We start from the raw sequence: 115,343 nt of genomic DNA, 5'->3' as shown, positions 1-115,343 counted from the left end.
AAGCTACATTCCAACTTTGATGATGATCGTTATGTGCAAGTCAAACTCACACGGTTTGGTGGTGAAAGCCGCTTACTTGTCGCTTATGACGTGACTCGTATGCATAACCTTGAGCAAATGCGTAAAGACTTCGTCGACAATATTTCGCATGAACTACGTACTCCATTAACTGTACTGAGCGGCTATATCGAAACATTTACCGACCAAGAAGATATTAGCCCACGCTGGAAACGTGCATTTGATCAAATGCAATCACAAACCAAACGTATGAATGCGTTAGTGAATGATTTATTGCTGTTATCGAATTTAGAAAACAACAAAAAAATTGCAAAAAATCAGATTATTGAAATGCCGAGTTTAATGAATCAACTCTTTGATGATGCTCAGGCTTACAATGCCGATTATGGACACACGCTCAATTTACATATTGATAGTCACTGTGACCTCATTGGTTCCGACATGGAAATTGCCAGTGCGTTTAGTAACTTAATTACCAATGCCATTAAGTACACACCAAAAGGTGGAACGATTACCATTGGTTGGCACGACGATGGTGAACATGCTTACTTTAGCGTACAAGACACGGGCATCGGAATTAACCCAAAACATTTGCCGCGGCTGACTGAGCGCTTTTACCGTGTAGACAGCGACCGTAGTCGTCAAACAGGTGGAACGGGTTTAGGTTTGGCGATTGTAAAACACGTGCTGATGCAACACGGCGCTTATTTAGACGTGCAATCTAAAGAAAATGAAGGGTCAACATTTACCGCAGTTTTTCCAAAAGAAAGACTATATAACATGACCTAAAATTACCCCTCACATATAAAAAGCCGACTCATGAAAGTCGGCTTTTTTGTGAAAATCACACTCTGTCTATTTAGAAGTCGAGCAATACGACTTGATCTGATTTTTCTCTATAACGTTTAAGAAGTTGGTAGCGAAAGTATTACTTTGACGCAGTGCATCTCGATGATCTCCACCATCAATCGTTTGATAAATCGTTGGTTTTTTTAATTTACATAACTGTTGGTAATAAGCATATGTTCCTCTCGGGTCAACTAAATGGTCTTTAGAACCCTGCACGATCATTAACGGTACAGTCGGCACCATATTTTCAATGGACTGCTGTTTTAGATAAGCCAAAAGAGGTTTTAAGTCTGCATCAGCTTTAAATATGCTCGAAGGAGATTTCTTCAAATCAGATTGAAGTTCAGATAAACAGCGGCTACGTCCTTGAGTCAGCACAGCGTTCATTTCAGGACTGACTAAGTTTTCAGGAACAATGCTTGGTTCAGCTGCTTGTGCGCCTAATAATACAATCGGGAAAAAAGCAGCCACACTAGGTTCTGGGTTCGGATTAGTTTTCACATATTCTGCAATACCTTCATATTGATAACCGCCTGGCGCAAGCGCAAGCGCTCCTTTTAAATCCAGTTCAGGCGCATCTTTTTGGCCATAAGCAGATACTGCAATTGCCGCAGCCCCACCTTGGCTATGTCCCATGACTAACCACTGTTTATTGAAATCTTTTGGCTTCAGCACATGTAATGCTCGTACGGCATCGACCACCGTATGCAGTTGGCTTTTTGCATTCATATAAGGATGTCCACCCGGTGTACCTAAACCCTGATAATCAGGTGCAACAACTGCGTAGCCTCGTGCAAGCCAACTATCTAAAGCTTTAGAAGCAACTTCTTGATATGAATGAACTGGGCCACCTACATAGTCACCCGAAGGTGCGCAGGTGTCAGCAACTCCTGTCGTACCATGTGCCCAAGCAAGTATAGGCCAGCCATTTTTAGGTGGTGTTCCTTTCGGTAGTAAAATAAATGCTGAGGTAACGATAGGTTCACCGTTCACACCTCGACTACGATAATTTATTAACAAACGCTGATCGGCGTGAGGAAATAAATTCGTTACATCTTGCTGTGCTATAGACAGTATTGAACCTGGTTTATCGTTCACAATTTGCTTGTTCAAATCTGTAATTGACGCAGCCATAGCAGAGCCAGACACTAAACAAGCACTACTAAATAAAATTTTAAAAAACGAATTACTTTTTTTAATCAAGGGATTACTCCTCTACTTTCTAATCAATTCAAGTTGAACTTATAAAAAATATGCCCCTATTGCATATAACGAACCCAACAAGAGGCAAATGAAAGAACTTATATACCAAAATAGATCACTATTCCCACTAAATCTAGCCTTTAACCACGGAAATGCCAAACCACGCAAAATAAATATAATCGCAACGAGAGAAATAATAATTTTTTCAAACGGCAAACTGATAAAGCCACTTGCTGCACAAAAAGCATAAAAAGAAAAAATACAAAGAATAAAACCAACCGAAATTGCCATAAAATTCGGATACCAATCACCTCTTTCAACCATCTGGACAATACTTTTTCCAGCCCCTAAAAACCGAAAACCATTTGCTCCCCAGAACACACAAATAAAATGAAGTAATGCAGCACAGAATGTTAATATCGCAGCAAGATATAGTGAGACGTTCGGAAGTAAGTTCATTAGATTTTATAGTAATAAATATATGTGAGACTTATTATACTCAACTATAAAATATATAAAACTTATTAAAAGTTAAAATGAGATTTAGCTTGATATTTAAAATATTAAATACCAAGCACAGATCATATAATTATTTGCTCTCAAACTCTTTAAAATCAGCTTTTCTGATTTTTGCGTGAATACCTTTAGTTTTATCTACAACTTGTGAAACTTCAAAATCTGTTGCAGCACTTAAATACGCATATGCCGTCGCTTCATCAATACCATATTCTTGGTTTAAGAAACGGATGGCTTCACGTGTAGATTTCCTCATCGCCTCATCTAGATCTTCGTCAAGTCCCGGCGTAATCCAAAACTCAGCATTTTCAGCTAAAGGTTGTTTTAGCTCTTTGCCCGGTATTTTGTCTTTACCAGCTTTAAGCAAGGTAAATTTTAGTGTTGCACGTGCTGAAGCTTCGAGTGCAGTTAATGCGACTTCACCATCCCCTTGTGCGAAATGGCTATCACCCGTATAGAATAATGCGCCTTTGACTTGAACAGGATAATAGGCTGTTGAACCTGCACCTAGTTCATTAATATCAATATTTCCGCCATACATTGCAGGTGGTACAGAGTGAACAGGTTCAGACGTATTGGCTGCTACCCCCATAATTCCCATAAAAGGATACAGCGGGAAACGTATTGATTTACCCGATTCTGTTTTTAATACACCTTCGTACTCACCTTTAGCATTTTTTTCAATTGGAGTGAAAATCGATACATTTCCATAACGTTCAGGATGTTCAGCCGATGCATTTTCTTGCTTTGCTTTCTTAGGAAACTCACCCACTAAAGCACCTTTACCATGTCTATTTGAAATAACACCGTAAGGTACACGCGGCTCAACTTTAAGTACTTCAACTTTTAAAATATCGCCGGGGTGTGCGCCTTCAATTGCAACAGGACCTGTCACAATATGTGGCCCATCTTTATGAAAATCATGCTTTAAATTTGACTGCGTAATTGTTTTTGCTTCTTCCAATATTTCATTAGATTTTACACCTTTCGATTTAAAGAACTTTTCAGCATTACGCCCTTGGTCTTCAAGCAAACCTTCATGAGAAACCGTATCAAACGTCACAACACTACCCGACGGAACAGTAAGCACAGGTTTAGCATCTCGATTTGGTAAATATCCCCATGTAATCGTATTTAAAGTAGAAGGAACATAATAATTACCTTTATATTCTCCAGTTTGAATTTGAGTAGGCTGTTTTGAAATTTGATTTAAAACTTTAAAATCATCTGCATGAGTGAGTGAAATGCAAAGTACAGATAAAACCGAAGCTGTCAGCTGTTTAACATTTAACATGATTTCAGAACCTAAATATATGAAAGTTAGAGTAAAGTCCTGAATAGTTAGCAAACATTATGCCAAAGCTAATTTTTTATAATATGTAAAAGGAATTTAATGTTTATAAAAAAATAAATAATTTTTTAGATTTAAACACTTATCTTCAAATAAAATTAAAAGTACGACTTAAGTCTAAATCAAATATCTATTTTCACTTCTATTTACTAACGTTAAATATTATTGATCATTTCAATCATATATAAATATGTCTAGTGCATATAATGTCCTAATTTAGACCACTTAATAATATTATTTTAAAATAATATAAACAAGAACATAATAATATATTATATTTTTACATCACTTAAATTTAAAAACCCTGAATAACTTTATTCAGGGTTCATATTTTATATAAGTTATATAGCTTATTAAACTGTATGACCCATGCGTTCGCCCATCACAACAACAGACTCAGCTTTAAAACGCTTTTCCCACTCGACCTTATCTTTTTCAAGTAAGATAACCGCAGTAGAACCTAAATAAAAACGGCCAAGCTCAGCACCTTTTTCTAGCTTTAACTGATGATGTTGTAATTCGATACGACCTGAAGGCTTTACCTTGCCTGTTGCTACAGTTTCAATACCAGCAACAATCATAGCGCCGACTAAAACAACAGCCATACGTCCAAGTTCAGTATCAAACAAACACACCATGCGTTCATTACGGGCAAATAATCCCGGTACATTTTCAGCGGTCACCTGATTTACTGAAAATAGCTCACCCGGTACATACAACGTTTCAGTTAATGTACCTGCAAATGGCATATGAACACGGTGATAGTCGCGTGGCGAGAGGTAAACTGTTGCAAACTCACCTTCTTGGAAAGGTTGAGCAAGTTGTGGGTCGCCAATGAGTTTCTCTACAGAGAAGCTTTGGCCTTTTGCCTGAAAAACTTCGCCAGCAGTAATTTTACCAATTTGTGAAATAGCGCCATCTGCTGGTGAAACAATGCTATCTGCATTTTCGTCGATCAAACGTACGCCATCTTTTAAAGCGCGGGTAAAAAAGTCATTAAAAGATTTATATTTCAGTGCATTGCCTTGTTCAGCAATCGATAAATCAATCCCATACTTAGTTTTAAATGCTTGAATAACAGCAGTTTTTATAACTGGATTTTCACTCGCAGCAACTTTACCCACTACACGGCTCAATTGATGTTGAGGAACAAGATTTTGTGCCTTAATAAATAATTCTTTTTTTAATCGAGATGTGAAACTCACGACGGTGATTCTCCAGTAATAATAGGACTATCGAGGCGATTGCCCCATTCACTCCACGCACCATCATAGGCTTTTGCTTCCCAACCCAAAAGTCTAGCCAAAATGTAGGCCAGACCGGAACGGTGATGTGACTGGCAGTACACGACTACAGGTTGCTGTAAATCGAACCCAAGTTGTTCAAGGCGCTGCCGCGTGCGTTCAAGCGGATGCAATTTTAGATGATTTTGACGATTAAGTGCAGTACTCCACTCAAAATGAAGGGCATTTGGAATGTGACCACCGCGTCGCGCTGCTAAGCGGATACCACTATATTCATCAATTGTTCTACAGTCCCATAACTGAATACTTTCTTGCTCGACTTGCTTTCTTAGTTCCTCATAGTTCACTCGGTACTGAGCAGCATGCGATAAATCAATTTGAATTAAATCGGCAACAGGAGAAACTTTTTCGACTTCTGCCGTTGTGGGTAAGCCTGCTCCTAACCATGCATGAATACCACCATTAATTAAACTGGTACGCGTAAATCCTAAGCAATGTAAATTCCAGATTAAACGCCCAGCCCATGCCCCGCCTTCATCGTCATAGACCACAACGTGATGATTTGGTGAAATATTCAATTTTTCAATCAACGCTTGTAAGCCAGATTCATCAGGCAAGATGCCAGTGGCTTCTTCATGTTGAGCCACCAACCATTTAGGCTGTAAATGAATTGCATGTGGAATATGAAGTTGCTCATAAACAGATGCACGGCTCAAATCCACGATACGGATATATTCATTGCCTAAATAAGGCACTAGCTCTTCGGCTTCTATGAGTAAATCAAGTTTAAAATCAGGAGGGGTCATCGTCATGGTTACTTTTTATACCAGCTTAATTTCATCTTAGCATAAGCTTATATCTATCAAACTCTGATTTTCTGCTACCGTTTAGCAAAAAATCAGATATAAACATTCTTAAGCAACGAGTCTTTGCCAAGTCGTCAAACGACATTGTCATTAAACAGCTTCATCAAGCTCTTCAATTTGGAAAACCTGACGCAAATAGGCCAAGAACGTATCGTTGTCGGTCATGGTCTTTCCTGGGCTATCCGAAATTTTGGCAACCGACTGACCATTACACTCAACCAGTTTCAACACAATATTGAGCGCTGTTTGCCCCATATCGTTGGTCAAATTGGTTCCAATACCGAAACTTACCTGAAAACGATCTTTAAAGTATTGGTGAAGCTCCCATGCCTTTGGCAAATTGAGTCCATCACTAAAGGTGAGCATTTTGGTTTTAGTATCAATTTTTAACTTACGATAATGCGCGTAGGCTTTATCGCCCCACTCATATGGGTCACCACTGTCATGACGTAAGCCATCAAACAGTTTAGCAAAATACAAGTCAAAATCTCTTAGGAAAGCATCCATTCCAACAACATCAGTCAAAGCAATTCCTAAGTCTCCACGGTACTCTTGTACCCATGTTTCTAAAGCAGCTTTTTGAAAGTCACGTAAGCGCACATCAAGGGCCTGAAACGCTTGTAGGAATTCGTGCGCCATAGTTCCAATTGGCGTGATATTTAATTCTTTAGCAAGCAAGACATTACTTGTACCGCGGAACACATGTGGGACAGTTTTATGAAATGCAGCCACCACATGTTTTTGCCATTCAAAGCTATAGCGACGGCGTGTACCAAAGTCGGAAACTAAAAATGGAGGATCATTCGGCTGTTGAGATTTTTCGTATTGCTGAATTAATTCGAGTTTTGCTTTTAAACGGCGTTCGCCCTCGGCCCAAACTTCATCTGTTCGAATGCGGCTAAAATATAACTCGTTTACAATCGCCAGCACAAAAATCTCGAACATCATGGCCTGAACCATCGGCCCCTCAATACGAATATCTAGACGGCCTTCAGCATCTATACTGGCTTCAATAAAACGACGTTTGAGTTGGAATAATTCTAAATAATCGACAAAATCACTTTTAATAAAACGCAATTTTCTTAAGTATTGCAATTCATCTTCTTTATATTTGAGATTACATAAATGGTCGAGTTGCTCATTTAAGTCATCCAAAATATCCACTAATGGATAAACCGTATCTTCTAAGTTTCTGCAACGAAAATGATAGACGCTATGAGTTTGCGGAAATTTGTGCAAAACCACTTGTAGCATCGTAAATTTGTACAAGTCTGTATCAAGTAAAGAATGGATAATTGGAGACATAGTCAATGATTATTCGCTTGCTTCTTTGCATTAAAGCATATTTTTATAGATGAATTATGGGCTTTTATACCATTGTTGCAACTCCATGAAATTTCCTTTTAAAAATCATTTAAATTAATTTCTGCTAAACTGCATCAATTCAAACAATTGCAGAAACCCTCTCTAACAATGCGCGCTTTAATACAACGAGTTCTTGAAGCTAAAGTGGTCGTAGACGGTGAAACGACCGGCGAAATCCAGCATGGCTTATTGGTTTTTTTAGGAATAGGCCGAGATGATACCTTCGCCATGGGTCAAAAGCTTATCGATAAAATTTTGAAATATCGTATTTTTGATGATGAACAAGGCAAAATGGGCTGGAACGTCTCTCAGGCAAATGGTGGGATTCTGCTTGTTTCCCAATTCACCCTGATGGCCCAAACCCAAAAAGGTTTACGTCCCGACTTTGGTCCAGCTATGCCACCGAGCGATGCAAAAGCACTCTATGAACAGTTGGTTGAATATACCCGTTCACAATTTGAAAAAGTTCAAACAGGCATTTTTGCAGCCGACATGAAAGTACATCTCATAAATGATGGGCCAGTCACTTTCAATCTAGAAGTTGAAGTATAAATATAAAAAAACTCCCGATTGGGAGTTTTTTTATTAGATCTTAACGACCAGTTTTTTCTTTAATAAAAGCACGTGCCTGACGTACTTTCTCTTTTACTGGTTTTGGTAATTTTGGTGGAATGAGTTTAGCTGCTTGGTTAAACCAAACAAGCAAGCTGAAATCGCCTTCCATTTTAATGCTACCATTTTGCATACCTGTCATAAATGCAGTTGGATCGCCTTTTAATAATGTTTTTACACCTTGTTCACTATCTGCAAATTGCAAAATAAAGTCAGCTTTTTCAGGTGAACCCGCGACTGTGTCGATGTGACCATGGTTAATAATAATTTGGCGAGCAACACCTAAGTCAGTACCAATTTGAATACGGAATGCACGGTCATGAACTAGTTCAATAAACTTAGGACTTGTACGTGCCAACTGTTTCATACGAAGTGCCAAACCTGCTACCAATAAATCTAACGGGTCTGTACTAACATCAACAAGTGGTAACTTAACTACAGGTATAGAAGAAAGTTTCATGAACATTCACGCCTATTGTATTTTTATGAAAATCTTGGGGCAAAACTCGACAAGGGCTTCCCTTTGACTGTTTTGTGCATCGACTGATGATATTCTAATTGGCAACGCAATCTATATATGAAACGTCAACAGACCACGCTATCGTAGCATAACTGGCTATTTTTTAATAAATGCTTTGTATAATAAAAATCATGTTTTCGTAAATAAAAAAGGCATGCTGTGCATACCTTTTTAGCGTTAGATAAGACTTTAATTATCGGCTAGAACATTGCTGTTGGTCATCTTCATATACTGGCGTATGTTCTATATATTGGCGATTTGCCAAAGCCTTTTGTGCCTGTTTATCCTCACGTAATAAAACAAATGTGACCATTACCATCGCTAGACTTAGTGCAGTTAAATAACTATATGTGACTGGCATTTCAAAAGTGACTTGAACTCCAAAACGGACCACTTCCAATAGCCCCCAAAAAAACATCCCTGCAAGCATAAAACCAAGCCAACGACGGTAAGGAGAAAAGAAAACAGCAACAAGCGCGACAGCAATTAAGCTGAATCCGGCGATAGCGGCAAAATTCGCTGTTACCATAGAAACCTCCGTCTTAATGAAAACGTCTAAAAACATTCGGTCTGATCTTCAGACCTCATTCCAAAAACAACTTTAATTCATGATTTGTGTTGAAGCTTAGAAAGCATTATGGATGTTTTTTTTTAGAAAAAAAGACCTGTTATTTGTCGATGCGACACACTTTGTCGCAACATTCTTTTGTCATTACATTTTTCTAAATTTCAAAAAGTTCTACGTCCTATATGGCATCAATTCTGGCGTGTCATTACAAAAAACTATGCTGTTTTTTTGCCTGAAAATAAGTTTTTTTCAGTTTTTTTTATTGCCTTTTTTCTGTGCATAATTTTGTCATAACTTGCTTGTTTTTATGACTATTCTGCATAAAAAAAGCGCTACTCTTGAGCAGCGCTTAATGATTGTTCAGAATTATTTAAGCACGGTTCAAATCTTTGTCATGCATACCGAGTAAATACAGTACACCATCTAAACCAACGCTTGAAATCGCCTGATTCGCATTTTGGCGAACAAGCGGTTTAGCACGATACGCTACGCCAAGTCCGGCAATCGCAAGCATTGGTAAATCATTTGCGCCATCACCGACAGCCATTGCCTGCTCTAATGAAATATCAAGTTTGTTGGCAAGCTCACGTAATAATTCAGCTTTACGTGCGCCATCAACAATTACACCTTTTACTTCACCAGTTACAACGCCATCTTGTACGTCTAAAACGTTGGCATGAACTTCATCAATACCTAATTTACCTTGTAGATATTCAGCAAAGTATTGGAAACCGCCAGATAAAATAGCCGTTTTATATCCAAGTGCTTTTAACGTTGAAATAAGGCGTTCTGCACCTTCGGTAATGGTTAAACGCTCAGCAATTTTAGGTAAAACAGCAGCATCAAGCCCTTTTAATAATGCAACACGGGCGCGGAAGCTTTGCTGGAAATCAAGTTCGCCTTGCATTGCTCTTTCAGTAATTTCAGCAACTTGTGCGCCTACCCCTGCTTCAATCGCTAATTCATCAATCACTTCTTGCTCAATTAAGGTTGAGTCCATATCGAAGCACACTAAACGACGGTTACGTCGATAAGCGTTGTCTTCTTGAACAGCAACATCAATATTTAATTCGCTGGAAAGAAGTAAACATGCAGCACGCATTGCTTGTGCATCTAAAGTTGGACCACTGCTTAAACCGAACTGTACACAAGCGCGACGAGGCAATGTACTGTCCTTTTCAATGTCTACACGACCTGATAAACGAGTTACAGTTTCGATGTTAAAGCCTTGGCTAGACACAATTTGTGTAACGGCTTGTAAGTGTGCAGCAGTAAGCTCTGGTGCCAAAGCCGTGACGATATAACGGGTTCGCCCACCTTCACTTACCCATTGATCGTATTCTGCGCCCGAGATTGGTTTAAAGCGCACTGTTAAGCCAATATCATGTGCTAAAATCAAAATCTCTTTCATTGCCAACGCTGTCGCAGTTTCATTATCTGAAGCGACCACGATGCCCAATGTCAGTTGATTATGAATAACGGCCTGACCTACATCCAGTATTTGCAATGAATGTACGGATAGTACTTGCATTAATCGGGTAAACTGGTTTGGTTGGTCCGGTCCTAAAAAGGATATAAGAATGATTTCTCGCATGAATTGACTCTAGTCTGAGTGACAACTATTGTAAGAATCATAATCGAATTTCAATATAATTGCCTTGGAAGTTTAACTTGATTGCGCCTAGACAAGGGCTATTTGCTAGCCTACTGATCATTAGTTTTGCATTGCATACCTTTTTATTGGTGATTGCAACGACACACCAGCTCAATGAAAACCGTGCGAGCCAAGGTCAGCTCATGACCAGCCAACTCGTAGCAGACAGCTTATCTGAGCTTGAACCTGCCAATACGGTATCTTTGGCTCTTATTGCCAATCGCTATGCGACCAATCCAAGTGTGGCATCAATTCGCATTCTTGATGCCAATAAACAAGTCCTAGCGACAAGCGGCATGTCAAAAACTCGCGAAGGCGAAGTTTTTGTTCGTGATGCTCTTCAAAACGAGAAGAAAGTCGGTTCTATTGAAATTACGCTTATTCAACCAAGTATTGGCGAAATCCTTCGTACCCAATGGCTTGCGATTTTAGCTTCGTTATTCTTACATGTTTTATTATGGCTTGCTTATCGTGCCATCGCTCGTCCAACCCGTAGTGAATACCTAGCACGTATTAACGAAGAAAATCGTTTAAAACATGAGATTCAAGAGTTAACACAAGCTCTCGCGCTTGAAAAACAAAATACAGTAACTTTGGTTGCGCAGGCTCAGCAACAAGCTAAAGCGAAACCACTTGTTCGCCCACAACCAGAAAAAAGCACAGAATCTACAAACCAAGACAGTTTGGCACTCAATATTCAGTTTTATGACCCTAAACAGTTATTAAGTAGTGTTAACCAGTCTGTTTCTATACCTTATTTTAAACTTTGCCAGCTCTTCTTAAATAAAAGTATCGAGCTATGCACAAAGCATTATCATTTAAAGACTACAGATATTGAGGTCGTAGATGAGTTTCATGCAGAAGGCGCAACACTCGCAATCTCAACTTCACATCAGCACGCTGTAGAATGTCTGCTTATGGTGGGAACAGTGTTCCAATTACTGTCAGACGTTTTATATAAACGTTACCGTGAAGATAAACGCTTTGCACTACAAACGCGTAGTGCTATGTGTCATGCCGTAGAAGCAATGCAAATTGATGCCAAAGAAGCAGCTCAGCGTTTAGCACAACATCTGCATGCTAAAGAGTCTGCGCTTTATCTAGATAATGATCAGCTTAAAGCAATTCAAGACAGTTATCAGCTTGTTGCAATGCCAAATCCGAGCAATATTATGACTCGTCATGCATTTATGATTAATGGTATGAATGCTGAATGTGCAGAGCTTGCCCAAAATATTCGAACTGAAATTTTGATGGGCAAAAAATCAATTCCACAAAATGATAGCCCGAGCAGTGCAGCATCTTAAAAGTCATTATGCGCATTCAAACCTAGCCTAAAGGCTAGGTTTTTTTATTTAAATTCATGGTATTTATAATCAAGAATTTTATTTTCTTATGCTTTATTGAGATAAGTAAATCCAGATCTATTATGTTGAGTTGTAAATTTGGATAAATCAGAATCATAGGCAAAATTCTTTAAACAGCGTAAACTATGCAAAATTTATTAAATAGAAATTGTCTTACGACAAAAAAAGGTGAAAGCGAATGCCGCTGAGTCGTGTTGAAGATCTTGTCGCCGATATTCGTGCAGGCAAAATGGTTATTTTGATGGATGACGAAGATCGCGAAAATGAAGGTGATCTTGTCATGGCAGCAACGCATGTGCGTCCTGAAGATATCAACTTCATGATTACCCATGCACGTGGTCTAGTTTGCCTAACGTTAAGCCGTGAGCGCTGTAAACAGTTAAATCTACCTTTGATGGTTGATCAAAACGGCGCTCAGCACAGCACAAACTTTACGTTATCAATCGAAGCTGCCGAAGGTATTACAACAGGTATTTCAGCAGCAGAGCGTGCGCATACAATTCAAACAGCTGTCGCAGCGCATGCAAAACCAAGCGATATCGTACAGCCGGGTCATATTTTCCCACTCATGGCTCAACCAGGTGGTGTTTTACACCGTGCAGGTCATACCGAAGCAGGCTGTGATTTAACACGTTTAGCGGGCTTTGAACCAGCTTCAGTCATTTGTGAAATCATCAATGAAGATGGCACAATGGCACGTCGTGCAGATTTAGAAATTTTTGCTGAGAAGCATGGTCTAAAAATTGGTACAATTGCCGACCTAATTCACTACCGTATGACCAATGAGCAAACGGTTGAACGTTTGGATCAAAAAACCATTCAAACGGAATATGGTTCATTTGAACTTTACCGTTATCGTGAGATTGGTAATCCGGACATTCATTTGGCTTTGGTTAAAGGCGAGCCAAATGAAGGTGTTACAACAGTACGTGTTCATGGTTTCAGTCCAATTCGCGATTTGCTTAAGCTCAATAAAGCTGATGGTGAACCTGCGTGGAATCTAGACCGTGCACTACAGACAATTGCAGCGAGTGATCGCGGTGTTTTAGTATGGATCGGCCAAGATCATTTGCAAGACTTGGGACCAGCGTTGGATGATTTAAATAAGCCAAAACCGGTGAAATCCAATGCAGCACTTTCACATCAATATCAAACGATTGGTGTCGGTGCTCAAATTTTGCGTGATTTAGGTGTTGAAAAAATGAAGCTTCTTAGCTCACCATTACGTTTCAATGCTTTATCTGGCTTTAATTTAGAAGTAGTGGAATATATCACTGCTGATCAAATCACAACGAAATAATCGAGGTTGCTATGGCAATTCGCCGTATTGAAGGTTTATTACATCTCGCAAGCGAAGGTCGTTATGCGATTTTAGTGGGTCGTTTTAACAGCTTTGTTGTTGAACACTTATTAGAAGGCGCGATCGACACATTAAAACGTCATGGCGTAAATGAAGATAACATTACTGTTATTCACGCTCCTGGCGCATGGGAACTCCCGATCGTTGCTAAAAAATTAGCTACATCAAACCAGTTTGATGCGATTATTGCACTTGGTGCAGTAATTCGTGGCAGCACACCACACTTTGACTTTGTTGCTGGTGAATGTGCGAAAGGTTTAGGTGTAGTTGCGTTAGAAAGCAGCTTGCCTGTTATCAATGGTGTATTAACTACTGACAGCATCGAGCAAGCAATCGAACGCTCAGGTACAAAAGCAGGAAACAAAGGTAGCGAAGCTGCTTTAACTGCAATTGAAATGGTTAATTTATTAAAGGCAATTTAAAGCATGTCTCAAACACTGCAAGCCGCTTATGCAGCAAAACGCAAAGCACGTCGTTTTGCTGTACAAGGTATTTATGAGTGGCAAATGAGTCACAACCCTGTACATGAAATTGAAGCGCGTACACGTGCGGAAAATGCAATGCACAAGGTCGACTTAGGCTATTATCACGAACTACTGACTCAAGTCATTGCTCAACGTGAAGAACTTGATGCATTACTTATTCCGGTACTTGACCGGGAACTTAGTGCACTTGATGGCGTGGAACTTGCGACTTTACGTTTAGGTGCTTACGAGTTACGTGATCATTTAGAAATTCCATACCGTGTGGTACTTGATGAAGCAATCGAGCTCGCTAAGCATTTTGGCGGAGCAGACAGTCATAAGTACATCAATGGTGTATTAGACCGTCTGAGTTCGACACTGCGTAGCGCAGAAAAACAGCAAGCAGATTAATTAATAGGCTTGATGTTCTATGGCTGAGTTTTCAATTATTGACCAATATTTTAATCGACAATCAAATTCAGATGTCGCACTTGGTATCGGTGATGACTCAGCCTTAATTACTCCCCCTCCAAATCAACAATTAGTGATCTGTGCAGATACACTGGTTGCTGGCCGTCATTTCCCTCTAGACACCTCCCCTCATGCTATCGGTTGGAAAAGCGTTGCTGTAAATCTTTCAGATATTGCTGCAATGGGTGCTAAACCCCATAGTATTTTGCTTGCAATCAGCTTACCTCAAGTTGACCATGAGTGGCTTGAAGGTTTTAGTCAGGGAATCTACGATTGTTGTAATCAGTTCGGTGTTGCCTTAATTGGTGGAGATACCACCCAAGGACCTCATCTCACCATTACCGTTACCGCAATGGGCTGGATAGAAACCGGACAAGCCGTGTTACGTTCAGGCGCAAAAGTCGGTGATTATGTGTGTGTGAGTGGTCAGGTGGGCGATGCAGCCTACGGTCTTCAACACTTAGGACATCCGCTGCAACAAAGGCTCGACTATCCGACACCTCGTTGTCAGCTTGGGCAAGAGCTTAAAGGACTTGCCTCTAGCATGATTGATGTTTCAGATGGTTTAGCACAAGATTTAGGACATATTTTAAAAGCATCTAAGGTTGGAGCACGACTTGCCTTAGAAAAATTACCTGTTGACCCTGTATTACAACAATTAAAAGAACAACAACGTTGGCAATATGCACTTGCAGGTGGTGATGACTACGAATTATGTTTTACAATAACACCGCAAAATTATGGAAAACTTTTGCAAAAACAACTGGACGTTAAGATTACAATGATTGGACAGATCGTTGAACAAACAAAACTAACTTTTGAGCATTTGGGTTCAGATTACCCGCTGCAAATTCATGGATACCAACACTTTGCATAAACCGCCGATTCATTTTAAGAACATGTCTTGGTTCAACCGCTGCATCGTTTTCTGTGGGGTTGGTTTTGGATCTGGTCTCGCCCCTAAAGCACCGGGTACTTTTGGCTCTGCTTTTGCCTTACTTTTCATTCCTATTTGGCTATCTCTCGGATTTAACTTAAGTTTAATCGCTATTATCATCATGTCTTTGGTGGGTATTTATATTTGCGGTCAAACAGCAAAGGTTATAGACGTACACGATGATGGTCGAATTGTGTGGGACGAATTTGCAGGTCAATCTATTACTCTCCTGCCTTTAATATTTTTTAATATAATGTCGTTACAATGGGCACTAATTGGTTTTTGCTTATTCCGCCTGTTTGATGTTTGGAAACCTTGGCCAATCCGTGTGGCTGACCAGAAAGTTGCTGGCGGCTTCGGAATTATGCTGGACGACATCATTGCAGGGCTTTGGGCGGCACTATGTATCATCATATTTATTACTTTCTGGGGCGTAACGCCATTTAAGTAGGTTTACTCATGTCAACTACCGTCATTATCCTTGCTGCAGGCAAAGGAACGCGAATGCGTTCACAACTACCTAAAGTATTACAGCCTTTAGCTGGCCGCCCGCTACTAGGACATGTTATTAAGACAGCAAAACAACTATTAGCAGAAAATATCATTACCATTTATGGACACGGCGGCGATCACGTAAAGCAGACGTTTGCACAAGAAAACATTCAATGGGTTGAACAAGCAGAACAATTAGGTACAGGTCATGCGGTACAAATGACTTTACCGGTACTTCCTAAAGACGGTATTTCTTTAATTTTATACGGTGACGTTCCTTTAGTCCGTCAAACAACGCTAGAGCAACTTGTTGAAGCATCAAGTCAAACTGGTATTGGCATGATTACTTTACATGTCGAAAACCCAACAGGTTATGGCCGTATTGTTCGCCAAGACGGCAAAATTCAAGCGATTGTTGAACATAAAGATGCAACTGATGCTCAGCGCCAAATTCAAGAAATCAACACAGGTATTTACTGTGTAAGCAATGCAAAACTTCATGAATGGTTGCCTAAGCTTTCTAACGAAAACGCTCAAGGCGAATACTATTTAACTGACATCGTTGCGATGGCGGTTGCAGATGGTTTAGAAATTGCCTCTATTCAACCAGAACTTGCTTTTGAAGTTGAAGGGGTGAATGACCGCTTACAACTTGCGGCACTTGAACGCGATTTTCAGCAACAGCAAGCAAAAGAACTTATGCAACAAGGCGTAACTTTTGCCGACCCTGCCCGTTTTGATTTACGTGGTTCTGTGAAAGTTGGACACGATGTTCGTATTGACGTAAATGTCATTATTGAAGGTGACTGTGAACTCGGTGACTTTGTAGAAATCGGTGCTGGTTGTATTTTGAAAAATACAAAAATTGCAGCAGGAACCAAAGTTCAAGCTTATAGCGTTTTTGATGGTGCAATTGTGGGTGAAAACACTCAAATTGGTCCATTTGCACGCTTACGCCCGGGCGCTAAATTGGCGAACGAAGTACACATTGGTAACTTCGTTGAAGTCAAAAACACAACCATTGGTCTTGGTAGTAAAGCTAACCACTTCACCTACTTAGGTGATGCCGAGATCGGTGCTGACTCAAATATTGGGGCAGGTACAATTACCTGCAATTATGATGGTGCAAATAAACACAAAACCACTATTGGCGATGCAGTGTTTATCGGTTCTAATAGCTCGCTGGTTGCGCCTGTGACTATTGGAAATGGAGCAACAGTCGGTGCGGGTTCTGTGATTACGAAAGATGTAGCTGAACAAAGTCTCTCCTTTGAACGTGCTCAACAAATTTCTAAGGCAAATTATCAACGTCCCCAAAAGCGTGAAAAATAAGAGGATTGAATTATGTGTGGTATCGTCGGAGGCGTTGCAGAACGTTGTGTAACTGAGATTTTAATCGAAGGTTTAAAACGTCTTGAATATCGCGGTTATGATTCAGCAGGCGTTGCTGTACTGAATAATGAAGAAGTTTTACGTGAGCGTCGTGTAGGTAAGGTGATTAATCTTGCTGATGCAGTTGCTGATCAGCAGCTCACTGGGGTAGTTGGTATTGCTCATACACGTTGGGCAACACATGGTAAACCAACTGAAAATAATGCTCACCCGCACATGTCGGGTAAAGTGGCAGTCGTTCACAACGGTATTATCGAAAACTATCAAGAGCTTAAAGATGACCTTCAAGCTCTAGGATATGTATTTACTTCTCAAACAGATACAGAAGTTGTCGCTCACTTAGTTGCAGAAGCACTAAAAAGTACTGACAGCTTACTTGAAGCAGTACAATCTGTTGTTCCTCAGCTTAAAGGTGCATACGCACTGGGTATTATCCATAGCGATTACCCAGATGAGTTAATCACTGTACGCGAAGGTTCACCACTTGTGATTGGTGTAGGTATTGGTGAAAACTTTATTAGTTCAGACCAACTTGCGCTTTTACCTGTAACTAACCGTTTTATGTATTTAGAAGAAGGTGATATTGCTCGCCTGACTCGTACTTCAATTGAAGTATTTGCAAACGGTGAACTTGTTGAACGTCCAGTGAAAGAGCTTGACGCAACAGTAAGCAATGCTTCAAAAGGTGAATACAAGCACTACATGCTCAAAGAAATTTATGAGCAACCAGAAGCAATCAAACAAACGATTTCTCAAGCACTTGACGGCAACAGCTTACGCGAAGATTTCTTGCAAAATGCTGAAGCAGACTTTAGCAAAGTTCAAAGCGTACAAATTATTGCATGTGGTACAAGTTATCACTCAGGCATGATTGCGAAATATTGGTTTGAACAACTGATTGGTGTGCCTTGCCAAGTTGAAATCGCAAGCGAATTCCGCTATCGCACCCCTGTGATTGTTGAAAATACGCTTTATATCTGTATTTCTCAATCAGGTGAAACAGCCGATACTTTAGCTGCATTACGTGAAACTCAAAAGCGTGCAAAAGCAAACAAGCTCAGCATTCAGACTCTAACCATCTGTAACGTTGCTACGTCTTCAATGGTACGTGAAACTGATCACCACTTATTGACCCTTGCTGGGCCTGAAATTGGTGTTGCATCAACGAAAGCGTTCACGACTCAGCTTGCTGCGCTTATGCTCCTCGTCTTAAAAATTGGACAAGTAAAACAGCGTATTAGCAATGTCATGATTGAAGAAATTGCTCGTGAATTGTGGCACAGCCCGAAAGTCATTCTTGATACGCTTAAAAATAACGATGAAATTTTACGTTTATCAGAATTGTTCGTTGAAAAACAACACTGTTTATTCTTAGGCCGTGGCACACACTATCCAATCGCATTGGAAGGTGCATTAAAGCTTAAAGAAATTTCATATATTCACGCAGAAGGTTATGCGGCTGGTGAGTTAAAACACGGCCCATTGGCACTTGTTGATAACGAAATGCCAATCGTGATTCTTGCGCCAAACGACGAAATGCTTGATAAGCTTAAGTCGAATATGGAAGAAGTTCAGGCGCGTGGCGGTGAATTATTCGTTTTCGCTGATGAAAATAGCGGTGTAGTTGAAAAAGATCGTCAACACGTTGTACAAATTCCAGCAGTAAACGAATGGCTTGCTCCAATCATTTATAGCGTACCAGTTCAGTTATTGTCTTATCACGTTGCTGTATTACGTGGTACAGACGTTGACCAGCCACGTAACTTGGCTAAGTCAGTAACTGTAGAGTAATTCAAAAAAGATCATTATAAGGCATCACCTGCTTTAATAACTGATTGATTAAGCCCGATATGTAACGCATATCGGGCTTTTTTATTGCCGGATTCAAAGGATTCATATAAAACAAATACAAAATGGAAGGCCGCGGTATACTTTGCAAGCTGCCCAAAAGAGGTGTACCTATAATTTTGAAAGACATGTTTACAATTGGAGTTTTAATGAAACAGATGTGCTTGATGGCATAGTTATTTAGGAAAAAATTTAAGAAATATAGAAACAAGAATAGATGGAGTATTTGCGAGTAAAGATAAATATGTTTACATGCAAAGAGGATTTGATTTTTCATTTTTTAATAAAGTTTACTACCCTGCATGCACTCCAGCACCAAGAGCAAAATAATGAAACGTATTGCATTAGTTATTATTGGATTATGTGTTATATACGTTATTTATCAATTATATAGTGCAAATACTTCTTGTTACTTAAAGGGTTCCATTTGTACTTCGGAGTTCAAATATTCAAATTCTGTTGAACGTTCCTTATATATAAATAATAAAGAAATCTCTTCTGATCAAAAGCAATCATGGATAAATAATCACCATATTTATCCAAAAGGTGAAAATGGATATTGGAATTATTGTAAGGAATATTCAAAAAGCTCTATTGTTTGCTCATTTCAATATCTTGTGAATATTAGTAAATGTAAAGACTTAAGTGTAGATAAATACCCAATTGATAATTGGAGATTAAGGTTTTATAAAATATCGATGCTTGATAGGGAAAAGCTTACTTATACATTGGAGTTGTATGAGGGAAAAAAAGATTCTTGGATGCAAAGCCAATTGATCAATACTGATCAAGAAGTATTATGTGATTCTGAAGTTAAACCTTATTAATTGATAAAAAAGCAAAAATTGAAGAAAAGGTTAGGAAACACTCCCCTAGGCCCCCTATGCCACAACGGACTTTTACTTTTGCGCTGATTTAAAGTTTGAGACATCATTGCGACACAGAGATAAAGGAGCTAAGCGAACTTAGCCCATTTGAGTTTTATCGCAGCGTTGAATGCTGCTAAACAAGTTAGGGGCAAAGTCCTGTGGGAGAACAGGACTTTGCAAACTGGTGTGTTTTAAACGTTGTACGGTTTGAGGTGAACAAATTCTTTTAAATTCCTGCTGAGCATTAACATCATCATTTGTAATACTGTAAGCACCGACCTCAAGGTTTAAAACTAATATAAATTTATGAAGTTTCATATTATTCTCATAATCATTTATAAATTTAAATAAAATAAAAATATGATTCGAATAAATATTAAAATAATTTTTTCAAATAATAATTAATCCTCCCACAAACACAGGAAAATAAAATAATTAAAATTTTAAAATAGCAATAATTTATAAATTTAAAAAATCAGGTCGCAAAAACCCAAATTTTAAATAAATAAAATAATTAAATAACAGAGAAAACGAGTTTAAATAATGGCATGGCCAACTCCTTAAAAATGGAGTTCTACCACCAAATCACCGCGAATTAATTTAGGGTGGTAGAACGAAAGAGGGTTGACAGACTGGTCTAGCGATCAGCACGCGCGTACGCGTCCCCCTTCCGCCCTACCATAGAGAAAAAGGGGGCACAAAGGTTCCACAAGGGAAATACTAAGGAAGTATAACCCATACGCTAGACTCGGTCTGTCAAAACCGGCTGGCAATGTAGGCCAGCAACGAGATAATAATCGGTGATTTTAATTACGTCAATTTATTTTAATGAAAAAGTTTAAATATAATTATTTTATTCATATTTAAATAATATTGTCCTCCTTATTATATTTATGGCTTTTAATTAAATTTAAAATATAAACTTGGGTTATATATATTTAGTTAATAAAATAGATTAATCCTAATTTAATAGTTTATATAAATACAGCTAACATGAAGACGATTTAAGTATAAAAACAACTTATAGAACGCCCCTACTCCATAAGTCGATAAGCGAGCACTTCTAGTATCTTTTCCAAAACTTATTTCTCTATCGCTCTATTGAATTTATAAAGCTCTAAAGCATAGTCTATGCCTTTTATTAAGACACTCTAATAAATATAAATAAATCAGCATGTTATGTACAAAAATCAACAAAAACACTTGTCTTTTTACATGAAAAATCATGATATAAATCACGCTTCGAAATTTGCCTAATAACTATAAATTTCGACTATTACAAAAACTTTCTAATTATAAGGAGCGACTTATCATGGCTAATGGCTTTCCAGGTGGAAACTTTAGAATCGTTAACAAAGAAACAGGTGCATGTATCGCAAGCGCATACGGTGGACAAACCCATGGCTTACAAGATGCTGTAAGTTCACTTGGAGAAACGGGTAAGATAGCTTACTCGCATACAAACGACCGACTATTTACGGTACATGACAAAGTTAAAAACATAGACGAAGAGCTTTGGTATTTTGACAGTCGCGAATATCGGAGTGGACGTGAGAATAAGCTATATAACAAAGTTAAAGATATTCGTTCAAATTGGGTACTCGGTGCTTACGTTAAAACAAAAGTGATTGGATTTAAACTTAAAGACCACGACTTAGAACATTTTATTAGTCTTTTACCACAGCAAGATGAACAAACACTAGCTCATTTAAGAACCAATGATGGTCTGGATATTATTCGCTTATTAGAAACATTCATTGATATTAACGGCGAAGAAACCATTAAATCGGAACTCATTGGCAAACCTGATGAGCCTAAGCTAAATGATCTTTTAAATCCAGTTCTCGCTCATAAGTCAATTCGTAGCATTGAGCAAAAGTTCTATAAACTTGCTTCCGCTCCTTGGCTAGGTTTAAATATTCCTGATTTTAAAGGTATTTCTGAACTTGATGAACAACTCTATAAAATCATTCTTGCCTCTGTGCAGTTAGATGTCTTGGATCAAAAAGATTGGCAATCAGATTCAGTGTTCCGATTGTATTTACGCCATTACAATATTAATGAGCTTCTAGAAAAAATTAAAAAAGAGCAACTTGGGGAACTCCAAGAAAAAGTATGGACAGAGCTTCAAGATGTCGAAGACCCTCAAAAAGAAGCCGTAAAAATTATTCTAGAGCTTAGAAAAACTCTAGATTTACATACTGATGAGAAAAATATGGATACGGCAAAAAAGATTTTGCAGACATGTTTAAAGTCAAATGAATCTTTTGAACAACTGCAAACAGCATTAAAAAGTACAAAAGATAAAGAAAAGCAAGCAGTTCATTGGCATAGTGGCGATATTTTCTTACAAGGCGCTGGCCGTCAGTACCAAACTAGTTGGGCATTTGAAGATGGTTATATCTTTGTAGAAGGCCAACCAGATGCGGTATTGACTCATCTTTGGGATTCACATGCAACGATCAGTCAACGCTCTACTAATGATCCGAGACAGCGCTGGGAACTTAAAAGAGCTTAATTTGAGCTAGAACATAAGATGGTAAGAGAAAACTCTCTTACCATCCTTATAAAATTTATATTGCGATATCTTTTACTGGTAAATGTTTACCTAACAAAGAAAAAGTAACGTCCGCAACTTCCAACGGGTCTGAACTGGTCCAAATAATATGATTCCCCTCATTTGGACTTTCAGAACTTAACTTATATTGATTGAGCTGACGAATTAATTGCGCTGTTACAGCTTCCGAAGGCTCAATAATTTGAATATCACCACCTACAATTTCCTGAATCGTGTCTGAAACAAATGGATAATGTGTACATCCTAAAATAATCGTATCGATTTTTTGTTTGACCAACGGTGCCAAAATATTTTTTAAATAATCTTTAACCTCCGCGGTATGTGCTTTGCCCGTTTCAATTTTTTCAGCCAAACCAATACACGGCACCAAAGACACCTTAATATCTTGCGCATACGTTTCAATTAAACTTTTTAAGTTTTTGCCCTTCACCGTGGTGGCAGTTGCCAAAACAGCAATATGCTTGCTCACGGTCATTGCCACAGCAGGTTTTACCGCTGGTTCTATCGCAATAAGCGGTACATTAATTTGCGCTCTAATCGTTTCAACTGCTACGGCCGTCATGGTGTTACAAGCAATCACGATCGCTTTGCATTTACCCTGAGCAACTAAGTTTGAAATTAAATGCGTAGTCCGTGACACAATCCAGTCGCTTTCTCTGTCTCCATAAGGGACATATTTCGAGTCGGCGAAATAGATAATGTCTTCATTTGGAAGAGCCTGCCGAATATGCTTAAAGAGAGACAGCCCGCCTAAACCAGAGTCAATCATTCCAATCGGATTGTTATTATTATTCATGGTTTATCCTGCATTTCATATATTTAGAAAAATTCTTTCATGGTTGCTAAGTCTTTTAGCACGACTTTGGGCTGAATGGTTTTTAATTTTTCAGCCGATGTATATCCCCAACCTACCGCAGCAAAATCAATACCTGCTTTATGTGCAGCTTCGCCATCCGTGGTTTGGTCGCCGACATAAATGGCATGGTTCTTACTTACGTCCAAAATGTTGAGAACACGCTTTATTCGCTTCGCTTTGCCAAATATAGACGAGCCGCCATCAATATGGCTAAAAAGCTCACAGAGTTCTTCACCCAGTACATTTTGACAGTTTTCTTTAGAGTTAGAGGTAATAATTGCGAGCGTATATCCCTGCTTATGCAGTTCAATTAGGTGGTCACGCATACCTTCAAACAAATGAATTTCTTCATCTCTTTCTTTCATTAACCGAATAAAGTCTTTCGCAATCCAAGGCAGTTTCCACCGAGAAACATTCATCTCTTTCATAATTTCTCTAGGCGTAAGTTGTTTGTAGTACTCAACTTCGTGAAGGCTTACCGTTTTAAACTTATACTTTGCGGAAAGTTGATTTAAAACGTTTAGAAAAAAATGAAAGGAGTCGACTAAAGTGCCATCTAAATCAAAAATAATCGCTTGATATTGTTTTAAGGTTTTTTCCATTTCTAATTTCAAAAGTATATTTTTCATTATTATATTATGTTTTTTATATCTTTTTAAATCAGGCCCAACGAGGACCTGACCTAAATTTCGGATTTTATTTTAAGCTGCCGCTTTTTGTTCTTTTATCCAATTTTTAATACGGGCATCGAGTATATTTAAAGGCAGTGTGCCTGCATTTAAGATCATGTCATGGAACGCTTTGATATCAAAACGATCTCCAAGCTCCTGTTTCGCAAGCTCCCGTAGCTCTAAAATTTTGAGTTGGCCCATTTTGTATGCCAATGCTTGGGCAGGAATAGCAATATAGCGGTCTGCCTCTGCTTGAATATCAGGTTCATCTAAAGCTGAGTGTTCGCGCATAAAATCAATCATTTGCTGACGGGTCCATTTTTTATAATGCACACCAGTGTCCACCACTAAACGACAAGCACGGAACAACTCACTCGAGAGTCGTCCATAGTCTGAAAGTGGATCTTTATAGAAACCAACGTCTTTACCCAGTTGCTCTGCATAAAGCGCCCATCCTTCTATATAGGCAGTATGATTCGGCTGCTTTCGGAACATCGGCAAATTTGGCAAGTTTTGGGCAATATCAATCTGCATATGGTGGCCGGGAATTGCCTCATGGTAAGCAGTCGCTTCCATGGATATTTTGGAACGTTCAGAGAAGTCTCCAGTATTCACATATACTTGTCCGGGGCGTGAACCATCAGGTGTCCCTTGGTGATACTCCGCACCTGCCGCTTCTTTTTCTCGATATTGCTCTACAGGTAAAACTTCGACTTTATTTTTGGGTAATAAGCCAAATAGTTTCGGCAGCTCTGGTTGCATTTGAGCAATATACCCGCGATAAATCTCTAAAATTTCTTCACGAGATTTTGGGAAAACAGCGGGATTTGTTTTTAAAGATTGTTGGAAACTTTTTAAGTCATTGAAACCTTGTGCTTTAGCAATTTTCAGCATTTCCGCTTCTATACGGGCAACTTCTTTCAATCCGAGCTGATGAATATTTTCAGGGCTCTCTAGTGTGGTCGTATTATTTTCTACATAAAAACGATAAAGCTCGTCACCGTTTGGCAAGCTCCATATACCCTCATGTTGTCGTCCATGAGGTAAGTAATCTTTCTGAATAAACGTTCCAAGTTTTTGATAAGCAGGCCGAACATTTTGATCTATGGCCTGTAGGATTTCACGGCTTAAACGTTCTTGTTCTGCTTTCGAAATATTTTTTGGAAATTGCTTTAATGGAGAAGCAAATACACTGTCTTTCCCTGCTGGAGCTGCAATGCTATTAATTTGCTTTGCCACCTTTTCAATTAAATACTTAGGTGGCATCAAGCCATCTTTTTGTCCTTGTTTCGCTAACTGAATACCTTGATCAAGAATAAGAGGGATTTGTTTTAAACGAGCAATATAGTCTTGGTATTGCTTAGTATTATCAAAGGGAATCGAGCTAATAAATCCCGGAAATTGTAAATGCAGCCCCCACATTTGATTAAAAGGCATCTCATACAATTTCAAATCATAACTTTTAAGTGTCTCTTTTAACTGATAAATCATTAAATCTTTATTTAATTGATCTGTTGCTGAAAATCCTGTGCTATCGATTGCTTCAAAACGTTTTAAAAAATTTTGAGTACTTTTTTTATCTTTCTCGATCTCATTTTTTGAAAATTCGGTCCATCGATCGTTGTAACGTAAATCTCCTAAACCCGTTGCAGTTTCGGGGTTATTTTTCAAAGTATATTCCCATTGTTCTTGTAAAAGCTGATTTAAAGCTTTCACCCGAACAGAGACATTACTGTTTTGTTCAGCTTGTGATTTTTCGGTGGTATTTGTATTTATTTCGGGGGGTGTAGCATTAGACGAATGAGACATCCAAAATAAAGCACTGATACAAGCAAAATGTAAGGTTCTGTTTTTCATTTAATTATCCAAACATATTTAACGAAGTTTAAAATATAGACAAAACAAATTACGTGCCAAGCAGCCTATAAAATAGTGTAAAAATCGAGTATTTTTTTAACTCAATGATTTTATAAATTAATTTTCTTTTTAATTAAATTATTTATAGTTGCTATCTATATTCCATATTTGACTTTAATTTACCAGAAAGTCAAAAAAAGCGCACATGAGCGATCTCAGTGCACTTTTTCATTTCTACATTAAAAACTTTTTCTTAAGAAAACAAATATTGATAAACAATATAGGCAGCCAGTTTTGCTGTTCGATTGTCCAAATCAAATTTTGGATTGCACTCGGCAATATCTAAAAGTTTGATTTTGCCCGTCTCTTGAATATGCTTAAAAATTGCTTCAAAAGTGGCTAAATCAATTCCTTTTACGGCTGGCGCACTGACCCCCGGTGCAACCGCAGCCGTGAAGACATCTAAATCAATCGTAACGTACAAACAGTCTACTTTTGCAATAAAAGCATCTACCGCTGCAAGCACGTTTGGTAGGTTAAAAATATTAACCTCATGATCGCGTAAATATGAACAATTTAAAGCATCGGCTGTATCAAACAAAACTTTAGTATTGGCATGGTTGGCAACCCCAATACATAAATAATTAAATTGTTTTTGATGCTGTTCTGAAAGCCTTGCTGCTTGTAAAAAAGGTGTTCCAGAGGTGGCATGCTCTGCTTCACGCAGATCAAAATGGGCATCAAAATTAATAATGCCTATTTTTTTATCTGGCGCGTGGACTTGTACATATTGGAACAGACCACTAAAGCTACCAAATGCAACTTCATGCCCACCGCCCAACACAATCGGCTTTAAACCATTTTGCAGGCTATTGGCGACTTGTTCTGCCAACTCGCTTTGTGCTTGCTCTAAATTCTCATATTCGCAAGTCACTGTACCCAAATCGACCAGACTCACTGGGCAATGAATCGGTAAGTTAGCCAGTTGTGTACGAATCGCATCTGGCGCATCGGCAGCACCAACTCGGCCTTTGTTACGTTTCACGCCTTCATCAGAGCTAAAGCCAATCAGGGCAAACTCGGCATGTTGGGTTTTATTCATAATATGGTGGATACGTTGATGTGCTTCACCATCGCCATCATGACGGCCTTGCCATTTAAATGTGTGATTCATATGCCACCGTCTAAAAAATAACTTCTTGTCCATGCTGAACGACTCGCTTAGGCAAATCGCCGCCCAGCCAGTAAACAATTTCAGATGGATGTTCAATATCCCAAGCCACAAAGTCAGCGACTTTACCCTGCTCTAAACTGCCGTGCGTTTGCTCTAAACCGAGTGCTTGTGCCGCATAAATGGTGACACCCGCTAATGCTTGCTCAGGCGTTAAGCGGAATAACGTACTGCCCATATTCAGCATTAAACGTAAAGAAAGTGCCGGAGATGTACCCGGATTTAAATCACTCGACAGTGCAATACGCACGCCATGCTTAATCAGGCTTTCAATTGGTGGGTATTGTGTTTCACGTAATAGGTAAAAGGCACCCGGCAATAACACAGCAACCGTACCCGACTCTGCCATAGCTTTGACATCATCTTCGGTCATGTACTCTAAATGGTCAGCCGACAATGCATGATAACGTGCTGCCAAGCTTGAACCACCTAGCGATGAAAGCTGTTCAGCATGAAGCTTAACGGGTAGACCCAATGATTGTGCTGTTTTAAAAACACGTTCAACCTGAGCGGGTGAAAATGCCAAATGCTCACAGAACGCATCTACTGCATCGACTAAACCTTCAGCGTGCAGTTTCGGCAGCATTTCTGTACAGATATGCTCAATATAAGCATCGCTTTGATCTTTGTACTCTGGTGGTAAAGCATGAGCAGCCAAACAGGTGCTTTTGACCGTCATTGGTAAAGCTTCACCAATTTGACGGATTACACGCAGCATTTTGCGCTCGTTTTCGTAGTTAAGTCCATAGCCAGACTTAATTTCGATGGTCGTTACACCGTCTTGCTGCATGCAGCGAATACGCTTAAGGGCTGATTTCAGTAATTGTTCTTCGCTGGCTTCTCGCGTTGCGCGTACTGTACTTGCAATACCGCCACCGCTTGCAGCAATTTCAGCATAACTTACGCCTTGTAAGCGCTTTTCAAACTCAACACTACGGTTGCCACCAAAAACACTATGCGTATGACAGTCGATGAAACCTGGGGTCACCCAAGCACCATTTAAGGCAACTGTTTCGGAGTAAGAGTCGGCAGGAAGTTGTTGTTTTTTTCCAATCCAATGGATGAGATGCCCTTCGGTAACAATTGCAGCATCTTCGATATAAGAATATTGCCCATTTTGCATGGTGGCAATATGGCAGTTCTGCCAAAGTTTTTTCATTAGCCTATCCTCGAAACTGCCCAACAGTAAAACCATTGGGCAGTTGATTTGTTAGCTTTCCATTTCTATGTTTTGCTGGACAGGCTTACTTTCCTTTCCCAAGCTTTGCTCCGGCTTTACCCAAATGCGATATGCAATGGTTAACAGAGCAAGCCAAGCCGCACCTACATAAATTGCAGGACGCGAGTCTGGGAAGTAGCCCATCATCACTAAAATGAACACCATAAACCCGATTGCAAAAGCAGGTGCATATGGCCAGCCGAATACAGGGAAATCCAGTGCCTTAATTTCAGCAGTAGATAATTTACGGCGCATCGCCACTTGCGAAAGCAAGATCATGAGCCATACCCAAACTGTTGCAAACGTTGCAATTGATGCAATGATGACAAATACATTTTCAGGAATCAGGTAGTTCAGTACCACACCAATTAACAGCACGCCAGCCATAACCACAACAGTCATCCAAGGCACACCATTACGTGAAAGTTTCTTGAACACTTGCGGTGCTTGACCACGATTTGCCATACCGTACAACATACGGCCTGCACCAAATACATCACTGTTAATTGCTGAAATTGCAGCGGTTACCACTACAACGTTTAAAATATTTGCAGCAGATTTAATGCCTAAGTTTTCAAAAATTTGTACAAACGGGCTACCTTGGCTACCAATCTGGTTCCATGGGAAAATCGACATCAGTACAAAAATAGTCAGTACATAGAACAGTAAAATACGGACTGGAACAGCATTAATTGCTTTTGGTAAGGTGGTTTTCGGGTCTTGTGACTCACCTGCGGTTAAACCAATGATTTCGATACCGCCAAAGGCAAATACAACTACAGATAAACATGCCACTAAACCTGCAATACCATGCGGCATGAAACCATCATAAATCCATAGGTTTTGAAGCCCCGGTACAACATTGCTGTGATCAACATGGAAGCCATAAAACATAAGGCCTAAACCACCGATAATCATGGCAACAATAGCACTGACTTTGACAATTGAAAGCCAAAATTCGAGTTCACCAAAGACTTTTACATGAATCAGGTTAATTGCGCCTAGGAACATAATGAGAGACAAAATCCAGATCCACCGCGGTACATCGGGATACCAGAACCCCATATAAATACCAAACGCAGTGACATCGGCAATTGCAACAATCACCATCTCAAAAACATAGGTCCAACCTGTGGTAAAACCTGCTAACGGACCAATGTACTGAGATGCATAGTGGCTGAATGAGCCAGAGACAGGGTTATGGACAGCCATTTCACCCAGTGCGCGCATAACGATATAAATTGCAATCCCTGCAACCATATACGCAAGTAATACTGAAGGCCCTGCCATTTTGATGGCAGTTGCCGAACCATAGAAAAGCCCAGTTCCAATTGCTGAGCCCAATGCCAAGAAACGAATATGGCGGGTGTTTAAACCCCGCTGTAGTGTGGAGTTTTGTGACATTTTAATCTCCAATCCTTGAGGAAATTTAGTTGGATTCGGCCACTCCATGTGACCGTTTTATCAATCACACTTCAGATAAACTAGGGAGCAGTTTTGGAATGAGTAACTTGTTTAGGCAACCACTCGCAAGCAATTCGCTAGCTTGTTCGATATCCGGAGCAAAGAAACGATCTTCGCTGTAGTAAGGAACTTGATCGCGCAAGATTTTACGAGCTTGTTCAAGTTTAGGCGAGCTTTTTAAACCTTCACGGAAGTCTAAACCCTGACAAGCGCCTAACCATTCAACAGCTAAAATGCCACGAACGTTGTCAGCCATGTACCAAAGACGCTTGCCGGCATTCGGAGCCATCGATACGTGGTCTTCCTGATTGGCAGAAGTTGGTAAACTATCAACACTTGCAGGATGTGCTAATGCCTTATTATCGCTCGCAAGTGCAGCAGCTGTCACTTGTGCAATCATAAAGCCTGAGTTAACACCGCCATTTGCAACCAAGAATGGTGGAAGTTGTGACATGTGGCGGTCCATCATCATAGAAATACGACGTTCTGACAGTGAGCCAATTTCAGCGATCGCCAATGCTAAATTATCTGCCGCCATTGCAACAGGTTCTGCATGGAAGTTACCACCAGAAATCACGTCACCTTGTTCAGCAAAAACAAGCGGGTTATCCGATACAGCATTTGCTTCAATTTCTAATACTTCAGCAGCCTGACGGATTTGCGTCAAACATGCACCCATCACCTGTGGTTGGCAACGTAAAGAGTACGGGTCTTGAACTTTGCTACAGTCTTCATGTGAATGTGCAATTTCACTTGAGTCTGTTAAAAGGTCACGATAAGCCGCAGCTACATCAATTTGACCACGTTGGCCGCGTACTTCGTGAATACGCGCATCGAATGGTGCCCGTGAACCCAACATTGCTTCAACGCTTAAGCCACCACAAACCGTTGCAGCAGCAAACAAGTCTTCAGCTTCAAACAAGCCACGTAATGCATAAGCAGTTGACACTTGTGTACCATTTAAAAGTGCCAAACCTTCTTTAGCAGCTAAAGAAATCGGTTCTAAACCTGCAACTTTTAAAGCTTCAACTGCTGGTAACCATTCACCCTTATAACGCGCCTTACCTTCACCAAGTAACACTAAAGACATGTGTGCAAGTGGTGCCAAGTCACCTGAAGCACCTACTGAACCTTTCAGTGGAATGTGCGGATAAACTTCGGCATTAATTAAAGCCAACAAAGCATCAATTACTTTACGACGAATACCAGAGAAACCACGCGCCAAGCTATTTGCTTTCAATAGAATAATTAAACGAACCATTGCATCATCAAGTGCTTCACCTACACCTGCTGCATGCGAAAGAACCAATGAACGTTGTAACTTTTCTAAATCTTCAGGAGCGATTTTGGTTGACGCGAGTAAGCCAAAGCCTGTGTTAATACCGTAAGCTGTACGCCCTTCATTTACAATTTTCTCAACGCAAGCCACACTTGCATTAATTGCAGATGAAGCACTTTCATCCAATTTCACTTTGATCGGGTTGAGGTACGCTTGACGTAAATCGGCTAAGGTCAATTTTCCCGGTTGGATAAGTAATTCCATGTTGGCTTCCTAATTTTTTGCACTATATTCTGCTGAGACGGTGCTTTTCACAATTGCAAAAAGCACCGCTAGTTCTTCCATGTATTTTTATTGCGTGATCATTGGCAAGTGTAAGCCTTGCTCTTTCGCACAGTTAATCGCAATTTCATAACCTGCATCGGCATGACGCATAACACCTGTTGCAGGGTCATTGGTCAGTACGCGAGCAATACGTGCAGCAGCTTCATCTGTACCATCACACACAATTACAACGCCTGAGTGTTGAGAGAAGCCCATACCTACACCACCACCGTGATGTAAAGACACCCAAGTTGCGCCGCCTGCTGTATTTAACAACGCATTTAATAGAGGCCAGTCTGATACTGCGTCTGAGCCGTCTTGCATTGCTTCAGTTTCACGGTTTGGACTTGCAACCGAACCTGAGTCTAAATGGTCACGACCAATCACAACTGGTGCAGACAATTCACCGCTACGAACCATTTCGTTAAATGCCAAACCAAGTTTTGCACGTAAACCTAAGCCTACCCAGCAAATACGCGCTGGTAAGCCTTGGAAGCTAATACGTTCACGAGCCATGTCTAACCAGTGATGTAAATGCTCATCATCAGGAATTAATTCTTTAACTTTGGCATCTGTTTTATAAATGTCTTCTGGGTCACCAGAAAGTGCTGCCCAACGGAATGGACCAATACCACGGCAGAACAATGGACGAATGTATGCAGGTACGAAGCCTGGGAAATCAAAAGCGTTTGCTACGCCTTCATCTTTCGCCATTTGACGGATGTTATTACCATAGTCAAATGTTGGAACACCCATTTTTTGGAAATCAAGCATTGCTTGTACGTGTTTTGCCATCGACTGTTTTGCAGCTTTTACCACAGCTTCTGGTTCAGTTTTCGCACGTTCACGGTATTCATCCCAAGTCCAACCTACTGGTAAGTAGCCATTAAGTGGATCGTGTGCACTTGTTTGGTCTGTCACCATGTCTGGACGTACACCACGGCGAACAAGCTCAGGTAAAATTTCAGCAGCGTTACCATGAAGCGCAATTGAAATTGCTTTGCCTTCTTTTGTATAGCGGTCAATACGCGCTAAAGCGTCGTCTAAGTCAGTTGCTTGTTCGTCTACATAACGGGTACGTAAACGGAAATCGATACTTGCCTGTTGGCATTCAATGTTTAAAGAACATGCACCTGCAAGTGTTGCAGCTAGAGGCTGAGCACCACCCATACCACCTAAACCAGCAGTAAGCACCCAACGACCTTTTAAGTCACCGTTGTAGTGTTGGCGGCCTGCTTCAACGAAAGTTTCATAAGTACCTTGTACAATGCCTTGGCTACCAATGTAGATCCATGAACCTGCTGTCATTTGACCGTACATTGCAAGTGCTTTTGCGTCTAACTCGTTGAAGTGTTCCCAGTTTGCCCAGTGCGGTACAAGGTTTGAGTTTGCAATTAAAACGCGTGGTGCATCTTTATGAGTTTTAAACACACCTACTGGTTTGCCTGATTGAACCAATAAAGTTTCGTCAGTTTCAAGATTTTTTAACGTATCTACAATTTTGTCGAAACATTCCCAGTTTCGTGCTGCACGACCAATACCACCGTATACAACTAACTCTTTCGGGTTTTCTGCAACGTCCGGATCAAGGTTATTCATCAACATACGTAATGGGGCTTCAGTTAACCAACTCTTAGCCGTTAATTCAGTGCCGCGTGGTGCACGAATTTCTACATCACGAAATTTTGTTGTCGTTGTTGTCACAGTCGGACTCCTTCCTTTGAGCTTACATCAGCAGAACATCACTTGTTTCTGCATTTGTATAGTAATGTATTAACTTGTATATACATCTATATACTACACAAATATTTTTCGGCGTGAAGAGGGTGACTCATATTTTTTTAAAAAAATTAAATAAGCTTATGAATTAAATTAATTTATTTTTATATTGGGCATAAAAAAAGCACATATTTTTTAAATCGACATGTGCTTTTTAAGTCGTAAATGATGTCTTTTTATCGTTGAATTAACTCAATGACATAGCAGCTTTTGAGTTGTTTTTTGGGAAAACTGATTGATGTCACGCCAGCGTTTTTCCCAATTTTTAGCGTCCCGTGAGCAGCAAGCTGAACGGAATGATCATCCACATTTACTTGTGTTTCACCACCCTGATTAAAAATAAAAATCAGATCTGCCGAGCTAATAAATACCTGCTCCGCTGCATCATTCAACCACTGAAAACGGGCATGAAACTTTGCAGGGTCATAAATTAAATTTAAATCTCGAATTGCCCCGTCTACCAACTCACTTTGAACCTGACTCTCTCCATGAAAAGCAAAAATATCGCCTTGGTTCAGCGTTTTGGCAGGAAGGTCATCGACATGCAACACCATGCCCTGTCCATCAAGTACGCTAATAATGCGCTGCTTATTGGGAAATAGCGAAAATGGCCCAGAAGTGGTCACATCTGCCATCGAAATGCGCCACTCAAAGTCGCCTTCACCTTGGCTTCGCGCAATTTCTAAAGTAAAGCCTGCACCATTTTTCCAAAGCATTTTTGTATATTGATCGGCCCTGATCAATTTAATCATGGGTTAAATTTCCCTTCGAGATAATAGCGACTACCCGGATAAATCAAACGCGCACTTGAAATGAGTTGTTTGTTTGACCATGTACGGCGACGGATCAGTAAACAAGGCTCAGCTTTAGTAATTTTCAACCACTTACACTCTTGCGGAGATGCTAAAACTGCCTCGACAATGTGCTCACCTTCTGAGACAGGAGCTTTTGCCATGAGGTAAGCATTTGGGGTAATGGTTTTAAAATCTTGTTGTAGATAATCTGGTATCAGTGCTGCATCGACTAAACGATCTTCGACCTGAACAGGGACATCATTTTCATAATGCACAATAATCGAGTGAAATAATCTTTGCCCTTCACGAGTCTGCATTAACACGCTTTGCTCTGCATTTGCATAAATTTGTTCTAAGACTAAAACTTCAGCGTGGTGCTTATGGTTTCGTGCAATAATCTCATCGGCAATATTATTAATCTGAAAAAGTGCAGTTCGGCCTTGCCCTTCCGCAACGAAAGAACCAACGCCCTGAATTCGAACGAGTAAACCCTCGGTCGTTAACTCACGAAGCGCACGGTTGACCGTCATGCGGCTACAGCCGAGTTGATTAACCAGTTCACTTTCCGAAGGAATTTTTTTATTTACAGCCCAAGTACCTTCATAAATTTTTTGTGAAATCAGTTGTTTTACGCGTTGATATAAAGGAACTGGACTATCAGCTTCAATCGAAAGCTCAGTATGTTCTTGTTTTGATGTTCTGGGCATAACTAATTACTCAAAAAAGGCAGCAGGCAAAAATGTATTTTAGTTGACATGCTATGTATATACAACCACATACAACATGTTAATTTATGAATTAAATAGATTTTAAAAAGTTTAAAAAACAAACATATCTCAATAAGAGCTAATTTAAAGTTTTATGTAGAAAAATTCAAATATATAAATGCTTTATAAATATTTATTTAATAATTATTTCTGCTATGCCTTAGCTCAATTCAAAGAAGCAAAAAAGTAGTCTTTTTTGGTTTACGAAATGCTGCTTAAAATTTTTATTTAAAATCACTGATCGATAGTATTCTTCTGCCACACAGTATATTAATAAAGCTGGAAGCACATCGAATGCGTAATTATAAAATAGATATTCTGCGTGGAATGTCTATCCTGTTGGTTCTTTTACATCATTTTAATATTCCTTATAAACTTAAAGATACATGGTTAGGTTTTGATTTTTTAGGTGAAGCATTTAGTACTGTCATCGCAAGAAATGGAAATTATGGCGTCACCATGTTTTTTGTGATTTCGGGTTTTTTAATTACCCATCACACGTTAAAACGAGACAAACAGTTTTCTGCAATTAACCTCAAGCATTTTTATATCCGACGGGCAGCACGTATTTTACCGTGTCTGATATTACTCATTTTAGGGGTCAGCATACTTGGTTCATTTGACTTAAAACCCTTCATGAACCAAGCCCCCAATGGCATTGAGGTTTCCTATCCCTTAACCATATTTGCAGCTCTAACCTTCTGGATGAATATCCTGATTATTAAATTTGGTTGGGTAAACTATGCTTTGGGTGTGTTGTGGTCACTCTCTGTAGAAGAAGTTTTCTACTTTGTTTTTCCATTATTGTGCCTGTTCACACGTAGTAATAAGGTCTTTATTGCTGTACTTGTTGGAGTGATTTTATATGGGCCTTATTTTAGGTCCCTGCATTTTGGGGAAGAAAGCGGCGCCTATTTATATCATTATTTTTCAAGTTTTGATGGTATAGCAATTGGCTGTTTAACGGCGATATTTTCTCATACCTACCGACCAAACTGGACTTATAAAAAGCCTTTTTCTTGGTTGCTTATTTTGAGCATGGTCGCTCTTTATTTATATGCACCAATTAAAGAAGTGAGTACTTGGGGTATTAGCTTATTTGCTCTTGCCACAGGCTTACTGATTTTGTGTTTTCAACATCCTTCCGAAACGCAAGCGCATAACCTCTTTACAAAAATCATGGTTTGGTTGGGGCAAAGAAGTTATGAAACTTATTTGTTTCATCTAGTTGTGCTGGGTCTTATGAAAGTTGCTTTTGTTCCGGCTCAAACCGACTCTAGCATCAAAATTATGCTTTTAATTGGCTATCTGGTTCTGACCTTTATTATCAGCGCAGCGATTGAAAAATATTATTCCACACCGCTTAACAGCTACATTCGAAAGATTTTCATTAAAGACAAATCATAAAAAAAAGCCCCTTTAAAATAGGGGCTTTTTTAATTAAGCGATCAACATGGTTTCATCTTCTTGTTTAAAAGGGTTCGACCAGTTCTGCCAAGCTTGTGGTCCTAAAGCCATTTCCTCATCACTTAATAAACAACGGTCTAAGCGTTCTATTAAGGCTTGCTCATCCATTTGCATACCAATTAAAACCAGTTCCTGACGCGCATCACCTGTACGAGCGTCCCAATTTTTCTTAATTTGCTCAATGCTGGCGAGGTCACTCGGCCAATCTTCTTCTGAAACAGCAGCCCACCAATAACCTGCTAGGCCATGTCGAGCCATTGCACCCGCTTGCGACCATGAATAAGCTAAGGTAGGGTCAGCAGCCAACCAGAAAAAACCTTTAGAACGCACGACTCCTGGCCATTCTGACTGAACCAAATCATAAAAACGCTCTGGATGGAAAGGTCGGCGGGCACGGTAAACAAAGCTACTGATGCCATACTCTTCAGTCTCTGGCGTATGCTCGCCACGTAACTCTTTTAACCAGCCCGGCGCTTGTGCGGCTTCATCAAAGTCAAATAAATATGTATCTAAGATTTTATCTAAAGCGATCTTTCCAAATTGAGCAATTTCAATTCGGGCACGCGGGTTTAACGTTTTTAAAATTGCGATGAGCTGGTCTTGCTGCGCCTGATTAATCAGGTCAATTTTATTCAGCACAATCACATCACAAAACTCGATCTGATCGATAAGAAGGTCAACTACAGTTCGCTCATCTTGCTCGCCTAAGAACTCACCACGTTGTTGCAGAGAGTCGACTGAACTGTAATCTTTAAGAAAGTTAAAAGCATCGACTACCGTGACCATAGTATCGAGTCGAGCAAACTCATTGAGTGAGTTTCCATCTTCATCTTCAAAGGTAAATGTTTCTGCTACTGGTAATGGTTCTGAAATACCTGTCGACTCAATCACCAATTGGTCAAAGCGTCCTTCATTGGCTAAACGTCTCACCTCAACCAGTAAATCTTCTCGTAGCGTGCAGCAGATACAGCCATTGCTCATTTCAACCAGTTTTTCATCTGTCCTTGAAAGCTCTGCCCCACCTTCGCGTACTAAAGCCGCATCAATATTTACCTCAGACATATCATTAACAATCACAGCAATACGGCGACCTTCACGATTATTTAAAATATGGTTGAGTAATGTGGTCTTTCCTGCACCCAAAAAGCCCGATAAAACAGTGACTGGAAGCTTGGCAAATGAGTTGGCGATTGCAGTGTGCATGGCTTGATCTCTTCGAATAATATTTAAACTGATCATGGCTGGCCATTGAAATATGGCCAGATCACAGGCGTAATCTATTTCTAAACCACAACAATGTTATGTTATAACATAACTATTGATCAAGTTTTTATTCTGCTTTTATTCAAACCAACTCATTTAGTCTTTGAAAGAATTGCTTTTATAGTCACTGACAAATCGAGGTTCTATAGTGATGGTCAGGTCCCCATGATCGGAAGCCTTGGCTATCAATATGAATTTGTCCCGAAGCATAAACACCTAGACCCATATTAAGAGCTTGTCCCTTGGTTTCCCAGAACTGACAAAGTTTAGTTTTGGTTTGCTGAATATTGAATTGGTCTAAGTCGCTAGGCTGTTCTGGTCCAATTCGAAAATCAAGCGCTGCATTAAAGACATGTCGAGAAGCATCTGCACCACCTGCACAGCGGTTTAAAGATAAAGCTCGATAGGCTGATGTCACTTCAAAATCGTTAATCACGCCCTCGTCAACCAATGCTTTTAAAATGCTAAGCGTAGGAACGATGTTGGACCAAATCTCTCTCGGTGGCACCGCATAAGGCTCGACTCCACATTTTTGCCAGTCTCGAGCTGAACGTAATAACTCATAATCTGGCACTAAATTGGCAAGTCCTTTCTGCTTCAGAAATTGCTTATAAGCCTGCACAGACTGCGCGTGATCTGCGGTTGCGATCCAAACAATATAATCTTCGGGTTGTTGTTTTATTCTTACCACTGTTTTAGATGGCTGAGGCAAAGAGTGAGGATGCTTAGAAACCGTTGGCTTAGGTGTTTGAGTCGTACACGCGGTAAGAGAAAGTAAGATTAAACCTAAATAGGAATATTTCATAAATATGTTGTTCCTCCCTCAACATCGGGAAGCCTTAGTTATTCATTCAACAGATGTTATAATATAACAATTATAAAGTCCTTTAATTTCTGTTGTAAATTTTAAAAATAAAAAAGGACGTATTAATACGTCCTTTTTAGTTTCTAACTAAGACCCGATTACATATCTGCCTCTAAAGCATGTACAGGCTGCTCAGCTTTTAACTTACGGCGTTTAAATTGATAAGCCACCATTAAGCATAAAATCCATCCCGGAATCATCATCACAGCCACACGCATATCTGGCGTTAGCGACATGACAACTAAAATTCCAAGCATAAACACCATGCAGAGATAGTTGCTAAATGGATACATGAAGCTTGGGAATTTCGTAGTTTGACCTTGGCGCATCATGAATTTACGGAATTTTAAATGTGTCCATGAAATCACCACCCAGTTAATCACAATCGCTGCAACTACGAGCATCATGAGCAAACCAAATGCTTTTTCAGGGAAAATGTAATTTAACAACACACATAAAATAGTAACTGCCGCAGAAAGGATCACAGCATTGGTTGGAATACCGCGTTTATTAATACGTGCAAATACTTTTGGTGCATTTCCTTGCTGAGCAAGGCCTAACAACATACGGCTACTGCAATAGCTTGTACCGTTATAAACGGAAACCGCAGCAGTCAAAATCACGAAGTTGAGTAAAGTCGCAACGCCTTGGCTGTCTAAAGAAGCAAACACCATTACAAAAGGACTGCCGCCTTGTGCCATTTGATTCCAAGGGAATAATGAGAATAAAACAAGAAGCGTTGCAATATAGAAAATCAAAATACGATAGATAATCTGATTTACCGCTTTAGGTAAGGTTTTGTCTGGGTCACGTGCTTCAGCCGCAGTAATACCGAAAAGCTCGATACCGCCAAAAGCAAAAATAATGACTGCCATTGCCATCACCAAGCCTTCAACACCAAACGGGAAAAAACCGCCTAATGCCCAAAGGTTACTGATACTTGCTTGTGGCCCTGCTGTACCGGTTGCAAGTAAATACGAACCGAAAGCAATCATGGCTAAAATTGCTAAGATTTTAACAATGGAAAACCAAAATTCCATTTCGCCAAAAAACTTAACATGCAATAAATTAATACCATTAATGAGAATAAAGAACGTTAGCGCGGATGCCCACGTTGGGATTTGCGGCCACCAATATTGAATATACAGACCAATTGCACTTAACTCTGCCATACATACCAGTACGTTGAGTACCCAGTAGTTCCATCCTGACATGAAGCCTGCAAATGGTCCCCAATATTTGTAAGCAAAATGACTAAAAGAACCACTTACTGGCTCTTCGACCACCATTTCACCGAGCTGGCGCATCATTAAAAAAGCAATAAATCCTGCAATCGCATAACCCAAGATTACCGACGGACCTGCCAATTTAATCGATTGTGATATACCAAGAAACAGCCCTGTACCAATCGCTCCACCCAATGCAATCAGCTGGATGTGACGATTACTCAAACCGTGTTTCAGGTTTCCTTGCTCTTGTGTTGACATATGATTATTCTCATCCTTGTCACGTAATTTTTTTCCAATAAATTACGTATATCATAAATTGATCAGATTTTCATAGAGATTGATGAAAAAATAATTGCGTTACTTTTCTCATAACCGCGCATGAAAACAGAAAATGCAAGAAATAACAATTATTATGCAATGTGTAATTAAATTATGTATTGCGTAATTTTATGAATTCAGTATTATAAGAACCATGAAGCAATTGGTTGTGCTCGGTCTATATCAAACTCATAAGTAAAAAAATGATCTAACCAAGGTTAAAACTTATTGAGTAGCTCAGTCCCTAGACCGAACTTTTATTTGTATAAGACACGAGATGAAGACAAGGAAGCGAAAATGGAACAAAAACTAAACTCTTTTATTGAAGTTTCACCTCAATCTGATTTCACTATTCATAATTTGCCTTATGGTATTTTTAGTAGAACAACCGAAGGCGAGCGTCAGGTCGGTGTAGCTATTGGTGATTGGGTCATTGATCTCGCTGCTCTTGAAAAGCACGGTCTTTTAAAACTTTCAGATCAAGACACATACTTTAACCAGCCTACACTGAATAAATTTATTGAATCAGGCAAAGCCAACTGGTCTAAAGTTCGTAAAACATTACAGTCTCTTCTTTCAGTTGAAAATTTAACACTTCAAGAAAACCAAGCATTACGTCAGGAAGTTCTAGTTAAGCAAGACAGCGTAACTTTACATTTACCTGTTCGCGTACCTGGCTATACCGATTTTTATTCTTCTAAAGAACACGCGACCAATGTCGGCTGTATGTTCCGTGACCCTAAAAATGCCTTGCTTCCAAACTGGACCGAATTACCTGTAGGTTATAACGGTCGTGCTAGCTCTGTTGTAGTGAGCGGAACTCAAGTGGTACGCCCATCAGGTCAAATCAAACTTCCAAATGAAGAACGTCCAGTTTTTTCTGCAACGCGTAAACTCGATTTCGAACTTGAAACAGCATTTATTGTAGGAAAACCAACTCAGTTGGGGCAGCCTATCTCGATTGAAAATGCTTGGGACCATATTTTCGGAATGGTTCTGCTAAACGACTGGTCAGCACGTGATATCCAGCAATGGGAATACGTTCCTCTAGGTCCATTCAACTCAAAATCATTTGCTAGCGCTATTTCACCTTGGGTGGTAACGCTTGAAGCACTTGAACCATTTAAAGTTGAAGGCCCGAAACAAGAACCAAAACCACTCGCTTATTTACAAGAAAATATCGCCAACAGTTACGACATTAATTTGAGTGTTGAGATTCAAACACCAAAATCAGCACAAACTGATGTGATCTGTAAAACCAACTTCAAATATATGTATTGGTCTATGGCTCAGCAGCTGACTCACCACACCATTGGAGGCTGTAACGTTCAGGTTGGCGACTTGATGGGTTCAGGTACTATTTCTGGCTCCGCACCGGACTCTTATGGCAGCTTGCTTGAGCTCACTTGGAACACCACTAAACCATTAACACTTGCCAATGGTGAAACTCGTGGTTTCTTACAAGACGGCGATACGCTCATTATGAAAGGTCACTGTGAGAAAAATGGTATCCGTATTGGCTTTGGTGAAGTTCGAAACACTGTACTTCCTGCATTAGATTTTGATTTTGCAGAAACTTCGGAGCCTGACTATGAAGCTGTATAGTTACTTTCGTAGCTCTGCAGCTTACAGAGTACGGATTGGACTCAACCTTAAAAGTCTCGCTTATGAAACTGCACCAGTTCATTTGGTTAAAAATGAGCAGCAAAGTGAAGACTATTTAAAGTTAAATCGCAGTGCCTTAGTGCCAACTTTAGTGGACGGCGATTTAACCTTGTCACAGTCATTAAGTATTTTGGAATATCTAGATGAACAATATCCAGAAACCAAACTACTTCCAAATGATGTGAAAGAGAGAGCCAAAATCCGTGCTTTTGCACAAGCAATCGCTTGTGATATTCACCCCTTAAACAACTTACGCGTTCTGAAATATTTAAAAAATGACTTAAATGTCTCGGACGAACAAAAAAATTATTGGTATCAGCACTGGATTATTGAAGGCTTTCAAAGTCTCGAACAGCAACTTCAAGATTCAAACGGGCAATTTTGCTTTGGACAACAAGCAACGATTGCCGATTGCTGCCTGATTCCACAAGTCTACAACGCGAAACGCTTCAAGATAGATTTATCTGCGTTTCCAAAAATTGAATCAATTTATCAACATTGTTTGTCTATCCCAGCCTTCTATAACGCGGCACCAGAACAACAACCAGATTGGGAATAGTAAAAGGAGTTTCAACATGACATTTGCCATTAAAAAAATACATCACGTTGCATATCGTTGTAAGGATGCGAAAGAGACTGTTGAGTGGTATAAAAAAATGCTCAATATGGACTTTATCTTAGCTTTTGCTGAAGACCATGTTCCATCAACGAAAGCCTTTGATCCTTATATGCATTTATTCTTAGATGCTGGTCAAGGCAACGTTTTGGCATTTTTTGAATTACCAACTCAACCAGAAATGGGTCGAGACGAAAACACACCTCAATGGGTTCAACATATTGCTTTTGAAGTTGAAGACTTAAATGCTTTGATGGCTGCGAAGCAACATTTAGAAGAAAATGGCGTGAAAGTGTTGGGCGTGACGAACCATGGAATTTTCCACTCAATTTATTTCTTCGACCCAAATGGACACCGTTTAGAACTGACTTATAACGATGTTCATGCTGAAGAAAAAATTGCAAAAATTACTGAAGAAATGAAAGCTGAAATGTTAGATGAATGGAGCAAAACCAAACGCGCTCCCCACCACACTCATTTCTTACATGAAGAAGAGTTAGGAACCTAATTTTAAAACAGCAAACTAAAAAATCGGCATTGATTAGAATTGTTTGAATAAACGTTTCTATATCAATGCCGATTTATATTATTTAAAAACGCTAAATTTCTAGAAAATTGCGCTATAAATGAGAGCATAGTGATTTTAGAAAATTGTTGATTATTAAACATGCCAATTTCGCTAATAGAAAAAGGTGATTTCTATTTCTCGCGAGGCTCAGGCATGATGTAAATCGCAGCAATTTCAATTTATGTTTTGATCGTCACTGTTTAACAGCTGAAGTAAATTTATTAAGGGTATTTAAATGATTGAAGAAAAAGTATCTGGGGGGGTTCAATCACTTGAAGTCGGTTTATCTGTACTAAACGCCCTTTTGGAACACAATCAACCTATTATTCTCAAAGATCTATCTAGCAAGCTAGAAATGCATCCAGCTAAAGTACACCGCTATCTGGTTAGCCTTATTCGTATGGAATATGCAAAACAGCTTGATGATGGTCAATACGCCCTAGGCGATCAGGCATGGCGCTTAGGTTTAAACTGTGTTCAACATAGCGACACACTACAGCTCGTACAGCATTTAATTTACGACCTACAAAACAAAATTGGTTGCGGCATACAAATTAGTAAGTGGTCACCGAAAGGGCCTGTTGTGGTTCAGTCAATTGAGTCTAACCACCCTATTTCGATTGTCACTAAAGTCGGCTCGATTATGCCTTTAGTTAATTCTGCTGCGGGACGTTTATTTGCTTCTTATCTTCCAGAGCATTTTGTTCGTCCCTTAATGGAAGCCGAATGGCAAAAGCATCAGGAACTTGGGCTAAATATTGCCCCACAGAACTGGCAAGCATTTACAGAGCTTAAAGAAACCATTCGCCAGCAACAAATGTCAGCAGCGAAAGGTGATTTACTCACAGGTATTAACGCAGTAGGTCTACCAGTATTTAACTCAAACCAGAGCATTGAGTTTTGTATTGTGGCACTGGATAGTGAAATGTTTTTACCCGTCGACCCACAAAGTAAAATTATTGAAACGCTTAAAAATGAGATTAATTTAATTAATCAATATATTAAAAGCCGCTAATCAATAGCCATAAAAAAACCAAGAGCAATGCTCTTGGTTTTTTTAGATTAGAGACAAAGCAAAACTTATTTTGCTTCGAGAACGCCACGGCGAATTTGGTCACGTTCAATCGATTCAAACAGTGCCTTGAAGTTACCTTCACCAAAACCGTCGTCATCTTTACGTTGAATAAATTCGAAGAAAACTGGCCCAATCATATTTTGAGAGAAGATTTGCAATAAAAGCTTCTTCTGACCATCTTTAGTATTACCGTCAAGCAAAATACCGCGCTGCTGTAATTCACTAGTCGGTTCGCCATGCTCAGGTAAACGGTCTTCCAACATTTCATAATACGTGTTTGGCGGTGGAGTCATAAATTGCAGACCCAAGCCCTTTAACTTATCCCAAGTCGAAATTAAGTCATCACAAATAAACGCAATATGTTGAATACCTTCGCCATTAAAATCAGCTAAGAATTCTGCAATTTGACCGTTACCCTTGTCTGAGTCTTCATTTAAAGGAATACGGATCATGCCATCTGGAGCAGTTAACGCTTTAGATGTTAAACCTGTATATTCGCCTTTAATGTCGAAGTAACGAATTTCTTGGAAGTTAAAAATCTTCTCGTAGAAGTTTGCCCAGTACTCCATACGGCCTTTGTAGACGTTATGAGTTAAGTGGTCAATTTCTTTTAAACCAGCACCTTCTGGGTGACGCTGCGCATCATCAAAGAAAACAAAGTCATTTTCATAAATGTCACGGTCAACCAAGAAGATTGGCATGCCACCAATACCTTTAATTGCCGGAATGTTAAGCTCCATCGGCCCAATATTAGATTGCATTGGTTCTGCACCAAGCTCAACAGCCTTTTTAAAAGCTTTTGCCGCATCACGTGTTTTGAATCCCATTGCGCAAGCAGATGGGCCATGCTCATTGAAAAAGAATGAAGCATAAGATTCTGGCTGATAATTCAGGATAATATTGATATTTCCTTGACGCCATAAGTACACTTTTTTCGATTTATGCTTGGCTACTTTTGAAAAGCCGATGGTTTCAAAAATTGTATCTAATTCATTTTCTTTTGAAACAAACTCAATAAATGCAAAACCGCATAGTTCTAATGGGTTCTCTAAAATATCCATCTAGTTTCCCTCTGGTGATTACCTGATCCGTTTATTTCTGCTGATCTGGTCAGCTCCTTTCTCTATAGAATACGCATTTGCTGGGAGAGTGTTTGAACCGTCAAAATGCCTTAGCCCAACGCATCCTATGAGAAAAAAACCAATAATTAAAACGATGATTGAGTGAGCACGAAGCCGATGATTAATTTCCCTTCTATATGGTGTTTATTTTCCATACACACAGTCCTTTCTTATCTAAAAGTACGATTGAGATTTTTCAATAAACCTTTAAAAATCGCCTTTTCCTAAAGTCATTCCTAGATTTATGGAGGCCAACATCCTTGTTGGACCTCCAATGGCCATTTACCTTAAAACAGATGCTACTAAAAACAATTAAATTATGCAATACATAATTTAATTATGAATTGTGTAATTTATTAATCAAATTACTTGGTTTGTTTGCGCCTGATTTAGATTTCATATTTTATAAATCATTGGGTACACTCACATGGCTTTTAAAGTTCTAACGGCGGAAAACTCATGATTTTAATCAGTGCTTGTTTAATTGGTGAACCTGTACGTTATGACGGCCGATCATGCTTGCACACTACGCTTCAGCAGTTATTTTTAAATAAAAAAGCCCATGCACTTTGCCCAGAGTTATTAGGTGGATTTAGCACGCCTCGCTTACCCGCAGAAATTGTAGGAGGAACAGGTCAAGATGTACTTGATGGCAAGGCAAAAATTACTGACTCATCTGGTTTAGATGTGACAGCGCTCTATTTAAAAGGTGCTCACCGCACTCTAGAAATTGCACAGCAAATAAAAGCAAGTTGTGTGGTTTTAAAAGAAAATAGCCCATCTTGCGGCAGTCAAAAAATTTATAACGGAACTTTTCAAGGCGAGAAGATTACGGGTGTTGGGATTACCACAGCACTGTTACAGCACCATGGTTTTAAAGTGATTTCTGAAAACGAAATTGAAGAATGGTTAGCAGCACATCCCCTTTAACCATTGTCTGCTCAATCAAAATCCTCTTAATTGTTTTCTAAAACGGAAACATAAGGCGCTCATTAGACAAGCCACTAAATAACTTATGGCAGCCATACTCCAAAAACCATAAATTCCCATTGCAGAAATCGAATGACTCCCCCAATACAGCCCTTTATAGGCCATCCACCAACCACCACCCAATCCGAAACATAACACCACGACTAAAAAAATCAGCATGGGTAAAATTGAGACATCCCAACAGCGCAGCAAAGAGGTGAGTAAGGTCATGAAGCCATCTAGAAAATGAGATATACAGACAATTAACAGCAGTGATGCAGCCAAAACCTGCACAGCTAAATCATCTGAATAGAAGGTGACAATTAAGTCTCGCTCCAACCATAAACCTAGGGACAGACTGCCACTTACTGCCATAATTACCCATATACTTTGTCTGGCAATTTTGTTTGCTTCTTCCATGTTGCCACTGCCCATAGATCGCGACACCAAAATGCTATAAGCCGAGGCAATTGAGGAGGGAAAAATAAACATGAAACCGCCAGTGCTCGCGACAATTTGATGGGCTGCTGACACCACACTCCCAAAAGGCAAAATCAAAATAGCTACCGAACAAAATGCAACAACATCCATCAACGCCATGATCGCGGTAGGTATCCCTATTTTTAAAATCATACGCAGACTTTGTCGGCCATCTTCAACCGACCGTTCTGATTGCTCAATAAAAATGTAGCTTTTCTCTAGGAAAAACAGGTAATAAACAGCCAACATAAACCACCGTACAATGAGAGTGGCTAACAAAGCCCCTATGGCACCGAGTGGCGGAATTGAAAATAAAGCGACCCCATAAATCAAAAGATAGGACAAAATAATTTTAAGAATGAAAAAAATGCTATCTGATAATAAAACCTTATGCGCATTTTCAGTGACCTGAGACAAAGCTGTACATAGGCGCATCAGTAAATGCGCAGGTAAAATAAATACCAAGACCCAAATACAGTTTTTAGTAATTGAAACCACATGTTCAGATGCACCAAATAATTTTGGTAAATCACGAAACAAGTAAAGCAAGCCAATACTCACCAATGCCGAACATAACATCAGCCAAATGCCTTGAATAAAGATTTGACGAATATGGGGTATGTCATGGCAACCATATGCTTGTGAGAGCTTGAGGATCACACCTTGCAGAATACCCATCCCAATGACATAAATCACTGTATATAAAGATAAGGTCACCGATAATGCGGCGACATGATCATTACTAAAATGCCCTACATAAGCAATATCAACCAATCCACTTAAAACTAGAATTAAATTGCTTGAGAGCATGGGAATAAATAATTTAAAAATCTGGTTCATCAAAAAAAGCCTTATTTTTTTCTTTGCGATTTATGTTGATATTCACGTTATTTTTAGTGCATCAATTCAAAGCAAAAGACATACCAGTTCTAAATTCAGCTTCCTCTAAAATATTCTTTAAATAAAAAAGCCAAACTATTCGTTTGGCCTTCTTTTGCAATGTATGTTTTTCTACAGTTATTCTTGTTTGTGTTTACTTGCCCAATAAGTGGCAAGCGCAGGACCAGAAATATTGTGCCAAAGGCTGAAAATTGCGCTTGGTACAGCCGTAATCGGGGAAGCCGCAAAATGCACTGCTGCAAGCGCCACGCCTAAGCCTGAGTTTTGCATACCGACTTCTACCGCAATTGCTTTACTGTCTGCATAAGGCAATTTAAAGAAACGAGCTGCGGTAAAACCTAATAAATAACCAAATCCATTATGCAGTATCACTACCGCCAAAATAAGCAAGCCGGATTGAAAAATAGCTGCTTTGCTCCCACCAATAATGGCTGCCACAATCGCGACAATTGCAATAACTGAAACTAACGGCATGACTTGAATATAGGACTCGACCTGACGTTTAAGCCAAGTTCGCAAAATCAGACCAATCACAATAGGCAGTAGCACCACCTGCAAAATCGAAATAAACATCGAAGCTGCATCAATCTTTAACCATTGGCTAGCCAGCAGATAGAAAATTGCAGGAGTTAATAGAGGTGCTAAAAGTGTTGATACCGATGTACAGGCGACCGATAAAGCCACGTTGCCCTTGGCCATATAGGTAATCACGTTTGAAGCTGTTCCGCCTGGGCAACACCCCACTAAAATAACGCCGACTGCAATTTCAGGCGGTAAATCAAATAATTTACACAGAACAAATGCTAAACCGGGCATCACCACAAACTGGGCAACCACTCCAATCAACACCGCTTTAGGGCTTTGCAATACCCCTTTAAAGTCATCAACGGTCATGGTCATTCCCATACCGAGCATAATAATCCCTAAGATCCATGGGATGTACGCTTTAAGCCAGACAAAAAACTCAGGTTGCCATAGCGCTAGAGCCGCAAAAACGATGACCCATAAAGCAAACGTTTTCTGAACAAATTGAGTAAAACGTAATAATGCAGACATGCTGTTCATCCATATCAAATTGCAATTAAAGCCCAAACAACATGAGCACTCTCTCTAACATTCACTCAACAAGTCAGTCGATTGAATACGGACAACACCCTGTTGCTGCATCGCTTGCCATGCCTGTTCTAAAGAGCCGTTCAGATTAATACCTTTACAGGCATCTTCAATCACTAAAGTTTTAAAGCCGAGTTGAACTGCATCTAAAGCAGTCCATGCGACACAAAAGTCCGTAGCAATTCCGACCACATAAACCGTATCAATGCCGCGCTCTTTTAAGTAACCCGTTAAACCCGTCATTGTACTGTGGTCTGCTTCCATAAAAGCCGAGTAGCTATCAATATGAGCATGAAAGCCTTTTCGGATAATCAGCTGGGCCGTTGGGATATTCAAATCTGGATGAAATTCGGCATCATGGCTACCTTCTACACAATGTTTAGGCCAAAGCACTTGCGGTCCATAATCGAGCTCAATGGTTTCAAATGGCTGTTTACCCACATGGTTGGTAGCAAAAGAAATATGATTATCTGGATGCCAATCTTGTGTCAGAACGACATTTTCAAAACAACGCGCCAATTGGTTAATGGTTGGAATAATTGTATCGGCGTCGGCAACTGCTAAATTTCCACCCGGCGTAAAACCATTTTGTACATCAACTACGACTAAAGCCGAATTTTGTGGTTGTTTCTTCATTTTCATGCCATCTTAAGTCCCATTCGGGAAAAATATGCATTTTATCTTGCCATAAAAAAGACCGTAACAAGTAAGGATTCGCAGAATTGAACCATATTGTCATATTTACTGTCTTTTACTTGAAATGATCAAATTGGCATTCTATGTTTTGCTCAAGTTTACATAGGGTTTATCAGTTAAGCATATTGTTCTTATGCGTCTGATCAGTCATAATTTGCATAATTGTCATTCAACAATCTGTTATTGTTAGAACTGGACAATCAAAATACTGCAACCATCCCACATTTTGTTTTTCTTACCTCAGATTCGGATGGATAAATAGGATATTTTTTAAAATGACTCAGCAAGCACAGACCATTCAAGGCTCAATCGTCGCAATTGTCACTCCCATGTTGAAAGATGGCGGTGTAGATTGGAAGGGTCTTGAGAAGCTGGTTGAGTGGCACATAGAACAAGGTACAAACAGTATTGTAGCCGTCGGTACAACCGGCGAAGCCTCAACATTGAGCATGGAAGAGCACACACAGGTTATTAAAGAAATTATTCGTGTAGCCAATAAACGTATTCCAATTATTGCCGGTACTGGTGCAAACTCAACCCGCGAAGCAATCGAATTAACTAAAGCAGCTAAAGACCTCGGTGCTGATGCCGCTTTACTTGTAACACCATACTATAACAAACCAACCCAAGAAGGCCTTTTCCAACACTATAAAGCGGTTGCCGAAGCTGTTGAATTACCTCTTATTCTTTATAACGTACCAGGTCGTACAGGCGTAGACTTGTCAAACGATACAGCGGTACGTTTAGCAGAAATTCCTAACATTGTAGGTATCAAAGACGCAACAGGTGATGTGCCTCGTGGTAAAGCTTTAATCGATGCTTTAAACGGCAAAATGGCTGTTTACTCAGGTGACGATGAAACTGCATGGGAACTTATGCTTCTTGGCGCAGATGGTAATATCTCGGTTACTGCAAACATTGCACCTAAGGCAATGAGCGAAGTATGTGCGGTTGCAATTGCTAAAGATGAGCCACAAGCGAAGACGCTTAACAATAAGATTGCAAATTTACACAATATTCTATTTTGCGAATCTAACCCAATTCCTGTGAAATGGGCACTACATGAGATGGGACTGATTGATACTGGTATTCGTTTACCACTCACTCCTCTCGCTGAGCAATATCGCGAACCTCTCCGCAATGCCCTAAAAGATGCGGGAATTATTTAATAAGAGCAATTTATGATGCAATTACGTCTTGGTTTAGTCCTTGCAGTTTCAGCCTTAAGTTTAGCTGGCTGTGGTCGCTTCGCACTCAATAATCACTCTTTAGATTATAAAAAAGCAAAGCAACTCGCCCCGCTTGAGTATCCTGCCGATGCAACTGTACGACCAGCGACGCCTTTGTATCCTGCACCAACAGTAGACCAGCTCGCTATCGATCACGCACCGAAGTTTGAAAACAAGCGTGGCAATCGTTTTGCTTTGCCTCGCCCTGAACAAACTCAAGGTGATACAGCAGATACATCTGCTCAATCAGGTAGCGCGCTTAGTCGCCCTCAACTTGTAACAGATGGTAATAAAAACCCACTGTTAAAAATTGATGGAAGTACCGCTGAAATTTGGCAATACACCAAAGCAACCCTAAGCACGTTAAATTACAACATCATCGCTCAAGGCAGTAATCAAGCGACGATTAAAGTAAATGACAAAACTTATGTGCTTAAACTGACTGGTGTTGGCTCTAGTCATAGCCTTGCTCTCTTTAATCCAGACAACACTTTTGCAAGCCCTGAAGTTGCGGCAGAAGTGTTAAACCAGATTTACCAAAATTGGCCAGCCTAGTCGTTTACTAGGCATTTTTTTTTAAAAGGTTCCCTCATGTTAAAACAAACCTTGCTCTATACTGGTAAAGCAAAATCTGTATATGAAACAGACAATGCCGACCATCTGATTTTAGTCTTTCGTGATGATGCCTCTGCGTTCAATGGCGAAAAAATCGAACAACTAGATCGTAAAGGCAAGGTGAACAACCGTTTTAACGCCTTCATCATGGAAAAACTTGCTGCTGCGGGTATTGAAACGCATTTTGAAAAATTGCTTTCTCCAACTGAAGTTCTTGTTAAAAAACTTCAAATGATTCCTGTTGAATGCGTAATTCGTAACTACGCAGCTGGTTCTCTATGCCGTCGTTTAGGTGTAGAAGAAGGTAAAGAACTTACTCCTCCTACATTTGAATTGTTCTACAAAGATGATGGCTTAGGCGATCCAATGGTTAACGAATCTCAAGCGATTGCTTTAGGTTGGGCGACTGCTGAACAGTTAGAACAAATGAAAGTGTTAACTTATAAAGTAAATGATGTATTGAAAGCATTATTTGCTGAAGGCAACATGATCTTGGTGGACTTCAAACTTGAATTTGGTGTTTTCCATGACCGTATCGTACTTGGTGACGAATTCTCTCCAGACGGTTGCCGTTTATGGGACAAAGACTCTAAGAAGAAACTCGACAAAGACCGTTTCCGTCAAGGTTTAGGCGGTGTTGTTGAAGCTTATGAAGAAGTTGCAGCTCGTTTAGGCGTAGATTTATCTGACATCTAATTAGCCAGACTTTAGTAAGAAACCGAGCTGAATTGCTCGGTTTTTTATTTTCTAGGCACTAAAATTCAGGAAAAGTAGACAGATTTGTATATTTAATTAAATTATGACTTGCACAATATAAAAACAAAGCACTAAAATCTAAAAAAACATTAATTGCATCACAATAATTAAATTTAAAGTATGGTGAACCCTATGGAACTACTTAAGCCTGAAAAGAGATTAATGAATCACTCGATACATTTTGGTGAAAATCCATTAGTGATTTTATCTAATTTTAGCGACTCTGCTTTGAAACAAGGTTGGAGCGAAGCTGAAGTAGAAACCGTCATTTCTGAAGCTTCTCAAGGTGACTATATGAAACTCATACGGACTTTGAGAACATATACCTTACTTTAATTATTGTTACTGCTGTTATCTGATTTGCTGTAAATCTTTAGCGTCAATCCTTACTGATTTCTGACTTCTTCATCATAATTGCTCCCCTTTGACTCAGGCGGCAATTCGTCTTGTCATGCAAAGTTTTATCGACCTCTTCTTATATTTAGCTGTCCTATCTGGTTAATTGCTTTTATTTGCATAGTATTTTGCTTAGCGTCCTATCTTTCAATTTATAAAAAGATACATAAAGCTGTTATGAATCAACTAGATTTATTCTGAATGCTGCCTTAACAATAAACAAAAATAATAAGTAGAAAATATTTATTCTATGAGGAGTAAGCATGATGGACCATGAAATAGAGGAAAAAAAGGTCGAGCAAACCTTAAGCTGGCGTGAAAAAATGGCAGTCGAAGAACATGAAAAACTGTCACCGCGTTTAGTCTATGAAATTATCCGCCGTGATGGTGCAGAAGAGCTGGATCGGCCAACGGCTGCACTGATCTTTTCAGGAATTGCGGCAGGTCTAGTCATCAGTTTTTCTTTTGTGTTTAAGGCGATTATCGCTTCTTATCTTCCAGCTGATGCGATCTGGACTGATTTAATCACCAATGTCGGTTATACCATTGGGTTCCTGATCGCTATTTTGGGCCATATGCAACTCTTTACCGAAAATACCATCACCACAGTTGTACCTCTATTCAAGCCCTTTACTCTCGAAAAATTACAAGCTGTAGGCCGATTATGGGGAATTGTGATTTTATCCAACATCATTGGAACAGCTTTAGCGAGTTTATTTTTCCTCACTACTCACCTGTTTACACCCGATATTGACAAGGCACTAGACGAGCTAGCACATCATGTTGCGTCTTTTTCTGCGACCGAAAACTTACTGAAAGGTATTATGTCAGGGCTGTTAATTGCTGCACTAGTCTGGATGCTGCCTTCAGTTAGCAATAAATTCCTACTCATCTTTTTCATGACATATTTGATAGGACTCGGTGACTTTACCCATGTAGTAGTAGGTTCTACCGAAATGTCTTATCTAGTTTGGCAAGGAGATGCCTCTATTAGTGAATATATTTTTAATTTCCTGATTCCAACGACTATTGGAAATATTATTGGTGGTACAGGCGTGTTTACCCTACTGATTTATGGTCAGGTTACTGAGGAATTGGAACAATAGCAGGACTCAATAAAACTATTGTTCCTGCTGCCATCTGCGTTGCTGTAAGCGTTCGCCTTCAACCTCACGCTTGTTTCTTGCGGACTCGTAGAGTTTGGTTCCCTTCAACTCAGGTGGTAAATAGTCTTGCAGCACAAAGTGCTCTGGGTAATCATGAGGATAGAGATAATTGATGCCATAACCTTGCTGTTTCATTAGCTTGGTTGGTGCATTTCTCAAGTGTAAAGGCACTGGTAAATTTGCCGTTTTCTCGGCAAGTTCCAATGCTTTGTTAATTGCTAAATAAGTACTATTACTTTTTGCACTTGTTGCTAAATAAACCGCGGTTTGGCCCAAAATAATTCGACCTTCAGGCATACCCACTGCTTGAACAGAGCGGAAACATTCACCTGCAAGCAAAAGCGCATTTGGATTCGAGTTTCCAATATCTTCTGAGGCTGCAATCAACATACGTCTTGCAATAAAAACTGGATCTTCCCCGCCTTTAAGCATACGAGCCATCCAGTACAGAGCTGCATCTGGATCACTACCACGAATCGATTTAATAAATGCAGACACGAGGTCGTAATGCTGCTCACCCGATTTGTCATAACGTGCAATGTTTTGCTGGGCAACTTTTACCACCACAGCATTGGTAATGGTATTTTCAATTTCTGGCTCAAAAGTACTCGCAATTAAGTCCAGTAAATTAAGCGCTTTACGGGCATCGCCTGCTGCAAACTGCAAAAGGGCATCGTACTCTTCAATATGAATGTAGCGTTCTTTTAAGAATTTATCTGCTTGGAGAGCATTGTTGAGTAGCGTCTGAATTGCTTCGCTGTCTAAACTGTTTAAGGTATAGACCTGACAACGTGATAAAAGTGCACTATTGACTTCAAAAGACGGGTTTTCTGTGGTCGCACCTATTAAGGTAATTTTTCCTTTTTCTACAGCCCCTAGTAATGCATCTTGCTGTGATTTATTAAAGCGATGGATTTCATCAATAAAAACGACTGGTGTCAGTAAATCCCCACTTTCTGCAATCACTTCACGTAATTCTTTTACGCCCGTATTCAGAGCAGACAAACTCACAAATGGGCGGTCTATTGCTTGCGCCAAAAGCAAAGCAATTGTTGTTTTACCAACGCCTGGCGGTCCCCAAAAAATAATAGAAGGTAAATGCCCCTGATCAATCATTTGACGCAGTGGTGCGTGTTCACCTAACAAATGATCTTGCCCAATAATTTCAGACAAATCTCTCGGGCGCAGGCGTTCAGGAAGTGGAATATGGGTGTCTGACATCTCAAATAGCTTTATCGTCTTTTCACTATAGTCTATTGCGTCTCACAGAAATCTACAATTTGAATCTATGAGACACGTTCTTTATTTACAGGCTAACTCGTAGCATTAAGATGGTTTATTACTGAGTTTCAGCAAACGTGCATCTGGGCCATCTTCAATTACCCAAATTGAACCGTCTTGTGCTTCATGTAAACCACGAATACGTTGCTTCATCTCTAATCTTTGTATTTCTTTTACAGGTTTATGCTCTAAATCTACAACCACAATGGCTTTGGAAGATAACCCACCAATTAAGGCTTTATTTTGCCATGCAGGAAATTGTTGGCCTCGATAAATGATTAGGCTCGACGGTGAAATGACAGGTGTCCAATCAATCTCAGGTGCTTTAAATTCAGGGCGAGTATGGTGGTCTGGAATAGGCTCACCCGAGTAGTGGTCACCATTTGAAACGATTGGATAACCATAATTTTCACCTTTGGTAATAATATTAAGCTCATCACCACCTTTAGGCCCCATTTCAACTACCCAGAGTTGTCCTTTACGGTCAAAAGCCATACCTAAGGGGTTACGGTGTCCAAGTGACCATATTTCCGCAGTAACCCCACCTTGTTTATAAAAAGGATTACTTACGGCTGCTGAACCATCCTCATTTAAACGCAAGACTTTGCCCAAATTACTCTTCATGTCTTGGGCAGGATCAAACTTTTGGCGCTCACCTGAACTGACCCAAAGCTTCCCATCTGCATCAAAGAGCATACGATGTCCATAATGGCCTTGTCCTGAGACTTTAGGCACCTGCTGCCAAATCTGTTTCACCTCTATAAGTTTTAGCTGATTAGGATTAGATAAGTCTAATTTCGCACGTGAAATCACTGCACCAGATCCGCCTTGCCCTTTAGCTGCATAACTGAGATATATCCAATGATTTTTGGCAAAGTCAGGATGTAAAACAACATCGCCTAAACCACCCTGTCCGCCATAGTTCACCGCTGGAACACCTTGAACATCTAACATTTGTTTATTTGGGGGGTTAAAAAGTTTTAACTTACCTTGTCGCTCAGTGACTAATAAACGATGGTCTGGCAAACTGGTAATCGCCCAAGGTTCATTAAAATGTGCGACTGTCTCGACCTGATAAATTTGTTTGGCAGCACTAGTTTGCTCTGTTTTTGCAGTTGTATTTTGTTCAGGATTTTTTGAGTTGGTATTGTTAGAACCACAAGCCATTAATAAGAAAAAGCTACTACATAATAAGGGGGCTGCTAGTCGTTTCATCATTTTTATCTCCTTCGCTTTTATTTTTATATAACGGAGATGGTTAAAAACTTTACGATTAAAATGTTACTTTATTATACGCTGTAATTAAAAATGTCCATTGGGAGCGTATTAACGCACCCACCGTACCACATAATCTTCAAGATCATCTTCATGTACATCAGTTTCAGGAATACAACGCCCTGCAACAGATTTTTTTGCCTTAACTACGCTTTGTCTCGTACCCGTATTTAAATAATGCCAAGAAGGTAAATTTTTACCCTCGTTCAAACGTTTATAGGCACAACTTGAAGGTAGCCAGTGAATTGTTTTTAAGCTTTCTGGCGTTAACTGTAAACAGTCAGGCACTTGCTGTTGACGATTTGAATAGTCTGAACAACGCCCTGTACCACAATCAAGCAATTTACACGCTACCTTGGTGTAAGCAACCTCATGAGTATCTTCATCTTCTAGCTTGACCAAGCAGCATAAACCACACCCATCGCACAAAGCTTCCCACTCAGCCTGAGTAAGCTGCTCTAGCGTGTAATTTTTCCAAAATAATGGACGAAGTGAGGTCTCGGTAGACATAGGTTTTAACGGCTGTATACATAAAGCAAAGTCAGATTATAGCATTGAAGGCACTGTGCTTAAGGAAAGAAACTGTATTTTTAGCATCACAAAATGATTGTTTAATATACATTTCAACCACATAAACGACACATTCCGTGCAAAAAAGCCACTATATAGTAAAAACACAATGAAAAATAAGGAGGACAACATTATGTTCCGTTGGGCAATAATTTTTGCAGTGATTGCACTCATTGCCAGTCTATTAGGGTTTGGTGGTGTTGCAGGGTTATCTAAAGACTTTGCCGTGATTTTATTGGTTGTGGCTGTAATTCTCGCAGTTATTGGTTTTATTTCGCGAGGCCGAACCTAATTCAATCATGACTACATAAAAAGAAGGAACTTGTTTCCTTCTTTTTTATTGCCTAAATGTTTCTATCTTTTTCTTTTGACGTAGATTTTTACATAGTTATTAATATGAATTTTAATTTTTTATGCTTTAATCAAGCGTGTTTAAACCAAGTTTAATTTCAGGATTAATGTCATGAGTACAGCAATTAAAACCCGTGAAATTCAATATACTGCACCAGACGGCAGCCATTTAATTGGTTATTTTGCAGCTCCAGAAAGTGAAACACCTGTACCAGGTATTATTATTGGTCCTGAATGGTGGGGCCGTAATGAATATACTGAACAACGCGCACGTGAACTTGCTGAACACGGCTATGCGGCTCTTGCGATTGACATGTATGGCGATAAAAAAGTCACATCAACCGCAGCTCAAGCATATGAATGGATGATGCAGACATTTGAAGAGTTAGACACGGTGACTGATCGTGCCAATGCAGCACTTCAGACACTTGCTGCACAACCAGAAGTAAATAGTGAAAAACTGGCTGCAATTGGCTTTTGCTATGGTGGTAAAGTTGTATTAGACCTTGCGCGCTCAGGTGCACCACTTAAAGCAGTTGTGACATTCCATGCTACATTAGCACCGAAAGCACCTGCTCAAAAAGGCAACATTCAAGGTGAGGTTTTAGTTCTACATGGTGAACAAGACACCATGGTCACCTTAGAAGATGTTGCTAATTTTGAAAAAGAGATGCAAGCTGCTGAAGTTAAACATGAGGTAGTGGTTTTAAAAGGTGCTAAACATGGCTTTAGTAACCCGCTTGCAGATGAAAAAGCGAAAGCGAATGGTGTAGACCTTGGCTACAACAGCGAAGCGGAGAAACAAGGCCTTGCTAAAATGTACGCTTTGTTAGAACGTACTTTAAAATAAAAGAAGCAAATTTGGAGCAAATGTTTTTTGCATTTGCTCCCTTAAATGTTTATGACTTTGCAATATTTTTACTGTATTTTTTAAACCATACTTCAATAACTATACTCCCGTTGAGCTAGAGCAAAGCCTAGTCTTATTTCCCGCACTCGGGGTTTAATGGAATAACATGAGAGGATACAACAATGGCTGACAAGAAATGTCCGTATTGCGAATTTGATGAATATGACATCATTGATAAGAATGAATTTGCTGTAATTTTACCTGACCCAAATCCGTTGTCTAAAGGCCACTGTGTCGTAACTCCATTACGTCACGTCAACTCGTTCTTTGATATTACCTCTAAAGAACATCAAGGCTTACTTACACTTCTTGAGATTGCCCGCCACGAAACCCAGCTTCGTCATCAGCCTGCCGGTTTTCATATCGGCTTTAATGATGGTGAAGTGTTTGGCCAAAGCTCTGACCATTTCCACATTCATGTCATTCCATACTACAAAAACCAACCGTTGAAACTTGATCAACGTTGGGGCGTAAAAGAGGATTAATCCTCTTTATGCTTGAAGCAGAGACCACTTATTTTCAAGTGATCTCTGTTTTAACAGGCTCGTTCTGGTTGCCTGCTTTAAACAAAACTTCTCTCCAATTTCAGCTATAATTTAGTTCTTACTTTTCTTCTATAGCTGTTCATGCCTGAATTTTCTTTTTCTGATGCCCTCTTAAACTGGTTCGATCAACATGGTCGTCACGATTTGCCTTGGCAAGTTGCAGATGATCCATACAAGGTTTGGGTTTCTGAAATTATGTTACAGCAGACTCAGGTAAAAACAGTTCTGCAATATTTTGATCGCTTTATGGAGCGCTTCCCAACGGTAGAAGCTTTAGGTCATGCAACTTGGGATGATGTCGCTCCTTATTGGGCTGGCCTTGGCTATTACGCTCGTGCTCGCAATTTGCATAAAGCCGCTGGCCTTGTAGCACAACAAGGTAAGTTTCCTGAAACCCTAGAGGAATGGATTGCTCTACCCGGCATTGGACGCTCTACAGCAGGCGCACTTATGTCTTTAGGTTTGCGTCAGTACGGTGTGATTATGGACGGCAATGTGAAACGTGTTCTAGCGCGTTTCTTCGCTATTGAAGATGACTTAAGTAAGCCGCAGCATGAACGTGAAATGTGGAAACTCGCTGAAGAGCTTTGCCCTACGCATCGTAACCATGACTATACTCAAGCCATAATGGACTTAGGTGCAACTATCTGTACGCCTAAAAAACCGCTGTGTTTATATTGCCCAATGCAAGCTCATTGTCAGGCCTATCAACAAGGTTTAGAACAAGAACTACCTTTAAAAAAACCAAAAAAAACTCCGCCTGTTAAAACGGCAGACGTTCTTATTATTCAGTGTGAAGATGAATGGTTCTGGCAACAACGCCAAGCCCATGGTCTATGGGGTGGTTTATTCTGTTTACCTATTTTAGAAAATGAACATGAACGACTGAGCATAAGCCAGCAATTTAAATTACAGCCTCAAGCACAAACTTTTCAGATTAGTCATAGCTTCACTCATTTCACATGGCTACTTAATGCTCATGTGTTCCACGTGGAACCTGATCAAAAAGAACATCTGTCGATTGAGCTTGAAGGCCAATGGCTGACTCCAGAACAAGCAATTTCCAAAGGCGTACCAACTGCAATGAAAAAATTGATCTCGACTAGCCGTTCATGACATAGTGGTCAAAATAATTTTGATATAACTATGACAGGGAGTATTTCGTGCGACGTTTTGTTTCTCATCTCTCACTTGGTTTTCTCATTATTCTATTGGCAGCTTGTGTCAGTGCACCTAAAAGACCTACACCACTTTCCCCCACTCAAGTCAGTAAGCTCAAAAGTATGCAGCTTCCAAATCGACTACCTGTACCTGTAAAAGGTGTCGATCGAGATGAACTAAAAGACACGTGGGGAGCAGCTCGTAGTCAAGGCCGTAGCCATGAAGGAATTGATATTTTGGCTCCACGTGGAACCAAAGTGTATAGCACAACCGAAGGACTCGTTGCTGATCTTCGTAACAATAACCTCGGCGGCAAAGTCATCTGGATTTTAGGTCCAGCAGGAACATGGCATTATTATGCTCATCTTGACGGTCATAAACGTGGCCTAAATGTAGGTGACTATGTCAAAAAGGGCGATTTAATTGGATATGTCGGCAACACGGGCAATGCACGTTATACTTCACCTCATCTCCACTATGGTCTTTATCTAGATGGTAAAGGACGTGGTGCCGTTAACCCTTATTCATATTTACGCTAGGAACATTTTATGTCGGAAGCGCTGATCAATCGCTTAGTAGAGTTTGCCGAGTCGGGCAACCAGCAAAAGATCATTTTAAATGGCAATAGCTATCAAGGCTGGATCATGGAAATCAGTGATGATGCCCTGCTAATCAGTACCGGTTTTTCAGATAAAGTAGGCAAAGACTTTTGGCTAAAGTTTGAAGACTTAACTCAAGCTGAACTGTATTATTGGGATACTCGCCCAAATGAATGGGTGTTATTTAAACTTTAAAATTCTAAGATAAATATAAGGAGCATTATCATGAAAACTCAACGTTGCGGATGGTGTTCCGACGATCCCCTTTATATTGCCTATCATGATGAAGAGTGGGGTAAGCCAGAACACGACGAAGCACGGTTATTTGAAATGCTTTGCCTCGAAGGTCAGCAAGCTGGCTTATCATGGATTACCGTACTAAAAAAAAGAGAAAGCTACCGTCAACACTTTTTTAATCATCCAATTGAAGATATTGCTTCATTTACTGATGACTTTTTAGAATTAAAATTATCCGATGCAGGCTTAATTCGTCACTTGGGTAAACTCAAAGCCATTCGTGATAATGCGATTGCTTGGCAAGCGCTCAAAGCACTAGTTGGTGATGTACCGACATGGCTTTGGCAGTTTGTAGATGCAGCTCCACAAAACAATGATGTTGCAGACTACCGTCAGGCTCCTGCACAGACTGAACTCAGTGTAAAACTTTCCAAGACTCTTAAAAAGAATGGTTTTAAATTTGTCGGTCCAACCACTTGCTATGCGTTTATGCAGGCTGTAGGTATGGTCGATGATCATGAAAACGATTGTCAATTTAAAGCTTCATAACCCACCAGAACGGTTCAAATCCGCTTAAGGAGTTTCCGATGAGCAACAATACGATTCAGGCCTATGCTGCAATGCAAGCAGGTGAAAAACTGGTTCCTTACCAATTTGACGCAGGTGAATTACAGCCGCATCAGGTTGAAGTAAAAGTTGAATACTGTGGTTTATGTCATTCTGATATTTCAGTTCTGAATAATGAATGGCGCTCGACTGTCTACCCTGTGGTTGCAGGTCATGAAATTATTGGAAGAATTGTAGCTTTAGGTTCAGAAGCCAAAGGTCTACAAATCGGGCAACGTGTCGGTATCGGCTGGACAGCTGAAAGTTGCCAATCGTGTGATGAATGTATTGGTGGTCAGCAAGTACTTTGTACGGGCAAAAATGTTGCAACAATCGTCGGGCATGCTGGTGGTTTTGCCGATAAAGTTCGTGCTGGCTGGCAATGGGCTATTCCCCTCCCTGAAGATTTAGACCCAGAAAGTGCAGGTCCTCTACTTTGTGGCGGAATTACCGTTTTTGATCCACTCCTCAAACACAAGATTCAGGCAACCCATCATGTGGGAGTGATTGGCATTGGCGGTTTAGGTCATATGGCGATTAAGCTCCTTAAAGCTTGGGGTTGTGAAATTACGGCATTTAGTTCTAACCCAGACAAAACAGAAGAGCTCAAAGCAATGGGAGCCGACCATGTCGTCAATAGCCGCGATACCAACGCAGTAAAAGCTCAAAAAGGTAAATTCGATTTATTGCTGAGTACCGTGAATGTGACTCTAAATTGGTCTGCTTTTATTGCAACACTGGCACCAAACGGAACCTTACATTTCTTAGGTCTTACGCTTGAGCCTGTTCCTGTTTCTGTTGGCTCTCTTATTGGTGGTGCTAAGTCAGTGACTGGTTCACCTACAGGCTCACCTGCTGCACTACGTCAGCTTTTAAAGTTTGCTGCACGCAAAAAAATTGCGCCTCAAATTGAACTGTTTCCAATGTCACAGCTCAATGAAGCAATTGAACATCTACACTCAGGTCAAGCACGTTACCGAATTGTACTTAAAGCAGACTTTGCAGAATAAAACTAACTCGCTGTTTTAATCTGTTGCCGTGACCAGTCCGCTAAGTGTTTAATCGCTTGGCGGACATCTACTGTTAACTCATGACCTGCATTTAAACGAATAAAATGTCTATAACGTTCATCTTCCCCAAAAACATGCCCGGGAACTACGGTAATTCCGTGAGATTTTGCAGTGTAATAGAGCGCCAAACTATCTACAGTTTTAGGTAACTGCATCCATAAGGCATAACCTCCTTCTGGTTGGCTCAATGCAATTGGAATACCTTCAAAAGCATTTAAAATACAACTACGATACTCCTCGACTTGCCGCATCAAATTCGGTCTTAACTGCTCTAAGTGCTCCCTGTAAGCACGACTATAAATAAAATCAGCTAGGCCTAATTGTAGCGGTGTATTAACCCCAATATTACTGGCTACCAGCTCAAGCCTTAAATGCTGTAGCTTCGCGCTTAAACAGAACCACCCTACGCGATATGCACTCGACAATGACTTAGAAACCGATCCACACCAAATTACATAGCCTTCACGGTCCCAATAGCGAATAGGTAATGGTCGCTCACCACTGTAACCACACTCTCCATAAATATCGTCTTCAATAATAAAACACTGATACTTTGCTGCTAATTCGGCAATCTTTTGTTTTTCTGCATTACTTAAACAGTATCCCAATGGGTTCTGATAGTTGGCTGTCATTAAGCAAACTTTAGCTAAACCCTGCTTCATAAATGATTCTAAGCGCTCAAGATCGATACCACGATGATGCGCTGGAATCTCAATAATCTGTCGTTTTAAACTGGCTATAAGCTGTAGTTGTCCATTAAAAGTAGGCGTCGGAATTAAAATACTATCGTCTACTTCTGTTAGATGTTGAATCACCAAAGATAAAGCAGGCATGCAGCCATTGGTAATAAAAATATCTTCTGCCGCGATAAAAATCCCATCTTCACGCCAATGATCAGATAGTGCTTTTCTTAACTGCTCATGACCCTGTTTATTACAATAAAGAAAATCTTGGGGCTGACAATTTTTTAAAGCGCGTTGAATAGAGCGGCGTAAACCCTCAACAGGAATAAAATGAGGTGTCAATTGGATCGAACCCAGTGGTACAAGATGACTTTGTAAGGCAGCCTCCTGAATTTGATTATGTAACTCCAGATTGGAGACTTGTCGCGGCAAAGATAAGAAATCTGGACTATCTGGAATAGGACTAGATTGGGTACGAGCAACCACAAAATAACCTGACTTCGGCTTTACATAAATAAGCCCCCTCGCCTCAAGTAACTCATAACAACTTTTTGCTGTACTTAAACTAATGCTGTGCTGACGGGCAAAATCTCGTAAGGAAATAAGCTTCTGATGCGGTTTCAGCTCATCTTGGTAAATACGATGTGCTAATTGATTGGCAAGAACCTGATATTGAAAAGTCATTCTGTGCTGCTTTTTTAAAAATTTCTGTATCTGTACTGCTTTATAGAACACCTTTAGGCTATAGAAATCAACTCAAAGAGTAGTAAGATAATGAAATTAAAAGCTATATTATTGTTTACCATTGTTTTGACAGGTTGCCAGTCACAACCCAAAACTGAACAGCATAGACATACGGTTTGCCAGAGTTTAATTGAAGGTTATTTAAAAATGACCAACCAACAAGACTACAAACTAGAGCAGCGCACTGATGATAAAGCCAATACAATTTCTCATTATCAATACAAACGTAATAACTCAAACGAAGTTGTCATGGTAAATTCGGTTTATTCAAACTTATATTTTAGTTGTCGAGAACAGCAACAAAGCTATTTTCTGTCTCAACATTCATCACAAGGACAAACGACTCCTATTTTAGAAGTTCATTTTCCAAGTGATGCTTATGGTAGGTTTAGAGACAGGTTTTAAAACCATCTTTTAATTGATCTGCCAAAAACTCAATGAATAAACGGATCCGTTTTGGTAGATGCTCTTGTTGATAATAGACAGCATGGATGCTTTGATATTGATGTTCTATTTGATCTTCAAATAACGCGGTCAATCGTCCCTCTTGAATATCTTTCCAAATTTCAAATTCAGATAGCCGTGCAATACCATGTCCTCTAACTGTAAGCTGACGCACAGTCTCACCACTTGAAGCTTTAATGTGTGCTTGTGCGAAAAAATATTCATCTCCGACTTTAATCGGCCAGTTATTAATATAATCAGGTCTGGTAAAACCAATCAAATCATGATGCTCAAGTTGTTCAGGTTGAGTCGGTGTACCTTTGATCGCCAAATATTCTGGACTTGCCACAATATATAAACGGCTCTTGCACACTAACTTGGCATGAAGACTCGAATCATTGAGTTCCCCAAATCGAAATGCCACATCGGTCTTATGTTGTAATAGATCAATCACCTGATCATTACTATTTATTTCGATTTCAATGTCGGGATAGCACTTACGAAACTTATGCATTAATGGTGCAATCACGTGCAAAACAAACGGCGTTGCAGAATCAATACGAATCAGTCCCGCGGTACCCTGATCAGACTTTTGCAAATCTTCTTCGGCAGCATTCAGCTCATTTAAAATTTTACGAGCCTTGATAAGAAACTGCTGCCCTTCTTGTGTGAGTTTTAACTTACGTGTTGTTCGCTCTAATAAAGTCACGCCTAACTTTGCTTCTAAACGTGTAAGAGAACGACTCATTCCTGAAGGCGTTTGTTTTAAGTGTTCTGCTGCGGCTACAAAGGAACCTGTATCAACAATTGTGATAAAGGCAACCAGTTCTTCAATTGTTGATTTCATGACTTATTCTATTATTGACTAATCATCAAAGATATTTTGCTTATTCATCTATTTTTTCGCAACAATAATCCAAGCAAAATGCACCTCAAGTTAAACAATTATTTAAATTTAGGTGAACACATGAATATCCCACGTTTTGGTTTAGGAACTTATCGCCTTAAAGAACAAGCGGTGATTGATTCTGTTAAAACAGCTTTAGAAGTAGGTTACCGTGTAATTGATACAGCTCAAATCTATGAAAATGAAGCTGCGATTGGACAAACCATTGCTGAAAGTGGTGTAGCGCGTCAGGACTTATTTCTAACCACAAAAATCTGGGTAGATAATTTTGCGCAAGATAAGTTTATTCCGAGCTTAAAAGAGAGCTTACAAAAACTTCGTACTGACTATGTCGATCTTACTTTGATTCACTGGCCAGCACCGGACTTGGGCGTTTCTATTCCTGAAATTATGCAGCTTTTACTTGAAGTGAAACAACTAGGTCTTACCAAACAAATTGGTATTTCAAACTTCAATATTGAGCTTACTCAACAAGCCATTGACACAATTGGTGTAGAGCATATTGCGACAAATCAGATTGAGCTAAGTCCTTATCTTCAAAACCATAAACTTGTAAATTTCTTACAAGACAAGAATATTGATGTCACTTCATATATGACTCTTGCGTACGGCAAAGTGCTTCAAGACCCCGTTCTAGCTGAAATTGCAGCAGCGCATAAAGCAACAACAGCACAAATTGCATTGGCATGGGCATTGCAACGAGGTTTTGCAGTCATTCCATCTTCGACTAAACGTGAAAACCTGATTAGCAATTTAAAAGCACAGGATATCGAGTTAACTTCAGCTGAAATGCAAATGATTGCTGAGCTCGACCGCAACAGTCGTGAAGTTAGCCCAGAGCCATGGGCACCAGTTTGGGACTAAACTCATGAACACTCAATCAAATACGGCGTTCTCGTTACTGGCATTGGCAATTGGTGCCTTTGCCATTGGCACCACGGAATTTTCTCCAATGGGATTACTTCCGAATATCGCTCATGATTTAGGTATTTCCATTCCAACAGCTGGAATGTTAATTACGGGTTATGCACTTGGCGTGATGTTAGGTGCTCCATTCATGACTCTATGGTTTGGTGGTTTTGCTAGACGTAATGCTCTGATTTTTCTGATGGCGATCTTTACGGTCGGGAACCTGCTTGCAGCATTTGCCCCAAGCTATATGAGTTTATTAGGTGCACGTCTCATTACTAGCCTTAACCACGGCGCCTTCTTTGGGATTGGTTCTGTTGTAGCAGCGAGTATTGTACCCGCGCACAAACAAGCCAGTGCTGTCGCCACCATGTTTATGGGTTTAACCATTGCTAATATTGGTGGTGTACCGTTGGCAACATGGGTTGGACAAAACATTGGCTGGCGTATGTCTTTCCTTGCAATCTCTTTGCTTGGTGTGATTACCATGCTCGCTTTATGGAAGGCACTGCCACAAGGTATGGTTGCCCAAAAACCAAATGTGAAAGCGGAGTTAAAAGTATTAACACGTACTCCTGTAGTACTGGCTCTACTCACCACAGTGCTTAGTGCGGGTGCAATGTTTACGCTATATACCTATATTGCGCCAAGTTTGACTGAGTTTACCCATGCTTCACCAACCTTCATTACGTTCATGTTGGTATTAATTGGTGTCGGTTTCTCAATTGGTAACCATTTAGGTGGTCGTTTTGCAGACTTGTCCATCAACAAAACTCTAATCGGTTTTTTCATTTTGTTGATTGTCATGATGGTGTCTTTCCCAGTGCTTGCACAAAGTCAAGCTGGAGCAGCCATTGCCTTAGTAATCTGGGGTGCGGCAACCTTTGCTTTAGTACCACCATTACAAATGCGTGTAATGTCAGTTGCTCATGAAGCACCAGGACTTGCCTCCTCGGTAAATATCGGTGCGTTTAATCTAGGTAACGCAGTCGGTGCGGCAGCAGGTGCGGTAGTGCTCGATTTAGGTTTGAGTTATAACGCAGTATCATTTGCTGGTGCATTACTGGCTGGGTTAGGTTTGTTGTTAGTTTTATTTCAAATCAAACGCGAAAGCAGCTCTGCACAAAGTTTGCAGCAATGTTCAGACTAATAAAAAAAGCGCCTCATCTTAGGCGCTTTTTTTATCGCTTATTATTTTAAAATATCGGGCAATTTAGGTTGCTCATAAATCGGGTTCATTACTTCCCGCTTCATTTTAAGCAGCATCTGATATGGTTGCTGCTGAACAAACATATTTACAAAGCTTAAAGGAATTGAACCTGCTGGGTCAGCATAACCACTCGTGGTTACTTTAACTTTGTTATTCGCTAGTTTCTGGAATGTCCATTCACCTTCATAACGAGTTAAACGAACTACATCGGGCTGAATCGGATAATTACTATTAATCGCTGTGTTCTTAATCGTAATAGTGCCATTAGCGGCTTTACTCATTTTCCCTTTCACGACCACATCGCGGTCTTTTAGCGGAAAAGGAAAATCCAACACCATATATAATGTAAATTCGCCCTTCTTCTCATCCTGAGAAAGCATTTCAACTTTACCCATATAAGGCACCCACTGCGCTGCGCGATTTACATCTAAAATCACCGCCACCGCACGCTCAATGGGTACATCAAATGTTGTTTCAGCTTTGTATTGAAAGACTGGGTTATCAGCCTTTTGATAGGTCCACACTTTAATATGATTACGATCAAGGCTGAGTTTCGCCTTGTCTGTAGAGGCAGCCCCTGCACAGAGGCTGCTTAAGCAAAGAAGAGTGGTCAAAGCAATTTGTTTTTTATTCATGTTCTGCTCTATCTTGTTTTTCTCGCCACATGTAGGACGTGTACAGATGATTTACGCCTGTACGTCGTTCAACCCTAAAACATCTTTCATGTCGTATTTACGCGCCTCGCGACCTACGACCCATGCAGCAGCTCGTACTGCACCAGCAGCAAAGTTCATACGATTAGTGGCTTTGTGAGTGACTTCAACGCGCTCACCCTCACCAATAAACATAACAGTGTGTTCACCTACAATATCGCCACCACGGATAGTTTCAAAACCAATCGTTTGACGATCACGTGGCCCGGTATGCCCTTCACGACCATAAACAGCAACTTCTTTTAAGTTACGGCCTAAAGTATCAGCAATCGCTTCACCCATCATGAGTGCAGTACCTGACGGCGCATCTACTTTATGACGGTGGTGAGCCTCAATCACTTCAATATCTACTGTATCGCCAAATACTTTTGCTGCAAGCTCAAGTAACTTGATTGATACATTTACACCAACAGAGTAGTTTGCAGCATATACAACAGGTATATGTTTTGCCGTTTCATCAAGCTCAGCTTTTTGTTCATCGGACATTCCCGTTGTTCCAATGACTATCGCTACCCCAGCTTCACGACACAGCTTTAGATGCTCAGATGTTGCAGCAGGAGTCGAAAAGTCAATTACAACGTCACAATCTTTAAGAACCTCTACCAAGCTTCCGGTAAGCTTCACTCCAATTGAACCAATTCCTGCAAGTTCACCAGCATCAGCACCGATTAAAGTACTTTCTGGGCGTACAACAGCGGCTCCCAATTGATAACCTGCTTGTTGAACTGCCTGAATAAGTATCCGACCCATACGGCCGCTTGCACCCAAAATACCAATGCGTGGAGCTGCTGACATAATCCTTCCCAATTTTGTGTTTTACATAATTGGCTTACTATATCAAAACTCTTTGCTCACAATAAAAAGTAAAAAATATTTTTTAAGATGAACTGAAATTTAATCAGTTTTCACAAAAGTTAAAGAATTGATCTGCACACTACCGAGCCACGAATGAAAAAAGATGACTATAAGGAGTTCAGCATGCATTCGAAAATTATGGGCTTAATAGCCGTTATGGGGATGACGAGTTCAATGGCATTTGCAGAGCCTGCAATCCAACCAGGGGACACATTAGAAAGCTTATCTAAAGCACGTATTACAACAAACGTAAATACTCAGGCAGCAACACCTACACCTCAAACAAACGTAGCAAGCAATACCACTGCTGAAGTTAAAGTTGAAGATATCGACCCAATCATTGAAGAAAAAACCGCCGATGTAGAAACAGTAAAAGTAGCTGTAAAACCAGTGACTCAAGCTGCTGTCGAAGCTGTAGTAGCTCCAGTTGCATCAAACGAACTTATTGTAAGTGTTGACGATATTGATGTCGCACACCCTACAGAGTAATCGGTAGTCATTTTCTTTTAAGCAGAATAAAAATAATAAGATGAATCAGCGCAATAAAAAGGCGGATATTTTTGAATATCCGCCTTCTTTTTAATTTACGATCTAATCAAGCATTAATCGAATAAACGATCAAAGAATGATTTTTTCTTTGGTGAAGAAGCACTGTCTTCGCCATCGAAAGATGCTTGTAATTCTTTGAGTAATTCACGTTGACGAGACGTTAAGTTGACTGGTGTTTCTATGACGATACGGCAAAGCAAATCACCCACCATGCTGCTACGTACAGGACGAACACCCTTACCACGTAAACGGAATAATTTACCTGTTTGAGTTCCCTCAGGAATTTTCAAGCTAACGCGACCTTCTAAAGTCGGGATTTCAATTTCTTTACCAAGTGCAGCATCAGCAATGCTTACTGGTACGTCCATATATAAATCGGCGCCATCACGTTGGAAAATTTCGTGTTCACGAACAACCACTTCAACGTATAAGTCACCCGCTTGACCATCACGGATAGCCTCGCCTTTACCACTTAAACGAACGCGGTCGCCATTATCTACACCGGCAGGAATAGTAACTTCTAATGTTTGCTGGCGATCAGCTACGCCTGAACCATGACATGCATGGCATGGGTTTTTAATAATTTTGCCTTGGCCACGACACGTGCCACAAGTTTGTTGTACAGAGAAGAAACCTTGCTGCATACGTACTTGTCCTGAACCATGACAAGTTTTACAGGTTTCTACATCTTTTGGATTTTGAGAGCCTTTACCATCACACACATCACATGGTGCTGGAGCCGTAAAGGTAATTGTTTTTTTAACCCCTTTTACAGCTTCCTCAAGGGTAAGTTCCATGACATAGCGTAAGTCTGAACCGCGACGTTGGCGTTGCTGACGTCCGCCGCCACCAAACGCTCCACCAAAGATATCACCGAACTGGCTGAAAATATCTTCTGCACTGAAACCACCAAAGCCACCACCAGCGCCACCAAAGCCGCCTTCAAATGCATTATGTCCCATACGGTCATACATGCTGCGCTTTTCACTGTCCGATAAAATTTCATAAGCTTCAGCAGCTTCTTTAAATTTTTCTTCAGCCTCGGCATTGTCAGGGTTTCTGTCAGGATGATATTTCATCGCCAATTTACGATAGGCTTTTTTGATCTCATCATCACTTGCGGTTTTTGAAACGCCTAAAACCTCATAATAATCACGTTTAGCCATGTTTGGCGGTGCTCCTCACGGAAATTTTATCAATACTCTATTGCCGACTAAATGGGGGGCTTTAGCCGAATTTACAAGGGGAAAATGTTTAAAAAATAGATATATTAAAAAACTGCCTTATTTTTTAAATATTTAGACAAGCCTTTTAACCATGCATTTAATAAAAATAACCAAGCAATAGCGCTAAAAATAACACCAGCAACTGTTGATGCCGTTACCCAAAGATTGCTGTTCCATGCAAAAAAGAAGAGAGGAATAAACCAAACAACAGCAAAAACTGACATGAAGAGGAATAGAATACCATTGCGCATAATCCAGAGCGCATGGGCATGAATCCAAACTTCAGCATTATCCACAACAGCTACTTTACGAGCAACCAGATAAGCAAAGGCCGCAAAAATAACCGTAAACAATGCAAGAAACATGAACGCATAAGAAATTACAATATAACGGCGATGCTGTTCGATATGGTCTTGCCCCATCTGTATTTCACCTCAATTCACTGCACTATGCCTATTTTTTATGCAGCGAAGTAATCCTGTATTTTTTGTGTAAAGACAGGTGCTACTATATTGGAGTTTTCAATATTTCGCACCTTTATTCACAAAAAAATTATGTATTTTATGCGGTTTTTTTCACCTTAAACCACGCAGCATACAATGCAGGTAGGAAAAATAATGTCAGCATGGTCGCTACAATCAATCCGCCCATAATTGCAACGGCCATTGGACCGAAGAAAATACTCCGCGAAAGTGGAATCATTGCTAACACAGCTGCCAAAGCTGTCAGAATAATTGGACGGAAACGGCGTACTGTTGCATCAATAATCGCTTCCCATGTTGGATGCCCTGCTTGCCTATCTTGTTCAATCTGATCAATCAGAATGAGCGAGTTGCGCATAATCATGCCAGACAAGGCAATGGTTCCCAGCATGGCTACGAAACCAAATGGCTTATTAAATAAAAGCAAGAACAGAACTACCCCAATTAAGCCTAATGGTGCAGTCAAGAACACAATCGTTGCTCGAGACAGACTCTTAAGCTGAATCATGAGTAATGTCATAACAACCGCTAAAAATAATGGCATACCAGCATTAACTGAACTTTGCCCACGTGCCGACTCTTCGACAGTTCCACCCACTTCAATGAGATAACCACTTGGTAACTCAGCGCGTAACTTGTCCATTGATTCGGCTAACTCACCAACAACAGTCGCTGGCTGCAATTTGGTACGAATATCTGCACGCACGGTAATCGTTGGTAAGCGGTTACGATGCCAAATCAGACCATCTTCAAACTTATATTCAATTTTAGCAATCTGGGCTAAAGGTACTGTCGTTCCATTGGCTGTTGGTACCGCTAAACTTGCCACTGAAGCTACTTCAACACGCTCAGCTTGATCTCCACGTAAACGAATTTCAATGAGTTCACGCTTTTCACGATACTGTTCAATTGCACTACCTGTAATTGAAGCATTTAGGAAGTTCGCCAAATCCACACTGGACACACCCATTTGTCGAGCACGGTCTTGATCAATTTGAATTGCAATGATCTTGCTCGGCTCGCCCCAGTCCAAATGCACATTGGTGGTATTTGGGTTCTCACTAATGACCTTAGCAACCTGCTGTGCCTCTTTACGTACCAAATTTAAATCTTCACCTGACACGCGATACTGCAATGGATACCCCACAGGCGGGCCATTTTCCAGTAATGACACACGAGTACGAACTTGTGGAAGCAGCTGTTTAATTTGGGTTTCTAGCGAGCGACGAATTTCATCACGGTCATCAAGTGAAGTGGCTAAAACCACAAACTGTGCAAAGCTGGCCTGTGGTAATTGCTGGTCTAACGGTAAATAAAAACGCGGTGAACCTGTACCGACATAGGCCACATAGTTATCAATACCTTTTTGTTTAGATAGGAACTGTTCAACCTTTTTCACCGCTTGTTCAGTAGCAGTTAACGAAGCCCCTTCTTCAAGTTTTAAATCGACTAAAATCTCGGTACGGTTTGAAGGAGGGAAAAATTGCTGAGGAACCATTTTAAACATCAGCACAGAGAGCGCGAATATCCCGACTGTCGTCGCAATTACAGTTTTACGATAGGTCACACAAAACTCGACCATTTTCCTAAAACGTAAATAGAAACTAGACTGATAAGGATCGTAATGATGGTCCTGTGAGATCTCGATAGTTTGTGGTTGTGGTTTTTTCGTTAATCTTGCCCATAAACGAACATACCAAGGTGCTTGATGACCCGTCTTGGTAAAATCAGGCAGTAGTTTTTCACCCAAATAAGGTACAAATAAAACTGCGGCAACCCAAGATACCAATAAGGCAATGGTCACTACCTGAAATATCGAACGCGTATATTCACCCGTACTAGACTGTGCCGTAGCAATAGGTAAAAAGCCCGCTGCCGTAATCAGTGTACCTGTCAGCATTGGAAAAGCCGTTGTTTTCCACGCAAATCCGGCGGCCTTAATTCGGCTATAACCCTGCTCCATCTTAATTGCCATCATCTCGACTGCAATAATCGCGTCATCGACCAACAGGCCTAAAGCTAAAATCAGAGCACCCAGAGAAATCTTATGTAGTCCGACATCGAATATATTCATGCCGGCAAAAGTCATTGCTAAAACCAAAGGAATGGAAAAAGCGACGACTAAACCTGTACGGAAACCTAAAGAGAAAAAGCTCACTAACAAAACAATAATGACTGCTTCAGCAAGTACTTTCACAAACTCATGAATACTGCGTTGCACAGCTACTGGTTGATCAGACACCTTCTGTAATTTCATACCTAAAGGTAGAGTCTTTTGCAGTTGGGCAAATTCAGTTTCCAGGTTTTTACCCAAGGCAATAATGTCACCGCCCTTACGCATCGATACAGCAAGGCCAATACCGTTCTCGCCCATGAAACGCATACGTGGCTGAGCTGGTTGACTAAAACCGCGGTAGACATCAGCGACATCACCAAGTTGAATGGTTTTGTTGCCTACCAGTAACGGCGTTTTCTTAATTTCATCAACGCTCTGTAAATGTCCACTTACACGAATTTGAATACGATCCGTACCGGTTTCAAAGAAGCCAGCGCTTGCCATACTATTTTGCTTTTGTAAGGCTTCTTGAATTGCAGAGAGAGGAATACCGAGCTGAACTGCTTTAGTGTTTGAAATCTCAATCCAGATTTTTTGGTCTTGTAAGCCAACCAATTCGACTTTGCTAACATCCTTGACGCGTTGCAGCTGTAATTGCAAACGATCGGCATATTCTTTCAAAAGTGCATAGTCAAAGTCCTTGCCTGTCAGTACATAAATATTACCGAAAGTATCACCGAACTCATCATTGAAAAAAGGGCCTTGTACACCGCTTGGGAGTTCAGTGCGAATGTCATTGACCTTTTTACGAACGTTGTACCAAACATCAGGAATCTGTGCCGACTTCAATGAATCCTTGGCAAAGAAAGTAACCATAGACTCACCTGGGCGGGAGTAGGCCATAATCTTTTCATACTGCCCTGTCGTCATCAGCTCCTTTTCAATGCGGTCAGTTACCAACGTTGAAACTTCTTTGGCAGTCGCTCCAGGCCAGTAGGTTTTGACGACCATCACTTTAAAGGTAAAAGGCGGATCTTCACTTTGTGATAGTTTTGAATAAGAGATTGCACCGATAATGCCAAGCAACAGCATGAAATAAAGGACAATGCCTTTATTATTCAGTGCCCATTCCGAGAGATTGAATTTCATGGCTTCGTTGCCCCCTGAATTTTCACCGCACGGTTTTCACGGTCAATCGGATGAATCTTCTGCTTATCGCGTAGCAAATGAACCCCACCAATCACAACCCAATCATTTGGTGTTAAACCAGTTAACACGGGCACACTATCTCTGCCATATGCCCCAACTGTTACAGGTACTTTACGTAAAGTTTGGTTGGCATTGACTACCCATACATAAGCTTGATTATCTGTAGCTGAAACACTCGAAAGTGGAACACTCATGACATTAGTTTGAGTCGAGCTAAAAAATACGCGAGCACTTTGTCCAAGCTGAATAGCAGATTGGCCTTCTTTGAGAGCAACTTTCACTGTAAAGGTACGAGACTGATCAGCCGCAGGAGAAACTTCGCGTACATACCCGGCAAATTTTTCATTCGGTTTAGACCACAAAGTAATCCAAGCTGCTTGACCAACTTTAATCTCGGCAACTGCTTGTTCAGGTACACCAATGACCACTTCACGCTCACCATCAATCGCCAATTGATAAGCTGCTTGACCTGCTGAAACGACTTGTCCAATCTCAATATTACGCGCTGTAATCACCCCGTTTTTATTAGAAATGAGTTGGTTGTAACCAGTTTGGTTTGCAGAAACTTCATAGTTAGAGCGGGCTTGTTGTAACGCTGCTTGAGCCGCGTCGTACTGATTTTTGACCGTATCAAATTGTGAACGGCTTACTGCATTAACAGGTAATAATTGTTGAAAACGTTTAAGTTCATCTGATGCTGTTTTCGCTGCTGCCTGTGCATTTTGTAATTGAGCTTTGGCAGCATTTAATTGTAGCTGAGCATCTGCTACATCGAGCTTTGCTAATACTTGTCCAACTTTAACTCGGTCGCCGACATCGACATAGCGAGCCGTAACTTGTCCACCCACTCGAAATGCCAAGGCAGTTTGTTGTCGAGCCTGTACATCTCCTGCATAGCTTTTTAATTCGTTTAGTGTGGTCGAAGGCTGCGTCACCATCACATAGGGTATTTCTTCTGTTTTGGGAGCCTCTTTACTACACCCCATTAATGTGACCGTGCAAACAATCACCATACTCATGATGAGAGGTTTTAACAGATTCATATCTTATCGCTCTTATTCAAACTGGTTTTTTAAGGCACAATATGCTTGCATCATAGTTTGTTTGTTTTTTAATTAATATACCCATGGGTACATTAATTAAAGAAAAACTTATAAATATCTATTTTTTTAAACTTTTATTAGAGGGTTTTGTGCAAACAGTTAATCAAAGTGGTCGTCCTAAAGATCTGGAAAAGCGTGCTCGTATCTTACAAGCCGCTAAAGCTATTTTTTTAAAATCTGGTTATCACGGTACCAGCATGAACCAGATTGCACAGGAAGCCGGAGTTACTAAACTCACGGTTTATAACCACTTTCAAGACAAAGCAAACCTGTTTATCTGCGCGATTACAGAAACTTGCGAAGAGACTCTAGGCACTAAACCATTTGAATTAGATACATCGGCAGATTTTTATCAAACACTGTATATGGTGTGTTCGCGTGCCTTGCAGATTATTTATTCACCTGAAGCATTAAAGCTTGAACATGTGTTATTTGAACTCGCAGCAGAACAGAGCCCTTTAGCTGAACAATTTTTCACGGCATCCCATACCCGACTTCAAAATCTGTTAGCCGCGTTCTTCCAAAAAGCAGCTGAGCTAGGTTTTATTCAGGCCGATGATCCCGTTTATCAAACAGAGCTTCTTTTAACTTTGTTGCTTGGTGTACGTCACCATAAAGTTCTACTTAGGATTATTGCTGTACCGAATGCGCAAGAGTTAGACCAGATTATTCAAGATGCGATTCATTTATTCCTGCTTAAATATCGGAATTAAACCAAAGTCCGATTGCCAAAAGTTGCACTGAGTGCATGTCATCTTTTAAGTCGCTATAAGCGAATTAAATGTTATTTTTTAAGCAAAAATTCACATTTTCTTACGCTCAAAGCTTGGAATGTTTGTTAATCGCGCTATATTCGATAAGAATAAGAACAGGAGAAAAATAGCATGGTTCAGCAAATCGATGCGCCACTGCGTGAGGATGTCCGCTTACTTGGCAATTTGTTAGGTGAAACCCTAAAACAACATGCAGGACAGGAACTGTTTAATCAGATCGAGCAAATCCGTGCGCTTGCCAAAGGTGCACGTGATGGTCAAGCTGAAGCCGAAAAGCAATTAGAACAATTATTTTTAGAACTGCCCGATGAAGAGCTATTACCTCTCACCCGCGCTTTTTCTCACTTCCTCAATTTTGCCAATATTGCCGAGCAATACCATGTCGTGCGTAGCCGCAGACAGGCAGAATTTGATTCGGAGACTAATTCTCCAAATCCACTTGTTCACTTATTTCAAAAATTCAAAGATAAAAGTATTTCGACAGAAAAACTATTTCAGCAAATTTGTGATTTAAATATTGAACTGGTACTTACGGCGCATCCAACCGAAGTCAGCCGTCGTACCCTCATTCAAAAATATGACGATATCAACGCTTGTCTTTCACAGCTTGATCAGCAAAAGCTTACTCCACGTGAACGTCAAAACGCACTTGCGAACTTAAAACAGCAAATTAGTTCGGCTTGGCAGACAGATGAAATTCGTCAGCACCGCCCGACTCCTGTCGATGAGGCAAAATGGGGCTTTGCAACCATTGAGCAAACACTTTGGAATGCTGTACCTAAATTCATTCGTGAATTAAATGAATTAGTTCAAGACAATTGCCAACAAAACTTACCACTCAATATTGCGCCAGTGCGCTTTGCTTCTTGGATGGGTGGAGACCGTGATGGTAACCCGAACGTTACTCATCAAATCACTCAAGAAGTGCTGTGGTTATCACGCTGGCAAGCTGCTGACCTTTACCTGAGAGATATTGAAAATTTACGTTGGGAACTTTCAATTCAGACGTGTTCCGAAGAAATGATTCAAGCGATTGGTAGCCAACATGCAGAACCTTATCGTGAGTATTTACGTGCTACACGTGAACGCTTAAAAGCAACTCGTCACTGGTTAGCGCAGCGTCTACAAGGTTTAGAAGCAGATGACAGTAATGTCATTAAAAGCAAAGATGAGCTGTTACAACCTTTATTGCTGTGCTATCGCTCTTTAATTGACAGTAACCTTCCTGAAATTGCGAATGGTCAACTTCTCGACTTTATCTACCGCGTGAACTGTTTTGGTATTGAATTACTTAAACTTGATATTCGCCAAGAATCAGGTCGTCATCGCCAAGCCATTTCAGCCATTACTGAGTATTTAGGTTTAGGCAATTTTGAGTCATGGACTGAGCAAGCGCGCCAAAACTTCCTGATTCAGGAATTACAAAGCAAACGCCCGCTTTTACCGAAATATATTAATGAACCTGAAGGGAGTTTAATTGGCCACCCAGATGTCCAAGAAGTATTTGCAACCATGCGTACTTTGGCAGACCAACCTCCTGAATCATTAGGGGCTTATATTATTTCGATGGCTGAATATCCAAGTGATGTTTTAGCTGTATTGTTATTGCAAAAAGAAGCAGGTATTCAGCACCCTTTACGTGTGGTGCCTCTGTTTGAAACTCTAAAAGATTTAGATGGCGCTGCAACTACCATGAATACGCTGTTCAATATGCACTGGTATAAGCAGCACATTCAGGGCAAACACGAAGTCATGATCGGTTACTCCGACTCAGCAAAAGATGCTGGCTTCATGTCTGCCAACTGGGCGCAATATCGTGCTCAAGAAGAACTGACTGCAATTGCTCGTACACACGGCGTACAGTTGACTCTATTTCACGGTCGTGGCGGCTCAATTAGCCGTGGTGGTGCCCCAACCCAACAGGCACTGTTCTCACAGCCACCAGGTTCAATCTCTGGCGCAATTCGTGTAACAGAACAAGGTGAAATGATCCGCTTCAAATTCGGTCTAGAAGGTATTGCAATGCAAAACCTTGAAATCTATACCGCAGCAACACTTGAAGCGACATTGTTGCCACCACCAGAGCCTAAAACAGAATGGCGTGAACTTATGAACCGCATGACAGATCATTCTGTGAAGGTTTATCGTCAAACAGTTCGTGAAAATCCACATTTTGTGAAGTATTTACGTACTGTCACGCCTGAGCTTGAATTACAAATGTTGCCTCTAGGCTCGCGTCCAGCAAAACGTAAAGTGAGTGGCGGCATCGAGTCTTTACGAGCCATCCCATGGGTATTTGCATGGACTCAAATTCGTTTGATGTTGCCTGCATGGTTAGGTACTGGCGCAGCAATTAATGAAGTGATTGCCGACCAGCAAAAAGCAACGCTTGATGAAATGCTTCAGCAATGGCCTTATTTCCAAACGCTCATTGATATGTTGGAAATGGTATTGTCTAAAGCCGATGCCAACATTGCACTCTACTACGAATCTCATTTAACCCAAGATGAAGATTTAAAAGTACTCGGCAACCAGTTACGCCAACGACTAAAAGATGCTGTACAAACTTTATTAACTCTAAAAGATGAGTCAAAACTTCTTAGCAATAATGATGTTCTTGATCAATCTATGCAGGTTCGTAAACCATACTTACTTCCTTTGCATCTTCTACAGGCTGAACTCATGAAACGCCGCCGCGATTACCTAGCGGAGCGTCAGGCAGAGAATACCCCTGTTGACCATGCACTGATGGTCAGTATTGCGGGTATTGCTGCTGGTTTACGCAATACGGGTTAAGCTTTTTTACCAATCGTTTGACAAAGCAGCACATCACCGATGTGCTGCCTTTTACTTGCAAAGTTCCTCATTTTTCATAAATTTTCCCCGATTTTTTTATTTTTTTAAAAAATTTTATAAAATCATAAAATTAAGCTTTATTATAAAAAAATAACTAATTCCTTATATTTAGAATTATTAAGATTATACCAATCGTTAAAAAATAATTACTTTTCTCCCATATACTTCTCTCTAGAGATTAAATGCTTTCCCAAGAAAGGGTATGATTGCACCAATTAAAGAATAATGAGCTTATTTTATGTCCAACTGGTTTCCAAAATGGCAGCCTTACCAAGGTGATGTTGACCATCGACCGGTCTCTACCAATGAATATCTCCCACCAGTTCAAAGTGCCGTTTTAGGTATCCAACATGCATTTGCCATGTTTGGAGCTACTGTTTTAGCGCCGCTACTCATGGGTTTTAATCCTAACCTTGCTATTTTAATGTCCGGTATCTGTACCATCCTGTTTTTCTTAATTACAGGTGGTCGTGTTCCAAGTTACTTAGGATCAAGTTTTGCCTTTATTGGTGTGGTTGCAGCAGCGACTGGGCACATTACAGGTTCGGGCGCCAATCCAAATCTGTCTATGGCTTTAGGTGGAATCGTAGCGTGCGGTATCTTTTACGCACTCATCGGTTTTATTGTCATGCTTACGGGTACGCGCTGGATTGAAAAACTCATGCCGCCTGTAGTGACTGGCGCAATTGTGATGATTATTGGTTTAAACCTTGCACCTGTTACCATTAAAGGTGTTGCAGGCCAACCATTTGAAATGTGGATGGCATTAATTACTGTACTTTGTATGGGCAGTATTGCAGTCTTTACACGTGGCCTACTACAACGTCTACTTCTATTAATTGGTTTAATCTTGGCTTATGCAATTTATGCCATCACGACCAATGGTTTGGGTTTAGGTAAACCAATCGATTTTAGCCAGATCTCACAGGCTGCATGGTTCGGTATTCCAAGCTTTTCACATCCTACTTTTGATACTAAAGCTATGCTAATTATTGCGCCAGTTGCACTTATTTTAGTAGCAGAGAACTTAGGCCATATTAAAGCTGTTGGTGCAATGACTGGCGAAAACCTAACACCGCAATTAGGCAAAGCATTTGTTGCAGATGGTTTGGCTACAACGCTTTCTGGTAGTGTCGGCGCGCCGGGGATGACCACTTATGGTGAAAACATTGGTGTGATGGCAGTCACTCGTGTGTACTCAACCATTGTTTTTGTGATTGCGGGTGTCTTCGCCATTTTCTTAGGTCTATCTCCAAAATTTGGCGCGGTAATTAGTACCATTCCAAGCGCAGTTTTAACAGGTGCATCTATTGTCGTATTTGGTCTAATTACCATTGCCGGTGCAAAAATTTGGATCGAAAACAAAGTTGATTTTTCTAATAATAAAAATCTGATTGTTGCTTCTGTGACGATTATTTTAGGTGCTGGTAACTTTGAATTATTGTTCGGTAATTTCAATTTAGGTGGTATTGGTACCGCAACATTTGCCGCCATTATTCTAAATTGGTTGTTTAGTTTAAAAGATAAAACTTAAATTCAAAAAGGCAGCGTAAGCTGCCTTTTTTCATTCCGATTTAGTATGATGATTTTTTGCGCTTCAATACGTTCCTATCATGCGTTTTGATTTTTTTGATTTACAGCTGGTTCTTCATATTGTCTCTACAGGTAGCCTCACCAAAGGTGCTGACCGCTCTGCTATTTCTCTTCAAGCAGCGAGTGAGCGTATAAAAAAACTCGAACAGTATTTTGAAACACCTTTATTTATTCGCCAAACTACAGGCGTAGAGCTCACCACAGCGGGACATGCTTTTGTAGAACATGCTCGTCAGCTTTTAGCTCAAAAAGATCAACTCGAACAAGAAATGCAGCGCTTTAAGTCTTCTACAATAGAGCCATTAACGCTTTGGTGTAACTCTTCAGCTCAAAGCGAATATTTGCCTCCTTTATTACCACAATATTTAGTGCTTCATCCTGAAATGAATATCGATTTGCACGAAGCAGAAAGCTCAGAAATTGTAGATGCATTAACCCAAGGAATTGCGAGCCTTGGCTTGGTCTCAAGCTTTTTCGATACCCGACATTTGCAAACTAAGGAATTTGCGAGTGATCCTCTCGTTTTGATTTGTCCTGCTACGCATGAGTTAGCTCAATATCAACAGTTGAATTTAGTAGAGGCTTTAAGCTATGGTTTTATTGGCCTTAAATCCCATCACTCTTTGCAACAGTCCATTGAAACTCAAGCTAAATTATTAGGCTTTAATATACAGTATCGTTTGCGCTTACCTAACTTTAGCGCAATTGCTGAAGTCGTTGCCAAAGGCGTTGGAATTGCAATTATGCCTGCCCGTGCGGCACAGCGCTTGCAATCGGACTATGATTTCCACTCCATCCAATTACTCGGCGCATGGGCAAACCGAAAACTACTTTTGGCAACACAAAATTTCAGCCAACTGCCTAGCAGTTATAAGCAATTTGCAGATTTTCTATTAGAGCATCGCCCTTAGAAATTTGGCTCAGTGCAAAATCATATAAAGCCCTAACGACACCAACCCTATAAAAAAGATACGGCGAAATAACTGCTCATTTAATCGATAACGGATTTTTTTACCGATCCACATTCCAACTAACGCAGCCAACAGCGCAGCTAAAGATAAACGATAGTCCAGTGTTACTCCCGACATCGGGTTATGGTGTAAAAAGACTGCAAGACAAATGGTAGAAACCGTAAACGTTAATCCCAAAGCCTGAACCAGCTCGTCACGTTTTAAATGTAAAGACTGTAAGTAAGGCACGATAGGAATAATAATGACGCCTGTGGCTACGGTGACTGCCCCACCAATATATCCAATAATCGGCGATAACCAGCGCTCATATTTCCCTAAGTTTGGAAGCTTTTTGACACACAATCCATAAAGGCCATATAAGGCCAACATACTTCCTAATAAAATCTCACTACTATGCCCATGACTTTGGCTCAAAGTGGGCAGAAAGCTCCATATTGAGCCCACCACAATGCCTACAAGCAAAGTCCAGAAACGGCGAATAAAAGACCAGACATGCCCCTCAGCGAAAAGCTGCCAAACATTGGTGACCATTGAAGGAACAATCAAAAGAGATGCAGCCTGAAAAGGGCTCATTGCGATGGTGAGTAAACCCATTGATACTGCGGGCAAACCTAGACCAATCATGCCTTTGATCATGCCAGCAAAGGCAAACACCATCATAATAATTGCTAAAAAAGTCACTGTTTATCTCCGATTCCCTACATGGTTATGCTACGGAAAAAACAGGTTTTGCCCTATTCTTGTTTTTAGGAGTAGGCCTCAATTAGAAGTTGAGGCCGTCTTGTATTTTTCTTCTAAAACATTACTAAAAATACTTTCAATCATCCAAACTCGGTACAAGCTATTAAAAACATAGCTTTGACCATCAATACGTAGCTCTAAAACCGGCAGATCAGGCTGATGCTTGTCTTTGCAAAGTGCATCATTGTGTTCCAAGAGAGAAGGGACATCCTGTTCGGTTAAATGCTCAATGCCGAGTTGCTGTTGTAACTCTTGAAAATGCCTCTGGAAAGATAGGTCTTTTCCTTTCGTCCAAACTGCCTGCAAAATCGTAAAAATTGCATCGAGTTGCTGACTTTCCGGCACACTATAAAAAAGCTTTGCCATCTCAAGCGTACTTTCTTCTGTAGGACGACAAAACGGTGTAAAAGCCACCTCAGTACGTTTAGAAACACGGGTTGCCAAGCTCCAGTCAAACCAGTCTCTGCCCTGATAACTAAGCGGATAAACTTTTAACTGAATATCATAATAGTCTGCGAGTTCTTCTTTAATATATGCGAGAAGTAACCAGCTCATTGGATCTTCTAAAGCAATAAATACATCAAGCTCAGGGTGAAGAGCCTGAATTTCATTGAGTGCTTCAGCATCATTAATCAAATGTTCACGCCATTCGATATGATTAATTAAAAAAATCGGAATACCTGTCAGTAACTTTTGTTGTTTTAAACGACGGGTTAGACGTAATAAATCATCCACTGCGTGATATTTACGTCCACCAAATTCAAAGTACGCTGCCTGTACAGGCTCATCTGTAAAAATACGTTCTGGGAAGTGCTGTGGCATCTGATGCTTCACCGCCATGGCATGTAAAGTACGTAACTTTCCATATTGCTGTTGCCAAAGCATGTGAAAGATATCTTCAAGTAAATGGAAGAAGTTCTGACCTTGTAATGGAGTTCTTTTTAGTATGACAGTGGCTTGTTTTAAAGCTTCTTGGCTTGGGATTTCTGGGAACTCATCAAAAGCAAAACGATGCTGATTTGCTAAAATCTTGGCATCATTTAAACAATAATTCTGCCACTCCTCATGCGTCATGCTGTTCGGAGGTTCAGAAGCTGTATGAGAAATAATAATTTTTAAAGGTTTAAGCTCATCACTTAAAATTTCATCTAGCTGAGACAATTGCTGAACAGCCAGATAGCTATACACATCATCAAGTCGTAAATAAATACTTAAACCATTTTCCGTGGGTAACACCGCTTGACGAGAAGGCTTTTGGTAAAACCAGCTCGATCGGATAGGGTCAAACCAACGGCGTAGCAGTGACATGAGTAGTGCCTCTAAAAAATAAATCCTAAGCGAGATCAAAAGTTATTTTGATCATAGTGCAAGGTTAAGCAGTAGTCGAGATAGAAAAATGACTACCTAAGTTCGCGCAGAAAATATGTCATGTTATTTCGCGAGTTTCTGCATAGGTGAAAATTTTATCACCATTTTATGGCAAACCCATAGAATGATCTGAAAACACCTTTTTCTACAAGCGGATTTTTTTTACCAGACATAAAAAATGCACCCATAACATGATAGCAATTCATCGTGTTAATGGGTGCATGTTTCCTATTCAATTATTAAAATTGAATATTTTATAGAACGCGTACAGCTCCTTTTGCCGCACTTGTTGTATGCATTGCATAAACTTTTAACGCTTTTGATACTTTACGTTTACGTTCTTCTTTCGGATGCCAGCCTTTCGCTTCCTGAACTGTACGGCGGTGCGCCATAGTCGCATCATCAACGTTCAAGTGAATCGTACGGTTTGGAATATCAATTTCAATGGTATCACCATCTTCAACCAACCCAATTGCACCGCCTTCCGCAGCTTCCGGCGAAACATGTCCAATTGAAAGACCTGATGAACCACCAGAGAAACGACCATCTGTCACCAATGCACAGTCTTTTCCTAAACCTTTCGATTTAAGATAGCTGGTTGGGTAAAGCATTTCTTGCATACCCGGACCACCACGTGGACCTTCGTAACGAATCACCACAACGTCACCAGCTTTAATGTCATGGCCCAAAATTGCATCTACAGCGGCATCTTGGCTTTCAAATACGCGTGCTGTACCTGTGAATTTTAAAATAGATTCGTCAACGCCCGCAGTTTTTACGATACAACCATCAAGCGCGATGTTGCCGTATAGAACTGCTAAACCACCATCTCTAGAGAATGCATGCTCTGCATTACGAATCACGCCTTTTTCACGGTCACCATCTAAAGTTGAGTAGTAACGGTTTTGTGAGAATGCCACTTGAGTTGGTACGCCACCTGGAGATGAACGATAGAACTCATAAACATCTGCATCTTCAGTACGAATAATGTCCCACTTATCTAATGCATCTTTTAAAGTTTTCTCATGTACAGTCGGTACAGATACATCAAGTAAATTCGCACGATCAAGCTCACCTAAGATCGCCATAATGCCACCCGCACGGTGAACATCTTCCATATGAACATCTTGTTTTGCAGGTGCTACTTTTGAAAGTACAGGAACTCGACGTGATAATTCGTCGATGTCATCCATGGTAAAATCAACTTCAGCTTCACTTGCCGCAGCCAATAAATGTAGAACTGTATTCGTTGAACCACCCATTGCAATATCAAGGGTCATCGCATTTTTAAATGCAGCCTTAGTTGCAATTGAACGAGGCAAAATACTTGCATCTTCTTGTTCGTAATAGCGCTTAGCCAATTCAACAATAAGCTGACCTGCTTTTAAGAATAATTTTTTACGGTTTGCATGCGTCGCAACAATCGAACCATTACCCGGTAAAGATAAGCCTAAAGCTTCGGTTAAACAATTCATTGAGTTCGCAGTAAACATACCTGAACATGAACCACAGGTTGGACATGCTGAACGTTCAAATTCTGCAACTTCTTCGTCTGTATAACTTTCATCAGCCGCAACAACCATGGCATCTACAAGGTCAATCGCTTTTTCATTACCGCGGAATTTAACCTTACCCGCTTCCATTGGGCCGCCAGACACAAAAACTACTGGAATATTTAGGCGCATCGCAGCCATCAACATTCCTGGTGTAATTTTGTCACAGTTAGAAATGCACACCATGGCATCTGCACAGTGTGCATTCACCATGTATTCAACTGAGTCTGCAATCAAATCACGTGATGGTAATGAATAAAGCATGCCGTCATGCCCCATTGCGATACCGTCGTCCACTGCAATTGTATTGAACTCTTTAGCAACACCACCTGCTGCCTGAATTTCTGCTGCGACAAGCTGCCCTAGATCTTTTAGATGGACATGGCCCGGAACAAATTGAGTAAATGAATTGACCACCGCAATAATCGGTTTGCCGAAATCTTCATCTTTCATTCCTGTTGCACGCCATAAGCCACGTGCGCCAGCCATATTTCTTCCGTGTGTCGATGTTTTTGAACGATAGTCAGGCATTTGTGTTTCCAACAAGTTGTGCTTGAGCGGAATTTCTTCCACTCTGGCTGAATGATACTGATATAGCGTTAGATCAGTCGGAATATTGACTCATCATCATAATTTGATCATTCTCCATTCTATAGAAGCAAATAATATAGGGAAAGCCAATAACGATAATACTCAGTCAATATTTAGCAAAACTTACATGAATAATTTTTTATTTTTTTATAACCTTTTTTTATCAATAAAATTTTTTCAATAATTTTTTGTTCACTATTAAAAACTAAAACGCTCAAGCGCTATGAGTTTAGGGCTTCAAACGTTTTTCACGTATACTACCCATAAACTCTTTTTGGATTGCATTTGTGAAAATTATTTTTGCTGGCACCCCCGAATTTGCTGCAATAGCATTGGCGGCTTTATTAAAAACTTCCCATGAAATTATCGCGGTTTATACTCAGCCAGATCGTAAATCGGGTCGTGGACAAAAACTAACGCCATCCCCTGTAAAACAGCTTGCACTTGAACATGATATTCCTGTTTATCAACCACTCCACTTCAAAGCTTCAACTGAAGAAGGCTTGGCTGCTCAACAAGAACTTGCTGCTTTAGGCGCTGATGTGATGGTGGTTGCAGCCTATGGTTTGATTCTTCCACAAGCTGTGCTCGATACACCTAAATATGGTTGCTTAAATATTCACGGTTCATTATTACCACGCTGGCGTGGAGCAGCGCCCATTCAACGCGCGATTGCAACAGGTGACGACGAAACTGGTATCACCATCATGCAAATGGCTGCTGGTTTAGATACAGGCGATATGATGTATAAAACCTATTGCCCAATCACTGCCGAAGATACTTCTGCGACTTTGCATGACAAACTTGCAGATCAAGGTGCAACAGCAATTTGTGCGGTACTTGAGTCAGAAGAAACACTACAAAAATATTTGGCAGAACGCGAAGTCCAAGACGAAAGCTTAACGGTCTACGCTCATAAACTCGTAAAGTCAGAAGCTCGTATTGATTGGTCAATAGATGCTGTTCAAATTGACCGAAATATCCGTGCATTTAACCCTTGGCCAGTCGCTTTTGTTCAGCTTGATGAAAACAATGCACTGCGTGTCTGGAACTCAACAGTTTCTAGTCAAAGCAAAGCAGATGCCCAAGCTGGTGAAATTATTGCAATTGATAAACAAGGCGTGCATGTTGCTTGCGGTGAAAATACATTTGTTTGTTTGACGAGTGTACAGTGGCCGGGTGGTAAAGCATTAAATGCTCAGCAAATTGCACAAACTCAAAAACTTCACGTAGGACAGATTTTGCCATGAGTCAGGTTAATTCAAATTCATCACGTTTTAACCTACGTGCTCAAGTCGTCCAGACGTTATTAAAAGTTCAGCAAGGGCAATCACTTGCTAGTATTTTAAATACACAGCTCAATCAAGTGGCAGAGCGTGACCGTGCTTTATTCCATGAGCTTGTATTAGGTACATTGCGTCAATGGTTTGCCCTTAAATCAATTAGCTTACCTCTACTCAGTAAGCCTTTAAATAATGAGACAGTAGAAACCTGCCTATACGTTGGTCTTTATCAAGTTTTATGTACGCGTATTGCAGCACATGCTGCCATTTCGGAAACAGTAGATGCGACCAAACAACTTGGATTCCCTGCACTCAGTGGCATTGTAAATGCTATTTTACGCCGAGCTACTCGTGAAACTGATGATTTTCAGCAAGGTTTACAGCAAGCGCATGGCTTACCAAGTTGGCTCTTTAAGCGACTAAAAAAAGATTGGGGTGAACAAACCGAAGCACTCTGCCAATCATTAAAACAAGTTGCACCTTTAACTTTACGAGTGAACCAGCGACACATTGGTCGAGATGCTTATTTAGCAAAACTACAAAGTCTAGATATTCAGGTACGTGCATGTGCTCTATCTGAAGCAGGTATTGTTCTTGAGCAATCTGTACAAATTACCCAGCTGCCTGGTTTTGAAGATGGATGGTTTTCTGTACAAGATGAACATGCACAGCTATGTGCAACTCTATTGCCTGATTTAAACAATAAAACAGTGATTGATGCTTGTGCTGCTCCGGGTGGTAAAACAGCTCACTTGCTAGAAAAATTTAAACCAGCACAGTTAATCGCGATTGATCAGGACGCGAGTCGTTTAGTCCGCGTGACTGAAAACTTAAACCGACTAGCACTAGATCAAAGCCATACTGAAATTCTGGCTGCCGATGCAACCGAGTGGACTCCGACTGAACCAGTAGATTGTATCGTGCTTGATGCACCTTGTTCTGCGACAGGTGTCATTCGACGTCACCCTGACATACGCCTATTACGTCAATCTACCGATATAGCGCAAACCATTGAGCTACAAAAGCAGATTTTGGAACACATGTGGCAACAACTTAAAGTTGGTGGCACATTGCTCTACATCACTTGTTCAATTTTAAAAGCTGAAAATGAACAACAGATGATCGACTTCTTTGCAGAACATACCGATGCAAAAGAAGTGAAAATCGAAGCAGCTTGGGGAGTTGAACAAACTCATGGCAAACAATTGTTGCCACAAGCTCAATCTGGTGATGGATTTTATTATTGTAAAATCCAAAAAATCGCATAAAAAAAGCAGGCTTAAAAGCCTGCTTTTTTTCTAGACCAATATCAAAGTGTGTGCTGGTCTTTTACTTCTTCTAAAACTTCATCTAACTCTTCAGGATGCTTAGATAAATGTAAGATGGATAAAGCCAGCCCACCCCACACAAACACCATTGAAATGATCATCATCACGATTGCCGAAGTATTCATTCCTTTATCCTCCTAGCGATCTTTCATTTTGCTTAACACGATAGCAACGACTGCACAGAAAATTACACTGCCCCAGCCGAATATACCTTGTAAGCTCATACTATAAGTATCATAGCCATTTTTGATCAAATTAAAAACAGTCATAGAAAGTGTTGTTAATAAGATCAAAGAGGTGATAACTGTTAAAGTGAAGTCCCAACCTTTACCTAATTGAATGGTTGAAATTCGGTTTACATGGTCACGAAGCTCTTTAAGTGCTGAACGTTTAAACCAAGCTACACTAATAATTGAGATCAATGCACCACCAATAATCCCAATGTTATTAATAAAGTGATCGACAATATCAACAAGCTTAATTGCATTTACACTTGAGAATAAAATAATTGATACAAGCGCACTACCACCACCAATAATGGTTACAGCTTTCTTACGTCCCCACTTTAACTTATCTTGCATCGCTGCAATCGGCACTTCCAAAATACTAACCATTGAAGAAATACCAGCTACAAATAATGAAGAGAAGAACAAAAGACCAAATAGGTCAGCACCAGAACCTAAACTTGAAATAATTTTAGGGAAAGCAATAAATGCGAGTCCAATACCACCACTCACAACATCTTTAACTTCAGTACCTGCCGCATGCGCCATAAAACCAAGCGCAGCAAAAATACCAATACCCGCTAAAATCTCTGTCGATGCATTGGCGAAACCAACAATAAGACCAGAACCTGTTAAATTGGTTTTTGGTTTTAAATAAGATGCATAGGTCACCATGATCCCGAAACCAACAGAAAGTGAAAAGAAGGTATGACCGTAAGCAGCTAACCAAACTTTATAGTCCATCATGGCAGACCAGTTTGGAGTAAAGAATGCATTTAAACCTTGTGCCGCACCAGGTAAACGCAATGACTGAATCACTAAAATAGTAAATAAAACAAATAATAAAGGCATGAAAATCTTATTCGATAATTCAACACCTTTTTTCACTCCACCATATAAAATGATTAAAGTCAGCGCCCAAATTCCTACAATTGGCCAAAATAGATGACTTACAAACTGCAAATCAAAGCCTGTTGCTTTTGAGGTCTGTAAGTAAGTATTGAAGAAGAAGCCTTCTGGGTCACTTCCCCACATTTGACCAATAGAGAAATAAATATAACTGCCAGCCCAAGTCAGTACACTTGCGTAGTACAAACCGATGATGATACAAACACAAACCTGCCACCATCCTAAAGTTTCTCCACCCTTAAACAAAGCTCTATAGGCTTTAGGAGGTGAACCTGTACTACGATGACCTACCGCATAATCTAAAAATAGTAACGGTAAACCAGCAGTAATGAGTGCAAGTAAGTAAGGAATAAGAAACGCACCACCACCATTTTCATATGCAACGTATGGAAAGCGCCAAATATTACCTAAGCCTACAGCCGAACCAACGGCTGCAATAATAAAACCAGATCGTGACGTCCAGTTTTCACGAGAATCTGTCATAGAACACCTAATGTTAAGAGATTACTTATTTTTACTGCTATTGTTGATTGTTATTCCGCATGCAAAAAAAGAACCAAAAAATACTTTTGTGTTTGTAGAAAATAAAATGAACCTTTTGAGTATTTTTCTTCCCTAAACAAACAAGCAAAAATAGAAAATTCTTCCTTAAAGATTTTTGTCCATTTTTTGCCCCTATATAGCTGAACAATACCTGTTTTTATTTCTTTTTACTGTAATTTCCATCTGAAATTTTACGTTTTTTTAGAAATTTTGATTTAGTCTGATCATTTTTTAACTGATATTAGTATTTTAAAGCATATTATTGTGCTGCTATATACAATGATATTTTCTACCATTTAAATTCTTTTAGATTTCACAAAGTGGATATATCAACTAATTTTTCTCATAATAATGAGCAAAACATCATTTTCTGTTTTCACAAAATTTATACTAAGTTCTATAAAATAATTTCCACAACAAAATACATATTTTTATATAAAAATCAAAAACATATAATATTTTAAAAAATTAAAACTTTATTAGCTTTTTATACACTATTTTTCATCAATGCATAACTACCCAGATATCTATATCATGCCCTCAAAGATTTCTTTTACTTAGGATATGATGATGAAGATATTAAAAATGTCTTTTCTAGCACTCGGGATGAGTCTTAGCGGATTTGCTCAAGCGGATTTTATAGGGGTTAAAGGAGACGTGAGTTACTGGTTTTACGATGGTAAAGCAAACATGTCTTCACAATTACCAGATGACCAAGATTTAGATCGAAAAAGTAGTGCTCAACTATCATTAGCTTTTGAGCACCCAATTCCATTTATTCCAAATGCAAAAATTCGCTATGTAAATCTAGATACCGAGACTAAGTCAGAAACCTTAGGCCAAGTTAACTATAAAATTAATTTAGATCATAGCGATTTTATTCTTTACTACGAGTTACTCGATAATATTGTGAGTGTAGATGCTGGTCTTGGGGCAACTATATTAAATGGTGATATCACTGCTTATACTGGCAAACGTGTGGATATTGATAAAACATATCCTATCGCTTATTTGTCAGGCGAAGTAAAACTTCCATTCACAGGTTTAAGTGCTAAAGGCGAAGCAACCTATACAAACTTTAATGATGCAAAAATTACTGATGCATTAGCAGAGGTAAAGTATAAATTCATCGATAATTTAGCAGTTGATTTAGGCTTGAAAGCTGGCTACCGCGTACTCAATATTGACTTAGATGATTATGATAATAATGACCTAAAATTTGAGTTTAAAGGTCCTTATGTAGGTTTAGAAGCACATTTTTAAATCAGACTTTCAGATATAAAAAAGAACTCTATATGAGTTCTTTTTTATTTAAATCATATCTACATAACCTAAATGTTCTCGAATTCTTTGACACCATGCTCGAATATTTGGATATAACTTTAAATCAAAGCCGCCTTCGTCAGCGACATGTGTATATGCATATAAGGCGATATCCGCAATGGTTAATTGATTTCCAACAAGATAATCATACTCTACTAAAGCTTTATCTATAATTGATAACGCTTTATGCCCTTTTGGTTGTAAATTATGATATTCATCTATTCTTTCTGGTGGTAAACCTAAATATTTATTAATAAAACGAGCAACTGCAATAAACGGTTCATGGCTATATTGCTCAAAGAACATCCATTGGTACATTTTTGCTTTAATAAAAGGATCTGTAGGAATAAATTTTGTTCCTTCAGCCACATAACCTAAAATAGCATTGGATTCACTCAAAACACGACCATCATCCAGCACTAATACAGGTATTTTTCCATTCGGATTTAACGACAAAAAATCATCTGTTTGAGTTTCTTTGTTTAAAATATCAACATGGATCCATGTATGATTAATTTTTAATAAGGAAAGTAATAATTTAATTTTATAACAGTTACCAGAACCTACATCACCATAAATTATCATCGATTCACTTCCCTTATTATGCTTACTTAAAAGATTAATTTTCTTATTATTTATAACAGAACTCTTTCTTAGAATTAATATATCTGCTTTTATTGTCTACTTTATTCAGAGTTTTATATTTATTCCACGCATAAAGCAACACCCCGGTTTCTTTCGAGACCGGGGTGTTTGGAATAATGAGCTGGCGATGACTTACTCTCACATGGGTAACCCCACACTACCATCAGCGCTAAGAGGTTTCACTTCTGAGTTCGGGAAGGGATCAGGTGGTTCACTCTTGCTATGGTCGCCAGCACAACTGTTTATGGATACTTGCTTTGGTCTTATTGATTGCCGAAGCGTTTTCCAAATCTTTACAGATTGGGCTGATTGAATCTGACTTTAGTTGTTCATTTTATCTAGAGGAATAACTAAATCAAGTTTGTTTGTCGATTTATGAATCGATTGATGCTTTATATACAACTGCTTGGGTGTTGTATAGTCAAGCCTCACGAGCAATTAGTATTGGTCAGCTTCACATATCACTATGCTTCCACATCCAACCTATCAACGTCCTAGTCTCGAACGGCTCTTTAGAGGAATAAATTCCTAGGGAAATCTTATCTTGAGGTAGGCTTCCCGCTTAGATGCTTTCAGCGGTTATCCCTTCCGAACATAGCTACCCGGCGATGCGACTGGCGTCACAACCGGTACACCAGAGGTTCGTCCACTCTGGTCCTCTCGTACTAGGAGCAGATCCTCTCAAATTTCCAGCGCCCACGGTAGATAGGGACCGAACTGTCTCACGACGTTCTAAACCCAGCTCGCGTACCTCTTTAAATGGCGAACAGCCATACCCTTGGGACCTGCTTCAGCCCCAGGATGAGATGAGCCGACATCGAGGTGCCAAACACCGCCGTCGATATGAACTCTTGGGCGGTATCAGCCTGTTATCCCCAGAGTACCTTTTATCCGTTGAGCGATGGCCCTTCCATACAGAACCACCGGATCACTAAGACCTACTTTCGTACCTGCTCGACTTGTGGGTCTCGCAGTTAAGCGCGCTTTTGCCTTTATACTCTACGCGTGATTTCCGACCACGCTGAGCGCACCTTCGTACTCCTCCGTTACTCTTTAGGAGGAGACCGCCCCAGTCAAACTACCCACCAGACACGGTCCTCGTCCCGGATAACGGGACAGAGTTAGAACCTCAACATTACCAGGGTGGTATTTCAAGGACGGCTCCATTGGAACTAGCGTTCCAACTTCAAAGCCTCCCACCTATCCTACACAAGTAAGGTCAAAGTTCAGTGTCAAGCTGCAGTAAAGGTTCACGGGGTCTTTCCGTCTAGCCGCGGGTACACTGCATCTTCACAGCGATTTCGATTTCACTGAGCCTCTGCTGGAGACAGCGCCGCCATCATTATGCCATTCGTGCAGGTCGGAACTTACCCGACAAGGAATTTCGCTACCTTAGGACCGTTATAGTTACGGCCGCCGTTTACTGGGGCTTCGATCAAGAGCTTCGCTTACGCTAACCCCATCAATTAACCTTCCAGCACCGGGCAGGCATCACACCCTATACGTCCACTTTCGTGTTTGCAGAGTGCTATGTTTTTAATAAACAGTTGCAGCGGCCTGGTTTCTGCGGCTGTCATCAGCTCAGGAAGCAAGTTCCATCACCAACAACAGCGTACCTTCTCCCGAAGTTACGGTACCATTTTGCCTAGTTCCTTCAGCAGAGTTCTCTCAAGCGCCTTGGTCTACTCGACCTGACCACCTGTGTCGGTTTCGGGTACGATTCCTGTGTAACTGAAGCTTAGAGACTTTTCCTGGAAGCATGGTATCAGCCACTTCACTGTACAAGTACAGCTTGCTATCGGATCTCAGTATAGAGTACCCCGGATTTGCCTAAGATACATACCTACATCCTTCCACCTGGACAACCAACGCCAGGCTGACTTAACCTTCTCCGTCCTCTCATCGCATTACACAGAAGTATTGGAATATTAACCAATTTCCCATCGACTACGCCTTTCGGCCTCGCCTTAGGGGTCGACTCACCCAGCCCCGATTAACGTTGGACTGGAACCCTTGGTCTTTCGGCGAACGGGTTTTTCACCCGTTTTGTCGTTACTCACGTCAGCATTCGCACTTCTGATACCTCCAGCATACTTCTCAATACACCTTCATCGGCTTACAGAACGCTCCCCTACCACTTGACTAATGTCAAATCCGCAGCTTCGGCACATAGTTTTAGCCCCGTTACATCTTCCGCGCAGGCCGACTCGACTAGTGAGCTATTACGCTTTCTTTAAAGGGTGGCTGCTTCTAAGCCAACCTCCTAGCTGTCTATGCCTTCCCACATCGTTTCCCACTTAACTATGATTTTGGGGCCTTAGCTGGCGGTCTGGATTGTTTTCCTCTTGACTACGGACGTTAGCACCCGCAGTCTGTCTCCCGGATAGTACTCATAGGTATTCGGAGTTTGCATCGGTTTGGTAAGTCGGGATGACCCCCTAGCCGAAACAGTGCTCTACCCCCTATGGTATTCGTCCGAGGCGCTACCTAAATAGCTTTCGGGGAGAACCAGCTATCACCAGGCTTGATTAGCCTTTCACCCCTATCCACAAGTCATCCCCTGGCTTTTCAACGACAGTGGGTTCGGTCCTCCAGTTAGTGTTACCCAACCTTCAACCTGCTCATGGATAGATCGCCTGGTTTCGGGTCTATACCCAGCAACTAAACGCCCTATTAAGACTCGATTTCTCTACGGCTCCCCTATACGGTTAACCTCGCTACTGAATATAAGTCGCTGACCCATTATACAAAAGGTACGCAGTCACCGAACAAGTCGGCTCCCACTGCTTGTATGCATGCGGTTTCAGGATCTATTTCACTCCCCTCACAGGGGTTCTTTTCGCCTTTCCCTCACGGTACTGGTTCACTATCGGTCAGTCAGGAGTATTTAGCCTTGGAGGATGGTCCCCCCATATTCAGACAAGGTTTCACGTGCCTCGCCCTACTCGTCATCATTATGTGTGCCCTTTCGTGTACGGGAATATCACCCTCTACGTTCGCACTTCCCAGAGCGTTCCACTAAAACACACATAACTTAATGGGCTGATCCCCGTTCGCTCGCCGCTACTGAGGGAATCTCAATTGATTTCTTTTCCTAAGGGTACTGAGATGTTTCACTTCCCCTCGTTCGCTTTGCAACACTATGTATTCATGTTGCAATACCTACCTTAAAGTAGGTGGGTTCCCCCATTCAGAAATCTCCGGATCACAGGATATTTGCCGCCTCCCCGGAGCTTTTCGCAGGCTATCACGTCTTTCATCGCCTCTGACTGCCAAGGCATCCACCACATGCACTTAATTACTTGACTATACAACCCCAAACAGTCGATGTTACCTACAAGTTAGTAACTTCAACATTTCAGTTTAGAGTACTGTGCACTTAAACACTGTACAGCTTCAATCTAAATTCATATACCAAAACGCTTGATTCAGTTAATTTGCTAGTTCTCAATTCATTCAGATTAATTGCTTAATCTAAACTCTTGAGTGAACAATTTATTTCAGACTCAATTTTGCCAATCTGTTAATGAATAAACACGCCTTCGTCAGGTCATGCTTAATACCGTGATACTTAAATCACAGAAGTTAATAAACTAAGACCGAAATCTCTATTTACTAATTTCTGTAATCCGAACTTCTCTTAAGTTCTGGTGGAGACTAGGAGAGTCGAACTCCTGACCTCCTGCGTGCAAAGCAGGCGCTCTACCAACTAAGCTAAGTCCCCAGCTTACATCATCAGTTATGTATCTTTTATCTATAACTTCAACCAGTCAAAGTCATGGTGGGTCTGACAAGACTTGAACTTGTGACCCCACGCTTATCAAGCGTGTGCTCTAACCAACTGAGCTACAGACCCTCAGATACATCTATGAAGAACAACTTGTTGTGGATTCTTACCAATCGTCAATCTTTCGTTAAGGAGGTGATCCAGCCGCAGGTTCCCCTACGGCTACCTTGTTACGACTTCACCCCAGTCATCGGCCACACCGTGGTAACCGCCCTCTTTGCAGTTAGGCTAGCTACTTCTGGTGCAACAAACTCCCATGGTGTGACGGGCGGTGTGTACAAGGCCCGGGAACGTATTCACCGCGGCATTCTGATCCGCGATTACTAGCGATTCCGACTTCATGGAGTCGAGTTGCAGACTCCAATCCGGACTACGATCGGCTTTTTGAGATTAGCATCACATCGCTGTGTAGCAACCCTTTGTACCGACCATTGTAGCACGTGTGTAGCCCTGGCCGTAAGGGCCATGATGACTTGACGTCGTCCCCGCCTTCCTCCAGTTTGTCACTGGCAGTATCCTTAAAGTTCCCGACATTACTCGCTGGCAAATAAGGAAAAGGGTTGCGCTCGTTGCGGGACTTAACCCAACATCTCACGACACGAGCTGACGACAGCCATGCAGCACCTGTATGTAAGTTCCCGAAGGCACCAATCCATCTCTGGAAAGTTCTTACTATGTCAAGGCCAGGTAAGGTTCTTCGCGTTGCATCGAATTAAACCACATGCTCCACCGCTTGTGCGGGCCCCCGTCAATTCATTTGAGTTTTAGTCTTGCGACCGTACTCCCCAGGCGGTCTACTTATCGCGTTAGCTGCGCCACTAAAGCCTCAAAGGCCCCAACGGCTAGTAGACATCGTTTACGGCATGGACTACCAGGGTATCTAATCCTGTTTGCTCCCCATGCTTTCGCACCTCAGCGTCAGTGTTAGGCCAGATGGCTGCCTTCGCCATCGGTATTCCTCCAGATCTCTACGCATTTCACCGCTACACCTGGAATTCTACCATCCTCTCCCACACTCTAGCTAACCAGTATCGAATGCAATTCCCAAGTTAAGCTCGGGGATTTCACATTTGACTTAATTAGCCGCCTACGCGCGCTTTACGCCCAGTAAATCCGATTAACGCTTGCACCCTCTGTATTACCGCGGCTGCTGGCACAGAGTTAGCCGGTGCTTATTCTGCGAGTAACGTCCACTATCTCTAGGTATTAACTAAAGTAGCCTCCTCCTCGCTTAAAGTGCTTTACAACCATAAGGCCTTCTTCACACACGCGGCATGGCTGGATCAGGGTTCCCCCCATTGTCCAATATTCCCCACTGCTGCCTCCCGTAGGAGTCTGGGCCGTGTCTCAGTCCCAGTGTGGCGGATCATCCTCTCAGACCCGCTACAGATCGTCGCCTTGGTAGGCCTTTACCCCACCAACTAGCTAATCCGACTTAGGCTCATCTATTAGCGCAAGGTCCGAAGATCCCCTGCTTTCTCCCGTAGGACGTATGCGGTATTAGCATCCCTTTCGAGATGTTGTCCCCCACTAATAGGCAGATTCCTAAGCATTACTCACCCGTCCGCCGCTAAGATCAGTAGCAAGCTACCTCTCTCCGCTCGACTTGCATGTGTTAAGCCTGCCGCCAGCGTTCAATCTGAGCCATGATCAAACTCTTCAGTTAAAATCATTTTGCACCTTATTTAAAGACAAGGTGCCAATTCTGGCTCATCAATTACTGACTTAAATTTCGCTCAAATAAACTTCGAGTAATTTAAACCAATCAATCAATGAAAATTATTTCGATTAATCAATCAGTAAAAATCCACACAAGTTGTTCTTCAATTCTCTTAATGATCTTCTTCCTGGTTCGTCACCAGCAAGCTAGGTCGGCTATATTACTCTTAATCTCTTAAAAGTCAACAGGTAATTTTGATATTTTTTAAAACTTATTTTCCAAACCAACTTATCATCAAATTCATCACTTAAAGCAACCAACTTAATCACAAGTAACTGTTTTTCAACAAGTTTCTATCTGCATCACCGCCGATGGATGTGCATTATAGAGGATTAAGAACCAGTTGCAAGGGGTATTTCAGCCTTTTTCTATTGAGTGCCGTTTTTTTCTGCTATTTTGCGAAAAAAGTGATATATATGGCTTTTTTTTAGGCATTTTCACCACTTTTATTAATTTCTATTTTGGAAAAATACAGTTTACCTTAGATTTTTGATGTCTTTTTATAGAGCTCATAGACATATATAGCATTTTCGGTTCCAAAGATTCCAAAGATTCCAAAGATTCCAAAGATTCCAAAGATTCCAAAGATTCCAAAGATTCCAAAGATTCCAAAGATTCCAAAGATTCCAAAGATTCCAAAGATTCCAAAGATTCCAAAGATTCCAAAGAAAGAATAGAGTAAATACTCTATATTTCTTCTTGTTTTTAAATTACTTCTTTTATTATTAATTATGTTTAGTAAGTTCCACGTGGAACGTTGAATTGTTTTTTTGATTCTTAAATAAAAAAAGCAGGATTACTCCTGCTTTTTATCACTACAGAACATTCTTAGTCAGTAAACGTTACACGTGCAATTGCTTTTTTACCTGACTGAATAATGAAAGTACCGTTTTCTTTTACAGAGAAACCAGCATCAACAGCATTCCAGTCAACTTTTACTGCACCACGAGCTACGGCATCTTTTGCAGCCGCAGCATTCGGATTTAATCCAGCTACACGTAAAATCGTAGCAATAAAGATTTCTCCTCCAAACTCACCAAGTGAAATAGTCACTTCTGGTGTGTCTTCAGGTACTTCACCTTCTGTAATACGGTTACCAGCACTCTTATGGGCATTAGCAGCAGCTTCTGCATCATGGAAGCGTTCAACTAGCTCAAGCGCAAGGATACGTTTTACTTCCTGCGGATTACGACCAGCAGCAATTTCATCTAATAAAGCTTTGATTTCATCAAGAGATTTGAAGCTTAATAAATCGAAATAGCGTTCGATTAAAGAGTCTGGCATTGATAAAACTTTCTGGTACATTGCCCCTGGTGTATCAAATACACCAATATAGTTACCTAAAGATTTAGACATTTTATTTACGCCATCTAAACCTTCTAGAATCGGCACAGTGATACATACTTGTGATTCTTGGCCATAACGGCTTTGTAAGGTACGACCCATAAGTAAGTTAAAGGTCTGGTCTGTTCCGCCTAACTCAACGTCAGCTTCAAGTGCAATTGAGTCATAACCTTGAACTAGAGGATATAAAAACTCATGAATTGCAATCGGCTGATGGTTGCTATAACGCTTAGTAAAGTCATCACGTTCTAACATACGAGATACAGTTTGCTGGCTTGCTAATTGAATAAGGTCAGCAGCAGACTTTTGATTAAACCATTCTGAGTTAAAACGTACCTTTGTTTTATTTGGGTCTAATATCTTGAAAACTTGTTCTTGATAAGTTTTAGCGTTAGCTTCTACTTGTTCACGTGACAACGGCGGACGAGTTGCACTTTTACCAGTTGGGTCACCGATCATCGCTGTATAGTCACCAATTAAGAAGGTAACTTCATGGCCCAAGTCTTGGAACGTTTTTAGTTTATTAATAAGAACCGTATGTCCTAAATGTAAATCTGGTGCTGTAGGGTCAAAACCAGCTTTAATTTTAAGAGGACGATTCTCTTTAAGCTTTTTCAGTAAATCTTCTTCTGAAATAATTTCGTGCGTGCCTCGTTGGATGAGGGCAAGCTGTTCTTCGGCGGGCAAGAAATTTGACATCACAAAACCTAAACACATCAGTTATTCAATTTGTGCGATATACTAACATTTTTTCAGCGTCTTGCAGGGGAAGTTGCATATGAGCGCAATCTATATCGGCGTAATGACTGGCACTAGTATGGATGGTGTAGATATTGTTGCGGCTTCATTTGAGCCACTACAGCTTCATGCCACTCTTACAGTTCCATTCGAACCCGAGTTACGTGATGAGCTTATGGCATTAACTTTACCCGATGACAATGAAATTGACCGTATGGGTAAAGCTGATGTTGCTCTAGCCAAAATGATTGGTCACGGGATTAATAGCTTAATTGAAAAGCACCAATTAGACCGTAGTCAGATTAAAGCGATTGGTTCACATGGGCAAACTATTCGTCATCGTCCAGAGCATGGCTTTACGTTACAAATTGGCGATCCAAACATCATTACTGAAATTACTCAGATTCCAGTTGTTTCAGATTTCCGTCGTAGAGATATGGCAGCAGGTGGTCAAGGTGCGCCATTAGTACCAGCTTTTCATCAGGCATTATTTCAACATCCAAGCATTCATCGTGTGATTTTGAATTTAGGTGGCATTGCCAATGTAAGTATGTTGCCTGCCAATAATCCTGACGGCGTATTTGGTTTTGATACGGGACCTGCGAATATTTTGATGGATGCATGGTGTCATCGCCATACGGGTCATCCATATGATGAAAATGGCGATTGGGCCGCTTATGGTCATCCTATTCGTTCTTTACTCGACCGTCTTCATGCACATGAGTATTTTTCTAAAGAACCACCTAAGAGCACAGGACGTGAAGACTTCAATATTGACTGGTTAGATGATCAGTTAATCGATTGGCGAAATGATTTAACTTATGATGAGTTAGAAGATACACCTGAAAATATCCAAGCCACTTTATTAAAGCTTACTGTGCGTGCCATTCAAAAAGCGATTTATCGCTCTGAGATGGAAACAGGTGAAGTATATGTATGTGGTGGTGGTGCTTATAACTCTTATTTGTTAGAGCAATTACGTTGGCGTTTACGTAAACATAATTGGTCTGTTCAACCTACAGATGTTTTAGGGCTCTCCCCTACTTGGGTGGAGGCTACCGCATTTGCATGGTTAGCTATGCGTTTTGTAAATGGTTTAAGTGGTAATTTGCCAGCGGTAACAGGTGCTTCTAATTTTAGAATTCTAGGTACGATCACGGCGGTATAAAACTATTAATTGATTTGATTGGTCAGATTCGACCTCATAGCACATTTACTGACCCGAAATGCTGTTATGTAAATGGACATAAAAACTCATGATAAATGCCGACAAAAATAATTTAAGGCATGTTGTTATGGATTTGACCAACCGTATTCATCAATACACTCGTGGGGCTTGGACATTCGATGTGATTGATTCAGGCCCTCTAGATGGTCCGCTCGTTGTTTTATTGCATGGTTTTCCAGAAACTGCCCATAGTTGGGAGCAAACTTCTGAACTATTGCATCAGCATGGATTTAGAACGCTTGCGATTCATCAACGTGGTTATAGCTTAAATGCTAGGCCTCAAAGCCGATTTCAGTATTCTCTGAGTGAACTTGTAGAAGATGTGGCAAGCTTTATTAAGCAGATTGGTCAACCAGTTTATTTAATTGGGCACGACTGGGGTTCTGTAATTGCGTCTAGTGTAGCCATGAAGTATCCACAATATATTCAACATCTCACTTTAGTTTCTGTACCTCATCAAGCCGCATTTTTAAAAGCTTGTTTAAGCAGTAGACAACTTTTTAAATCTTATTATTTTGCAATTTTTCAGCTACCGATTCTGCCCGAACTTTTATTTAAAAAGATACCGAAATTAGGCCGTAAGTTTCTAAAGTCATCAGGCATGACTGAACAACAAATTGAAATATTCGAAACTGAATTTATAAAAGAAAATAGATTAACCACGGCGTTAAATTGGTATCGAGGATTTTTCTGGGATAAAACTCGGAATCCACTTAAAGCCATAGATGTTCCAACGTTGTTTATTTGGGGTAAGCATGATATTGCCGTTACAGAAAAAAGTGCGGAGCTAAACTCACATTATTTTAAAAATAGTTATGACGCAGTTTTTATGGATGCATCGCATTGGATTCCATATCAAAATGCACCAGAACTCGTACAATATTTTTTAGAATCTGTGCGTGAAGAGTAAGGATATAGGCAATAAAAAACCTCTCAAAATAGAGAGGTTTTTTTAAATTTTAAAATTCTTTTAAATCGAGAATGAAGAGCCACAACCACATGTTGTTGTTGCATTCGGGTTTTGTACGATAAAACGCGAACCTTCAAGACCTTCTACATAGTCAACTACTGAACCAATAAGGTATTGGTAGCTAAGTGAGTCAACCAGCATTTTTACATCGCCATTTACGAATTCTGCGTCATCTTCATTTACGCTTTCAGCAAAATTGAAGCCATACGAAAACCCTGAACATCCACCACCTGTTACATATACACGTAACATGAGATCGTCATTCCCTTCACTATCACGGAGTTGGCGTACCTTATTGGCAGCATTATCTGTCAAAACTAGAGCTTGGGCATTCATGATGATGGTTCCTCGGATTTTGCTGTGCCTTTCAAAATAAAAAAGACCCTATATTGAGTATAGCATAATCAATATAGGGTCTGTCTTCGAAGTTTAAAGCGAATCTTGAGTATTTTTATCAAGATTATTTGTAATTCTCATCTTGTAAGCCGCATTCGAAGTTTTTCGCATCTTGTTTACAACGGAATTGCCATAATAGTTTCATCATCCGTTTATCATAAACACCACGCTTTGTAAGATTAATTCGTGATTCACGCATAAGCTTCTGATAGCCCGGTTTATCGGCAGCAGGAACATCCATCCAGTATTTTTGTGGAATATCTGCTTTCATTTTTCCTAAAATAGTAAAGGCACGAGGCAGCTGACCTGCCACCCATTCTCTAGATTTCTGACCAAATCCAGCTGGGAATTTATCTGGACGGATAATAATATTTCCAGTTACCTGTAAGATTGGATAGTTAACGATTGCTCCTTTCGTACCTAAGCCTTTTTGTAGCTCTAAAGGTTTAAACGCTGCTGCTGGTGCACCAATAATATCGACCTGATGGTTATTAAATTTAGCGCCAAAGTTAGTCACATCTGCACTCACAGCCTGTGCTCCTACCTGCTGAACCATAATCTTTTGCGCTTCATCGTAATCTAGTACAGCAATTTTTTTACCTGCAGCTTTCGCTACTGTATTAATGCTGCGGTCGTTTACTAAAAGATAAGCATCTCCTACGGGAATAACACCAACAACCTCGTAGCGGCCATTAACCATATATTTACTAAAAGTAGGACTCGCTAAACCTTGCATTATTTTTACAGCAAGCTTGAGGTCAGGAATCGCACCAATAGCATCTAATGATCCTGTAAATGAGTTGAATTGACGCCCGCGCATACCTGATACGCTAATGCCGTCACATTTACCCGCTTTAAAATCTTCAGCAATCACTGCTTCATTCTGGTTTACTTTTAGTTCGATATCAGCTCCCCAGTTTTTAGCGGCAAGTTGATAATCTTTCATGAGTGCATAAACGTCGCCATTTTTTCCAACGAAGTCAAAAACACATACCGTTTGTTTAGCCTGAACTGCAAAAGAAACTGTGGTAAGTCCCATAGCAACTAATAGCGTTTTGGAAAATTGCATATTCGTTGTTCCTTTCCTTGTGGAGTTTTTGTTTTTCGATACCAAGAAATTTCATACCGATCAGGTATGAGTCGGATAGGCTTCATATAAAAATCATGTTGGAATATTTTTATAGACCGAATTTGCTTTTATGATTTTACTTCCATGAAAAATAGATAGTGATTGACCTACCTATTAGCAATTATTTTTAATCACTCAAGTCCTTGATCCATTTTTATACCTTCATGTTTCCTTATGAAGTTTTTATCTAATTTAGCTTAACGTCTTTCTAACTATCCACAATGGCTGAATTGACAGCCTATATAAAGCAAAAAAGCCTAGAACTCAGTCTAGGCTTTTAAGATCAATATGAATTATTCACCAGCCATTGAACATTCAAAGTTAGCTTTGTCTACAGAACAACGTGCTTTTTTCAATACAGACATCATACCCGCATCGTAAATACCACGTTTCGTTAAGTCCATACGACCATCACGTAACATTTTTTGGTACTTAAGTTTGTCTTCAGCACTTAGGTTCATTTTGTATTTACCCGGAATCTGTGCTTCTAGGCGGTTAATCATTGCAAAGTTTTTAGGTAATTGTTTTACGAACCAATCACGAGATTTTTGACCAAAGCCCGCTGGGAATTTATCTGCACGTAATACAAGGTCAGCAGTTACGTGTAAAACTGGGAAGTTCCACATTACACCGTTTGCACCTAAACCTTTGTTTAGTTCTAATGGTTTGTATGCATAAGCAGGCGCACCTACCATATCTACCTGACCATTGTTAAATTTAGCAGCAAAGTTTGAAATATCAGAAAGAACTGCCTGAGCACCTACACGCTGCACCATAATTTTTTGTGCATCGTCATAGCCTAATACGGCGAATTTTTTACCCGCAGCTTTTTCAACAGAGTTGATGTTTTTGTCACGTACGAAAATAAATGCTGAACCTAGCGGAGAGATACCAGCAACTTCGTATTTTTTACCACCAAGGTTAGTTGTCATTTTTGCAGCATTACGTGCATCTAATACATAGGTAATAGCACGCTGTGCGATTTGGTTGTTAGGAACACCACCAAGCGAGTCGATTGATCCTGCGAATTTGTTATATTGGCGTGCACGCATAGCAGTCATTGCTACAGCATCACATTTACCAGCTTTAAAATCATTATCTGCAACAGCCTCGTCCTGACGAGGAACTAAGTTAATTTCAGTACCCCAGCCTTTTGCAGCTAGAGCCCATTCTTCCATCATTTTATATGAGTCGCCTGCTTTTCCTAAGAGGTCGAATACACACACGGTACTCGCTGCTTGTGCTGAAGCAGAAAAACCAACAACAGAAGCGGCAGCCATAGCAAGTACGATTTTTTTCATTTTCTTCATCCTTCCACGGAATAGATTTTTTGTTTGAAGTTTCCTTTCAAACACAGATATTAATCATGTTTTTTAGAAAAAAATAGAGCTTTTACTCAAATATTTTTATCTGATTGGATCATTGTTTGTTCTATTTAAATTATTTATGAGAAGTAAAAATCTCTAATTTTCCGTAAGTTACTTTTTATATTCACAATTTTCATACCCATATTCAGCTTTGAAATATGTGTAGCGATTTTGTGATTAAAAAACAAACTACTCATCATTGAGCGTACATTCAAAATTAGTCCGTTCAATCGTACAACGTGCACGCTTCAGCACACTCATCATGGTCGCATCATAGACACCTTGCTTGGTTAATTTGAGCCGTCCTTCACGCAATATTTTTTGGTATTTCAGCTTATCCTCAGCTGAAAAATTTAATTTAATTCTAGGCGGTACTCCTGCTTCCAACTGTTTTACCATATTGAAGTTTTGCGGTAACTGTTTAATAAACCATTCACGAGACTTGACTCCAAAGTTGGCTGGAAATCTATCATTTCTTGTTATTAAATCTCCTGTAACGTTAACAACAGGAAAAGTGAACATCGCTCCATTCGTTCCTACGCCTTTACCAATTTCTAAGGGTTTATAAGCATAAGCAGGTGCGGCAATTGCTTCGACTTGGCCACTATTAAACTTTTTCACAAAATCGGTAATTTCCGATGGAATAGGATGTGCACCGACACTTTCAACCATAATTTTTTGCGCTGCGTCATACTGTAAAATAGCAAATTTAGTACCACGTACTTTTTCAATTGAGTTCAGGCTTTTATCTCTTACAAACAAATAAGCCAAACCAATCTGGACAATACCCACAACCTCGTAGTTTGTTCCATTTTGTGTAGTTACCATGCGATGTTTATTACGTTGGTCTAAAACGTAACTAATCGCCTTTTGAGCAATTGCATTACTGGTCACACCACCAATCGCATCAATCGAACCTGCAAATTTATTATAATTTCTTGCTCGCATAGAGGTCATATAAGCTGCGTCACATTTGCCCTCACGCAGTCTATGATCTACCAAAGCTTCATCTTGAAATGGAATTAAAGTAATGTCAGCTTGCCAACTTTTGGCTGCAAGCGCCCACTCTTCCATCATTTTGTAGGATTCACCTGATTTTCCCAATAAATCGAATACACATACATTTTGCCCAGCATGTGCTGTTCCCATAGCACAGCAAAATACTGTACCAATTATCCCCAATCCTTTTTTCATTTGACTTTCCTTAGTCTAGTTTTATTAGGAGTTCATTTATCAACCAAGTTTTAAATTGTTTTTATTTTAGCCATATTTTTTAAAAAGTGGTCTATCTCGTTAAAAATTTAGATATTTTCAGACGAATAGCTTAAATAGAGATGGGTTAAGCCATGCAATCCCAGCATTTATAAACTAAAACTGCTAAAACTTTGTCTTCACGGTCAGTTCTCTTTAAAATACAGCATCCCTAACTCACCTCGATAAAACAAGATGATTCAATTTGACCAAGTTTCTTTACGCCGCGGTGGACGTGTTCTATTTCAAAAAGCGTCTATGCAATTACACCCAGGTTGGAAGATTGGTCTGACTGGGGTCAATGGAGCAGGTAAATCAACTTTATTTGCAGCGTTACTTGGAAGTTTAAGCGCAGATGAAGGTTCACTTACCCGTCCTACAGGCTGGACTGTTGCGCATATGGCACAAGAAGTAAAAGCTTTGGATATGCCAGCAATTGATTTTGTTCTTTCAGGTGATGAAGAGTTTTGGGATATTCAAAATAAGCTTGCTCATCCAGATCAACTAAGTGACTTTGAGTTAGCTAAATTACATGGTCGTTTTGATGAAATTCATGGTTATTCAGCACCATCTAAAGCTGCACAGCTCATGGCGGGCTTAGGTTTCCTAGAAAATCAATTGCGTTTAAACGTTGAGAGTTTCTCTGGTGGATGGCGTATGCGCTTAAACTTGGCACGTACCCTTATGAGCCGTTCCGATTTATTATTACTAGACGAACCAACCAACCACTTAGACTTAGATGCAATTTTGTGGTTAGAAGACTGGCTTAAAGCCTATGAAGGTACCCTCATCCTCATTTCGCATGACCGCGACTTTTTAGATGCGATTACAGATCATATTCTCCATATTGAGAATCAGGAACTCACGCTTTATACGGGTAACTATTCAACATTTGAAACAACTCGAAGTGAACGTTTAGCACAACAACAACAAGCTTTTGAGAAGCAGCAAGAAACACGTGCTCACCTACAAAAATTTATTGACCGTTTCAAAGCAAAAGCCACTAAAGCTCGTCAGGCACAAAGTCGTATTAAACAACTTGAGCGTATGCAACAACTCGCTCCAGCTCATGTCGATACGCCGTTTACTTTTAGTTTCCGTGAACCGACAAAAATGAGTTCACCGTTGCTGACCTTAGACAATGCCAGCATAGGATATGGCGACAAACAAATCGCTGAAAAAATTAGACTTCAAATTACACCAAACTCACGTATTGGTTTACTCGGTATGAACGGCGCAGGTAAATCAACATTAATTAAGAGCTTGGTGGGTGATTTACCACTGTTAGCAGGTGAACGTAAAGCTTCCGAGCTGCTTAACATTGGCTACTTTGCGCAGCACCAGATGGATGCTTTAGATGGTCACGCTAGCCCAATGTTACAGCTTGCCCGTATAGCAGATAAACAAATTAGTGAAGCCACCCTACGCTCTTTCTTAGGTAGTTTCGGCTTCAGTGGTGAACGTATGGATACACCATGTGAAAGCTTTTCTGGTGGAGAGCGCGCTCGTTTGGCTCTGGCACTGATTGTATGGCAGCGTCCAAATGTTTTAATTCTTGATGAACCAACGAACCATTTAGATCTTGATATGCGACATGCGCTGAGCATGGCTTTACAAGATTTTGAAGGTGCTGTCGTACTGGTTTCCCATGAACGTCAGCTTATTGCCAGTGTGTGTGATGAGCTTCTTTTAGTACACGGCGGTAAATGTACCGAGTTTGAAGGTGATTTACAGGATTATGCTAAATGGCTACGTGAAGCCCGTCAGCAACAAATTAATGCTCAAACTGCCGTAGCACAAAATAACTCGTCCTCTACCACTTCTGCCCCAGCTAAAATCGATAAAGAAGCACAGCGTAAAGAAGCCGCGCGTCGTCGTGAACAAACTCGACCGATTCGTAAAAATATTGAAAAAGTTGAATCTCAAATTGAAAAGCTACAGCCACAGCTTGCTAAGATTGAAGAAGCTTTAGCGGACAGCTCATTATATGAGGCTGCACGTAAAGATGATTTGCTTAAGCTGATGAATGAACAAACTGAACTCAAAGCTAAACTTGAACAATATGAAGAGCAACTTTTAGAACTCATGATGGAACTTGAGGAAATGGAAGCCTCTTTCGAGAACTAAGTTCTTGCCTGTACTGGTATTTTTAAATAGCAGTACAGGCTTTTAGTTCAAATAAGAGCTTTATTTGCGCTACTATATAAAAATGTGAATGACTTTGAATAATATTTCATTCAGCTGTTAAATTTCTGAGATAGATTCAAATTTGATAACATATAAAACTTAAGCTACATCTTAAGGGTTGCCATACACAGATAATTTAACTAAATTCTGTAACTTCGTTTTTACCCTTGTTTAGTAGGTATTTAATTCGGGATCAGACAAACTGAATGAATTTTATTGATTTTATTACTAATTTTGAACATTTTTTACCTATTTTAATTCAGGAGTATGGCGCATGGGTCTATGCCATCCTCTTTTTGATTATTTTTTCTGAAACAGCTTTTGTATTTATGTTCTTTTTACCTGGGGACAGTTTACTTCTAACCGTTGGTGCTTTGTGTTCAGTGATTGAAATGATGCATCTAGGTTACATGATTACTTTACTGACTGTAGCTGCAACGCTTGGCTATATTGTGAACTATTCTATCGGTCGTCATTTTGGTAATAGAATTTTTGAAGCAAAATCACGTTTTATTAAGAAAGAGTATTTAAATAAAACCAACCGTTATTTCTTACAACACGGCGGCAAAACTATTCTTCTGGCACGTTTCATTCCTTTTGCACGTTCTTTCGCACCATTAGCTGCGGGCTCTAGCAATATGAGTTATGGAAAATTTTTAATCTATAATGTCGCTGGAGCTATTTTGTGGATTTGTATTCTCTTAACAGCAGGATATTTATTTGGCCATGCGCTCATTCAGGTTACAGACTTAGTAGAAAATTAATCTTTTTTAAATTTAGTGCCTTCAAATACAATAAAGGGAATGATTGAATCATTCCCTTTATTGTATTTAGATAAAAATGAAGTTATCTAAATTTCTTATGATTTTCATTACGGATATTAACTAAATTGATTGCTTCCGTTTTTGCTTGGTCTAATTGACCCTTATTTACCAAAACTGTAACACGATCAATCTCAGCAACTAACTGATCTAAACCTGCTTGATATTGCTTTACCTGTACATTTTCAGGCGGTAAACCCTCCAACTTATGAGGTAAAGATTTTTTTGAAGATAATGCTGCCTGACGCATAATCACAAGCTGTTGTTTTGCGTTATTGAGATCTTTCGCTTCAGCGAAGGCTTTTGTGCTCTTTGCTAAAGTTTTCATGTCGGCTTCCAAGTCAGCTGAAAATGCAGAATGACTCACTAAAGCCGCACATGAAATCAGCATACTTGCTAAAATTTTTTGACTCATCATCTTCTCTCCCTAGACTGATTTAGAATCTAGCTATCAATTAAGCATCAATATCTGCATTCAATGCATTTTCTTCAATGAAAGCACGACGTGGTTCAACGTCATCACCCATTAAGCACGAGAACATACGATCTGCTTCGATTGCATCATCAATAGTCACCTGTAACATATTACGGTTTTCAGGGTCCATTGTGGTTTCCCAAAGCTGTTCAGCATTCATCTCGCCCAGACCTTTATAGCGCTGAATCATCATTCCACGACGTGAGTCTTGCAAAATGTGCTGCCATACTTGATGGAAGTTAGCCACTTGAATACGGCGATCACCTTTCTGTAAATATGCACCGTCTTCAATCAATTTGAACCAACTCTTCGAGTTCTTCAATAAACGAGCATATTCTGCTGAATTTAGTAAGCCAGCATCAAGTAAGTAAGCATGTGGTAAGTTATGAACATACACTGTCACACGTGGCCAATAATGCGCAGTTTTCTCACCCTGAGCATTTTCACGCTCAAAGGTTTCCAGTGTAATTTCTGGACGCAAACTTGGCTGTAGTCGTTGAATAGCTTCACGTACTTGATCAGCCCATTGTTGTACATAAGCTTGATCATGATTCTGGTCAGCTTTAAACGCTTCCATTTCAAGTAATGCATCAAGCAAGCTCGCTGGATAACGCAATGTTAAACGCTGTAGGCTCTTTTGTGAAACTTGATAGTCCTGAATCACTTTTGCTAATGCTTCGCCTGTAATCGCAGGCGCTTCAGCACTAATATGTAAAGCAAGCTCATCAATCGCATTTGAAATTAAGTATGTTTCTAATGCATCGTTATCTTTGATGTATTGCTCTTGCTTACCTTTTTTCAGCTTATACAAAGGTGGCTGTGCAATATAGATATGACCACGCTCAACCAACTCAGGCATTTGACGGAAGAAGAACGTTAATAACAATGTACGGATGTGAGAACCATCGACGTCGGCATCGGTCATGATGATAATTTTATGATAACGAAGCTTGTCAGGGTTATATTCTTCACGGCCAATACCACAGCCAAGTGCTGTAATTAATGTACCTACTTCCTGACTCGAAATCATTTTGTCAAAGCGAGCACGTTCAACGTTCAAGATCTTACCTTTCAAAGGTAAAATAGCCTGCATTTTACGGTTACGACCTTGCTTGGCACTACCACCCGCAGAGTCACCCTCGACAAGATATAATTCAGAAAGTGCTGGGTCTTTTTCCTGACAGTCAGCTAATTTACCTGGTAAACCAGCGATATCTAACGCACTCTTACGGCGTGTCATTTCACGTGCCTTACGCGCAGCATCACGTGCACGTGCAGCGTCAATAATCTTTCCAGCAATCGATTTTGCAGCTTGTGGGTTTTCTAATAAGTAAGCAGAGAACTCTTTGTTCATTGCTTGCTCAACCGCCGGTTTTACTTCACTTGATACCAATTTTTCTTTCGTTTGAGACGAGAATTTTGGATCAGGAACTTTAACTGAAATAATCGCCGTTAAACCTTCACGCGCATCATCACCAGTCACATTGACTTTCTCTTTCTTGAGAATGTTTTCATTTTCAAGATACTGGTTTAAGCCACGTGTTAAAGCAGCACGGAAACCTGCTAAGTGCGTACCACCATCTTTTTGCGGAATGTTGTTTGTGAAACAGCGAACATTTTCTTGATAGCTTTCATTCCACTGCAATGCAACTTCTACACCAATACCACTTTCGGTATCTGCGGTGAAATGGAAGATCTCATTGAGATGAGTTTTACCTTCGTTAATGTATTTTACAAACTCAGATAAACCACCTTCGTAGTCATATACATGCTCAAGATTAATACGCTCATCACGTAAAACAATACGGACGCCCGCATTTAAGAAAGAAAGCTCACGTAAACGACGCGCTAAAATTTCAACGTTAAAAATGGTTTGACTAAAAGTTAGTTCACTTGGCCAGAAACGTACAGTTGTACCACTACTATCCGTTTCACCAATCACACGTAAAGGATATTGCGGATCGCCGTGTTGATATTCTTGCTCATGAACTTGGCCCGCACGATTAATAATTAAATGCAATTTACTTGAAAGTGCGTTTACAACTGAAACACCTACCCCGTGTAAACCGCCTGAAACTTTGTAGCTGTTGTCATCGAACTTACCACCTGCGTGCAGAATAGTAAGAATTACTTCGGCTGCAGAAACACCTTCTTCAGGGTGAATATCAGTTGGAATACCACGACCATTATCTGAAACACTCACAGATTCATCTTCGTGAATCGTAACAATGATTTCATCACAGTGGCCAGCTAAGGCTTCATCGATTGCGTTATCGACAACCTCGAATACCATATGGTGTAAACCGGTACCGTCGTCTGTATCCCCAATATACATGCCCGGACGTTTACGAACTGCATCTAATCCACGTAATACTTTAATACTAGAGGAATCATAAGCCTTTTCATTGGTTTGTTCTGTTTGAGAGGCTGATTGAGACTCTGAACTCATGGTTTCTCCCTAGCAAATATAGGTTTATTCAAAGATGGGTAACATCAAAAAATTATGGTGAAGCAAGACTAACTTGACCGGATTCAACATTGAATAATTGATATGAAATGGACAGATCATGTAAGTGTTTTTTTACCGAAGCATGATCTAAAGTTGTCATAAAAACCTGGCTACCAAGTTGGCTTAATCGTTCAATTAAACGTTGTTGTGCGGTTAAGTCTAATTCTGCTGTCAGATCATCTAATAATACCACAGTTTCCTTATTACTCGCATGTAACATTGCAATTTGTGACAGTTTTAAAGCAATAATCAGGAGTTTTTTCTGACCTCTTGATAAAACATCATCTGCATGTCCAAAGGGTGTTTTTAAGCGCAAATCAGCTCGATGTGGACCATACTCTGTATAACGTCTTTCAATGTCTTTTTGATGCTGATTTAACAAGTCTTGCATGAGTCCCTGCTCAGTATGAAAACCTGGGCTATATTCCAGTTCAATCTCTAAATCAGGCAGCAATTGACTTAAGTCATTTTGAAAATAAACATTCCATTGTTCTACGATGCTTAAACGCTGAGAGTGTAAAATTTCACCATAATCACTCAACATTTTGTTCCACGGCTCTAAATCAGCCAAAGAAAGATTGCGTCTTGTTTTGAGTAAGGTATTTCGCTGTTTTAATGCACGGGAGTAGTATTGCCATGCAAAATAAAATTCAGGTTCCACGTGGAACATCAGCCAATCTAGAAGCTGACGTCTTGGCTTAGCACCATGATCAATAATATCTGTACTTTGGGGGTCAATATGCTGTAAAGGAAGTAATTTGGCGAGCTGACCTTGTGTTGCCACGGTATCGCCATTCACTTTCATCAACTGCTCACCAGAAGCAAGTTTCTGCATACCGATTTTTTCAGTCACTGATTGAGCAAATACAATCGCATCGTCAGCTTCATACTGAATATAATTCTTTGGAATATGTGTACGAAATGAACGACCTGTTGCAAGCAAATGAATTGCTTCCAGAATTGAAGTTTTTCCTGAACCGTTGGCGCCATAAAAAACATTAAACGGTTGCAAACCATGGAGTGCAACCGTTTTTAAATTACGCACACGTTCTATGTTTAAACGCGTAAGATGCATAGAATTAAACCAAATTAAACACGCATCGGCATAACAACGTAAGTCTGATCAGGGTGAGCTGGATCTTGTACCAATACTGATTGGTTCGCTTCAGTCATGCTCATGTTGACATCATCACCATCTAATACACCTAATACATCAAGTAAATATTGAGCATTAAATGACATTTCTAATGGTGAATTTTGATATTGGATTGCTAAATCTTCAATCGCTTCATCTTGTTCAGGGTTATTTGCACGCAGCTGCAAAGAATCTTGATTAAAGTTTAAGAAAACACCACGTAATTTTTCATTACTTAAAATTGCAACACGCTGTAATGATTGCTTAAATACATCATGACCAATCAAAACATGTTTATCACCACCACGTGGAATAACACGGCGGTAGTCAGGGAATTTTCCATCAATCAATTTTGTCGTAAAACGAACAGTAATATCACCTTGTTCTTTATCACGACTTGGCGTATTGATCGTTACATTTAATAATTCACGGCCAATAAGCAAGGTAAGTTGCTCATCTTCAATACTCAGTAAACGCTGTAATTCACCAACAGCTTTACGCGGCACAATTGCTTGTACTAATTGAGATGAACTAGAAGAAGCCAAAATTTCACAAAGAGCAAGACGGTGGCCATCAGTTGTTACTGCACGCAATTGATTTTCATCAATTTCTAACAAAGTACCGGTTAGATAAAAACGTACATCTTGTACGGCCATTGCAAAAGCAGTTTTTTCAAATAAACGCTTTAATTCACGTTGAGTCACCTGTACTTGCGTACCTTGGCTATTCTCAGTATTGAGTAACGGATAATCTTCAGCTGGCAGAGTACCTAATACAAAACGGCTATTACCAGACTTTAAAATACATCGTTGATCTTCAGTAATTTGTAAATCAATTAATGCAGCTGCAGGCAAAGATTTACAAATGTCCATCAACTTACGCGCAGGAACAGTCGTTTCACCTGCTTCAAGGCACGCCCCTTCTGATAAAGCAGTACTCGCCACCAGTTCAACTTCTAAATCCGAACCTGTAATGGTGAGTGCTTGACCATTAGTCTGAATTTTGACGTTTGAAAGAATATTCAAGGTATGACGACGTTCTACCGCACCGACAACATGCGATAAAACATTGAGTAAACTTTCTTTAGCGATTTTCAAACGCACGATTCATTCCTCTAGCAACTTGGAGCAAACATTTCATTTTTTAGCTGTGTACTATGCTGCACTTATGGAGACTTTGCAACAACGTCTTATGATTTCATTAACTCTGAAGAAGACGTAATAAGTTCTTATAATCTTCGTCAAAGATAGGATCTTCTCCCCGCAAACTAACCACTTTTTCACACGCATGCATTACGGTGCTATGGTCTCGTCCACCAAAAGCCATTCCGATTTCCGGAAAACTATCACCCGTCAATTCACGAGCAAGACCCATCGCCAATTGACGTGGTCGTGCATAAATTCGTGTTCGTTTTGGACCCACTAATTCTTTTAACGGGATACGGAAATATTCACTCACCACGCGTTGTATATTTTCTACACTAATTGTACGTGCACGAATCGCCAATACATCTTTTAAAGACTCTCGTACGACATCAAGGTCGATCGGAGCACCTTTGAAACGTGAAATTGCAACCACTTTATTCAACGCACCTTCAAGTTCACGTACGTTCGCTACCACTTGTTGAGCAATAAATAATGCGCAGTTTCTAGGCAAATCAACGCCACTATTTTCAGCTTTTTTAAGTAAAATTTCGATTCGTGTTTCAATATCTGGCGGTTCAACACCGACTGATAGCCCCCAAGAAAAACGAGAGACTAATCGAGGATCAAGTTCTGTTAATTCTTTAGGATAGCGATCAGAAGTTAAAATAATTTGTTTAGATTCATCAAGTAAGGCGTTAAATGTATAAAAGAATTCAACAAGACTAGCTTCTTTACCAGCCAAAAGGTGAATATCATCAACTAATAATAAATCTAGAGAACGACAATTTTTCTTAAATTCTTCAACCTTTCCTTTTTGTAATGAACTCACAAAATCCTGTACAAAACTTTCCGAAGTCATATACATGACTCTCGCATTCGGCTTAGCTTGGAGCAATGCATTACCAACTGCTTGCATTAAGTGAGTTTTACCAAGGCCCGTTGGGCCATATAAAAACAAAGGATTGTGTTGAGATGCACCTAATTGCGTTAAAACCTTCCTGCATGTTTCAGCAGCCATCTGGTTAGAACGGCCTTCAACAAATAAAGAAAATGTAAATTGTGGATTTAAAAGCTTCTTTTTTGATGTTTTAGGATTAACAACATTATTAGCAACAGCTTCTACTTCCTTTTTAACCTTAACAGGTTGAGCTACAGGAGCAGTCTGTAAAGCTGCTGTAGTAGTTGCAGGTTGCTCATTAGAAGACAAAATACTACCAGGACGGGAATCGACCAAGATTTCAACTTGACGCACTCGTCCTTCTGACAATTGTTCTGCCAATATAGAAATTAACTCTAAATGATTCTCTTGAATATAACGCGTCCAATAAGGATTAGGAGCATATAGACGTAGTATACCCTCCACTTCTTCAGCTACTAAAGGGCGAATCCACATCGCAAAGACGTTATCAGAGAGCTCTTGTCGCAAGCGAGTTAAGCAGTCTGTCCAAAGCAT

General features: G+C 40.2%; 99 protein-coding genes, 2 tRNA genes, 3 rRNA genes and 1 pseudogene (1 of these 105 running past the window's edge). 46 read left to right on the top strand and 59 right to left on the bottom strand.

What is annotated here, in order from left to right; all coding sequences use genetic code 11:
- On the top strand, window positions 1–807 hold the 3' portion of the coding sequence (gene phoR / locus I8T81_RS00530) for a phosphate regulon sensor histidine kinase PhoR (protein ID WP_049066296.1). The gene continues 552 nt to the left of window position 1, outside the view; 807 of the gene's 1,359 nt are visible here — the last part of the coding sequence; its start codon lies off the left edge, out of view; the stop codon is at window positions 805–807.
- Between the two features lie 66 nt (window positions 808–873).
- Here phoR and I8T81_RS00525 read toward each other — a convergent pair whose 3' ends face one another.
- The 6 genes from I8T81_RS00525 to pncB form a co-directional block, all read right to left on the bottom strand.
- Window positions 874–2,070: an alpha/beta fold hydrolase gene (locus tag I8T81_RS00525; protein ID WP_198071895.1), complete on the bottom strand. Its 1,197-nt coding sequence runs from the start codon at window positions 2,068–2,070 to the stop codon at window positions 874–876.
- A gap of 39 nt (window positions 2,071–2,109) precedes the next feature.
- Complete coding sequence (locus tag I8T81_RS00520) at window positions 2,110–2,529, bottom strand: hypothetical protein (RefSeq protein WP_068934998.1); 420 nt, start codon at window positions 2,527–2,529, stop codon at window positions 2,110–2,112.
- A 130-nt stretch (window positions 2,530–2,659) separates the two neighbouring features.
- Window positions 2,660–3,880: an acetamidase/formamidase family protein gene (locus tag I8T81_RS00515; protein WP_198071894.1), complete on the bottom strand. Its 1,221-nt coding sequence runs from the start codon at window positions 3,878–3,880 to the stop codon at window positions 2,660–2,662.
- A 410-nt stretch (window positions 3,881–4,290) separates the two neighbouring features.
- Entirely contained in the window at window positions 4,291–5,142 is an 852-nt protein-coding gene (asd, locus tag I8T81_RS00510; RefSeq protein ID WP_198071893.1) for an archaetidylserine decarboxylase, read from the bottom strand.
- Entirely contained in the window at window positions 5,139–5,987 is an 849-nt protein-coding gene (locus I8T81_RS00505) for a sulfurtransferase (RefSeq protein WP_049065132.1), read from the bottom strand. The genes asd and I8T81_RS00505 overlap by 4 nt, the downstream gene beginning before the upstream one ends.
- Window positions 5,988–6,137: 150 nt before the next feature.
- On the bottom strand, window positions 6,138–7,352 hold the full coding sequence (pncB, locus tag I8T81_RS00500) for a nicotinate phosphoribosyltransferase (RefSeq protein WP_191103242.1): 1,215 nt from the start codon (window positions 7,350–7,352) through the stop codon (window positions 6,138–6,140).
- Window positions 7,353–7,520: 168 nt separating this feature from the next.
- Between pncB and dtd the strand changes: the two genes are divergently transcribed.
- Window positions 7,521–7,964: a D-aminoacyl-tRNA deacylase gene (gene dtd, locus I8T81_RS00495; protein ID WP_198071892.1), complete on the top strand. Its 444-nt coding sequence runs from the start codon at window positions 7,521–7,523 to the stop codon at window positions 7,962–7,964.
- Between the two features lie 40 nt (window positions 7,965–8,004).
- On the opposite strand, the gene I8T81_RS00490 is transcribed toward dtd, so the two are convergent.
- From I8T81_RS00490 to serB, 3 genes are all read right to left on the bottom strand, one after another.
- Complete coding sequence (locus I8T81_RS00490) at window positions 8,005–8,484, bottom strand: hypothetical protein (RefSeq protein WP_019458571.1); 480 nt, start codon at window positions 8,482–8,484, stop codon at window positions 8,005–8,007.
- A gap of 253 nt (window positions 8,485–8,737) precedes the next feature.
- Window positions 8,738–9,073, bottom strand: coding sequence for a ciprofloxacin tolerance protein AciT (gene aciT / locus I8T81_RS00485; protein WP_004704819.1), 336 nt, complete (start codon window positions 9,071–9,073; stop codon window positions 8,738–8,740).
- A gap of 409 nt (window positions 9,074–9,482) precedes the next feature.
- The gene (serB, locus tag I8T81_RS00480) at window positions 9,483–10,706 is read right to left on the bottom strand and encodes a phosphoserine phosphatase SerB (RefSeq protein ID WP_004704817.1); all 1,224 of its coding nucleotides are present in this window, start codon (window positions 10,704–10,706) and stop codon (window positions 9,483–9,485) included.
- A gap of 59 nt (window positions 10,707–10,765) precedes the next feature.
- Here serB and I8T81_RS00475 point away from each other — a divergent pair, with 59 nt between their 5' ends.
- From I8T81_RS00475 to I8T81_RS00435, 9 genes are all read left to right on the top strand, one after another.
- Window positions 10,766–12,073: a hypothetical protein gene (locus I8T81_RS00475; protein WP_198071891.1), complete on the top strand. Its 1,308-nt coding sequence runs from the start codon at window positions 10,766–10,768 to the stop codon at window positions 12,071–12,073.
- A 238-nt stretch (window positions 12,074–12,311) separates the two neighbouring features.
- A complete protein-coding gene (gene ribBA, locus I8T81_RS00470) occupies window positions 12,312–13,433 on the top strand; it encodes a bifunctional 3,4-dihydroxy-2-butanone-4-phosphate synthase/GTP cyclohydrolase II (protein WP_077165322.1) in 1,122 nt (373 codons plus the stop codon).
- Between the two features lie 11 nt (window positions 13,434–13,444).
- Window positions 13,445–13,915, top strand: a complete 471-nt coding sequence (gene ribH, locus I8T81_RS00465) for a 6,7-dimethyl-8-ribityllumazine synthase (protein WP_001007829.1) — start codon at window positions 13,445–13,447, stop codon at window positions 13,913–13,915.
- A 3-nt stretch (window positions 13,916–13,918) separates the two neighbouring features.
- Window positions 13,919–14,368 carry a transcription antitermination factor NusB gene (gene nusB, locus I8T81_RS00460; RefSeq protein WP_004704812.1) on the top strand — a complete coding sequence of 150 codons (450 nt, stop codon included), beginning with the start codon at window positions 13,919–13,921 and terminating at the stop codon, window positions 14,366–14,368.
- 19 nt (window positions 14,369–14,387) lie between these two features.
- A complete protein-coding gene (gene thiL, locus I8T81_RS00455; protein ID WP_198071890.1) occupies window positions 14,388–15,305 on the top strand; it encodes a thiamine-phosphate kinase in 918 nt (305 codons plus the stop codon).
- Window positions 15,283–15,816 carry a phosphatidylglycerophosphatase A family protein gene (locus I8T81_RS00450; RefSeq protein WP_000380679.1) on the top strand — a complete coding sequence of 178 codons (534 nt, stop codon included), beginning with the start codon at window positions 15,283–15,285 and terminating at the stop codon, window positions 15,814–15,816. Before thiL ends, I8T81_RS00450 begins: the two co-directional genes overlap by 23 nt.
- Window positions 15,817–15,824: 8 nt before the next feature.
- Window positions 15,825–17,189, top strand: coding sequence for a bifunctional UDP-N-acetylglucosamine diphosphorylase/glucosamine-1-phosphate N-acetyltransferase GlmU (gene glmU / locus I8T81_RS00445; protein ID WP_086497496.1), 1,365 nt, complete (start codon window positions 15,825–15,827; stop codon window positions 17,187–17,189).
- Window positions 17,190–17,201: 12 nt separating this feature from the next.
- Window positions 17,202–19,040 carry a glutamine--fructose-6-phosphate transaminase (isomerizing) gene (gene glmS / locus I8T81_RS00440; protein WP_198071889.1) on the top strand — a complete coding sequence of 613 codons (1,839 nt, stop codon included), beginning with the start codon at window positions 17,202–17,204 and terminating at the stop codon, window positions 19,038–19,040.
- Between the two features lie 386 nt (window positions 19,041–19,426).
- Complete coding sequence (locus tag I8T81_RS00435) at window positions 19,427–19,924, top strand: hypothetical protein (protein WP_077168815.1); 498 nt, start codon at window positions 19,427–19,429, stop codon at window positions 19,922–19,924.
- A 128-nt stretch (window positions 19,925–20,052) separates the two neighbouring features.
- Here the strand turns inward: I8T81_RS00435 and I8T81_RS00430 are convergent.
- Window positions 20,053–20,284 (bottom strand): annotated as a pseudogene (locus I8T81_RS00430) (hypothetical protein).
- A gap of 994 nt (window positions 20,285–21,278) precedes the next feature.
- Here I8T81_RS00430 and I8T81_RS00425 point away from each other — a divergent pair.
- Window positions 21,279–22,484, top strand: a complete 1,206-nt coding sequence (locus I8T81_RS00425; protein WP_198071887.1) for a hypothetical protein — start codon at window positions 21,279–21,281, stop codon at window positions 22,482–22,484.
- A gap of 55 nt (window positions 22,485–22,539) precedes the next feature.
- Here the strand turns inward: I8T81_RS00425 and murI are convergent, their stop codons facing one another.
- The 10 genes from murI to hutC all read right to left on the bottom strand — a co-directional run bounded on the left by murI (window position 22,540) and on the right by hutC (window position 34,725).
- Window positions 22,540–23,340, bottom strand: a complete 801-nt coding sequence (gene murI, locus I8T81_RS00420) for a glutamate racemase (protein ID WP_198071886.1) — start codon at window positions 23,338–23,340, stop codon at window positions 22,540–22,542.
- Between the two features lie 23 nt (window positions 23,341–23,363).
- Window positions 23,364–24,002 (bottom strand): HAD family hydrolase, encoded by a 639-nt coding sequence (locus I8T81_RS00415; RefSeq protein ID WP_134262675.1) that lies wholly within the window; start codon window positions 24,000–24,002, stop codon window positions 23,364–23,366.
- A gap of 99 nt (window positions 24,003–24,101) precedes the next feature.
- Window positions 24,102–25,928 carry a DUF885 domain-containing protein gene (locus I8T81_RS00410; RefSeq protein WP_198071885.1) on the bottom strand — a complete coding sequence of 609 codons (1,827 nt, stop codon included), beginning with the start codon at window positions 25,926–25,928 and terminating at the stop codon, window positions 24,102–24,104.
- Between the two features lie 253 nt (window positions 25,929–26,181).
- Window positions 26,182–27,102 (bottom strand): formimidoylglutamase, encoded by a 921-nt coding sequence (gene hutG, locus I8T81_RS00405; RefSeq protein ID WP_198071884.1) that lies wholly within the window; start codon window positions 27,100–27,102, stop codon window positions 26,182–26,184.
- Between the two features lie 10 nt (window positions 27,103–27,112).
- Window positions 27,113–28,318, bottom strand: coding sequence for an imidazolonepropionase (hutI, locus tag I8T81_RS00400; protein WP_198071883.1), 1,206 nt, complete (start codon window positions 28,316–28,318; stop codon window positions 27,113–27,115).
- Window positions 28,319–28,369: 51 nt separating this feature from the next.
- The gene (locus I8T81_RS00395) at window positions 28,370–29,782 is read right to left on the bottom strand and encodes an amino acid permease (RefSeq protein ID WP_198071882.1); all 1,413 of its coding nucleotides are present in this window, start codon (window positions 29,780–29,782) and stop codon (window positions 28,370–28,372) included.
- Window positions 29,783–29,846: 64 nt separating this feature from the next.
- Window positions 29,847–31,385 (bottom strand): histidine ammonia-lyase, encoded by a 1,539-nt coding sequence (hutH, locus tag I8T81_RS00390; protein WP_004833497.1) that lies wholly within the window; start codon window positions 31,383–31,385, stop codon window positions 29,847–29,849.
- Window positions 31,386–31,472: 87 nt separating this feature from the next.
- Complete coding sequence (gene hutU / locus I8T81_RS00385; protein WP_002054061.1) at window positions 31,473–33,149, bottom strand: urocanate hydratase; 1,677 nt, start codon at window positions 33,147–33,149, stop codon at window positions 31,473–31,475.
- Between the two features lie 251 nt (window positions 33,150–33,400).
- Entirely contained in the window at window positions 33,401–33,976 is a 576-nt protein-coding gene (locus tag I8T81_RS00380; protein ID WP_198071881.1) for a HutD/Ves family protein, read from the bottom strand.
- Window positions 33,973–34,725 carry a histidine utilization repressor gene (gene hutC, locus I8T81_RS00375; protein WP_005300446.1) on the bottom strand — a complete coding sequence of 251 codons (753 nt, stop codon included), beginning with the start codon at window positions 34,723–34,725 and terminating at the stop codon, window positions 33,973–33,975. The genes I8T81_RS00380 and hutC overlap by 4 nt, the downstream gene beginning before the upstream one ends.
- 354 nt (window positions 34,726–35,079) lie before the next feature.
- Between hutC and I8T81_RS00370 the strand changes: the two genes are divergently transcribed.
- Window positions 35,080–36,192: an acyltransferase family protein gene (locus I8T81_RS00370; protein WP_198071880.1), complete on the top strand. Its 1,113-nt coding sequence runs from the start codon at window positions 35,080–35,082 to the stop codon at window positions 36,190–36,192.
- A 33-nt stretch (window positions 36,193–36,225) separates the two neighbouring features.
- On the opposite strand, the gene zigA is transcribed toward I8T81_RS00370, so the two are convergent.
- The 3 genes from zigA to I8T81_RS00355 all read right to left on the bottom strand — a co-directional run bounded on the left by zigA (window position 36,226) and on the right by I8T81_RS00355 (window position 39,867).
- Entirely contained in the window at window positions 36,226–37,491 is a 1,266-nt protein-coding gene (gene zigA / locus I8T81_RS00365) for a zinc metallochaperone GTPase ZigA (RefSeq protein WP_198071879.1), read from the bottom strand.
- A 148-nt stretch (window positions 37,492–37,639) separates the two neighbouring features.
- A complete protein-coding gene (gene zrlA / locus I8T81_RS00360; RefSeq protein ID WP_100191943.1) occupies window positions 37,640–38,320 on the bottom strand; it encodes a D-Ala-D-Ala carboxypeptidase ZrlA in 681 nt (226 codons plus the stop codon).
- Window positions 38,321–38,478: 158 nt separating this feature from the next.
- On the bottom strand, window positions 38,479–39,867 hold the full coding sequence (locus I8T81_RS00355; protein WP_019458593.1) for an amino acid permease: 1,389 nt from the start codon (window positions 39,865–39,867) through the stop codon (window positions 38,479–38,481).
- Between the two features lie 357 nt (window positions 39,868–40,224).
- Between I8T81_RS00355 and fahA the strand changes: the two genes are divergently transcribed.
- The 4 genes from fahA (at window position 40,225) to I8T81_RS00335 (ending at window position 43,791) form a co-directional block, all read left to right on the top strand.
- Window positions 40,225–41,532, top strand: a complete 1,308-nt coding sequence (fahA, locus tag I8T81_RS00350) for a fumarylacetoacetase (RefSeq protein WP_198071878.1) — start codon at window positions 40,225–40,227, stop codon at window positions 41,530–41,532.
- Complete coding sequence (maiA, locus tag I8T81_RS00345; RefSeq protein ID WP_039254011.1) at window positions 41,519–42,151, top strand: maleylacetoacetate isomerase; 633 nt, start codon at window positions 41,519–41,521, stop codon at window positions 42,149–42,151. Before fahA ends, maiA begins: the two co-directional genes overlap by 14 nt.
- Window positions 42,152–42,167: 16 nt before the next feature.
- Window positions 42,168–42,716 carry a VOC family protein gene (locus tag I8T81_RS00340; protein WP_004704758.1) on the top strand — a complete coding sequence of 183 codons (549 nt, stop codon included), beginning with the start codon at window positions 42,168–42,170 and terminating at the stop codon, window positions 42,714–42,716.
- A gap of 295 nt (window positions 42,717–43,011) precedes the next feature.
- Window positions 43,012–43,791 (top strand): IclR family transcriptional regulator, encoded by a 780-nt coding sequence (locus tag I8T81_RS00335; protein WP_039254009.1) that lies wholly within the window; start codon window positions 43,012–43,014, stop codon window positions 43,789–43,791.
- A gap of 65 nt (window positions 43,792–43,856) precedes the next feature.
- On the opposite strand, the gene hppD is transcribed toward I8T81_RS00335, so the two are convergent.
- The gene (gene hppD, locus I8T81_RS00330; protein ID WP_198071877.1) at window positions 43,857–44,912 is read right to left on the bottom strand and encodes a 4-hydroxyphenylpyruvate dioxygenase; all 1,056 of its coding nucleotides are present in this window, start codon (window positions 44,910–44,912) and stop codon (window positions 43,857–43,859) included.
- Between the two features lie 519 nt (window positions 44,913–45,431).
- Between hppD and I8T81_RS00325 the strand changes: the two genes are divergently transcribed.
- Complete coding sequence (locus tag I8T81_RS00325) at window positions 45,432–45,902, top strand: DUF523 domain-containing protein (RefSeq protein WP_198071876.1); 471 nt, start codon at window positions 45,432–45,434, stop codon at window positions 45,900–45,902.
- A 15-nt stretch (window positions 45,903–45,917) separates the two neighbouring features.
- On the opposite strand, the gene I8T81_RS00320 is transcribed toward I8T81_RS00325, so the two are convergent.
- The 3 genes from I8T81_RS00320 to pncA form a co-directional block, all read right to left on the bottom strand.
- Window positions 45,918–47,261 carry an MATE family efflux transporter gene (locus tag I8T81_RS00320; protein ID WP_198071875.1) on the bottom strand — a complete coding sequence of 448 codons (1,344 nt, stop codon included), beginning with the start codon at window positions 47,259–47,261 and terminating at the stop codon, window positions 45,918–45,920.
- A gap of 177 nt (window positions 47,262–47,438) precedes the next feature.
- Complete coding sequence (locus I8T81_RS00315) at window positions 47,439–48,377, bottom strand: bile acid:sodium symporter family protein (RefSeq protein WP_151761153.1); 939 nt, start codon at window positions 48,375–48,377, stop codon at window positions 47,439–47,441.
- 54 nt (window positions 48,378–48,431) lie between these two features.
- Window positions 48,432–49,076 carry a bifunctional nicotinamidase/pyrazinamidase gene (gene pncA / locus I8T81_RS00310; protein ID WP_004704744.1) on the bottom strand — a complete coding sequence of 215 codons (645 nt, stop codon included), beginning with the start codon at window positions 49,074–49,076 and terminating at the stop codon, window positions 48,432–48,434.
- Between the two features lie 329 nt (window positions 49,077–49,405).
- On the opposite strand from pncA, the gene dapA reads away from it, so the two are divergent.
- The 5 genes from dapA (at window position 49,406) to I8T81_RS00285 (ending at window position 53,232) form a co-directional block, all read left to right on the top strand.
- On the top strand, window positions 49,406–50,299 hold the full coding sequence (gene dapA / locus I8T81_RS00305; RefSeq protein WP_004704743.1) for a 4-hydroxy-tetrahydrodipicolinate synthase: 894 nt from the start codon (window positions 49,406–49,408) through the stop codon (window positions 50,297–50,299).
- Between the two features lie 15 nt (window positions 50,300–50,314).
- Window positions 50,315–50,914, top strand: a complete 600-nt coding sequence (locus tag I8T81_RS00300) for a lipoprotein-34 precursor (NlpB) (protein ID WP_077165362.1) — start codon at window positions 50,315–50,317, stop codon at window positions 50,912–50,914.
- Window positions 50,915–50,950: 36 nt separating this feature from the next.
- Entirely contained in the window at window positions 50,951–51,670 is a 720-nt protein-coding gene (gene purC / locus I8T81_RS00295) for a phosphoribosylaminoimidazolesuccinocarboxamide synthase (RefSeq protein ID WP_002119240.1), read from the top strand.
- A gap of 192 nt (window positions 51,671–51,862) precedes the next feature.
- Window positions 51,863–52,066 carry a hypothetical protein gene (locus I8T81_RS00290; RefSeq protein WP_019458601.1) on the top strand — a complete coding sequence of 68 codons (204 nt, stop codon included), beginning with the start codon at window positions 51,863–51,865 and terminating at the stop codon, window positions 52,064–52,066.
- 326 nt (window positions 52,067–52,392) lie between these two features.
- Window positions 52,393–53,232, top strand: a complete 840-nt coding sequence (locus I8T81_RS00285) for a formate/nitrite transporter family protein (protein ID WP_191110331.1) — start codon at window positions 52,393–52,395, stop codon at window positions 53,230–53,232.
- Between the two features lie 15 nt (window positions 53,233–53,247).
- Here the strand turns inward: I8T81_RS00285 and I8T81_RS00280 are convergent, their stop codons facing one another.
- The 3 genes from I8T81_RS00280 to I8T81_RS00270 form a co-directional block, all read right to left on the bottom strand.
- Window positions 53,248–54,513 (bottom strand): replication-associated recombination protein A, encoded by a 1,266-nt coding sequence (locus tag I8T81_RS00280; RefSeq protein ID WP_004704731.1) that lies wholly within the window; start codon window positions 54,511–54,513, stop codon window positions 53,248–53,250.
- 105 nt (window positions 54,514–54,618) lie between these two features.
- Window positions 54,619–55,788, bottom strand: a complete 1,170-nt coding sequence (locus I8T81_RS00275; RefSeq protein ID WP_198072732.1) for a PQQ-dependent sugar dehydrogenase — start codon at window positions 55,786–55,788, stop codon at window positions 54,619–54,621.
- A 111-nt stretch (window positions 55,789–55,899) separates the two neighbouring features.
- Window positions 55,900–56,358 (bottom strand): YcgN family cysteine cluster protein, encoded by a 459-nt coding sequence (locus I8T81_RS00270; protein ID WP_019458604.1) that lies wholly within the window; start codon window positions 56,356–56,358, stop codon window positions 55,900–55,902.
- Window positions 56,359–56,551: 193 nt separating this feature from the next.
- Between I8T81_RS00270 and I8T81_RS00265 the strand changes: the two genes are divergently transcribed.
- The 8 genes from I8T81_RS00265 (at window position 56,552) to ahr (ending at window position 61,837) form a co-directional block, all read left to right on the top strand.
- Complete coding sequence (locus I8T81_RS00265; protein ID WP_002053759.1) at window positions 56,552–56,710, top strand: DUF1328 domain-containing protein; 159 nt, start codon at window positions 56,552–56,554, stop codon at window positions 56,708–56,710.
- Between the two features lie 171 nt (window positions 56,711–56,881).
- Window positions 56,882–57,619 carry a dienelactone hydrolase family protein gene (locus tag I8T81_RS00260; RefSeq protein ID WP_004704724.1) on the top strand — a complete coding sequence of 246 codons (738 nt, stop codon included), beginning with the start codon at window positions 56,882–56,884 and terminating at the stop codon, window positions 57,617–57,619.
- Window positions 57,620–57,801: 182 nt separating this feature from the next.
- Window positions 57,802–58,164, top strand: a complete 363-nt coding sequence (locus tag I8T81_RS00255) for an HIT family protein (protein ID WP_039253978.1) — start codon at window positions 57,802–57,804, stop codon at window positions 58,162–58,164.
- A gap of 141 nt (window positions 58,165–58,305) precedes the next feature.
- Window positions 58,306–59,340 carry an A/G-specific adenine glycosylase gene (gene mutY / locus I8T81_RS00250; RefSeq protein WP_198071874.1) on the top strand — a complete coding sequence of 345 codons (1,035 nt, stop codon included), beginning with the start codon at window positions 58,306–58,308 and terminating at the stop codon, window positions 59,338–59,340.
- A gap of 47 nt (window positions 59,341–59,387) precedes the next feature.
- Window positions 59,388–59,924, top strand: a complete 537-nt coding sequence (locus I8T81_RS00245) for a M23 family metallopeptidase (RefSeq protein WP_198071873.1) — start codon at window positions 59,388–59,390, stop codon at window positions 59,922–59,924.
- A 9-nt stretch (window positions 59,925–59,933) separates the two neighbouring features.
- The gene (locus tag I8T81_RS00240) at window positions 59,934–60,179 is read left to right on the top strand and encodes a hypothetical protein (protein ID WP_001287364.1); all 246 of its coding nucleotides are present in this window, start codon (window positions 59,934–59,936) and stop codon (window positions 60,177–60,179) included.
- A 30-nt stretch (window positions 60,180–60,209) separates the two neighbouring features.
- On the top strand, window positions 60,210–60,770 hold the full coding sequence (locus tag I8T81_RS00235; protein ID WP_151749438.1) for a DNA-3-methyladenine glycosylase I: 561 nt from the start codon (window positions 60,210–60,212) through the stop codon (window positions 60,768–60,770).
- A 38-nt stretch (window positions 60,771–60,808) separates the two neighbouring features.
- Window positions 60,809–61,837 (top strand): NADPH-dependent aldehyde reductase Ahr, encoded by a 1,029-nt coding sequence (ahr, locus tag I8T81_RS00230; protein WP_068933345.1) that lies wholly within the window; start codon window positions 60,809–60,811, stop codon window positions 61,835–61,837.
- Between the two features lie 2 nt (window positions 61,838–61,839).
- Here ahr and I8T81_RS00225 read toward each other — a convergent pair whose 3' ends face one another.
- Entirely contained in the window at window positions 61,840–63,264 is a 1,425-nt protein-coding gene (locus tag I8T81_RS00225; protein ID WP_198071872.1) for an aminotransferase-like domain-containing protein, read from the bottom strand.
- A 90-nt stretch (window positions 63,265–63,354) separates the two neighbouring features.
- Between I8T81_RS00225 and I8T81_RS00215 the strand changes: the two genes are divergently transcribed.
- Window positions 63,355–63,729, top strand: coding sequence for a hypothetical protein (locus tag I8T81_RS00215; protein ID WP_198071871.1), 375 nt, complete (start codon window positions 63,355–63,357; stop codon window positions 63,727–63,729).
- On the opposite strand, the gene I8T81_RS00210 is transcribed toward I8T81_RS00215, so the two are convergent.
- Entirely contained in the window at window positions 63,713–64,615 is a 903-nt protein-coding gene (locus I8T81_RS00210; protein WP_004704708.1) for a LysR family transcriptional regulator, read from the bottom strand. The two genes, I8T81_RS00215 and I8T81_RS00210, sit on opposite strands and share 17 nt — an antisense overlap.
- A 120-nt stretch (window positions 64,616–64,735) precedes the next feature.
- On the opposite strand from I8T81_RS00210, the gene dkgB reads away from it, so the two are divergent.
- Together dkgB and I8T81_RS00200 are read left to right on the top strand one after the other, a co-directional pair.
- Window positions 64,736–65,539 (top strand): 2,5-didehydrogluconate reductase DkgB, encoded by an 804-nt coding sequence (gene dkgB, locus I8T81_RS00205; RefSeq protein WP_198071870.1) that lies wholly within the window; start codon window positions 64,736–64,738, stop codon window positions 65,537–65,539.
- Between the two features lie 4 nt (window positions 65,540–65,543).
- Window positions 65,544–66,734: an MFS transporter gene (locus I8T81_RS00200; RefSeq protein ID WP_191107232.1), complete on the top strand. Its 1,191-nt coding sequence runs from the start codon at window positions 65,544–65,546 to the stop codon at window positions 66,732–66,734.
- A gap of 41 nt (window positions 66,735–66,775) precedes the next feature.
- Here the strand turns inward: I8T81_RS00200 and I8T81_RS00195 are convergent, their stop codons facing one another.
- A complete protein-coding gene (locus tag I8T81_RS00195; RefSeq protein ID WP_198071869.1) occupies window positions 66,776–67,429 on the bottom strand; it encodes an START domain-containing protein in 654 nt (217 codons plus the stop codon).
- 51 nt (window positions 67,430–67,480) lie between these two features.
- Entirely contained in the window at window positions 67,481–68,302 is an 822-nt protein-coding gene (dapB, locus tag I8T81_RS00190) for a 4-hydroxy-tetrahydrodipicolinate reductase (RefSeq protein WP_198071868.1), read from the bottom strand.
- A gap of 183 nt (window positions 68,303–68,485) precedes the next feature.
- Between dapB and I8T81_RS00185 the strand changes: the two genes are divergently transcribed.
- A complete protein-coding gene (locus I8T81_RS00185) occupies window positions 68,486–68,851 on the top strand; it encodes a hypothetical protein (protein WP_198071867.1) in 366 nt (121 codons plus the stop codon).
- 113 nt (window positions 68,852–68,964) lie between these two features.
- Here I8T81_RS00185 and dnaJ read toward each other — a convergent pair whose 3' ends face one another.
- The 4 genes from dnaJ to I8T81_RS00165 form a co-directional block, all read right to left on the bottom strand.
- Window positions 68,965–70,077, bottom strand: coding sequence for a molecular chaperone DnaJ (gene dnaJ, locus I8T81_RS00180; protein WP_198071866.1), 1,113 nt, complete (start codon window positions 70,075–70,077; stop codon window positions 68,965–68,967).
- 104 nt (window positions 70,078–70,181) lie between these two features.
- Entirely contained in the window at window positions 70,182–70,559 is a 378-nt protein-coding gene (locus I8T81_RS00175; RefSeq protein ID WP_198071865.1) for a hypothetical protein, read from the bottom strand.
- A 139-nt stretch (window positions 70,560–70,698) separates the two neighbouring features.
- Window positions 70,699–73,824, bottom strand: coding sequence for an efflux RND transporter permease subunit (locus I8T81_RS00170; RefSeq protein ID WP_198071864.1), 3,126 nt, complete (start codon window positions 73,822–73,824; stop codon window positions 70,699–70,701).
- Window positions 73,821–74,927, bottom strand: coding sequence for an efflux RND transporter periplasmic adaptor subunit (locus I8T81_RS00165; protein WP_039253951.1), 1,107 nt, complete (start codon window positions 74,925–74,927; stop codon window positions 73,821–73,823). Before I8T81_RS00165 ends, I8T81_RS00170 begins: the two co-directional genes overlap by 4 nt.
- Before the next feature lie 149 nt (window positions 74,928–75,076).
- Here I8T81_RS00165 and I8T81_RS00160 point away from each other — a divergent pair, with 149 nt between their 5' ends.
- The 4 genes from I8T81_RS00160 to I8T81_RS00145 all read left to right on the top strand — a co-directional run bounded on the left by I8T81_RS00160 (window position 75,077) and on the right by I8T81_RS00145 (window position 81,120).
- Window positions 75,077–75,700 (top strand): TetR/AcrR family transcriptional regulator, encoded by a 624-nt coding sequence (locus I8T81_RS00160; protein ID WP_198071863.1) that lies wholly within the window; start codon window positions 75,077–75,079, stop codon window positions 75,698–75,700.
- Window positions 75,701–75,871: 171 nt separating this feature from the next.
- Entirely contained in the window at window positions 75,872–78,556 is a 2,685-nt protein-coding gene (ppc, locus tag I8T81_RS00155) for a phosphoenolpyruvate carboxylase (protein WP_198071862.1), read from the top strand.
- A gap of 298 nt (window positions 78,557–78,854) precedes the next feature.
- The gene (locus I8T81_RS00150; RefSeq protein ID WP_077163779.1) at window positions 78,855–80,150 is read left to right on the top strand and encodes a solute carrier family 23 protein; all 1,296 of its coding nucleotides are present in this window, start codon (window positions 78,855–78,857) and stop codon (window positions 80,148–80,150) included.
- 79 nt (window positions 80,151–80,229) lie between these two features.
- Window positions 80,230–81,120 (top strand): LysR family transcriptional regulator, encoded by an 891-nt coding sequence (locus I8T81_RS00145; RefSeq protein WP_198071861.1) that lies wholly within the window; start codon window positions 80,230–80,232, stop codon window positions 81,118–81,120.
- Window positions 81,121–81,129: 9 nt separating this feature from the next.
- Here I8T81_RS00145 and I8T81_RS00140 read toward each other — a convergent pair whose 3' ends face one another.
- From I8T81_RS00140 to ilvD, 3 genes are all read right to left on the bottom strand, one after another.
- Window positions 81,130–81,861 (bottom strand): sulfite exporter TauE/SafE family protein, encoded by a 732-nt coding sequence (locus I8T81_RS00140; RefSeq protein WP_198071860.1) that lies wholly within the window; start codon window positions 81,859–81,861, stop codon window positions 81,130–81,132.
- Between the two features lie 78 nt (window positions 81,862–81,939).
- Complete coding sequence (locus tag I8T81_RS00135; RefSeq protein ID WP_151750261.1) at window positions 81,940–83,229, bottom strand: hypothetical protein; 1,290 nt, start codon at window positions 83,227–83,229, stop codon at window positions 81,940–81,942.
- A 314-nt stretch (window positions 83,230–83,543) separates the two neighbouring features.
- Window positions 83,544–85,373, bottom strand: coding sequence for a dihydroxy-acid dehydratase (ilvD, locus tag I8T81_RS00130; RefSeq protein ID WP_198071859.1), 1,830 nt, complete (start codon window positions 85,371–85,373; stop codon window positions 83,544–83,546).
- Between the two features lie 347 nt (window positions 85,374–85,720).
- On the opposite strand from ilvD, the gene fmt reads away from it, so the two are divergent.
- Together fmt and rsmB are read left to right on the top strand one after the other, a co-directional pair.
- Window positions 85,721–86,683 carry a methionyl-tRNA formyltransferase gene (gene fmt, locus I8T81_RS00125; protein WP_198071858.1) on the top strand — a complete coding sequence of 321 codons (963 nt, stop codon included), beginning with the start codon at window positions 85,721–85,723 and terminating at the stop codon, window positions 86,681–86,683.
- Entirely contained in the window at window positions 86,680–87,984 is a 1,305-nt protein-coding gene (gene rsmB, locus I8T81_RS00120; protein WP_198071857.1) for a 16S rRNA (cytosine(967)-C(5))-methyltransferase RsmB, read from the top strand. The genes fmt and rsmB overlap by 4 nt, the downstream gene beginning before the upstream one ends.
- Window positions 87,985–88,025: 41 nt before the next feature.
- Here rsmB and I8T81_RS00115 read toward each other — a convergent pair whose 3' ends face one another.
- Window positions 88,026–88,169: a methionine/alanine import family NSS transporter small subunit gene (locus tag I8T81_RS00115; protein WP_004704675.1), complete on the bottom strand. Its 144-nt coding sequence runs from the start codon at window positions 88,167–88,169 to the stop codon at window positions 88,026–88,028.
- Window positions 88,170–88,181: 12 nt separating this feature from the next.
- Window positions 88,182–89,660, bottom strand: coding sequence for a sodium-dependent transporter (locus I8T81_RS00110; RefSeq protein WP_004704674.1), 1,479 nt, complete (start codon window positions 89,658–89,660; stop codon window positions 88,182–88,184).
- 630 nt (window positions 89,661–90,290) lie between these two features.
- Here I8T81_RS00110 and I8T81_RS00105 point away from each other — a divergent pair.
- Window positions 90,291–90,983, top strand: coding sequence for a TIGR04219 family outer membrane beta-barrel protein (locus I8T81_RS00105; protein WP_198071856.1), 693 nt, complete (start codon window positions 90,291–90,293; stop codon window positions 90,981–90,983).
- Window positions 90,984–91,031: 48 nt separating this feature from the next.
- Here the strand turns inward: I8T81_RS00105 and I8T81_RS00100 are convergent, their stop codons facing one another.
- From I8T81_RS00100 to tyrS, 7 genes are all read right to left on the bottom strand, one after another.
- Window positions 91,032–91,628, bottom strand: coding sequence for a glutathione S-transferase family protein (locus I8T81_RS00100; protein ID WP_019458627.1), 597 nt, complete (start codon window positions 91,626–91,628; stop codon window positions 91,032–91,034).
- A gap of 179 nt (window positions 91,629–91,807) precedes the next feature.
- A 5S ribosomal RNA gene (rrf, locus tag I8T81_RS00095) occupies window positions 91,808–91,922 on the bottom strand.
- Between the two features lie 183 nt (window positions 91,923–92,105).
- Window positions 92,106–94,996 (bottom strand): 23S ribosomal RNA (locus I8T81_RS00090).
- Between the two features lie 340 nt (window positions 94,997–95,336).
- Window positions 95,337–95,412: transfer RNA gene (locus I8T81_RS00085), tRNA-Ala, on the bottom strand.
- A 55-nt stretch (window positions 95,413–95,467) separates the two neighbouring features.
- Window positions 95,468–95,544 (bottom strand) — tRNA-Ile (locus tag I8T81_RS00080).
- A 59-nt stretch (window positions 95,545–95,603) separates the two neighbouring features.
- Window positions 95,604–97,141: ribosomal RNA gene (locus tag I8T81_RS00075) — 16S ribosomal RNA — on the bottom strand.
- The 16S, 23S and 5S rRNA genes sit together here with 2 tRNA genes alongside, the layout of an rRNA operon.
- A gap of 882 nt (window positions 97,142–98,023) precedes the next feature.
- Window positions 98,024–99,256 carry a tyrosine--tRNA ligase gene (gene tyrS, locus I8T81_RS00070; protein WP_151760938.1) on the bottom strand — a complete coding sequence of 411 codons (1,233 nt, stop codon included), beginning with the start codon at window positions 99,254–99,256 and terminating at the stop codon, window positions 98,024–98,026.
- A 61-nt stretch (window positions 99,257–99,317) separates the two neighbouring features.
- Between tyrS and I8T81_RS00065 the strand changes: the two genes are divergently transcribed.
- The gene (locus I8T81_RS00065) at window positions 99,318–100,445 is read left to right on the top strand and encodes an anhydro-N-acetylmuramic acid kinase (RefSeq protein WP_004698186.1); all 1,128 of its coding nucleotides are present in this window, start codon (window positions 99,318–99,320) and stop codon (window positions 100,443–100,445) included.
- A gap of 127 nt (window positions 100,446–100,572) precedes the next feature.
- Window positions 100,573–101,415 carry an alpha/beta fold hydrolase gene (locus I8T81_RS00060; protein ID WP_198071855.1) on the top strand — a complete coding sequence of 281 codons (843 nt, stop codon included), beginning with the start codon at window positions 100,573–100,575 and terminating at the stop codon, window positions 101,413–101,415.
- Between the two features lie 60 nt (window positions 101,416–101,475).
- On the opposite strand, the gene erpA is transcribed toward I8T81_RS00060, so the two are convergent.
- From erpA to I8T81_RS00040, 4 genes are all read right to left on the bottom strand, one after another.
- A complete protein-coding gene (gene erpA, locus I8T81_RS00055; RefSeq protein WP_002115421.1) occupies window positions 101,476–101,811 on the bottom strand; it encodes an iron-sulfur cluster insertion protein ErpA in 336 nt (111 codons plus the stop codon).
- Window positions 101,812–101,935: 124 nt separating this feature from the next.
- Window positions 101,936–102,940: a putative solute-binding protein gene (locus I8T81_RS00050; RefSeq protein WP_198071854.1), complete on the bottom strand. Its 1,005-nt coding sequence runs from the start codon at window positions 102,938–102,940 to the stop codon at window positions 101,936–101,938.
- Window positions 102,941–103,293: 353 nt separating this feature from the next.
- Window positions 103,294–104,301 (bottom strand): putative solute-binding protein, encoded by a 1,008-nt coding sequence (locus I8T81_RS00045; RefSeq protein ID WP_004698179.1) that lies wholly within the window; start codon window positions 104,299–104,301, stop codon window positions 103,294–103,296.
- 255 nt (window positions 104,302–104,556) lie between these two features.
- Window positions 104,557–105,561: a putative solute-binding protein gene (locus I8T81_RS00040; protein WP_198071853.1), complete on the bottom strand. Its 1,005-nt coding sequence runs from the start codon at window positions 105,559–105,561 to the stop codon at window positions 104,557–104,559.
- A gap of 252 nt (window positions 105,562–105,813) precedes the next feature.
- Here I8T81_RS00040 and abc-f point away from each other — a divergent pair, with 252 nt between their 5' ends.
- Both abc-f and I8T81_RS00030 read left to right on the top strand, forming a co-directional pair.
- Window positions 105,814–107,745, top strand: a complete 1,932-nt coding sequence (gene abc-f / locus I8T81_RS00035) for a ribosomal protection-like ABC-F family protein (protein WP_039250100.1) — start codon at window positions 105,814–105,816, stop codon at window positions 107,743–107,745.
- 266 nt (window positions 107,746–108,011) lie between these two features.
- Window positions 108,012–108,569, top strand: a complete 558-nt coding sequence (locus I8T81_RS00030; RefSeq protein WP_002051888.1) for a VTT domain-containing protein — start codon at window positions 108,012–108,014, stop codon at window positions 108,567–108,569.
- An 82-nt stretch (window positions 108,570–108,651) separates the two neighbouring features.
- Here the strand turns inward: I8T81_RS00030 and cybC are convergent, their stop codons facing one another.
- The 5 genes from cybC to dnaA all read right to left on the bottom strand — a co-directional run bounded on the left by cybC (window position 108,652) and on the right by dnaA (window position 115,343).
- The gene (gene cybC / locus I8T81_RS00025) at window positions 108,652–109,044 is read right to left on the bottom strand and encodes a cytochrome b562 (protein ID WP_198071852.1); all 393 of its coding nucleotides are present in this window, start codon (window positions 109,042–109,044) and stop codon (window positions 108,652–108,654) included.
- A 37-nt stretch (window positions 109,045–109,081) separates the two neighbouring features.
- The gene (gyrB, locus tag I8T81_RS00020) at window positions 109,082–111,550 is read right to left on the bottom strand and encodes a DNA topoisomerase (ATP-hydrolyzing) subunit B (protein ID WP_004698165.1); all 2,469 of its coding nucleotides are present in this window, start codon (window positions 111,548–111,550) and stop codon (window positions 109,082–109,084) included.
- 52 nt (window positions 111,551–111,602) lie between these two features.
- Window positions 111,603–112,685 (bottom strand): DNA replication/repair protein RecF, encoded by a 1,083-nt coding sequence (gene recF / locus I8T81_RS00015; RefSeq protein ID WP_019456681.1) that lies wholly within the window; start codon window positions 112,683–112,685, stop codon window positions 111,603–111,605.
- 14 nt (window positions 112,686–112,699) lie between these two features.
- Window positions 112,700–113,848 (bottom strand): DNA polymerase III subunit beta, encoded by a 1,149-nt coding sequence (gene dnaN, locus I8T81_RS00010; protein WP_004698161.1) that lies wholly within the window; start codon window positions 113,846–113,848, stop codon window positions 112,700–112,702.
- Window positions 113,849–113,945: 97 nt separating this feature from the next.
- Window positions 113,946–115,343: a chromosomal replication initiator protein DnaA gene (dnaA, locus tag I8T81_RS00005; RefSeq protein WP_004698159.1), complete on the bottom strand. Its 1,398-nt coding sequence runs from the start codon at window positions 115,341–115,343 to the stop codon at window positions 113,946–113,948.

Source organism: Acinetobacter seifertii, from assembly GCF_016064815.1.
Taxonomy (GTDB): Bacteria; Pseudomonadota; Gammaproteobacteria; order Pseudomonadales; family Moraxellaceae; genus Acinetobacter; species Acinetobacter seifertii.
Note: the sequence above shows the minus strand (reverse complement) of the source record. Positions and strands in the feature narration are given on the sequence as shown.

Coding starts and splice junctions, on each gene's coding strand:
- I8T81_RS00520 (WP_068934998.1), bottom strand. CDS start 2,529: ATGAACTTACTTCCGAACGTCTCACTATATCTTGCTGCGATATTAACA.
- I8T81_RS00515 (WP_198071894.1), bottom strand. CDS start 3,880: ATGTTAAATGTTAAACAGCTGACAGCTTCGGTTTTATCTGTACTTTGC.
- I8T81_RS00505 (WP_049065132.1), bottom strand. CDS start 5,987: ATGACCCCTCCTGATTTTAAACTTGATTTACTCATAGAAGCCGAAGAG.
- pncB (WP_191103242.1), bottom strand. CDS start 7,352: ATGTCTCCAATTATCCATTCTTTACTTGATACAGACTTGTACAAATTT.
- dtd (WP_198071892.1), top strand. CDS start 7,521: ATGCGCGCTTTAATACAACGAGTTCTTGAAGCTAAAGTGGTCGTAGAC.
- I8T81_RS00490 (WP_019458571.1), bottom strand. CDS start 8,484: ATGAAACTTTCTTCTATACCTGTAGTTAAGTTACCACTTGTTGATGTT.
- aciT (WP_004704819.1), bottom strand. CDS start 9,073: ATGGTAACAGCGAATTTTGCCGCTATCGCCGGATTCAGCTTAATTGCT.
- serB (WP_004704817.1), bottom strand. CDS start 10,706: ATGCGAGAAATCATTCTTATATCCTTTTTAGGACCGGACCAACCAAAC.
- ribBA (WP_077165322.1), top strand. CDS start 12,312: ATGCCGCTGAGTCGTGTTGAAGATCTTGTCGCCGATATTCGTGCAGGC.
- ribH (WP_001007829.1), top strand. CDS start 13,445: ATGGCAATTCGCCGTATTGAAGGTTTATTACATCTCGCAAGCGAAGGT.
- nusB (WP_004704812.1), top strand. CDS start 13,919: ATGTCTCAAACACTGCAAGCCGCTTATGCAGCAAAACGCAAAGCACGT.
- thiL (WP_198071890.1), top strand. CDS start 14,388: ATGGCTGAGTTTTCAATTATTGACCAATATTTTAATCGACAATCAAAT.
- I8T81_RS00450 (WP_000380679.1), top strand. CDS start 15,283: ATGGATACCAACACTTTGCATAAACCGCCGATTCATTTTAAGAACATG.
- glmU (WP_086497496.1), top strand. CDS start 15,825: ATGTCAACTACCGTCATTATCCTTGCTGCAGGCAAAGGAACGCGAATG.
- glmS (WP_198071889.1), top strand. CDS start 17,202: ATGTGTGGTATCGTCGGAGGCGTTGCAGAACGTTGTGTAACTGAGATT.
- I8T81_RS00435 (WP_077168815.1), top strand. CDS start 19,427: ATGAAACGTATTGCATTAGTTATTATTGGATTATGTGTTATATACGTT.
- I8T81_RS00425 (WP_198071887.1), top strand. CDS start 21,279: ATGGCTAATGGCTTTCCAGGTGGAAACTTTAGAATCGTTAACAAAGAA.
- murI (WP_198071886.1), bottom strand. CDS start 23,340: ATGAATAATAATAACAATCCGATTGGAATGATTGACTCTGGTTTAGGC.
- I8T81_RS00415 (WP_134262675.1), bottom strand. CDS start 24,002: ATGGAAAAAACCTTAAAACAATATCAAGCGATTATTTTTGATTTAGAT.
- I8T81_RS00410 (WP_198071885.1), bottom strand. CDS start 25,928: ATGAAAAACAGAACCTTACATTTTGCTTGTATCAGTGCTTTATTTTGG.
- hutG (WP_198071884.1), bottom strand. CDS start 27,102: ATGAATCACACATTTAAATGGCAAGGCCGTCATGATGGCGATGGTGAA.
- hutI (WP_198071883.1), bottom strand. CDS start 28,318: ATGAAAAAACTTTGGCAGAACTGCCATATTGCCACCATGCAAAATGGG.
- I8T81_RS00395 (WP_198071882.1), bottom strand. CDS start 29,782: ATGTCACAAAACTCCACACTACAGCGGGGTTTAAACACCCGCCATATT.
- hutH (WP_004833497.1), bottom strand. CDS start 31,385: ATGGAATTACTTATCCAACCGGGAAAATTGACCTTAGCCGATTTACGT.
- I8T81_RS00380 (WP_198071881.1), bottom strand. CDS start 33,976: ATGATTAAATTGATCAGGGCCGATCAATATACAAAAATGCTTTGGAAA.
- hutC (WP_005300446.1), bottom strand. CDS start 34,725: ATGCCCAGAACATCAAAACAAGAACATACTGAGCTTTCGATTGAAGCT.
- I8T81_RS00370 (WP_198071880.1), top strand. CDS start 35,080: ATGCGTAATTATAAAATAGATATTCTGCGTGGAATGTCTATCCTGTTG.
- zigA (WP_198071879.1), bottom strand. CDS start 37,491: ATGATCAGTTTAAATATTATTCGAAGAGATCAAGCCATGCACACTGCA.
- zrlA (WP_100191943.1), bottom strand. CDS start 38,320: ATGAAATATTCCTATTTAGGTTTAATCTTACTTTCTCTTACCGCGTGT.
- I8T81_RS00355 (WP_019458593.1), bottom strand. CDS start 39,867: ATGTCAACACAAGAGCAAGGAAACCTGAAACACGGTTTGAGTAATCGT.
- fahA (WP_198071878.1), top strand. CDS start 40,225: ATGGAACAAAAACTAAACTCTTTTATTGAAGTTTCACCTCAATCTGAT.
- maiA (WP_039254011.1), top strand. CDS start 41,519: ATGAAGCTGTATAGTTACTTTCGTAGCTCTGCAGCTTACAGAGTACGG.
- I8T81_RS00340 (WP_004704758.1), top strand. CDS start 42,168: ATGACATTTGCCATTAAAAAAATACATCACGTTGCATATCGTTGTAAG.
- I8T81_RS00335 (WP_039254009.1), top strand. CDS start 43,012: ATGATTGAAGAAAAAGTATCTGGGGGGGTTCAATCACTTGAAGTCGGT.
- hppD (WP_198071877.1), bottom strand. CDS start 44,912: ATGGATATTTTAGAGAACCCATTAGAACTATGCGGTTTTGCATTTATT.
- I8T81_RS00325 (WP_198071876.1), top strand. CDS start 45,432: ATGATTTTAATCAGTGCTTGTTTAATTGGTGAACCTGTACGTTATGAC.
- I8T81_RS00320 (WP_198071875.1), bottom strand. CDS start 47,261: ATGAACCAGATTTTTAAATTATTTATTCCCATGCTCTCAAGCAATTTA.
- I8T81_RS00315 (WP_151761153.1), bottom strand. CDS start 48,377: ATGTCTGCATTATTACGTTTTACTCAATTTGTTCAGAAAACGTTTGCT.
- pncA (WP_004704744.1), bottom strand. CDS start 49,076: ATGAAAATGAAGAAACAACCACAAAATTCGGCTTTAGTCGTAGTTGAT.
- dapA (WP_004704743.1), top strand. CDS start 49,406: ATGACTCAGCAAGCACAGACCATTCAAGGCTCAATCGTCGCAATTGTC.
- I8T81_RS00300 (WP_077165362.1), top strand. CDS start 50,315: ATGCAATTACGTCTTGGTTTAGTCCTTGCAGTTTCAGCCTTAAGTTTA.
- purC (WP_002119240.1), top strand. CDS start 50,951: ATGTTAAAACAAACCTTGCTCTATACTGGTAAAGCAAAATCTGTATAT.
- I8T81_RS00290 (WP_019458601.1), top strand. CDS start 51,863: ATGGAACTACTTAAGCCTGAAAAGAGATTAATGAATCACTCGATACAT.
- I8T81_RS00285 (WP_191110331.1), top strand. CDS start 52,393: ATGGACCATGAAATAGAGGAAAAAAAGGTCGAGCAAACCTTAAGCTGG.
- I8T81_RS00280 (WP_004704731.1), bottom strand. CDS start 54,513: ATGTCAGACACCCATATTCCACTTCCTGAACGCCTGCGCCCGAGAGAT.
- I8T81_RS00275 (WP_198072732.1), bottom strand. CDS start 55,788: ATGAAACGACTAGCAGCCCCCTTATTATGTAGTAGCTTTTTCTTATTA.
- I8T81_RS00270 (WP_019458604.1), bottom strand. CDS start 56,358: ATGTCTACCGAGACCTCACTTCGTCCATTATTTTGGAAAAATTACACG.
- I8T81_RS00265 (WP_002053759.1), top strand. CDS start 56,552: ATGTTCCGTTGGGCAATAATTTTTGCAGTGATTGCACTCATTGCCAGT.
- I8T81_RS00260 (WP_004704724.1), top strand. CDS start 56,882: ATGAGTACAGCAATTAAAACCCGTGAAATTCAATATACTGCACCAGAC.
- I8T81_RS00255 (WP_039253978.1), top strand. CDS start 57,802: ATGGCTGACAAGAAATGTCCGTATTGCGAATTTGATGAATATGACATC.
- mutY (WP_198071874.1), top strand. CDS start 58,306: ATGCCTGAATTTTCTTTTTCTGATGCCCTCTTAAACTGGTTCGATCAA.
- I8T81_RS00240 (WP_001287364.1), top strand. CDS start 59,934: ATGTCGGAAGCGCTGATCAATCGCTTAGTAGAGTTTGCCGAGTCGGGC.
- I8T81_RS00235 (WP_151749438.1), top strand. CDS start 60,210: ATGAAAACTCAACGTTGCGGATGGTGTTCCGACGATCCCCTTTATATT.
- ahr (WP_068933345.1), top strand. CDS start 60,809: ATGAGCAACAATACGATTCAGGCCTATGCTGCAATGCAAGCAGGTGAA.
- I8T81_RS00225 (WP_198071872.1), bottom strand. CDS start 63,264: ATGACTTTTCAATATCAGGTTCTTGCCAATCAATTAGCACATCGTATT.
- I8T81_RS00215 (WP_198071871.1), top strand. CDS start 63,355: ATGAAATTAAAAGCTATATTATTGTTTACCATTGTTTTGACAGGTTGC.
- I8T81_RS00210 (WP_004704708.1), bottom strand. CDS start 64,615: ATGAAATCAACAATTGAAGAACTGGTTGCCTTTATCACAATTGTTGAT.
- dkgB (WP_198071870.1), top strand. CDS start 64,736: ATGAATATCCCACGTTTTGGTTTAGGAACTTATCGCCTTAAAGAACAA.
- I8T81_RS00200 (WP_191107232.1), top strand. CDS start 65,544: ATGAACACTCAATCAAATACGGCGTTCTCGTTACTGGCATTGGCAATT.
- I8T81_RS00195 (WP_198071869.1), bottom strand. CDS start 67,429: ATGAATAAAAAACAAATTGCTTTGACCACTCTTCTTTGCTTAAGCAGC.
- dapB (WP_198071868.1), bottom strand. CDS start 68,302: ATGTCAGCAGCTCCACGCATTGGTATTTTGGGTGCAAGCGGCCGTATG.
- I8T81_RS00185 (WP_198071867.1), top strand. CDS start 68,486: ATGCATTCGAAAATTATGGGCTTAATAGCCGTTATGGGGATGACGAGT.
- dnaJ (WP_198071866.1), bottom strand. CDS start 70,077: ATGGCTAAACGTGATTATTATGAGGTTTTAGGCGTTTCAAAAACCGCA.
- I8T81_RS00175 (WP_198071865.1), bottom strand. CDS start 70,559: ATGGGGCAAGACCATATCGAACAGCATCGCCGTTATATTGTAATTTCT.
- I8T81_RS00170 (WP_198071864.1), bottom strand. CDS start 73,824: ATGAAATTCAATCTCTCGGAATGGGCACTGAATAATAAAGGCATTGTC.
- I8T81_RS00165 (WP_039253951.1), bottom strand. CDS start 74,927: ATGAATCTGTTAAAACCTCTCATCATGAGTATGGTGATTGTTTGCACG.
- ppc (WP_198071862.1), top strand. CDS start 75,872: ATGGTTCAGCAAATCGATGCGCCACTGCGTGAGGATGTCCGCTTACTT.
- I8T81_RS00150 (WP_077163779.1), top strand. CDS start 78,855: ATGTCCAACTGGTTTCCAAAATGGCAGCCTTACCAAGGTGATGTTGAC.
- I8T81_RS00145 (WP_198071861.1), top strand. CDS start 80,230: ATGCGTTTTGATTTTTTTGATTTACAGCTGGTTCTTCATATTGTCTCT.
- I8T81_RS00135 (WP_151750261.1), bottom strand. CDS start 83,229: ATGTCACTGCTACGCCGTTGGTTTGACCCTATCCGATCGAGCTGGTTT.
- ilvD (WP_198071859.1), bottom strand. CDS start 85,373: ATGCCTGACTATCGTTCAAAAACATCGACACACGGAAGAAATATGGCT.
- rsmB (WP_198071857.1), top strand. CDS start 86,680: ATGAGTCAGGTTAATTCAAATTCATCACGTTTTAACCTACGTGCTCAA.
- I8T81_RS00115 (WP_004704675.1), bottom strand. CDS start 88,169: ATGAATACTTCGGCAATCGTGATGATGATCATTTCAATGGTGTTTGTG.
- I8T81_RS00110 (WP_004704674.1), bottom strand. CDS start 89,660: ATGACAGATTCTCGTGAAAACTGGACGTCACGATCTGGTTTTATTATT.
- I8T81_RS00105 (WP_198071856.1), top strand. CDS start 90,291: ATGAAGATATTAAAAATGTCTTTTCTAGCACTCGGGATGAGTCTTAGC.
- I8T81_RS00100 (WP_019458627.1), bottom strand. CDS start 91,628: ATGATAATTTATGGTGATGTAGGTTCTGGTAACTGTTATAAAATTAAA.
- tyrS (WP_151760938.1), bottom strand. CDS start 99,256: ATGTGTTTAGGTTTTGTGATGTCAAATTTCTTGCCCGCCGAAGAACAG.
- I8T81_RS00065 (WP_004698186.1), top strand. CDS start 99,318: ATGAGCGCAATCTATATCGGCGTAATGACTGGCACTAGTATGGATGGT.
- I8T81_RS00060 (WP_198071855.1), top strand. CDS start 100,573: ATGGATTTGACCAACCGTATTCATCAATACACTCGTGGGGCTTGGACA.
- erpA (WP_002115421.1), bottom strand. CDS start 101,811: ATGAATGCCCAAGCTCTAGTTTTGACAGATAATGCTGCCAATAAGGTA.
- I8T81_RS00050 (WP_198071854.1), bottom strand. CDS start 102,940: ATGCAATTTTCCAAAACGCTATTAGTTGCTATGGGACTTACCACAGTT.
- I8T81_RS00045 (WP_004698179.1), bottom strand. CDS start 104,301: ATGAAAAAAATCGTACTTGCTATGGCTGCCGCTTCTGTTGTTGGTTTT.
- I8T81_RS00040 (WP_198071853.1), bottom strand. CDS start 105,561: ATGAAAAAAGGATTGGGGATAATTGGTACAGTATTTTGCTGTGCTATG.
- abc-f (WP_039250100.1), top strand. CDS start 105,814: ATGATTCAATTTGACCAAGTTTCTTTACGCCGCGGTGGACGTGTTCTA.
- I8T81_RS00030 (WP_002051888.1), top strand. CDS start 108,012: ATGAATTTTATTGATTTTATTACTAATTTTGAACATTTTTTACCTATT.
- cybC (WP_198071852.1), bottom strand. CDS start 109,044: ATGATGAGTCAAAAAATTTTAGCAAGTATGCTGATTTCATGTGCGGCT.
- gyrB (WP_004698165.1), bottom strand. CDS start 111,550: ATGAGTTCAGAGTCTCAATCAGCCTCTCAAACAGAACAAACCAATGAA.
- recF (WP_019456681.1), bottom strand. CDS start 112,685: ATGCATCTTACGCGTTTAAACATAGAACGTGTGCGTAATTTAAAAACG.
- dnaA (WP_004698159.1), bottom strand. CDS start 115,343: ATGCTTTGGACAGACTGCTTAACTCGCTTGCGACAAGAGCTCTCTGAT.